General features: G+C 61.3%; 118 protein-coding genes, 2 tRNA genes and 1 pseudogene (2 of these 121 cut by a window edge). 51 read left to right on the top strand and 70 right to left on the bottom strand.

All coding sequences use genetic code 11. From position 1 onward, the window contains the following. From H6866_05360 to H6866_05340, 5 genes are all read right to left on the bottom strand, one after another. Positions 1–51 carry the 5' end (the start) of a hypothetical protein gene (locus H6866_05360; protein ID USO06880.1) on the bottom strand. 1,347 nt of this gene lie to the left of the window's left edge, so the window shows 51 of its 1,398 coding nt (coding positions 1–51); its start codon is at positions 49–51; its stop codon lies off the left edge, out of view. 101 nt (positions 52–152) lie between these two features. After that, positions 153–785 (bottom strand): SCO family protein, encoded by a 633-nt coding sequence (locus H6866_05355; protein ID USO06879.1) that lies wholly within the window; start codon positions 783–785, stop codon positions 153–155. Between the two features lie 10 nt (positions 786–795). Further along, a complete protein-coding gene (locus tag H6866_05350) occupies positions 796–1,554 on the bottom strand; it encodes a PhoH family protein (GenBank protein ID USO06878.1) in 759 nt (252 codons plus the stop codon). Positions 1,555–1,790: 236 nt separating this feature from the next. After that, the gene (locus tag H6866_05345; GenBank protein ID USO06877.1) at positions 1,791–2,339 is read right to left on the bottom strand and encodes a hypothetical protein; all 549 of its coding nucleotides are present in this window, start codon (positions 2,337–2,339) and stop codon (positions 1,791–1,793) included. Between the two features lie 6 nt (positions 2,340–2,345). After that, complete coding sequence (locus H6866_05340) at positions 2,346–3,095, bottom strand: hypothetical protein (protein ID USO06876.1); 750 nt, start codon at positions 3,093–3,095, stop codon at positions 2,346–2,348. Between the two features lie 74 nt (positions 3,096–3,169). Between H6866_05340 and H6866_05335 the strand changes: the two genes are divergently transcribed. The 5 genes from H6866_05335 (at position 3,170) to H6866_05315 (ending at position 7,441) form a co-directional block, all read left to right on the top strand. After that, the gene (locus H6866_05335) at positions 3,170–3,724 is read left to right on the top strand and encodes a Smr/MutS family protein (protein ID USO06875.1); all 555 of its coding nucleotides are present in this window, start codon (positions 3,170–3,172) and stop codon (positions 3,722–3,724) included. A gap of 52 nt (positions 3,725–3,776) precedes the next feature. After that, positions 3,777–4,895 carry a hypothetical protein gene (locus tag H6866_05330; GenBank protein ID USO06874.1) on the top strand — a complete coding sequence of 373 codons (1,119 nt, stop codon included), beginning with the start codon at positions 3,777–3,779 and terminating at the stop codon, positions 4,893–4,895. 124 nt (positions 4,896–5,019) lie between these two features. Beyond that, positions 5,020–5,574 (top strand): GNAT family N-acetyltransferase, encoded by a 555-nt coding sequence (locus H6866_05325; GenBank protein ID USO06873.1) that lies wholly within the window; start codon positions 5,020–5,022, stop codon positions 5,572–5,574. Between the two features lie 30 nt (positions 5,575–5,604). Further along, positions 5,605–7,065 carry an aminopeptidase gene (locus H6866_05320; protein USO06872.1) on the top strand — a complete coding sequence of 487 codons (1,461 nt, stop codon included), beginning with the start codon at positions 5,605–5,607 and terminating at the stop codon, positions 7,063–7,065. Positions 7,066–7,072: 7 nt separating this feature from the next. Beyond that, on the top strand, positions 7,073–7,441 hold the full coding sequence (locus H6866_05315) for a histidine triad nucleotide-binding protein (GenBank protein USO06871.1): 369 nt from the start codon (positions 7,073–7,075) through the stop codon (positions 7,439–7,441). A gap of 10 nt (positions 7,442–7,451) precedes the next feature. Here the strand turns inward: H6866_05315 and H6866_05310 are convergent, their stop codons facing one another. Next, positions 7,452–8,159, bottom strand: coding sequence for a Tim44 domain-containing protein (locus tag H6866_05310; protein ID USO06870.1), 708 nt, complete (start codon positions 8,157–8,159; stop codon positions 7,452–7,454). 83 nt (positions 8,160–8,242) lie between these two features. Here H6866_05310 and secB point away from each other — a divergent pair, with 83 nt between their 5' ends. Next, the gene (gene secB, locus H6866_05305; protein ID USO06869.1) at positions 8,243–8,773 is read left to right on the top strand and encodes a protein-export chaperone SecB; all 531 of its coding nucleotides are present in this window, start codon (positions 8,243–8,245) and stop codon (positions 8,771–8,773) included. A gap of 76 nt (positions 8,774–8,849) precedes the next feature. Here secB and dnaQ read toward each other — a convergent pair whose 3' ends face one another. The 8 genes from dnaQ to H6866_05265 form a co-directional block, all read right to left on the bottom strand. Next, the gene (gene dnaQ / locus H6866_05300) at positions 8,850–9,545 is read right to left on the bottom strand and encodes a DNA polymerase III subunit epsilon (GenBank protein USO06868.1); all 696 of its coding nucleotides are present in this window, start codon (positions 9,543–9,545) and stop codon (positions 8,850–8,852) included. Between the two features lie 23 nt (positions 9,546–9,568). Beyond that, a complete protein-coding gene (locus tag H6866_05295; GenBank protein USO06867.1) occupies positions 9,569–10,381 on the bottom strand; it encodes a glutamine amidotransferase in 813 nt (270 codons plus the stop codon). A gap of 4 nt (positions 10,382–10,385) precedes the next feature. Further along, positions 10,386–10,988: a dephospho-CoA kinase gene (locus H6866_05290; protein USO06866.1), complete on the bottom strand. Its 603-nt coding sequence runs from the start codon at positions 10,986–10,988 to the stop codon at positions 10,386–10,388. Beyond that, positions 10,985–11,803 carry a shikimate dehydrogenase gene (locus H6866_05285; GenBank protein ID USO06865.1) on the bottom strand — a complete coding sequence of 273 codons (819 nt, stop codon included), beginning with the start codon at positions 11,801–11,803 and terminating at the stop codon, positions 10,985–10,987. The genes H6866_05290 and H6866_05285 overlap by 4 nt, the downstream gene beginning before the upstream one ends. Further along, the gene (locus H6866_05280; protein ID USO06864.1) at positions 11,800–12,639 is read right to left on the bottom strand and encodes a kinase/pyrophosphorylase; all 840 of its coding nucleotides are present in this window, start codon (positions 12,637–12,639) and stop codon (positions 11,800–11,802) included. The genes H6866_05285 and H6866_05280 overlap by 4 nt, the downstream gene beginning before the upstream one ends. 57 nt (positions 12,640–12,696) lie before the next feature. Beyond that, positions 12,697–13,653 carry a hypothetical protein gene (locus H6866_05275; GenBank protein ID USO06863.1) on the bottom strand — a complete coding sequence of 319 codons (957 nt, stop codon included), beginning with the start codon at positions 13,651–13,653 and terminating at the stop codon, positions 12,697–12,699. Between the two features lie 44 nt (positions 13,654–13,697). Further along, positions 13,698–15,026: a hypothetical protein gene (locus H6866_05270; protein ID USO06862.1), complete on the bottom strand. Its 1,329-nt coding sequence runs from the start codon at positions 15,024–15,026 to the stop codon at positions 13,698–13,700. A gap of 147 nt (positions 15,027–15,173) precedes the next feature. Further along, positions 15,174–15,785, bottom strand: coding sequence for a hypothetical protein (locus H6866_05265; GenBank protein USO06861.1), 612 nt, complete (start codon positions 15,783–15,785; stop codon positions 15,174–15,176). A gap of 360 nt (positions 15,786–16,145) precedes the next feature. Between H6866_05265 and H6866_05260 the strand changes: the two genes are divergently transcribed. The 4 genes from H6866_05260 to rho all read left to right on the top strand — a co-directional run bounded on the left by H6866_05260 (position 16,146) and on the right by rho (position 20,323). Then, on the top strand, positions 16,146–17,171 hold the full coding sequence (locus tag H6866_05260) for a uroporphyrinogen decarboxylase (protein USO06860.1): 1,026 nt from the start codon (positions 16,146–16,148) through the stop codon (positions 17,169–17,171). Beyond that, positions 17,168–18,277, top strand: a complete 1,110-nt coding sequence (gene hemH / locus H6866_05255) for a ferrochelatase (GenBank protein ID USO06859.1) — start codon at positions 17,168–17,170, stop codon at positions 18,275–18,277. Before H6866_05260 ends, hemH begins: the two co-directional genes overlap by 4 nt. Positions 18,278–18,297: 20 nt before the next feature. Continuing rightward, positions 18,298–18,747 (top strand): protoporphyrinogen oxidase HemJ, encoded by a 450-nt coding sequence (gene hemJ / locus H6866_05250; GenBank protein USO06858.1) that lies wholly within the window; start codon positions 18,298–18,300, stop codon positions 18,745–18,747. Between the two features lie 319 nt (positions 18,748–19,066). Next, positions 19,067–20,323, top strand: coding sequence for a transcription termination factor Rho (gene rho / locus H6866_05245; protein ID USO06857.1), 1,257 nt, complete (start codon positions 19,067–19,069; stop codon positions 20,321–20,323). Positions 20,324–20,488: 165 nt separating this feature from the next. Here the strand turns inward: rho and H6866_05240 are convergent, their stop codons facing one another. After that, the gene (locus tag H6866_05240; GenBank protein USO06856.1) at positions 20,489–21,508 is read right to left on the bottom strand and encodes a hypothetical protein; all 1,020 of its coding nucleotides are present in this window, start codon (positions 21,506–21,508) and stop codon (positions 20,489–20,491) included. 208 nt (positions 21,509–21,716) lie between these two features. On the opposite strand from H6866_05240, the gene H6866_05235 reads away from it, so the two are divergent. Beyond that, positions 21,717–22,799, top strand: a complete 1,083-nt coding sequence (locus H6866_05235; protein USO06855.1) for a DUF2817 domain-containing protein — start codon at positions 21,717–21,719, stop codon at positions 22,797–22,799. Here H6866_05235 and H6866_05230 read toward each other — a convergent pair whose 3' ends face one another. Together H6866_05230 and H6866_05225 are read right to left on the bottom strand one after the other, a co-directional pair. Beyond that, positions 22,800–24,437, bottom strand: coding sequence for a hypothetical protein (locus tag H6866_05230; GenBank protein ID USO06854.1), 1,638 nt, complete (start codon positions 24,435–24,437; stop codon positions 22,800–22,802). 9 nt (positions 24,438–24,446) lie between these two features. After that, positions 24,447–24,770 carry a TrpR like protein, YerC/YecD gene (locus tag H6866_05225; protein USO06853.1) on the bottom strand — a complete coding sequence of 108 codons (324 nt, stop codon included), beginning with the start codon at positions 24,768–24,770 and terminating at the stop codon, positions 24,447–24,449. A gap of 104 nt (positions 24,771–24,874) precedes the next feature. On the opposite strand from H6866_05225, the gene H6866_05220 reads away from it, so the two are divergent. Continuing rightward, positions 24,875–25,195, top strand: coding sequence for a hypothetical protein (locus H6866_05220; protein USO06852.1), 321 nt, complete (start codon positions 24,875–24,877; stop codon positions 25,193–25,195). Further along, the gene (gene mnmE / locus H6866_05215; GenBank protein USO06851.1) at positions 25,192–26,538 is read left to right on the top strand and encodes a tRNA uridine-5-carboxymethylaminomethyl(34) synthesis GTPase MnmE; all 1,347 of its coding nucleotides are present in this window, start codon (positions 25,192–25,194) and stop codon (positions 26,536–26,538) included. Before H6866_05220 ends, mnmE begins: the two co-directional genes overlap by 4 nt. Positions 26,539–26,547: 9 nt before the next feature. Here the strand turns inward: mnmE and H6866_05210 are convergent, their stop codons facing one another. Beyond that, the gene (locus H6866_05210; protein ID USO06850.1) at positions 26,548–26,748 is read right to left on the bottom strand and encodes a hypothetical protein; all 201 of its coding nucleotides are present in this window, start codon (positions 26,746–26,748) and stop codon (positions 26,548–26,550) included. A 138-nt stretch (positions 26,749–26,886) separates the two neighbouring features. On the opposite strand from H6866_05210, the gene mnmG reads away from it, so the two are divergent. From mnmG to H6866_05190, 4 genes are all read left to right on the top strand, one after another. Then, entirely contained in the window at positions 26,887–28,800 is a 1,914-nt protein-coding gene (gene mnmG / locus H6866_05205; GenBank protein USO06849.1) for a tRNA uridine-5-carboxymethylaminomethyl(34) synthesis enzyme MnmG, read from the top strand. After that, positions 28,790–29,395, top strand: a complete 606-nt coding sequence (gene rsmG, locus H6866_05200) for a 16S rRNA (guanine(527)-N(7))-methyltransferase RsmG (protein ID USO06848.1) — start codon at positions 28,790–28,792, stop codon at positions 29,393–29,395. The genes mnmG and rsmG overlap by 11 nt, the downstream gene beginning before the upstream one ends. A gap of 73 nt (positions 29,396–29,468) precedes the next feature. Continuing rightward, positions 29,469–30,272 carry a ParA family protein gene (locus H6866_05195; GenBank protein USO06847.1) on the top strand — a complete coding sequence of 268 codons (804 nt, stop codon included), beginning with the start codon at positions 29,469–29,471 and terminating at the stop codon, positions 30,270–30,272. A gap of 83 nt (positions 30,273–30,355) precedes the next feature. Further along, complete coding sequence (locus H6866_05190) at positions 30,356–31,282, top strand: ParB/RepB/Spo0J family partition protein (GenBank protein ID USO08597.1); 927 nt, start codon at positions 30,356–30,358, stop codon at positions 31,280–31,282. A 92-nt stretch (positions 31,283–31,374) separates the two neighbouring features. Here H6866_05190 and H6866_05185 read toward each other — a convergent pair whose 3' ends face one another. The 6 genes from H6866_05185 to H6866_05160 all read right to left on the bottom strand — a co-directional run bounded on the left by H6866_05185 (position 31,375) and on the right by H6866_05160 (position 38,197). Further along, entirely contained in the window at positions 31,375–32,127 is a 753-nt protein-coding gene (locus H6866_05185; GenBank protein ID USO06846.1) for a hypothetical protein, read from the bottom strand. Positions 32,128–32,214: 87 nt separating this feature from the next. Beyond that, positions 32,215–33,234, bottom strand: a complete 1,020-nt coding sequence (locus H6866_05180) for a DNA polymerase III subunit delta (GenBank protein USO06845.1) — start codon at positions 33,232–33,234, stop codon at positions 32,215–32,217. A gap of 22 nt (positions 33,235–33,256) precedes the next feature. After that, positions 33,257–33,898, bottom strand: a complete 642-nt coding sequence (locus H6866_05175) for a hypothetical protein (protein USO06844.1) — start codon at positions 33,896–33,898, stop codon at positions 33,257–33,259. Positions 33,899–33,908: 10 nt separating this feature from the next. Further along, a complete protein-coding gene (locus H6866_05170; protein USO06843.1) occupies positions 33,909–34,658 on the bottom strand; it encodes a hypothetical protein in 750 nt (249 codons plus the stop codon). Between the two features lie 338 nt (positions 34,659–34,996). Beyond that, positions 34,997–37,579 carry a leucine--tRNA ligase gene (locus H6866_05165; protein ID USO06842.1) on the bottom strand — a complete coding sequence of 861 codons (2,583 nt, stop codon included), beginning with the start codon at positions 37,577–37,579 and terminating at the stop codon, positions 34,997–34,999. Between the two features lie 99 nt (positions 37,580–37,678). Then, positions 37,679–38,197 carry a DUF3576 domain-containing protein gene (locus H6866_05160; protein USO06841.1) on the bottom strand — a complete coding sequence of 173 codons (519 nt, stop codon included), beginning with the start codon at positions 38,195–38,197 and terminating at the stop codon, positions 37,679–37,681. A gap of 255 nt (positions 38,198–38,452) precedes the next feature. Between H6866_05160 and H6866_05155 the strand changes: the two genes are divergently transcribed. After that, entirely contained in the window at positions 38,453–39,523 is a 1,071-nt protein-coding gene (locus H6866_05155; protein USO06840.1) for a porin, read from the top strand. A 136-nt stretch (positions 39,524–39,659) separates the two neighbouring features. After that, complete coding sequence (gene msrA / locus H6866_05150; GenBank protein ID USO06839.1) at positions 39,660–40,241, top strand: peptide-methionine (S)-S-oxide reductase MsrA; 582 nt, start codon at positions 39,660–39,662, stop codon at positions 40,239–40,241. On the opposite strand, the gene serB is transcribed toward msrA, so the two are convergent. Further along, the gene (gene serB / locus H6866_05145; GenBank protein ID USO06838.1) at positions 40,211–41,077 is read right to left on the bottom strand and encodes a phosphoserine phosphatase SerB; all 867 of its coding nucleotides are present in this window, start codon (positions 41,075–41,077) and stop codon (positions 40,211–40,213) included. The genes msrA and serB overlap by 31 nt on opposite strands. Before the next feature lie 29 nt (positions 41,078–41,106). Here serB and H6866_05140 point away from each other — a divergent pair, with 29 nt between their 5' ends. The 5 genes from H6866_05140 to H6866_05120 all read left to right on the top strand — a co-directional run bounded on the left by H6866_05140 (position 41,107) and on the right by H6866_05120 (position 47,097). Further along, on the top strand, positions 41,107–42,282 hold the full coding sequence (locus H6866_05140; protein USO06837.1) for a phosphoserine transaminase: 1,176 nt from the start codon (positions 41,107–41,109) through the stop codon (positions 42,280–42,282). A gap of 289 nt (positions 42,283–42,571) precedes the next feature. Next, on the top strand, positions 42,572–43,042 hold the full coding sequence (locus H6866_05135) for a hypothetical protein (GenBank protein USO06836.1): 471 nt from the start codon (positions 42,572–42,574) through the stop codon (positions 43,040–43,042). 13 nt (positions 43,043–43,055) lie between these two features. Further along, entirely contained in the window at positions 43,056–43,556 is a 501-nt protein-coding gene (locus tag H6866_05130) for a hypothetical protein (GenBank protein ID USO06835.1), read from the top strand. A 90-nt stretch (positions 43,557–43,646) separates the two neighbouring features. Beyond that, on the top strand, positions 43,647–45,440 hold the full coding sequence (locus H6866_05125) for a sodium:proton antiporter (protein ID USO06834.1): 1,794 nt from the start codon (positions 43,647–43,649) through the stop codon (positions 45,438–45,440). Positions 45,441–45,519: 79 nt separating this feature from the next. Beyond that, positions 45,520–47,097, top strand: a complete 1,578-nt coding sequence (locus H6866_05120; protein USO06833.1) for a phosphoglycerate dehydrogenase — start codon at positions 45,520–45,522, stop codon at positions 47,095–47,097. Between the two features lie 14 nt (positions 47,098–47,111). Here the strand turns inward: H6866_05120 and H6866_05115 are convergent, their stop codons facing one another. Both H6866_05115 and H6866_05110 read right to left on the bottom strand, forming a co-directional pair. Then, positions 47,112–47,846 carry a hypothetical protein gene (locus H6866_05115; protein USO06832.1) on the bottom strand — a complete coding sequence of 245 codons (735 nt, stop codon included), beginning with the start codon at positions 47,844–47,846 and terminating at the stop codon, positions 47,112–47,114. A gap of 49 nt (positions 47,847–47,895) precedes the next feature. Then, positions 47,896–49,512, bottom strand: coding sequence for a cytochrome c biogenesis protein DipZ (locus H6866_05110; protein USO08596.1), 1,617 nt, complete (start codon positions 49,510–49,512; stop codon positions 47,896–47,898). A gap of 98 nt (positions 49,513–49,610) precedes the next feature. Here H6866_05110 and H6866_05105 point away from each other — a divergent pair, with 98 nt between their 5' ends. Further along, positions 49,611–50,204: a sigma-70 family RNA polymerase sigma factor gene (locus H6866_05105; GenBank protein ID USO06831.1), complete on the top strand. Its 594-nt coding sequence runs from the start codon at positions 49,611–49,613 to the stop codon at positions 50,202–50,204. Next, positions 50,191–50,829, top strand: a complete 639-nt coding sequence (locus H6866_05100; GenBank protein USO06830.1) for a DUF1109 domain-containing protein — start codon at positions 50,191–50,193, stop codon at positions 50,827–50,829. Before H6866_05105 ends, H6866_05100 begins: the two co-directional genes overlap by 14 nt. Positions 50,830–50,840: 11 nt before the next feature. On the opposite strand, the gene H6866_05095 is transcribed toward H6866_05100, so the two are convergent. The 3 genes from H6866_05095 to H6866_05085 are packed head-to-tail and all read right to left on the bottom strand — an operon-like array spanning position 50,841 to position 52,308. Beyond that, on the bottom strand, positions 50,841–51,029 hold the full coding sequence (locus tag H6866_05095; protein ID USO06829.1) for a Trm112 family protein: 189 nt from the start codon (positions 51,027–51,029) through the stop codon (positions 50,841–50,843). Between the two features lie 25 nt (positions 51,030–51,054). Continuing rightward, positions 51,055–51,711: an LON peptidase substrate-binding domain-containing protein gene (locus H6866_05090; protein ID USO06828.1), complete on the bottom strand. Its 657-nt coding sequence runs from the start codon at positions 51,709–51,711 to the stop codon at positions 51,055–51,057. A 42-nt stretch (positions 51,712–51,753) separates the two neighbouring features. Further along, entirely contained in the window at positions 51,754–52,308 is a 555-nt protein-coding gene (locus H6866_05085; protein ID USO06827.1) for a prolyl-tRNA synthetase associated domain-containing protein, read from the bottom strand. A gap of 76 nt (positions 52,309–52,384) precedes the next feature. On the opposite strand from H6866_05085, the gene H6866_05080 reads away from it, so the two are divergent. The 3 genes from H6866_05080 (at position 52,385) to H6866_05070 (ending at position 53,385) form a co-directional block, all read left to right on the top strand. Beyond that, positions 52,385–52,459, top strand: a tRNA-Gly gene (locus tag H6866_05080). Positions 52,460–52,526: 67 nt separating this feature from the next. Continuing rightward, entirely contained in the window at positions 52,527–53,213 is a 687-nt protein-coding gene (locus H6866_05075) for an outer membrane beta-barrel protein (protein ID USO06826.1), read from the top strand. Between the two features lie 97 nt (positions 53,214–53,310). After that, positions 53,311–53,385 (top strand) — tRNA-Gly (locus H6866_05070). 61 nt (positions 53,386–53,446) lie between these two features. Here H6866_05070 and H6866_05065 read toward each other — a convergent pair. Together H6866_05065 and H6866_05060 are read right to left on the bottom strand one after the other, a co-directional pair. Beyond that, positions 53,447–54,424 carry an NAD-dependent epimerase/dehydratase family protein gene (locus tag H6866_05065; protein USO06825.1) on the bottom strand — a complete coding sequence of 326 codons (978 nt, stop codon included), beginning with the start codon at positions 54,422–54,424 and terminating at the stop codon, positions 53,447–53,449. 28 nt (positions 54,425–54,452) lie between these two features. Next, the gene (locus H6866_05060) at positions 54,453–56,075 is read right to left on the bottom strand and encodes a hypothetical protein (protein USO06824.1); all 1,623 of its coding nucleotides are present in this window, start codon (positions 56,073–56,075) and stop codon (positions 54,453–54,455) included. 62 nt (positions 56,076–56,137) lie between these two features. Here H6866_05060 and H6866_05055 point away from each other — a divergent pair, with 62 nt between their 5' ends. Genes H6866_05055 through H6866_05045 form a run of 3 tightly spaced genes read left to right on the top strand, consistent with a single transcriptional unit; the run spans position 56,138 to position 58,025 of the window. After that, positions 56,138–56,767 (top strand): hypothetical protein, encoded by a 630-nt coding sequence (locus H6866_05055; GenBank protein USO06823.1) that lies wholly within the window; start codon positions 56,138–56,140, stop codon positions 56,765–56,767. 11 nt (positions 56,768–56,778) lie between these two features. After that, the gene (locus H6866_05050; protein ID USO06822.1) at positions 56,779–57,237 is read left to right on the top strand and encodes a DNA starvation/stationary phase protection protein; all 459 of its coding nucleotides are present in this window, start codon (positions 56,779–56,781) and stop codon (positions 57,235–57,237) included. Then, a complete protein-coding gene (locus H6866_05045; GenBank protein ID USO06821.1) occupies positions 57,210–58,025 on the top strand; it encodes a leucyl/phenylalanyl-tRNA--protein transferase in 816 nt (271 codons plus the stop codon). Before H6866_05050 ends, H6866_05045 begins: the two co-directional genes overlap by 28 nt. Here H6866_05045 and H6866_05040 read toward each other — a convergent pair. The 11 genes and pseudogenes from H6866_05040 to H6866_04990 all read right to left on the bottom strand — a co-directional run bounded on the left by H6866_05040 (position 57,998) and on the right by H6866_04990 (position 67,410). Then, a pseudogene (locus H6866_05040) lies at positions 57,998–58,285 on the bottom strand (DUF2155 domain-containing protein). The gene H6866_05045 and the pseudogene H6866_05040 overlap by 28 nt on opposite strands. A gap of 272 nt (positions 58,286–58,557) precedes the next feature. Further along, on the bottom strand, positions 58,558–59,088 hold the full coding sequence (gene mlaD, locus H6866_05035) for an outer membrane lipid asymmetry maintenance protein MlaD (GenBank protein USO06820.1): 531 nt from the start codon (positions 59,086–59,088) through the stop codon (positions 58,558–58,560). Further along, positions 59,085–59,507 (bottom strand): NADH:ubiquinone oxidoreductase subunit NDUFA12, encoded by a 423-nt coding sequence (locus H6866_05030; protein USO06819.1) that lies wholly within the window; start codon positions 59,505–59,507, stop codon positions 59,085–59,087. Before H6866_05030 ends, mlaD begins: the two co-directional genes overlap by 4 nt. A gap of 164 nt (positions 59,508–59,671) precedes the next feature. Then, on the bottom strand, positions 59,672–61,267 hold the full coding sequence (locus H6866_05025; GenBank protein USO06818.1) for an NAD(P)/FAD-dependent oxidoreductase: 1,596 nt from the start codon (positions 61,265–61,267) through the stop codon (positions 59,672–59,674). 48 nt (positions 61,268–61,315) lie between these two features. After that, complete coding sequence (locus tag H6866_05020) at positions 61,316–61,771, bottom strand: GDYXXLXY domain-containing protein (protein ID USO06817.1); 456 nt, start codon at positions 61,769–61,771, stop codon at positions 61,316–61,318. After that, positions 61,768–62,898, bottom strand: coding sequence for a DUF2157 domain-containing protein (locus H6866_05015; GenBank protein USO06816.1), 1,131 nt, complete (start codon positions 62,896–62,898; stop codon positions 61,768–61,770). The genes H6866_05020 and H6866_05015 overlap by 4 nt, the downstream gene beginning before the upstream one ends. A gap of 6 nt (positions 62,899–62,904) precedes the next feature. Next, positions 62,905–65,214: an ATP-dependent Clp protease ATP-binding subunit ClpA gene (gene clpA / locus H6866_05010; protein ID USO06815.1), complete on the bottom strand. Its 2,310-nt coding sequence runs from the start codon at positions 65,212–65,214 to the stop codon at positions 62,905–62,907. A gap of 54 nt (positions 65,215–65,268) precedes the next feature. Further along, positions 65,269–65,553 carry a GTP cyclohydrolase gene (locus H6866_05005; GenBank protein USO06814.1) on the bottom strand — a complete coding sequence of 95 codons (285 nt, stop codon included), beginning with the start codon at positions 65,551–65,553 and terminating at the stop codon, positions 65,269–65,271. An 8-nt stretch (positions 65,554–65,561) separates the two neighbouring features. Further along, positions 65,562–65,939: an ATP-dependent Clp protease adapter ClpS gene (clpS, locus tag H6866_05000; GenBank protein USO06813.1), complete on the bottom strand. Its 378-nt coding sequence runs from the start codon at positions 65,937–65,939 to the stop codon at positions 65,562–65,564. Next, the gene (locus H6866_04995) at positions 65,923–66,528 is read right to left on the bottom strand and encodes a hypothetical protein (GenBank protein ID USO06812.1); all 606 of its coding nucleotides are present in this window, start codon (positions 66,526–66,528) and stop codon (positions 65,923–65,925) included. The genes clpS and H6866_04995 overlap by 17 nt, the downstream gene beginning before the upstream one ends. Before the next feature lie 120 nt (positions 66,529–66,648). Continuing rightward, the gene (locus tag H6866_04990) at positions 66,649–67,410 is read right to left on the bottom strand and encodes a hypothetical protein (protein USO06811.1); all 762 of its coding nucleotides are present in this window, start codon (positions 67,408–67,410) and stop codon (positions 66,649–66,651) included. Between the two features lie 51 nt (positions 67,411–67,461). Between H6866_04990 and H6866_04985 the strand changes: the two genes are divergently transcribed. The 8 genes from H6866_04985 (at position 67,462) to H6866_04950 (ending at position 74,271) form a co-directional block, all read left to right on the top strand. Beyond that, positions 67,462–68,079, top strand: coding sequence for a winged helix-turn-helix domain-containing protein (locus H6866_04985; protein USO08595.1), 618 nt, complete (start codon positions 67,462–67,464; stop codon positions 68,077–68,079). Positions 68,080–68,092: 13 nt separating this feature from the next. After that, positions 68,093–68,758: an ABC transporter permease subunit gene (locus H6866_04980; GenBank protein USO06810.1), complete on the top strand. Its 666-nt coding sequence runs from the start codon at positions 68,093–68,095 to the stop codon at positions 68,756–68,758. Between the two features lie 76 nt (positions 68,759–68,834). Next, positions 68,835–69,161, top strand: coding sequence for a transporter substrate-binding domain-containing protein (locus tag H6866_04975; protein USO06809.1), 327 nt, complete (start codon positions 68,835–68,837; stop codon positions 69,159–69,161). Next, positions 69,158–70,003, top strand: a complete 846-nt coding sequence (locus H6866_04970; GenBank protein USO06808.1) for an amino acid ABC transporter substrate-binding protein — start codon at positions 69,158–69,160, stop codon at positions 70,001–70,003. The genes H6866_04975 and H6866_04970 overlap by 4 nt, the downstream gene beginning before the upstream one ends. A 3-nt stretch (positions 70,004–70,006) precedes the next feature. After that, positions 70,007–70,846, top strand: coding sequence for a transporter substrate-binding domain-containing protein (locus H6866_04965; GenBank protein ID USO06807.1), 840 nt, complete (start codon positions 70,007–70,009; stop codon positions 70,844–70,846). Then, complete coding sequence (locus tag H6866_04960) at positions 70,843–71,664, top strand: transporter substrate-binding domain-containing protein (protein ID USO06806.1); 822 nt, start codon at positions 70,843–70,845, stop codon at positions 71,662–71,664. Before H6866_04965 ends, H6866_04960 begins: the two co-directional genes overlap by 4 nt. Before the next feature lie 50 nt (positions 71,665–71,714). Continuing rightward, complete coding sequence (locus tag H6866_04955) at positions 71,715–72,395, top strand: amino acid ABC transporter ATP-binding protein (protein ID USO06805.1); 681 nt, start codon at positions 71,715–71,717, stop codon at positions 72,393–72,395. A gap of 169 nt (positions 72,396–72,564) precedes the next feature. Next, a complete protein-coding gene (locus tag H6866_04950) occupies positions 72,565–74,271 on the top strand; it encodes a long-chain fatty acid--CoA ligase (protein ID USO06804.1) in 1,707 nt (568 codons plus the stop codon). A 36-nt stretch (positions 74,272–74,307) separates the two neighbouring features. Here H6866_04950 and H6866_04945 read toward each other — a convergent pair whose 3' ends face one another. From H6866_04945 to aroA, 5 genes are all read right to left on the bottom strand, one after another. Continuing rightward, a complete protein-coding gene (locus tag H6866_04945; protein USO06803.1) occupies positions 74,308–74,526 on the bottom strand; it encodes a hypothetical protein in 219 nt (72 codons plus the stop codon). 66 nt (positions 74,527–74,592) lie between these two features. After that, complete coding sequence (rpsA, locus tag H6866_04940) at positions 74,593–76,419, bottom strand: 30S ribosomal protein S1 (protein USO06802.1); 1,827 nt, start codon at positions 76,417–76,419, stop codon at positions 74,593–74,595. Positions 76,420–76,502: 83 nt separating this feature from the next. Next, on the bottom strand, positions 76,503–77,180 hold the full coding sequence (locus H6866_04935) for a (d)CMP kinase (protein ID USO06801.1): 678 nt from the start codon (positions 77,178–77,180) through the stop codon (positions 76,503–76,505). Continuing rightward, positions 77,177–77,788, bottom strand: a complete 612-nt coding sequence (locus H6866_04930; GenBank protein USO06800.1) for a DUF2238 domain-containing protein — start codon at positions 77,786–77,788, stop codon at positions 77,177–77,179. The genes H6866_04935 and H6866_04930 overlap by 4 nt, the downstream gene beginning before the upstream one ends. Continuing rightward, complete coding sequence (aroA, locus tag H6866_04925; protein ID USO06799.1) at positions 77,785–79,089, bottom strand: 3-phosphoshikimate 1-carboxyvinyltransferase; 1,305 nt, start codon at positions 79,087–79,089, stop codon at positions 77,785–77,787. Before aroA ends, H6866_04930 begins: the two co-directional genes overlap by 4 nt. 110 nt (positions 79,090–79,199) lie before the next feature. On the opposite strand from aroA, the gene H6866_04920 reads away from it, so the two are divergent. After that, a complete protein-coding gene (locus tag H6866_04920) occupies positions 79,200–79,841 on the top strand; it encodes a trimeric intracellular cation channel family protein (protein USO06798.1) in 642 nt (213 codons plus the stop codon). Between the two features lie 3 nt (positions 79,842–79,844). On the opposite strand, the gene radA is transcribed toward H6866_04920, so the two are convergent. Next, on the bottom strand, positions 79,845–81,269 hold the full coding sequence (gene radA, locus H6866_04915) for a DNA repair protein RadA (protein ID USO06797.1): 1,425 nt from the start codon (positions 81,267–81,269) through the stop codon (positions 79,845–79,847). Between the two features lie 151 nt (positions 81,270–81,420). Here radA and H6866_04910 point away from each other — a divergent pair, with 151 nt between their 5' ends. Continuing rightward, complete coding sequence (locus H6866_04910; GenBank protein USO06796.1) at positions 81,421–82,134, top strand: hypothetical protein; 714 nt, start codon at positions 81,421–81,423, stop codon at positions 82,132–82,134. On the opposite strand, the gene truA is transcribed toward H6866_04910, so the two are convergent. Genes truA through H6866_04890 form a run of 4 tightly spaced genes read right to left on the bottom strand, consistent with a single transcriptional unit; the run spans position 82,131 to position 85,420 of the window. Continuing rightward, the gene (gene truA, locus H6866_04905) at positions 82,131–82,892 is read right to left on the bottom strand and encodes a tRNA pseudouridine(38-40) synthase TruA (GenBank protein ID USO08594.1); all 762 of its coding nucleotides are present in this window, start codon (positions 82,890–82,892) and stop codon (positions 82,131–82,133) included. The genes H6866_04910 and truA overlap by 4 nt on opposite strands. 2 nt (positions 82,893–82,894) lie before the next feature. Further along, positions 82,895–83,803, bottom strand: a complete 909-nt coding sequence (locus H6866_04900) for a methionyl-tRNA formyltransferase (protein ID USO06795.1) — start codon at positions 83,801–83,803, stop codon at positions 82,895–82,897. Continuing rightward, positions 83,800–84,324, bottom strand: coding sequence for a peptide deformylase (locus H6866_04895; GenBank protein USO06794.1), 525 nt, complete (start codon positions 84,322–84,324; stop codon positions 83,800–83,802). Before H6866_04895 ends, H6866_04900 begins: the two co-directional genes overlap by 4 nt. Positions 84,325–84,340: 16 nt before the next feature. Next, the gene (locus tag H6866_04890) at positions 84,341–85,420 is read right to left on the bottom strand and encodes a DNA recombination protein RmuC (protein USO06793.1); all 1,080 of its coding nucleotides are present in this window, start codon (positions 85,418–85,420) and stop codon (positions 84,341–84,343) included. Positions 85,421–85,490: 70 nt separating this feature from the next. On the opposite strand from H6866_04890, the gene H6866_04885 reads away from it, so the two are divergent. Next, a complete protein-coding gene (locus H6866_04885; GenBank protein USO06792.1) occupies positions 85,491–86,165 on the top strand; it encodes a hypothetical protein in 675 nt (224 codons plus the stop codon). 2 nt (positions 86,166–86,167) lie between these two features. On the opposite strand, the gene H6866_04880 is transcribed toward H6866_04885, so the two are convergent. Next, entirely contained in the window at positions 86,168–86,797 is a 630-nt protein-coding gene (locus tag H6866_04880; GenBank protein USO06791.1) for a YihA family ribosome biogenesis GTP-binding protein, read from the bottom strand. Positions 86,798–86,838: 41 nt separating this feature from the next. Between H6866_04880 and H6866_04875 the strand changes: the two genes are divergently transcribed. Next, the gene (locus H6866_04875; protein USO06790.1) at positions 86,839–87,729 is read left to right on the top strand and encodes an ATP-dependent Clp protease ATP-binding subunit; all 891 of its coding nucleotides are present in this window, start codon (positions 86,839–86,841) and stop codon (positions 87,727–87,729) included. Between the two features lie 23 nt (positions 87,730–87,752). Here the strand turns inward: H6866_04875 and H6866_04870 are convergent, their stop codons facing one another. Further along, positions 87,753–89,063, bottom strand: coding sequence for an adenosylhomocysteinase (locus tag H6866_04870; protein ID USO06789.1), 1,311 nt, complete (start codon positions 89,061–89,063; stop codon positions 87,753–87,755). A 106-nt stretch (positions 89,064–89,169) separates the two neighbouring features. On the opposite strand from H6866_04870, the gene H6866_04865 reads away from it, so the two are divergent. Beyond that, positions 89,170–89,691, top strand: coding sequence for a hypothetical protein (locus H6866_04865; protein USO06788.1), 522 nt, complete (start codon positions 89,170–89,172; stop codon positions 89,689–89,691). Here the strand turns inward: H6866_04865 and rapZ are convergent. The 7 genes from rapZ to H6866_04830 all read right to left on the bottom strand — a co-directional run bounded on the left by rapZ (position 89,688) and on the right by H6866_04830 (position 97,273). Further along, a complete protein-coding gene (gene rapZ, locus H6866_04860; protein ID USO06787.1) occupies positions 89,688–90,602 on the bottom strand; it encodes an RNase adapter RapZ in 915 nt (304 codons plus the stop codon). The genes H6866_04865 and rapZ overlap by 4 nt on opposite strands. A 28-nt stretch (positions 90,603–90,630) precedes the next feature. Beyond that, positions 90,631–92,298 (bottom strand): stimulus-sensing domain-containing protein, encoded by a 1,668-nt coding sequence (locus tag H6866_04855; GenBank protein USO08593.1) that lies wholly within the window; start codon positions 92,296–92,298, stop codon positions 90,631–90,633. 118 nt (positions 92,299–92,416) lie between these two features. After that, the gene (locus H6866_04850) at positions 92,417–93,118 is read right to left on the bottom strand and encodes a response regulator transcription factor (GenBank protein ID USO06786.1); all 702 of its coding nucleotides are present in this window, start codon (positions 93,116–93,118) and stop codon (positions 92,417–92,419) included. 82 nt (positions 93,119–93,200) lie between these two features. Next, a complete protein-coding gene (locus H6866_04845) occupies positions 93,201–93,932 on the bottom strand; it encodes a response regulator transcription factor (protein USO06785.1) in 732 nt (243 codons plus the stop codon). Positions 93,933–93,967: 35 nt separating this feature from the next. Continuing rightward, complete coding sequence (locus H6866_04840; GenBank protein USO06784.1) at positions 93,968–94,492, bottom strand: hypothetical protein; 525 nt, start codon at positions 94,490–94,492, stop codon at positions 93,968–93,970. 467 nt (positions 94,493–94,959) lie between these two features. Further along, entirely contained in the window at positions 94,960–96,207 is a 1,248-nt protein-coding gene (locus H6866_04835) for a bifunctional folylpolyglutamate synthase/dihydrofolate synthase (protein USO06783.1), read from the bottom strand. A gap of 13 nt (positions 96,208–96,220) precedes the next feature. Beyond that, complete coding sequence (locus H6866_04830; GenBank protein ID USO06782.1) at positions 96,221–97,273, bottom strand: acetyl-CoA carboxylase carboxyltransferase subunit beta; 1,053 nt, start codon at positions 97,271–97,273, stop codon at positions 96,221–96,223. A 166-nt stretch (positions 97,274–97,439) separates the two neighbouring features. Here H6866_04830 and H6866_04825 point away from each other — a divergent pair, with 166 nt between their 5' ends. Then, entirely contained in the window at positions 97,440–98,381 is a 942-nt protein-coding gene (locus tag H6866_04825; GenBank protein ID USO06781.1) for a dihydroorotate oxidase, read from the top strand. Here H6866_04825 and H6866_04820 read toward each other — a convergent pair. Genes H6866_04820 through ihfB form a run of 7 tightly spaced genes read right to left on the bottom strand, consistent with a single transcriptional unit; the run spans position 98,376 to position 103,181 of the window. Next, on the bottom strand, positions 98,376–99,167 hold the full coding sequence (locus tag H6866_04820) for a tryptophan synthase subunit alpha (GenBank protein USO06780.1): 792 nt from the start codon (positions 99,165–99,167) through the stop codon (positions 98,376–98,378). The genes H6866_04825 and H6866_04820 overlap by 6 nt on opposite strands. After that, entirely contained in the window at positions 99,164–99,700 is a 537-nt protein-coding gene (locus H6866_04815) for a hypothetical protein (GenBank protein USO06779.1), read from the bottom strand. Before H6866_04815 ends, H6866_04820 begins: the two co-directional genes overlap by 4 nt. Next, complete coding sequence (gene trpB / locus H6866_04810; protein ID USO06778.1) at positions 99,697–100,899, bottom strand: tryptophan synthase subunit beta; 1,203 nt, start codon at positions 100,897–100,899, stop codon at positions 99,697–99,699. The genes H6866_04815 and trpB overlap by 4 nt, the downstream gene beginning before the upstream one ends. Further along, a complete protein-coding gene (locus tag H6866_04805) occupies positions 100,893–101,540 on the bottom strand; it encodes a phosphoribosylanthranilate isomerase (GenBank protein USO06777.1) in 648 nt (215 codons plus the stop codon). Before H6866_04805 ends, trpB begins: the two co-directional genes overlap by 7 nt. A gap of 12 nt (positions 101,541–101,552) precedes the next feature. Then, entirely contained in the window at positions 101,553–102,314 is a 762-nt protein-coding gene (pyrF, locus tag H6866_04800) for an orotidine-5'-phosphate decarboxylase (protein USO06776.1), read from the bottom strand. After that, positions 102,311–102,856 carry a DNA-binding protein gene (locus H6866_04795; GenBank protein ID USO06775.1) on the bottom strand — a complete coding sequence of 182 codons (546 nt, stop codon included), beginning with the start codon at positions 102,854–102,856 and terminating at the stop codon, positions 102,311–102,313. The genes pyrF and H6866_04795 overlap by 4 nt, the downstream gene beginning before the upstream one ends. A 13-nt stretch (positions 102,857–102,869) precedes the next feature. After that, the gene (gene ihfB, locus H6866_04790; GenBank protein USO06774.1) at positions 102,870–103,181 is read right to left on the bottom strand and encodes an integration host factor subunit beta; all 312 of its coding nucleotides are present in this window, start codon (positions 103,179–103,181) and stop codon (positions 102,870–102,872) included. Positions 103,182–103,333: 152 nt separating this feature from the next. Here ihfB and H6866_04785 point away from each other — a divergent pair, with 152 nt between their 5' ends. Next, positions 103,334–104,242 carry a cytidylate kinase family protein gene (locus tag H6866_04785; GenBank protein ID USO06773.1) on the top strand — a complete coding sequence of 303 codons (909 nt, stop codon included), beginning with the start codon at positions 103,334–103,336 and terminating at the stop codon, positions 104,240–104,242. Positions 104,243–104,281: 39 nt separating this feature from the next. Further along, positions 104,282–105,262, top strand: a complete 981-nt coding sequence (locus H6866_04780; GenBank protein ID USO06772.1) for a hypothetical protein — start codon at positions 104,282–104,284, stop codon at positions 105,260–105,262. Here H6866_04780 and H6866_04775 read toward each other — a convergent pair. Continuing rightward, on the bottom strand, positions 105,219–105,776 hold the full coding sequence (locus tag H6866_04775; protein ID USO06771.1) for a DUF2726 domain-containing protein: 558 nt from the start codon (positions 105,774–105,776) through the stop codon (positions 105,219–105,221). The genes H6866_04780 and H6866_04775 overlap by 44 nt on opposite strands. 173 nt (positions 105,777–105,949) lie before the next feature. Between H6866_04775 and H6866_04770 the strand changes: the two genes are divergently transcribed. The 3 genes from H6866_04770 to rsmA form a co-directional block, all read left to right on the top strand. Next, positions 105,950–108,154, top strand: a complete 2,205-nt coding sequence (locus H6866_04770; protein USO08524.1) for a UvrD-helicase domain-containing protein — start codon at positions 105,950–105,952, stop codon at positions 108,152–108,154. 351 nt (positions 108,155–108,505) lie between these two features. Beyond that, positions 108,506–109,747 carry a SurA N-terminal domain-containing protein gene (locus tag H6866_04765; GenBank protein USO08523.1) on the top strand — a complete coding sequence of 414 codons (1,242 nt, stop codon included), beginning with the start codon at positions 108,506–108,508 and terminating at the stop codon, positions 109,745–109,747. A gap of 10 nt (positions 109,748–109,757) precedes the next feature. Continuing rightward, positions 109,758–110,301 carry the 5' portion of a 16S rRNA (adenine(1518)-N(6)/adenine(1519)-N(6))-dimethyltransferase RsmA gene (rsmA, locus tag H6866_04760; protein ID USO08592.1) on the top strand. 269 nt of this gene lie beyond the right edge of the window, so 544 of the gene's 813 nt are visible here — the first part of the coding sequence; it begins with the start codon at positions 109,758–109,760; its stop codon lies off the right edge, out of view.

Below are 110,301 nucleotides of genomic sequence, written 5' to 3'. Positions count from 1 at the left end.
GGCACCGAATACACCGATTAGCCGGAGATAAGCCCTTAGACCGCCGCGCATTGATTGCCCTCGAATACCTTTTTGGTCCCTGTTTTGATTATTTTACCAAAAAAAACGGGCTCTTGGCAAAGGTTTTAGGGCCGGGTTTTAGGGCCGGGGTTTTAGGACCGAACCCGTTTTTCCAGCGCGGCCAGAATCGCATCCGGGGCGGCGTCGATGTCGAACAGGTCGACCAGCCAGCCTTCCGGGTCGCGCAAATAGGTGAACGCCGAATGATCCATCGTATATTCGCCGGGGCTTTGCGGGTCGTCGACCCGCAGGGCATAGACCTTCCACTGGGCCACCACCCGGTCGATATCCGATTGCCGCCCGGTCAGGCCGATGATCGCGGGATCGAACATCGAAAGATACTGTTTCATCACGTCCGGGGTGTCGCGATGCGGGTCGACGGTCACGAAAATCGGCGCGATACGGGCTTTTTTGTCCGGCGGCAGGTGCGCCAGTATATAAGCCAGTTTCTGCAGCTCGCCGGGGCAAATGGCCGGGCAATGGGTGAAGCCGAAAAATACCAGCTGGTATTTATCGTGAAAGGCATCGGCAGGCTGGATCGCGCCGTTTTGGTCGAGCAGACCCGCGAAGTCGCCGCCGAAAGGCCGCGGTTCAAGGGCGGTGCCGCCAGCGGGGTCGAGCAGGCCGCGATCGCGGATCTGGACATAAACCACCGATGCGACCAGCGCGAAGCCGAACAGAGCGATAAAAACAAGGCGGAGGATGCGGGTAGAGGCGGGATTCACGCCCCCCGGTTTACAGCACGCCCAGCATTTCGGCAACCAGCGGGTGACGCACGATATCGCAGGCCTTGAGGGTGACGACGCCGACATTGCCGACGCGCGCGAGTTTGTCTGCCACCTGCGCCAAGCCTGACATGCCGGGCAGAAGGTCCGATTGCTCGGGGTCGCCGGTCACCACCATGGTCGAGTTCCAACCAAGACGCGAAAGCAGCATTTTAAGCTGTTGATACGTACAGTTCTGCGCTTCGTCCACCACGATGAAGGCGTTGTTGAGGGTGCGCCCGCGCATGAAACCGATGGGCGCGATTTCGATCGTGCCGTCATCCATGTACTGGCGTACGCGCTTGCCGCCCAGCCGGTCACCCAGCGCGTCGTACAAGGGGCGCAGGTACGGCGCCATTTTCTCGTGCATGTCGCCGGGCAGGAAGCCGATGCTTTCCCCGGCCTCCATCGCAGGCCTTGAAAGGATGATGCGGTCGATACGCCCGTCCTCCAGCGCCTCGACGGCGGCGGAAATGGCGAGATAGGTCTTGCCAGTGCCGGCGGGGCCGATGGCCAGCGTCATTGCATGGCCGAGAATCGAATCCATCAGGATTTTCTGGCCTTCCGTGCGCGGGCGCACGCGCTTGACGTAGGACTGGTCGCGGTTGCGGTCGATGTCGTCGGCCAGCGGATCCCAAACATCATCCGTAAAGGCCGGGGCCCCGGTCGGCTTGCCGCCTTTGATGCTGCGGAATTGCGCCTGTTTTTCTTTCCGGGACATTCTGGACATCGGGACCTCGTTTTCCGTTCGGGTTGTTTATGGATTTTTGGGCACTTAAGACAAAAAAACCTCCGGGACGGAGGTCATAAAAATCAGCGTTCGGGCAGGGGTCGCACCGGAAGCGGTGCAAAAACAGATTTCGGGATGGCCGCAGGACAGGAAGGTCAATGGCGAGAGATCCGAAAAAAGGCGGGAAACTGCGTACTTAAGGTGATTCTATCTGAATCGCCTGATTTTGACACGCTTTATGTGCGCTGCGACAAAGAAGCGCGGGCGCGGGTGATGCCCGCACGGATGGAGGCCAGAAAACCGTCGCCCTTTTCCAGCGCGATGGTTTCGATACCAGCCGCCGCCAGCCGGTCGAGATCACGGATCAGGTCCAGTATCTCGGCCCGGTCGAGCGCGGCGGCCGCCGCGTCCAGCGCGGTCGGCGCAGGGGTGGTAACCGGGGGCGGGGATGAAGCAGGCGTAACGCCGGCGCGCTTTTGATAAGCGCTGGCCGCAGCCTGTTGCGGGGTCGGCGTATGCGGCGGTTCGTGTACGGGCGCGGCGGGCGGCGGCTCCGGCGGCGGCGGTCGGTCGGCCAGACTCATCAGGAAGTTACGCAGGGCAGGAACCGAGACTTCGGCCAGATCCTCGTACGGATCGCGGGTTTCGGCTTCCTCATCCCGTTTCTTTTTTTGCTTATAGAATTCGGGATCGTGATGAAGGATGTCCTGCCTTGTGTCGGTATTCTCGGTCCGGCGGGGCTGACCGGGCGGCGGTACGGGCGGGAGCTGGTCGATCCCCGACATGCCTCGCTACATCCCGCTTTTAAGGTTGAGAAGGGACGTATCCTCCTTCGGTTTGTACCAATCGGCGCGGTGCATCCACAAAAGTTGGGCGTCGCCTTCCTTGCCCGCCCACAGGCGTATTTCACCGATCTCCGCCAGCATCAGCCAATAGGATTTGCCGTCATGGACGAAAGGCGTTTTGGCGTCGGCAACCGCAGGTTTCAGGATCAGTTCGGCGGTGGCCGCGGTGCTGGTTGTTTTTTTCAAAATTTCGTCCATTTGCTGCCGGGTCAGCGGGATTTTTGAAAACCGCGCGATATCCTTGGGCACGATGGCGATATTTTCCCCGTAAATGGCGAAGGAAAAAAACGTCTTCGGATTGAATTCGGGCAAGGTCAGTTGTTCGTTGATGGTCGAATAATTGGCAAGGTTGACCGATGTATGCACCACGATCGGCTGGGACGAATCCAGGTCAGCCCAGGTCTGGCGCAGGCGGTTGTTTTCACGGTTGATGATCGAGTCGCGGTCGACCTCCTTGGCCTTGTTAAGAAACGGCGATTTTCCGGCCAAAGCCGCAAAATCAGGCTCGATCCCCGCGATTTTGTCGAAGATCATCAAAATATGTTCGGGATGGGTCGGCTGCATCTGGGCAAGCATCAGCAGCGGCGGCGCGGGGGATTTATCGGCAGGCGCGCTGTCCGCCCATGCGACCAGCGCCGGACACAGGACAAGTGCGAACGCCAAAATCAGGAACCGGCCTGTGATGCGTGTCGACATGGATATGTTCATTTCCCTGATTGCCTGATTGTCCTAGCATAAGCGGAAAGCCGAAACGTTGCCAGAGACTCGTGATGGACACAGAAAACAGGCCGGGCAGGCATAAGGGACAAAAAGCCTCGCACACGGATGCGGAGGACGCGTTACTGTGGGCGCATGTCGCCGCCGAGGTCACGCCCCTGCCGGGGCGGACGCGACCCGCAAAACCGGTTTTTATCGCAGATTCACCGGTCAGGACGCATGGTTCGGGCCTTTCCCGCGCCGCGCCTACGAAAACCCAAAAAAGCGCGGAGCCCGGCCGCGAGCTGGATGCGCGCACGCGCCGCCGATTCGAGCGCGGGGGAATGCCGATCGAGGCCGTACTGGACCTGCACGGGTACGGGCAGATGGACGCGCGCGAGGCGCTGCACGGTTTTCTGGCGCAGGCATGGGCGCGCGCGGCGCGGTGCGTATTGGTGATTACCGGCAAGGGCTTACGCAACGAGGGGGTCCTGCGCACCCGGTTGCCGGAGTGGCTGGCGGACGGGGCGGTGCGCCGCATGGTGCTGGCGCACGCGCCCGCACGCGCGCATGGCGGCGCGGGTGCGTTCTATATCCTGTTGCGGCGCAGGCGTGAATGTGGCCCATAATGAAGGGGCATCCGCGCGAATAACTTTGTTTTTACATAGGGCATAAAATCGCATGACTTTTCTTGCGCGCCTTTATGATGAAGAAACAGGCCGGTTCCGTGTCATCGCACCGGGTGAGGTAAGCCGCGCCTTCGCCCGCGCCAATCATATCGTCTGTCCGCACACGGGATGCAACGCGGAAATGCGCCCGATCGGGGCCGCGATGGCAGAGGGACACACGGTATTGCGGCGCACGCATTTCAACACCAAAGACCACGAAACACACGCCCCGGACTGTCCGGAAGGCGGCAGAACGAAAACCCTTCAAACCATCAAATCCCTTTGCGGTGCGCTGGAAGGCGGCATTCCGATTCTGCTCAACCTGAATTTCGATACCGGGCTGAACCTGAAAAAGCCCGTCAGCGACGAAACCCGAAGCGTGGGTACGTCGTGGCTTGGCGCATGCATGCCGTTCGCGGTCTGGGTCAAAGACCAGTACGCGCATCAACACGATCGGCCGCAAGCCTATGTCAGCGCCGCCATGCACGACACAAGCGAGGTGATGCAAACCATCGATAAAATCGCCAAATACGGCGACGGCACCGGTCTTGGCCATGTCTGGGTGCGTACGGGCGATACCGTACAGCGGCTTTCGTATTTTGCGCTGTACGACAACACCGACGCGATCAAGCAGATGGTGCGCATGATGGCCGAGCGTTACGATCCACGGTTCGCGACCGTACAGGCGGCGCCGAAGCTGGTTTATTTTGCCCCCGCGCGCGAACAGGACAAGATGGGGTTCGGCCGGCTTAAATCCGTACGTGGGCGGCAGATCAGTAGTCTTTTGCCCGTCGCGCATCATTACAATCTGCATGTCCACCTGCCCCGCGATACCGCGCGGGCGCGATTCACGGAACATGGCGGGCGCAGCACGGTCATCGCCCGGCCATATCTGTGGGCCGAAGACGCGCGGCGGCTTAACGACGCCTTTCGCACCGGTGAGGGATTAAGTGGGAATTATCCCGTTAAGCTGTTTTTTCAGGTGGTCGAGGATGCGCAATTCATCCCGATCGACCGAGTGCCAGACGCGCAGCTCGCGTTCAATTTCGCGGCGCAGGCAGACCGACAACCGCGGCTGGCGGCGAAACGGGTAGAGCCGGATTGGGTCCGCAGAGGACCGCGCGCGCCCTGACCTTTCATATTTTCGCCGCAACGCGATAGATTTCGTTTCCGCCGCAACGCGATAGATTTCGTTTCCGCCGCAACGCGGCAAAGCTTTCCTTTTTTTTCACGTTTTCGGCGCTATTCTATGAGTCATGGATGTATCGACCCAACCAAAAGCCGCGCCGCTTTTATCCGTCGCGCTTACGCTCGACCCCCTAAGCGAATCGGATTTACAGGACCTGTGCGACGCGACCGATGCCGCGATCAAGGCGGGCGGCGGGTTCGGATGGCTGGATTTACCCGCGCGGGAGGTTCTGGAGCGGTTCTGGCAAGGCGTCATCGTCATGCCCTTGCGGCAGTTATTCGTGGCGCGGCTGGACGGGGTGATCTGTGGCTGCTGCCAATTGATCCGCCCGCCCCAAAATAACGAGGCTCAGCGCCACGCAGCGCAGATCACGGGCCTGTTCGTCACGCCCTGGGCGCGCGGACACGGGTTGTCGCGGATGCTGCTTGAAGCCGCCGAGGCACAGGCCGCGAAACTGGGGCATAGCGTCATCAATCTGGATGTACGCGAAAGCATGGCCCACGCCATCGCCCTGTACGAAGGGTCCGGCTATGTGCAGTTTGGCACCCACCCGTATTACGCGGTGGTGGACGGGCAATTCGTGGCCGGGCGGTATTACACCAAAAAGCTGGACGCTTCTTAAACACGCACATGCCCGCTATACTGGCGGCGCATGATTCTTACGGATATCTCCCCTTTCTTCGCGCGCGATGCGCGGCTTCTGGCCGATTACGCGGGCCGCGACACGTTGTGGCGGGCGCAGGCGCAAGACGCGCTGGCGCAATATGCGCGCGACCTGCCAACGGACGACGCGATCGGCGCGATCCAGCAGGCGCGGCGCGTCATGCGGGTTTTTACGGCCGGGCTGGAAAACGACGCGGGGTTTTTGAAAACGCTGGCGGGCGCGACGATGCCATTATGGACGGCATTCAACGAGCCGCCGGTCCCCCGTGCGCTACAAGACACGCTGGCGGAAAAACTTTATATCGTACAGGCGGAATCCGAGGCGCCCTTGCTGGAAATCGGCGATCAGGCCCGGTATATCGGCGTCCGATTGTTCGATCGCTGCGTGAGCGAAAAGCGTCGTTTTGACATCAGCGTCCACGACGAAAATTTTTTCGCGCTGTTGATCAATGCCGCGGACGTGACGGGCATCGCCGCGCTGGCCGCCGATTTGATCGCGGCGCGGGCCGAGATCACAACGCGCATATTGTGCCAGCACAATTTGCCGGAATGGACGGTGATCGAACCCGACCCGGTCAAGATCAAGGCGTATCGCGCCGCGCTCGCGCCATGGCGGGAACGGGTTCTTTCGGGGAAAATGCGTTCGGTCCTTACCTCGATTCCGACGCAAAGGGACGCGGTGGTGGACGGCATCGCGCACGCGGATTACGCGACGCTGTATTTTCGCATGTGCGACCAGCCCTGGGATTTGATCCGCACGGCGCAGGCGCGATTGATCGAAACACTCAACGCCGGGAAAAACCTGCATTTCACCAATGAAGACGGCACGGATCTGCGCATGTCGATCGACGGGTTCACGTTCTGCAACAGCGTGATCGCGCGCAACATTCCGGGGTCGGAGGTTTTTTCGGCGCCGGAAATCGATTCGGTCAACGGCGTGATCGTGGCGCAGGGCCGCTTCACCGCGCGCGACGACGCGGGCGCGATCATGGAAAATTTGCGCCTGACCTTCCGCGACGGTTTGCTGGTCGAGGCGCTGGCCGAAAGCGGGCAGGCGCATCTGGACCGGGTTCTGGATACCGACGCGGGCGCACGGCGGGTGGGCGAAATCGGCATCGGCACCAACCCTTACCTGAAACAGCACGTAGCCAGCATTCTTTTGTCCGAAAAAATCGGCGGGTCGTTCCATATCGCGCTGGGGGATGCCTACACGATGACGGATTATCTGGGCGAACGCGTGCATGTCGACAACGGCAACCGCAGCCTCGTGCACTGGGACATCACCACCATGCTGTACGGCAAGGGCGGGCGAATCGTTCTGGACGGCGCGCCGATCATGATCGACGGGGCGTTCACCGACCCCGCGCTCGACGTCCTCAATCGCGGGTGGCGGGCGGTGCCCTTTGACCAGCGTCCGCCCGCATGGCAGGACATATATACCGAAAAGTGAGGTTTTCATGGCTTACGATTCCAGCAACATCTTCGCGCGCATCCTTGCCGGCGAAATTCCCTGCAAGCCGGTGTTCGAGGACGAGCACGTGCTGGCCTTCAACGACATCCATCCGCAGGCACCGGTGCATGTGTTGGTGATTCCCAAGGGCGCGTACGTGTCCTTAAGCGATTTTGCGACGAAGGCCGCACCGATAGAGCAGACCGCGTTTTTCGCGGCGGTGGGAAAAATCGTCGCCGATCTGGGTCTTGATGCGCAGGGTTACCGCGTCATCGCCAATGCGGGCGCAAACGGCGGACAGGAAGTGCCGCATTTCCATTTGCACATACTGGGCGGCCGCAATCTGGGCCGGATGCTGGCCCGCGTCGAAGATTGACGCCGCCGTATCAGGCCGCCGTGCCCGCCTCGGGCAGGGTCATGCCGTCGTCTTCCTTCACGTCGTCGCGCGTTTCGCTTAAAAACCAGCGCGGATCGCCGGATTTGACGTCGCGCGCGAAGGTCCAGACATCGGTCATGATCACGACACGGTCGGCGTTGCCGGCGACGGTCTTGCCCGCGGAATCGATCAGGGCGTAGGTTTCCTCGGCCCGGATGCGCAGGGTCACGCGCGCGGTTTTTCCATCCAGCGCGGCGTCGATGATCTTGGCGTCAAGCACCGAAAGCACCTCGGCCTCGGCCGTCTGGCCCGCGCGTTCGCGGCCAGCCAGCGCGGAATCGAAACTGCGATAGACGTCGGGCGAAAGCAGGTCGCGCAGGGTGCGGCGGTCGGCCTTGGCAAAGGCCGTCACCACCATCGTAAAGGCCTGTTTCGCGTTTTCAACGAAGCGCGCGGGATCGAAGGCGCGGTCGGCCAGCGCGATGCGCACCAGCGTCGCGTCAAGCGGCGTGCCGGACGAAGGCGGCGCGCCGCGCGGCAGGGCGGTTTCCACATTTTTTCCAGTGGCGGAACCCGCATCGGCAGGGACGGCGAAGGGGTTCGGGCGCTGGCGTTCGGCACCCGAACGGGTGCCCAGCACGCCGCGCAGCCAGACCAGCAGGACCACGGCGATCGCCGCGTAAACCAGAATGTCGGCGGGTATGTTTGCGATATTCATTATCCTATCCTTGTGGGGGCGGTGCATCGCGTGCTAAACCGGGCGCGAACCCACCCATTTTTTAAAAAGGCAGCAAGCGTACCATGACACAGGCGCCCGAAACCGGCGAAACCAGCCAAAACCCGGACCAGCCACAAACCGCGCGGGTCGTGCCGTTGACGGTCCATGCCCAATATATCAAGGACCTGTCGTTTGAAAACCCCTCGGCCCCGCAAAGCCTTCTGCCGGGACAGGCCGTGCCGAAAATGGGCGTCAACGTCACGCTGGACGCACGCAAGATCGAAGGGCCGGGTCAAGTGCCGGATACGACGACTTTCGAGGTCTTGCTGCATGTCGAGGCCAGCGCGCGGCGCGAACAGGACGTCGTTTTTCTGGTCCAACTGGATTATGCGGTCGTGTGCTCGGTCGCGGCGGCCGTGCCGGAACAGCATCACCACCCGTTACTGATGATCGAGATTCCGAAGCTGGCTTTTCCGTTCGCCCGGCAGATTCTGGCCGAGGTGACATCGCAGGCCGGGTTCCCGCCCTTGTTGCTCAACCCCGTCGATTTCGAGGGCATGTACCGGGAGCAGTATCTGGCGCAGGCGCAGGCCGCGAACAAAAAGGCGGTCTAGAGTCTCCTTTTGGAGCCTTTCTTTTTTGATTGACGCAATTTTCACGCGTCATGATTCCGCCTGATTGCAGAATGCCCTAGGCCAGTTTTTTCCAGATCGGATTTTTTAGTTTTTCGACCATCGCGGCGTGGGCTTCCGCCTCCTCCGGCGTGGGGGCGAAGCTGCGCGGCGGGCGCGCCACGCGCGGAGCCGCGATTTCAGGCGCCGCGGCATCGCCAGCCGTTTTTTCCGCCGCCGGGGCGTCGAGGCCTAGACCGTGCTGACGGCCGCCCAATAATTCAAGATACACCACGGCAAGGAGTTGGGAATCGAGCAGCGCGCCGTGCAGCGAGCGTTCGGAAAGATCGACGCCGAAACGGCGGCAAAGCGCGTCAAGGCTTGCGGGCGCGCCCGGAAACTTGCGGCGCGCGATCTGGACCGTGTCGACGACGCGGCGCGGCGCGATTGCCGGAAAGCCCAGCGTGCGCAGTTCGGCATTGACGAATTTGATATCAAATTCCGCGTTGTGCGCGACCAGAATGTCGTCGGCGATGAAATCGACGAATTTGTCCACGACCTCGGCGAAGGTCGGATGGCCTTTCAGGAACTCGTAGCTCAGGCCGTGCACGGCCACCGCCTCGGCCGGGACGTCGCGTTCCGGGTTGAGGTAAAGATGCAGGGTGCGGCCAGTGGGAACGTGGTTGACCAGTTCGACCGCGCCGATTTCGACGATGCGGTCGCCGCTGGCCGGGTCCATGCCCGTGGTTTCGGTATCGAAGACGATTTCACGCATGTGGGCAGTATAGCCCGGCGGACTTAGTTCGCGTCAACTACGGCGTCGGGCATGGTGTCAGGCATGGCTTCAACCAAGGGCTTGTGACGATGCGCCAAAAGCGACGGAGCCACGTTTTCCAGCCATTCGACGAAAAACAGGCGGTTGCATTGCCGTAGCGTGTCGCCCATGCGCGCGGCCTGTGCGCGCAGGCCGTCGACGGTCTGTCCGGATTCACGAATATCGTCGATCAGACGGGCGTACCAGCGTTCGAGCTTGGCTTCCGTCACCTCGGGGTGGAATTGCAGCGCAAGCGCGCAGTCGCCGAGGCGGAAAGCCTGATGCGGGTATAGCTCGGACGAGGCCAGAAGCTCCGCCCCGCGCGGCAGGTCGAAGGTGTCGCCATGCCAGTGTACGCAGGTGCATTCCGTGCGGTCCAGGTAACGCAGCGGCGTGCGCATGCCTGCCGCGTTGACCGAAACCGGACGCCAGCCGATTTCACGCCCCACCGTGCCGCGATAGACCCGCGCGCCCAGCGCCGCCGCCATGATCTGGGCACCAAGGCAGATGCCAAGAACGGGTTTGCCCAGCGCGATACGGCGTTCGACGAAACGGATTTCGTGATGCAGGAAGGGGTAACGGTCGGCCTCGTACACGCCCATCGGCCCGCCCATCACGATCAGCAAGTCGGGTTCGGCAGGATCAAGGCATTCGATATCGCTGTCGCCCGCTAGAAAAATGCGCGGTGCAATGCCGTAATCGCGCAATACGTGTTCAAAAGACCCCAGATCCTCGTGCGAGACATGGACAAAGGCCCAGACCGTGCATTGCGTGTTCGTGTTGTTTTGTCCGGTCATCGCGTCACGCGCCCGTCTTCGCGGCGGAAAGAGCCTTGAGCACTTTTTTAAGCGTGCCAAGCGAGCCGCGATAACCGTGGGCCGTGTTGATTACCGAATCCGCGCGCGCGCGTTTGATCGCATCAGGAATCTGAAGTTTGAGGATGGTGTTGAAACGGTCTTCGGTCATGTTCTTGCGTGAAAGTACCCGGCGTTTTTGGACAAAATGTGGCGCGGTGACACAGATGACATGGTCAAAACGACCTGCCTGCCCTGTTTCATACAGCAAGGGAATGTCCAGAACCGCGATTTTCATACCCTTGCGGCGCTGTTCACGTAAAAAGCGTTCGGATTCCCGCCGTACCAGCGGATGAAGGATGGATTCCAGCCTTTGGCGCGCGGCGGGATCGGAAAAGACGACGACACCGAGTTTTTTACGGTCGACCGCACCGTTTTCGACAGTTTTGGGCCACAAAGCGCGAATCGCGGGCACGGCGGCCCCGCCCCGGGCAAGCAGGCGGTGCACCGCTTCGTCCGAGGCGTGGACCGGCACGCCCAGACGGCGAAGCTGCGAAGCCAGCACCGATTTGCCCATGCCGATCGACCCTGTCAGCCCGGCCACGATCATGCCAGCACCTTTTGCATCAATCCGGCGTCGATATCCGGCATTACGCCGAACCATGCCTGAAAGGCCGGGCGCGCCTGATGCAACAACATGCCGATGCCGGTGACGACCGGGTGCCCGGCATCGCGCGCGGCGGCCAGAAACGGCGTGACCAGCGGGGTATAGACGATATCGTTGACCAGCGCGCCCGAACGCAGGTGCGTAAAATCGAATGTAAGCGGCGCCTGTCCCTCCATACCCAGCGTCGTGGTGTTGACGACCAGCGCCGCATCGCCGGCCAGTTCGGGTATCGCATCCCAGCCATGGGCGGTGGCGGGCGAAAAGGCGGCGGCCAATGCCCGGGCGCGTTCAACCGTGCGGTTGCATATACGGATGTCCGTCAGCCCCGCATCCACAAGGGCGCAGACAACCGCGCGGGCCGCGCCGCCCGCGCCAAGCACCACGGCGGGTCCGTTTTGCCATGCGGCATCGGGCGCATTTGCGCGCAGGTTTTCGACGAACCCGAAGGCGTCGGTATTGCGGCCTTCCAGCGTGGCGTCGGGACGGATGACGACGGTATTCACCGCGCCGATGCGCGCGGCATCGGGGTGCAGGTGATCGAGCAGATCCATCACCGTCTGTTTGTGCGGCACGGTGACGTTGAAGCCGACATAGGATTGATCCACCATGCGGGCCACGTCGTCGGACAGATTTTCGGGCGCGATTGGCCGGGCGTCGTAGCGTCCGTCTATGCCATAGGCGGCCAGCCAGTGATTGTGGATCAGCGGCGATCTGGTATGGCGCAGCGGCCATCCGATGACGGCGGCCTTCGCGGTCATAGAAGCACCCGGCCCGGGTCGCGCCGGTTCAAAAGGGTCATGATTTCGGCGGCGGTTTCCTCGACCGAGCGGCGGGTGACGTCGATCACCGGCCAGTCATGTGCCGCGAACAGGCGGCGGGCGGCGCGGATCTCGTCGCCCACCGCGTCAATCGAAAGATAGGCGGTATCGGCAAAACGACGGTCCAGCACTTCGCCGCTTTTCAGGCGGTTGGTGCGGATTTCCACCAGCCGCTCCGGCGATTCGACCAGCCCCACGTATAACGGGCCTTCGTAACAAAACGCCTCGGGCGGGACCGTATGGCCGGGCACCAGCGGGATATTCGCGGTCTTGATGCCGCGATTGGCCAGATAGATTGAGGTCGGCGTTTTCGAAGTGCGCGAAGCGCCGACCAGAACCACGTCGGCATCGTCGATCGTTTCCAGATTCTGGCCATCGTCGTGGTGCATGGCGAAATCCACCGCGTCGATGCGTTCAAAATAGGCGGTGTTGAGTTCGTATTGCGCGGCCGGTTTTTCGCGCGAGGTCTGGCCCAGATAATGCGAAAGTCCACGCAGGATCGGGTCGAGCACCGGCACAGCCGGCACGTTCAGGCGGGTGCAGGCGTCGCGCAACCTGCGGCGCAACGGGCGTTCGACCAGCGTGAAAAGGACCGGACCCGGCGTTTCGGCGATGCCCTCGATCACCTGATCGAGCTGTTCTTCCGAACGGATGAAATTCCAGAATTTTTCGACCGGCACCGCACCTTCAAACTGCGCAAGGCAAGCGCGGGCAATGCCGTGCAGCGTCGTGCCGGTGGCGTCGGAAACCAGATGCAGATAAAAACGTTCGGCCATACTCCGTTTGTCTGTGCCCCGTTCGCCCCTATCGGGCGCGTTTTGTTGAAACCGGGGTTATTTTACGCACAGATCCGGGTCGGCGTCGACGCCCGCGGCAGGGGCGCAGTGACCCGGAAACAGCCGTGCGGCCAGCCGGGAGTCGCGCAGCGCGACATGGCCCACGCGGGTGGTACCGATTTCGTCCATGATCTGGGCGAAATGCGCCTCGGCCACCGGGTCGGCAATGCTGCGCCAGGCCGGATTGCCCGCGATTTCACCGGCCACCGGGCCAAGATAGGAACCGCCTGAAAGCGGATCGATGGTCAGGCAGCGTATCGCCCCCTCGCCCAGCGTGCCACGCCCGTCATGGGTCAGGTTTGCAAGGTTTTCGTCCATCAGCGCCAGAATCTCGAAATCGCTGGCGCGCAGGCGGGCGGGTTTCTTGAACCAGTGCAGGAAGGCGCGGCCCAGTGCGGGCGCATCGTCGTCCGGCGCAGCGTCAAACGTGCGGACATATTCAGCCGCCATATCGCCGTGGTCGTCGCCCAGAACGTGCCGCCACGCGGCGTCGAAACCGGCATCGCGGATTTCATGCACCATGCGCAGGGTCATCACCGCCGTATCCGCGGCCACGATGCGGCCAAGCAGCGGCCAAAGGTCGATGCGGTGCATAAACAGCGCATCCTCGCCACGTTCGGCCTGCCATGCCGCACGCAACGCCCCGAGCGTACGCAAGATCAGCAGGTTCTGAAAATGTTTCGACCGGGCCAGCGCGCACGGGGTCAAACCCGCCGTATCGACGGTGATTACCCGGTCTTCGGTGTCGATGTCCCATTCGCGCCCGTCAAGGTCGGCGCCCGCAAGCATCCAGCCATCGCCCAGATCGGCGATCAGAGCCATCGCGGTATCGGATTCCCGAATCGCATCCGCCACTGGCCAGTCGGTCAGCATGTCGTCCGGCGCCGCGCAGTCGATCACGCGACGTGCGACAGTCGGGCTGGTGGTTTTACGTATGGTCGTTGGGCGTGCCATGACGTTCTTTCAAACGGGCAACGTTATACACAAGTTCCGTCGATTTAGCGATTCGAAAGCGTGAGAAAGTGGTCGAGGTAATAAACGGTTGCCATATCGTCGGTGCCGTTTTTCGCCCGGCGCGCGCCCTTGCGCGCAGGTTTTCCGGGCTTGTACGGACCCTTGAAGGCGATGATTTCGGCCAGACGATCATGGTTTTCCGTTTGTTGGACGGTCGGGGCGCCGGGGATGGCGTCCGCGGTATTCGGAACCATGCCCTGCAAATTGTGTTCCGCGACCGCGCCCGTCGCCGCCTCGGCCGCGCGGAAGGAGCGTTCAAATTTGATAAACCACAGGAAATTGGCGTTGGAACGGTCGCGGACCTCGGTAAACAGCGGGTCGGCCAGAACCATTTCCACAAGGCCGGTCAGGTAATTTTTGCCCAGCGGCATGTCGCCGGTGCGGGCAATGACGTCGCCCGTCACCATGCGCGATACGCTGGGGTTTTCGAACACCAGACCATGATGGTCGGCGAGCATGGTTTGGATCAGGCGGCGGTCGACATTCTTGCAGCGGCCGGAGAAGAACCAGCGTTCAAAAGCGGCATGGGCGGCCTGACCGTTGTTCAGGGCGCGGAAATCGGTGATCGCCTCGCGCGCGAAACCGGCGGCCAGGTCATAGGCGGACCCGGTCAGAATGCGCGCCCAGGGGCCGCGTTCGCCGGACAGATTCATTTCCCACGCGGCGCGGATCATGGTGCAAGCCAGATCGGCGTGCTGGATGCGGTTGAGGAGGATCGCCTCCTCCGGCGCGAAGAACAGGGGGTTGATCGCCGCACCGCGCAGATGCAGCCAAGCCTGGCGCAGTGCGCGCACGCCGGCCAGTGCCGCCGTTTCAGCGGGCAGACGCGGATTGACGTGGATCGCGACCTGCGCGCGATCATAGATCGCGGAGTCGATTTGCGGGTTCATCACGATATTAAGTTTGCGGGCATCGAGGTCGGCCAGCATGGACTGCGCGATGCGGCTTTTTTCAAGCACGGCCACCAGTTGTTCAATGGTCGTGAATTCGGCTGTACGGCTGGCGGCGCGGTCAAAGGCCGCTTCGGTGCTTTCGCGCTCGTAGCCGTCAATGTGGCGGCTGGCGCTTTCAAGCCTATTGATGCGGGCGCGCACGCCGGCAACGTCGTCGGGCTGGTATTCGGCAAGCAAATCGGTACCCATCAGGGTGTCGAGCTCGACGTCTTCGGCGTCCACGTAATCGATGTAAAACAGCGGCTGGTCGCCCAGCAGGTTGCACAGGACCGAGGCCTTGCGCTCACCCAGATGGCACGCCATACGCGTGGCCAGTGTGCCGGTGTAAAGATAGGGAGCGTCTAGGTTGGCGTCAGACATGGGAAGCACGCATGGTTGTTTTTCGCTTCAACCATTCTAGGGCGGCGGGGTTAAGAAAACGCTTATGAAAGCCTAAGGGAGTCTGAATCGATTATTAAAAATAATCGAAAAAATATACAATGATTACAATGTGTTGATTTTTTTGAATCAGAAACCAGTCAGTTCATCGGACAGGGTCAGGCCCTCGGCGATTACGGTCCGTTTAAGAATTTCGACCCCGCCTTTTTCCGTGACCGAAAACGTCGCATCGATCAGGGCGTCACGGAAAGCCAGTACGGCACGAAAAACGAACAGGCCGTTCCCGGCATCGACCAGCGTCAGCGGGGTTACGGATTTGGCCAGACTTTTGCGCGCCTGTGGGGTCGGTTCCTCGCGCCAGGGCAGGTCGTCGAGCGATTCCACCAGTAAAAAACGGTCTGGACCCGCGCGCATGTATTCAAGCCAGAAGCGCAGGTAATCGGCGGCTGTGTCGCGCGTCAGGCATACCGCATTGGCGGCGGCGAAGGCGGGTATGAAATCGGCGTTGTATTCGACCGGCACGCATTCGCGCCCGTTATCGAGGGCGACCGCGCGTTTTTCGGGCATGATCGTGGCGTCTCCCGCCTCGGTCAGCATCCAGTCTTCCGCGAAAGGCAGGGTGCGGGCATGGACCACCGTGGTTTCGGCGGCAAAAGGTCCGCCGATCCATGCGCGGTTCAGGCGTTCGATGAATTTGCGCGCCCGCGCGCCTTCAAGTTTTTCGTATGCGCCGGAAGACATCGATTCGAGAGATCCTGGGTTTTATGTCACCCGGACGCTGGTGACAGGTTTGGGAATAAAACATCGGAAAAACCGGTGCGGCCGATCGGGGGCGATTTTACCCCCAATGCGTACAGGATGCCAGCAAGGGGGTTTCGAGTCCACGAACATAGGTTTTACCATGCTGTGTGAAAGCATGAATCGCATGGCTTGCGACTCGCGGTAGAAACATTCGCGAATCGAGTCATTCCGCGCCTTGGGGCGAATCTGTGGAGAAATAATTATCCCCGATTTCCACAGTGCCAGAATCCAACCACTACCTGATTCTTTTAAAAGAATTTTTATTGATTAGGGGGGCAAGGTTGGCCATGGTCTGGCGTCATGGATGAAGCGGTGATTGTACAGGCTTGGAAGGGTCGAAAGACGGATGTCATCCCGTTATGGCTGATGCGCCAGGCGGGACGGTATCTACCGGAATATCGCGCTTTGCGGGCGAAAGCGGGCGGATTTCTGGATATGGTTTACAACCCGGGGTTGGCGGCGGAGATCACGTTGCAGCCGTTGCGGCGTTTCGATCTGGATGCCGCGATTTTGTTTTCGGACATTCTGGTGGTGCCGCATGCGCTGGGTCAGGATCTGCGTTTTGCGGAAGGGGAAGGACCGGTTCTGGGGGATCTGGATATCGGGAAACTGGACGAAGGCCGGGTGGCCGGGTTTCTGGCACCGGTCATCGAGACGGTTGCCAAGGTCCGGGACGGGTTGCCGCGCGGCAAGGCGTTGATCGGTTTTGCGGGCAGTCCATGGACGGTTGCAAGCTACATGGTCGAAGGGCGCGGCGGGCATGATTTTTCCCGGATTCGCGGTATGGAGGCGGGAAAGCTGCAAATTCTGATCGATATTCTGGTGCGGTCCAGCGTTGCGTATCTTGACGCCCAGATCCGCGCCGGGGCGCAGGCAGTGCAATTGTTTGAAAGCTGGGCCGGGGCGCTTGGCGGCGCGGATTTCGAACGTTGGGTCATCGCGCCCAACCGGGCTATCGTGTCCGCGCTTAAAACGCAGCATCCGGACGTGCCGGTGATCGGTTTTCCGCGCACCGACAACCGCGAGGATGTGGTGCGTTACGCGCACGAAACCGGCGTTGATGCGGTGGGGTTGAGTCAGGGGATAGAGCCCGCATGGGCGGCCAAAGCAATCCAGAATCAGGTTTGCGTGCAGGGCAATCTCGATCCCGCGCTTTTGCTGGCGGGCGGGGATACGATGACGGCAGGTGCGCGGGCGGTTTGTGACAAGCTAGGCGGCGGGCCGTTCGTGTTCAATCTGGGTCATGGGGTTGATAAAATGACCAACCCTGACCATGTTTCGCAACTGGTTGAAACGATTCACGGATTCAAAGGAAACGCAGCATGAGGCCGCAGATCGCCGTGGTGCTTTTCAATCTGGGCGGGCCGGATTCACGTGAAACCATCCGTCCATTCCTGATGAATTTTTTCATGGACCGCAACATCATCCCGGTGCCGCGTCCGCTTCGTTATCTAATCGCGTGGTACATCGCGTTCACGCGCAGCCGCAAACAGGCGGGCGCCTCCTATGCGCGGCTGGGCAACAAGTCGCCGCTGCTGGAAAACAGTCTTGCGCAGGCCCGCGCGCTTGAAAGTGTTCTAAACACGGACGGTCAGGCAGATTTCAAGGTGCATGTATGCATGCGCTATTGGCACCCGATGGCGGATATGGTTGCGGCGCAGGTCAAGGCCGAGAACCCGGACCAGGTTATATTGCTGCCGCTTTATCCGCAGTTCTCGACGACGACGACGTGGTCGTCGCTGGAGCAATGGCAGGATGCGGCCCGTGGGCAGGGGCTGGACATGCCAAGCGCGCTTGTATGCTGTTATCCAAAACAAAGCGGGTTTGTTGGTGCAGCCGCCGCGCTGGTGCGCAGTTATTACGATGCGGCGCGGATCGATGCGGAAAGCGCGGGGTTGCCCGCGCCACGCGTTTTGTTTTCTGCGCACGGACTGCCCGAAGACGTGATCCGCAAGGGCGATCCGTATCAATGGCAATGCGAAGAATCGGCACGGGCGATCGCCGCGGCCACAGGCATCGAGAATCTTGATTGGCAGATTTGTTATCAAAGCCGGGTTGGACCCAAGCGCTGGACCGGCCCGTCGGTCGAGATGGCTCTAGAAAAGGCAGCGAAGGACGGTGTGCCCGTGGTGATTTTTCCGCATGCCTTTACGCAGGAGCATGTCGAGACGCTGGTGGAGATCGAGGAGGAATACCGCCATCTAGCTGGGCAAATCGGCATCAAGGGCTTTACCCGCGTGCCGACGGTTTCGGTGCATGCGGCATTTATCGCTGGACTGGCCGATATGGTGCGCTCGCGTGCCGGAACGGCTGGCATCGCAGCGGATGTGGGCGGGCGGATATGTCCGTCGGGTTTTACGCGTTGTTGCATGGGTATGGGGGTGCGGCTTGAAGGCGCGCAAGCCTGCGACGTGCGCGCGCCGCAGGTTTAACGGTAACGAGCGAGGATTTCATGCTGGATTTTTTATACGCCCATTATCTGTGGCTGAAGGCCGGGCACGTGATTTCGATGGTCGCGTGGATGGCGGGCATGTTTTATCTGCCGCGGTTGTTCGTCTATCACTGCACGGCCGCGCCGGGGTCGGAATTATCGGAAACGCTCAAGGTCATGGAGCGCCGGCTTTTGCGCGCGATCATCAATCCGGCGATGATCGCGACATGGGTGTTCGGCGGGTTGATGCTGTGGGCCAACCCCGGTTTGCTGCATTTCGGGTGGATGCACATCAAGCTGACGGCGGTGTTGTTGTTACAGGTCGTGCACGCGATGCTGGCGCGGCACCGTAAACAGTTCGCGGCCGACGCCAATGTGCATTCGGATAAATATTACCGGGTGCTGAACGAGGTGCCGACCGTGCTTTTGATCGTCATCGTCATCATGGTGATCGTACAGCCGTCGTTTTAGGGGCGCGCGCCTCTATTGCGATAATATATCCATAAGGGCCGGTCGTGCATACCGACCCGAAGTTTCTATAGCCATCCCAACGAATCATTTGTTGACAACAGGTTAGGGACGGCGTACACAGAAAAGGTCTTTTAGCGTTTTCACGAAGCCGAGGGTTTTTTATTCGTGAACGCGGCTATCCGGCGCCAGATTTTACCGGGCCTTCAAAACAACACCGAACACGACGTAAACCACCGCATCGTCCCCCGATGCAGCCAATCATAAAACGGCCTCCCTCCCCGTTTTTCTTTTTTCGGACAAACAGCACCAAGTATTTCCCATGGATCTTCAGGAATTAAAGACACGTTCCCCCGCCGAGCTTCTGGCTTTCGCCGAGGAGCTGGATATCGAAAACTGCGCCTCGATGCGCAAACAGGACATGATGTTCGCCGTCCTGAAGCAACTGGCCGAGCAGGGCGTACAGATCAACGGTTCCGGCGTTTTGGAGGTATTGCAGGACGGTTTCGGGTTCCTGCGCTCCCCCGAGGAAAACTACCTGCCCGGGCCGGACGATATTTACATCAGCCCCAGCCAGGTCAAACGCTTTGGCCTGCGCACCGGCGACACGATCGACGGCGAGATCCGCGCGCCCAAGGACAACGAACGGTATTTCGCGCTGGTCAAGGTCAACACCATCAACCACGAGTCGCCGGAAAAGCTGCGCCACCGCATCAATTTCGACAATCTGACCCCGCTGTATCCGGAGCGCAAGATCAAGCTGGAGCTGCCGGATCCCACCAAGAAAAACTACACCCAGCGCATCATCGAACTGGTTTCACCGCTTGGTTTCGGCCAGCGCGCGCTGATCGTCGCGCCGCCGCGTACCGGCAAGACCATCATGATGCAGAACATCGCGCATTCGATTGCCGAGAACCATCCGGAATCCTATCTGATCGTGCTTTTGATCGACGAGCGCCCCGAGGAAGTGACGGACATGGCCCGTTCGGTGAAGGGCGAGGTTATTTCCTCCACCTTCGACGAACCGGCGTCCCGCCACGTGCAGGTGGCTGAAATGGTCATGGAAAAGGCCAAGCGTCTGGTCGAGCACAAGCGCGACGTCATCATCCTTCTCGATTCCATCACGCGTCTTGCGCGCGCCTACAACACCGTCGTGCCGTCGTCCGGCAAGGTTCTGACGGGCGGCGTGGACGCCAACGCGCTGCAGCGTCCGAAACGCTTTTTCGGCGCGGCACGCAATATCGAACAGGGCGGGTCTTTGACCATCATCGCAACGGCCTTGATCGAAACCGGCAGCCGGATGGACGAGGTCATCTTCGAGGAATTCAAGGGCACGGGTAACGCCGAAATCGTGCTGGAGCGCAAGATCGCCGACAAGCGCGTCTTCCCCGCCATCGACATCCAGAAATCCGGTACGCGGAAAGAGGAACTTCTGGTTCCGCGCGACCAGTTGCAGAAAATGTGGATTTTGCGCCGCATCCTCAACCCGATGGGCACGATCGACGCGGTCGAATTCCTGATCGACAAGCTCAAAGACACCAAGACCAACGACGATTTCTTTCAGGCAATGAACGGTTAAAGCCGTTCGGGCAGGCAATGAACGGCTAGAGCCGTTCGGGCAGGCAATGAACGGCTAGAGCCGTTCGGGCAGGCAATGAACGGCTAGAGCCGTTCGGGCAGGCAATGAACGGCTAGAGCCGTTCGGGCAGGCAATGCACGACTGACGCCGTAAACGGCGGTCGTACTAAGGCCGCATCGTCGTGGCCGTCTTATGTGCGACGTTCGGGGCGGCGATGTTGGCTGATGCCATGCCGTTTTTCGTGTCCATCAGCCTTTCGGCATGGGCGTCGATGGCAAAGCCCGACATGCTGCGTTCGCCGATCAGCGGCTTGAAACCCTTGGCGGCGGCTTTAACCGCGTCGATCCCGGTATTGTTTGCCATTTGTGGGCCGTAGCCATAGGTCGCCAAGGCAAGCGCCGTTTCAGACGCGCGTACGTCGCCGATCTGCGCCATGGTCGCGGTATCGTAATTTTGTTTCAAATCGTTCTTTGCCTTTGTCAGGCGGTCGTTGATCACGCCGATCATTGCGTCCTGACTGGGTTGGGGCGTGCGATCCCAAAGAGCGAGCGCGAAGTCGATGCCCTGCTGCGCGTAAGGTTCCATTTGTTTTTCGGCTTCAGTGACAGGATTGGCGGCCGTTGGTATCTGGGCGGCAGGGGCCGGCGCTTGTGTTGGCGCGACTGGCGGTGCTGGGGGTGCGGCCGGGGGTGCGATGGGAGGTGCCACCGCTGCGGCCGCGCTTAGAACGGCAAAAGGTGCTGGTTTTGCAGGTTTGGGCACGACAGGGGCTGCCGCTGCAGGTTCTGGTTGCGGGGCTGGGTTGTCGAGCGTTTTTTGCCAGCGCCACGATTGCGTTTCGACCGTTTGGCCGCCTTTTTCATCAAATCCGGCCGCCAGATTGTTGAGCCTTTTTCTTGTCGCGGGATTTGGTTGTCCGAGTCCTGTGCGGGCCATCGTAACGCTGGCAAGATAGACTTTCGCCAATTCGTTCAGGCGCAGCTTGTCGATCCAGCGTTGTTCCGGTTTTTGTTCAAACAAGGTTTGCAAGCGACGGGATTCATCCCCGAGTTCGCGCGCCGCATACTCATGGTAGCTTTCGGTGGCGCCACCGGCGCGCGCTACGCGCGTGTTATAGGTGCCCGATAACGCCAGCAGGTGGCTGCGTGCATCGGCGATTAGCGGGCTGTCGTTTGCGGTGTCCATTCGCGGCTTTTCCTAAGGAATACCCCTATCGCGCTTATTCTTGCTGAAAATCCTTAATATTTTCATAAGATTAAGTTACTGCGTACACGACGTTAATATATTGTTTTAAAACATCTTTATCCCGGGTTCTTACGATCCGCTCCGCTTTGTATGCGTTCGATTGCACGAAGTTGTTGCAAGTTAGGGCTCTGCCCGCGTATAAAACATTATGACAAAATATTTTCATGCCACTTATTTCGAGGCGCGACACGCTTTTGTGCGGGCAGCCGAAGAGGCCGGTTTTAAACAAATTTTCAGCGAGGAGGTCCCCTTTTTGCGCGGGCCGAGCGAAGAACGTTTAAGCTGTAGTGTCGTTGCGCGGCGCAAGCCGGGCAATACAAACGCGCTGGTCACCACTTCGGGTGTGCACGGGGTGGAAGGTTATGCCGGTTCCGCCCTGCAGATCGCGTGGTTGAAAAACAGTAAGTCACTGCCGGATGATGTCGATGTCGTCCATATCCATGCGCTCAATCCTTTCGGCATGGCGTGGAACCAGCGCACGGATGAATGGAACATCGACGTCAACCGCAACTTCGTGGACGAATTTCCGGTTCGGGGCGTCAACCCGGACTACGCCAAATTCCGGCATCTGATCGTGCCGAAGTCACGCGGTCCGGTGTGGTTTGCCAAAACCGCCGCGATCACGGCGCGGTATGGCATGCGCGCGCTGCAAAATGTTTTGACCGGCGGCCAGTATGATTTTTCCGACGGCATGTTTTACGGCGGCGACGGTAAAAGCTGGAGCCGCAGGACGATGGAAAAAATTATTGCCACCCATCTGGGCGGGTATGCGCGCATCGTGCATCTGGATTTGCATACCGGTCTGGGCAACCATCCCGGGGCCAACCAGATCCTATATGCGGGTGCGGCGGAAGACAAAAATTATGCGCGGCTGCGCGCCATCTGGCCGGTCGAGGATATCGCGCCGCTGGGCGATGCGCGTTCGGTTTCCTCGGCCCTTTACGGTACGCTGCCCAATGTCTGGCGGCAGGTAGAGGAAACCAGAAATAAAGATGTTCTGGCCGCGATTTTTGAATTCGCAACCGTGCACCGGCTGGCCGCGTTCAACGCGCTGCAGTTGGCGCATATGGCGCGCAACAAAATCCGGAGTGTCGATACGCGCGCGCAAAGGGCTGCGCAAAGGGCGATGCGCGCAGCCTTCGCGCCGCAAGATCCGGCTTGGGAACAGGCCGTGATCATGAACGGCACGCGGCCTTATCAAGCTGCTTTGCGCGCGCTTGGGCCGCGTTAGTCAGAACAGCGCGAGAATCCCGGAAATAAACGCGAACACCAGCGCCATCGCGATCACGCCGCCCCACAGCCACAGTCCGGGCGCGCCCGGGCGCGGTAGCGGCAGGTTGCCGCCGGCGACGATGCCCAGACCTTCGAGCACGGTGCGCAGGCTGCGCCGCGCCATCACGCGGATCGCATGGATGCCGCCGAGGCCAAGCAGCAGAATCAAAAGCAGGTCCGCCATCCAGGCCATGGCCGGGCCGTATCCGTTTTGCGCAAGGGTGGCCGAAAGCCAGCTTCGCCCGCCATACAGATAAAACGCCGCATCGACCATGAAGGAAACGGCCAGTGCCCCCGCCGTCACCATCGTGCGCGGCCAGAGCGAGAGGCGCGAAAGCGCGGTCGAGGCGTCCTTGAGAATCGCGCGGGCGGTCGCGTCGGACAGCCCGAGCGGATAGGAATCCATCAACGCCTTCATCACCCGGCGCGGCGGCATGCGGATCAGCCCGCGCAGCACGTCGCCAAGCGCACGGTAACGGGCGGAGGCGAGGATCATCTGCGCCGCGCCCGCGCCGCCCTGCGCGGCATCGTGCAGGTTATCGGTGCCGGGTTTGAGCAGCGCGTCCATGAAATCCGGTACGTCGACCATACGCGCGCGAAAGCCCGCAAGCCGAGGGCGAATCGTGGCCTTGCCCATCGCGATGTCGAGTTCGGCGAAGGGCATCTCGGCCTGATACAGGAACCAGAGCGAAGCGCCGCGTTCGACATCGGCGAATTCGCGCATCGATTCCATGTCGCGGCCAAGCAGGGGCGTGATTTTTGCGTGCTGGTCTGCGGCCAGACGCGCGCCACCCACCCTTTCGATCAGCGCCACCATCGCGGGCGGCAGGCCGCGCGTACGGATGCGGAACGATGTCTGGGCGTTGAGCGTGACCGACCAGTTGTGCGTCATCCAGCCCTGTCCTTGACAGGATTCACATACGCGCCGCCCCTGCCCCGCGCATTCCGGGCAGGTGATCATGCGCTGGCCCATGCATACCGGGCATTGCGAAAGCCCGCGTCCGTGGCAGTTGTGGCAGGTGACCGGCCCCTGCGGTGTCAGGATCTGGCCGCGTCCCGAACAGGTGACGCAGGGAATACCGCCCTGACCGTGGCAGCGATAACAGGTGATGCGCATCTGGCCGTGGCAGTTGTGGCAAGGCGTGCCGCCCGCGCCGCGGCAGGCCGGGCAGGCTTCGTGCGCGATGAAGTTGCGCGCGACTTGTGGCAGCGGAATGGTTTCGCCACCCACGCCGAAGCCGTGATCCGGGCGGGAAAGCACGGTTTCCTGAACCAGCGCCAGCACGCCCCGATCGGAGGCGACGCGGCCGATGAAATCCTGAATCGCGGTATCGATCTGGTGCGGCTGAATGATCTGTCCGTCGGAATGTCGGCCGGCACGCCGACCTTCCTTGACGCTGGGGACGAGTTTAACCGAGGTGGTGGCGAAAAAGCCGTAAACTTGACCCGCAACACCGCGCAGTTCAACCGCGCTGGGTTTAAGGCCGTTGCCCTGAACCTGTTTCCGGATGCGCGCGATCGCGCCTTCGGCCAAGGCGGGATCGACCGGGCCGCCCTGTTCCGGTGGCCGCAAACTGGCGTGCGGATCAGGCGGCACGGACAATGGTTACTTCATCCTTTCCAGCGCGGCCTTGTAGCCGCGGTGCGGTTCCTGTTCGAGAAACCGGGCGACACGGCCCACGGTCGTGGTGCTGGCGCCCGTGATCGCCGAAATCTCGCGGTAAGAGCGCCCGCCCGCGTGCAAAAGCCGCGCGATCAGAAAACGTTCGCCGAAATCTCGCATTTCGCCCGGCGTGCACAGGTCGATCAGGAAGCGGCGGATCTCATCCTCCGATTTCAGGGTCAGAAACGCGCGGCAAAGCGCGGCAAAGCGCGCTTCATGCGTTTCGTCGCCGCTTGCGGCGGGCCTTGTCGTGGATCCAGGTGCCATGGGGCTGCATTAAGACAGGGTGGGTTTGGGCCTGTCAACCTTTGCGCTTGGCCGCGGGGCGCGGTAGTAAGGTAGGGATTTCGCTTAGCCAAAGGACAACGCCCATGAAATTCACCATCAATTGCGACTGCACGCCCGAAGAAGCCCGCGCCTTTTTCGGGCTGCCCGATTTTCAACCCATGCAGCAGGCGATTCTGGCCGATATGCAGGAAAAAATGCAGGCCAACCTGAACGCCATGGACCCGCAGAACCTGATGCAGATGTGGATGCCGCAGGGCGCGCAGGGTTTTGTCGGCAACGGGATGCAGGCGTTTTCGGATCTGCAGAAGGCGATCTGGGACCAGATGATGGGCGCGGTCGCGGAAAATACAGGCCCCGGCCCGGATAAGGCCGCCGGCGACAAAAGCAGGAAAAAGCGGGCATGAGCCAGACCATCTACGCGTTGGCATCGGCCCCCGGACGTGCGGGGGTGGCGGTGGTGCGCGTATCGGGGCCGGACGCGTTCGATTCTCTGGCCGCGCTGAGCGAGCCGATGCCCCTGCCCGATATCCGGCAGGCCAGTCTGCGCAAGATCAAGAATCCCGTGCAGGAGAAATCGGTCGACGAGGCGGTGGTGGTGCGTTTCGCCGGTCCGCATTCATTCACCGGCGAGGACGTGGTCGAATACCATGTCCATGGCGGGCGGGCAGTGATTGACGCGCTTTTGGCCGCTTTGGCCGCGCAGGCCGGTCATCGGTTGGCAGAGCCGGGCGAGTTTACGCGGCGCGGCTTTGAAAACGGGCGCATGGACCTGACTGCCGCCGAAGCGGTGGCTGATTTGATCGCCGCGGAAACAGAGGCGCAGCGCGAGCAGGCACTGGCGCAGATGGGCGGTGCGCTGGCCCGGCTTTACGACGGGTGGGCGGGGCGGCTTTCGCGCGCGCTGGCGCATTTGGAGGCGGATCTGGATTTTTCCGACGAGGATTTGCCGGAAGGCGTAGCCGAAACGGTCAAGCCGCAATTGCGGCAGTTGGAATTTGAAATCCGTCAGCACCTGAACGACGGGCGACGCGGCGAGCGGCTGCGCGAGGGCGTGAAAATCGCGGTGATCGGCGCGCCGAACGCCGGCAAATCAAGTCTGGTCAACGCGCTGGCGCAACGCGACGTCGCCATCGTTTCGGATATTCCGGGGACAACGCGCGACGTGATCGAGGTGCATTTGAATCTGGGCGGATATCCGGTGATTTTGGCCGATACCGCGGGTTTGCGGCCGGACCAGATCGGGCATAGCGGGCAGGACAGGATTGAGCAGGAGGGTATCGCCCGCGCGTTGCGTTACGCGCAGGACGCGGATGTCGTGCTGTTGCTGTTCGACGGGGCGGCGGTGCCAAGCATCGATCCCGACACTGTGCGGCTGATCGATTCGCGCAGCGTGTGTTACGCGAGCAAGGCCGACATCATGCGCGCGGATGCGCGCGTGCGCGGCATGACCTTGCCCGCCTTTTCGGTTGCCACGGGGGCCGGATTCGACCGGCTGATCCATGATCTGACCGGGCGCGTGGCGGAGGCGATGGGGTCGGCCGACCGGCCCTATCTGACCCGCGCGCGACACCGCGTGGCGCTTGAGGAGAGCTGCGCCGCCCTTACCCGCGCGGGCGAAGCCATGTTGCCCGAACTGATCGCGGAAGATGCACGGCTGGCGCTGCGCGCTTTGGGGCGCATCACAGGCCGCGTCGACGTCGAAAACCTGCTCGACATCATTTTTCGCGATTTCTGTATCGGGAAGTGAGGCTGCAGGTCAGGTCAGGTCCCAGCGGAAGCCGCCGTGCGGCGTCCGCTCGCGGGCCGGGTGGCTCCAGGGTGCGGGCTTTTCTTGGTTTTTCTTTGGTTCGCCGGATTTTTGATCCGGTTTCGGCTGGACCGCAGACAGGAATTTTCTGGCCGTCCCAAGGTCAAGTTGCGGGGCGGCGGCATCGGTATTGCTGTTTTTCGGAGGCATTTTTTTATGAATGTTGAAGGATGAGTGCCGTTTGGCGTGGCGGGGTATGAGCGATTCGTGTGACGCAGATAAGGCAGCGTTACGACAAAATAAAGCCAAACTGGAAAATCAAGCGCCAACAGGTTATACACAGGCGCGATGAAAGAGCTGAATTACGATGTCGTTGTCGTCGGCGGCGGGCATGCGGGCTGTGAAGCGGCTGCCGCGGCCGCACGCATGGGCGCGCGCACCGCGCTGGTTACCCACAGGATCGCGACCATCGGTGTCATGTCGTGCAACCCGGCGATCGGCGGGCTGGGCAAGGGACATCTGGTGCGCGAGATCGACGCGTTGGACGGGATCATGGGACGGGCGGCGGACCGCGCGGGCATCCAGTTCCGCATGCTTAATGCCAGCAAGGGTCATGCGGTGCGCGGCCCGCGCACGCAGGCCGACCGTAAATTGTATCGTCAGGCCATACAGGATATTCTTAAAGAATATCAAAATCTTAGCCTGATAGAAGCCGAGGCGCAGGATCTGGTCAGCGAAGCGGACGGGTCAATCGGCGGTTTGCTGCTTGGCGATGGACGGATTCTTGCGGCCAAATGCGTGGTGTTGACCACCGGGACGTTTTTGCGCGGGATCATCCATCAGGGCGAGAACCAGGCGCCGGCGGGCCGGGTCGGCGAGGCGCCGTCGGTCGGGCTGGCTTTGGCGCTGGAGCGGCTGGGCATGCCTTTGGGGCGGCTTAAAACAGGGACGCCGGCGCGGCTGGATGGCCGGACCATCGACTGGGCGCGGCTGGAAATGCAGGCGGCGGACGACGAACCCGCGCCGTTTTCGTTTTTGACCGATAAAATCACCGTGCCGCAGATTGCCTGCGGCATTACCCATACGACCGCCGGGACGCATGCGCTGATCCGCGAAAACCTGCACCGGGCGCCGATGTATTCGGGCCAGATCCTTTCGCGCGGGCCGCGTTACTGCCCGTCGATCGAGGACAAGATCGTCCGGTTCGCGGATAAGGAGCGCCACCAGATTTTTCTGGAGCCGGAGGGGTTGGACGATCACACGGTGTATCCCAACGGGATTTCGACCTCCCTGCCCGCCAGCGTGCAAGCCGATATTTTGAAGACCATTCCGGGGCTTGAGAATGCGCAGGCGTTCCAGTGGGGGTATGCGGTGGAATACGATTATTGCGACCCGCGCGACCTGAAGGCGACTCTGGAATCCAAACGCCTGCCCGGATTGTTCATGGCGGGGCAGATCAACGGCACGACGGGATACGAAGAAGCGGCGGCGCAGGGCCTGATGGCGGGGGTTAACGCGGCGTTGCAGACGGGTGCGAATCCGGGGCCTGTTTCACGTGAAAATGCACGGCGATTTGTGCTGGACCGTGCCAGCGCGTATATCGGGGTTTTGATCGACGACCTGATTACGCGTGGTGCGCCGGAGCCGTACCGGATGTTTACGTCGCGGGCGGAATATCGTTTGACGTTGCGCGCGGACAATGCCGACCAGCGTCTGACACCGGCGGGGCTTGATATCGGCTGTGTCGGATCGGCGCGGGCGAATATCTGGGGTGCCAAGGAAGGCGCGCTTAAATTGGCACGGGATTTGTGCGCGCAGGTATCGGCAACGCCCAATATGTTGAAATCATTCAATATCCACGTGAATCATGACGGGCAGCGCCGGAATGTTTACGAGATTTTGCGTTACGATGGGGTGACCTGGGACGGGCTTGTCGGCATCTGGCCGGCGCTGGGCGAGATTGCGCGGCCCATTGCCGAACAGATTCAGATTGACGCGCAATATGCCGGGTATATCCAGCGGCAGGAAACCGATATTCAGGCCTATCGCAAGGATGAAGGTCTGGCCTTGCCCCATGATCTGGATTACGGCGCCATCGGGTCACTGTCGACCGAGATCCGCAACCGTCTGGCCGAAGCAAAGCCCGCGACACTGGGCGCGGCGGCGCGATTGCCGGGCGTCACGCCCGCGGCGATCGTCGCGTTGTTGCGTCATGTCAAACGGCAAAAGCCGGCTGCAGTTGAATCGATTCATGCAGCCTGACCCACAAACCCCTGAACTGACTCGTCTTCTGGTCTTTTGCGAATTGCTTAAAAAATGGCAGCGTTCAATCAATCTGGTCGCGCCTTCGACGCTTGGGGATGTCTGGGGGCGGCATTTTGCCGACAGTTTGCAAATTCTTGATTTTGTACCTCCGGGCGCGGTGGTGGCGGATATTGGGTCCGGGGCCGGGTTTCCCGGTCTGGTGTTGGCGATCGCGCGTCCGGACGTGCATGTGCATCTGGTGGAATCGGATCAAAAAAAGGGGACATTCCTGTTAGCTGTTTCACGTGAAACAGGCGCAAAGAATGTGGATGTTCATGTGGAGCGAATCGAACGGGTTTTGCCCGGTCTGGAAGCCGGGATGGTGACGGCAAGGGCGCTTGCGCCCTTGCCGAAATTGTTGGAAATGGTGCGTCCTGTGTGGGAACGCAATGTAGGCGCGAACATGGTGTTCATGAAGGGCGCGGCATGGCGGGAGGAGGTCGATCTGGCCAGGCAAGACCATGATTTCGATCTTGACGTCCGGCCCAGCAAAACCGGGGGTGGCGCGGCAATTTTGTGTATAACCAAGGTGCGGCGGAAACGAATCGGTTGACGCCCCTGCCCCGGGCTTTAAGCTGAATTCGATTCCATATCGATTCGTTCATGAAGGGGGCAATTCACGCGCCATGACGTCCCGTATTCTGGCCATCGCCAACCAGAAAGGCGGGGTGGGTAAAACCACCACCGCGGTCAATCTTGCCACATCTCTTGCCGCAGTGGGTAAATCCGTGCTGCTGATCGATCTGGACCCGCAAGGCAATGCCTCCACCGGTCTTGGCATCGACCGCAAGGCACGGGCCGTCAGTTCCTATGACTTGCTGTTCGGTGATGTCGGGCCGCGCCATGCCGCCACGCAGACTCGCGTGCCCGGGTTGTGGGTGGTGCCTGCTTCGCTGCATCTGGCGGGCGCGGATATCGAGCTTGTGACCGCCGAGCGCCGGGAATACCGGTTGCGCGAGGCGCTGCGCGGGGTTCAGGGCGCGCAGGATGCCGGGTACGATTATATTTTGATCGATTGTCCGCCCTCGCTTTCGCTGATCACGTTGAACGCGCTGATCGCCGCGGACGCGGTGTTGGTGCCCTTGCAATGCGAATTCTATGCGCTGGAGGGGTTGAGCCAGCTTGTGCGCACCATTGACCGGGTCAAGGCGCATTTCAACCCGCAGCTTGAGATTCAGGGTGTGGTCCTGACCATGTACGACCGGCGCAACAAGCTTTCCGAGCAGGTGGCGGCGGATGTGCGGGCGTTTTTCGGGCCCAAGGTCTATACCACCATCATTCCGCGCAACGTGCGCGTGTCGGAGGCGCCAAGCCACGGTCTGCCCGCCATCGTCTATGACATGGGGTGTCCGGGGTCGCAGGCCTATATCCATCTGGCCAAGGAAATGCTGCGCCGGGAGCGGGTGCAGGCCGAGGCCGTGGCGGCCTGAGATGCGGGTCTGAGGCACGAGAATAGAAAGACAGGACGATGACGCAGATCGCGGCGAATGTTTCCAATCAAGAGGACATGCAGGTGGACAACAGGAAAAAAGGGCTGGGGCGCGGGTTGAATGCGCTGTTCGGTGACGAGGAAGCGGCGCCGCAGACCGCGAATGACCGCGTCGGCCAGGATACCGCCGGCGAAAGCGCGGGCAGAAGCCGGATGATGCCGGTGGAATGGCTGCGGCCCAACCCGAACCAGCCGCGCCGCGTGTTCACGCAGGAGGCGCTGGACGATTTGGCCGGGTCGATCCTCCAGCACGGCATGTTGCAGCCGATTCTGGCGCGCCCGGTGCCGGAGGCCGGAAACCGTTATGAAATCGTGGCGGGCGAACGCCGCTGGCGCGCCGCGCAGGCCGCGCAATTGCACGAAGTTCCCGTTACGATTCAATATCTTACGGACGAGGCGGTGCTCGAACTTGGGTTGATCGAAAACCTTCAGCGCGAGGATCTTTCCCCGCTGGAGGAGGCCGAGGCGTACCAGCAGTTGATGACCCGGTTCGGCCATACGCAGGACAAGGTGGCGGCCGCGGTGGGCAAATCGCGCAGCCATATCGCCAACATGATCCGGCTTTTGACCCTGCCGGAGCCGGTCAAACAATATCTGCGCGAGGGGACGTTGACTGCCGGCCATGCGCGCACCCTGATTACCGCCGCCGATCCGACGGCCATGGCCAAGGCCATGGTCGAGGGAGGATTAAGCGTGCGCGAGGCCGAGGCGCTGACCAACAAGAAAAAGGGTAAATTGACCCGCGGGCGCGCCGGACCGCAGAAGGATACCGATACGCTGGCGCTGGAACGCGAGATGACCGGGGTCTTGGGCATGCCGGTTACGATCAGCGTGCGTAAGGGCAAGAAAGGCGCGCGCGCCGGGAGCATCAGCATCCAGTACGCCAATCTGGACCAGCTGGACGACGTTTTGCACCGGCTTTCGCACGGTGCGGGGCGCAAGGGGCTGTGACGGATTTATCTGGCCAGACCTGACCAGGGTCCGCCATCCATGAAAAAAGCGCCCATAAATGGCGCTTTTTGTATTATAGATCAATTGGTTGATCAGTTGTTAAAGCTTCCGGTGTCGATCACCTTGACGGTGTCGCTTTGGTACACTTGCGCAGCGGGTTTGCCCGAATAGTAATTGCCGTCGCCGATATGGACGTCCTTGATCGTTTCCTGCACCTGATCGGGGACCACGACCTGTTGCGGCTGGGTCACGCCATTGACGATGGTGTCGCGCACCACGCCGCCCTGCATTTCGCTGGTTTGCGCCGGGTACGGCCTGTTGCCGACCAGTCCCACCTTGCGGCTGGTGACCGTATAGTCGGTGGTGGTGGTTTTTTCAGTGGTCGTAGAAACAAGCGGATCGGTAGTCGATGCGGGCGGCGCAATCACCGGGGAATCGGTGGTCGTTACCGTGGTGCTGGTGGTCGCCGGCAGTTCGCTGCGTTTATAGGCATCGTAAGCCTGCAATTCGCGCTCGTGCATGGATTTGGACACGCCCATGGTTTGCGAAAGCGGCGCGATGTTCATCGGCGTGCCGTTGTCGTTGAGCGGCGACATCTGGCCCTTGCCGGCCGCATCGTCGGTTTGCTCGGCCGGGACCGGCGCCGCAGCATAGGGGGCAGGCGGCTGGGTCGTGGTCTGGGTGGTTACGGTGGTGGTCGTCACCATGCCTTCGCCGGTTTGCTGGTAGGTCTTGTAGACGTTCATCTGGCGGGCGCGTTCGGCATCGTCCATCGCGCGGGCCGGGGCGGCCAGCGCCAGCAACGCGGCAGCGGCCATGGTGAATGTGTAAAATGACTTGTGCATGTTCAAATTCCTTTTATCGGTGCGGACTTCAGGTAATAGGCCCTTGTGGCCTTTTGATGTCAACGAATTTGAAGGCCGGTCAGTTCATCAAGCCGCCATGGCTATTTTCAGTAAAACCTGCGCGCAGAGCGTATCGGCGGGCATGTTGGTCTGTTTGGTCTGGGCCTCGGTCGCATTCAGCGCGCCAAGCACGTTCTCGATGCGCTGGCGCGGCCAGCGTTGCAGCTGGGCCTGAAACGCGCTTTCGAATTTGAAAAATACCGGCGGGTTGAGGGATTTCATCGCCGATTTCGGGTCGGAACCCGATTCGATCTTGAGCTGGCATTGGTACAGGCGGCGGAAATGCCCCTGAACGGTGCGTAGAATCGCCACCGCCGCGGTCTGTTCGCGGGTCAGCGCCGCAAGGCTTGCGCCCATGCGGGCGACGTCGCCCTGGCCCACGGCGTGGACCAGTTCGTCGAAAGTGCGGGCACGCACGTCGCCGACGCAGGCTTCGACATCCGCAAGGTGGATGGTTTTGTCGGCATCGGCGAATTTATAAAGCGCAAGTTTTTCAAATTCGCCACGCGCGACCGCGCGGTCGCCGACCAGCGCGCCCGCCAGTGCCGCCAGCGCATCGCGATCGAAGCCAAGGCCCGAATCGCGCGCGGCGGTCTGAAGAAAGCGGGTGAGGTCGCGTTCGTCCTCGACATAACAGGGGATGGCCGCCGCGTTTTCGGCCTTTTCGGCCAGCGCGCGCAGGGCGGATTTGGTGCCCAGTTCCCCGGCCTCGATGATGGTGAGGGTATGGGGCGAGGGGGATTTCAAATAGTCCTTGATCAGCGGGGCGAGCGCGTCGGCGGCGTCACGGATCAGGATCAGGCGGTTGCCGCCCATCAGGCTTTGGGCAAACGCCTCGTCATGCAGGCGGGCCGGGTCGTCGAGCAATTGGGCGGCGGTAAGCGTAGCGACGTTGAACGGGTCGGCCAGATCCGGCACCTGGGTTTTGGCCATCGCCTTGCCGCGTTCGGCCACCAGCCCATGGTCGGGGCCGTAGACCAGAATCACCCGCGCGGCTGGTGCTGGCCGCGCGACGAAGGATTCGATATCGCGGTAGGCGAGTTTCATGTCCGTATTCCCGGTCCCCGGATTACGGGTTCTGGGTCGTGCTTGTGTATTCGGTATCGAGGTCGTGTTCGCGGTGCAACCGCTCGGCCGCGGTTTCCGGCTTGTCTTTATAACCCGTGATCGCCCGGTCGTTGCCCGGTTGGTAGGCGGCGGGATTCGAGAAATAGAGCTCGACCAGCGCGGTAACCTGACCGGCCATGTCGCGGACGGCCTGATCGCGGGCGTCGTTTTCTGTGACCAGCGTCGTGTACTGGCTTGAAAGTGTATTGAAGGACGAAATCGCCGTCAAAGCGCGGGTCAGTACCACGGCACCGTCGGCGCGGGTCAGGCGCAGCGTGCCGGAGAGCTTAAGCTGGCTGCGGGTCGCGGTCGCGTCCTTGGCGATGCCCAAGCCGTAGCTGCTTTCGGTCAGGCGGTCGACCGAAAGGGCATAGGGCGCATCCGCCCGGTTTTTGCGCCCGGTGCGGTAGAAGCGGTCCATCAGCTCGTTGCGCAGCGACTGGCCGCGGCGGTCGGGCATCACGGCGATGTAGACTTGGTCCATCTTCGCGGCGACGTCGGCGTGCGTCCCGCCCGCATATTTGCCGTAAACCGGCGTCAGGCCGCAGGCGGCGAGGGGCAAGGCCAGAAGCAGGGCAAATATCAGGTAAAGCGTACGCATCATATTCTAGACGCTAGCATGGGGTCAGGGTGTTGGCCAGCCTTGCCGCGGTTTGAAAAACGATTTGATCATCCATATCGCGAAATTCGGCGATCCCTCTTTCCTTGACGTAGGAAAAAACGCGATGCAGGGCGTCTTGTGTCTGGTGGTGAGCGCCGGTTCCATTTTTGGCTTGTTCGTCACGGGCGGCTATCAAGGCAGGGATAAAGAAAAGGGCCGCTTCACCGTGGTCGCGCAAAAGTGAAAGTACGGCATTGGCGTCTGCAAGCCTTTCTCGAAGCCGTATCGGGGGAAGGGTGTGACGTGGGTTTTCGAATAGTTCAACGCCATGGGTGATTTCGTGCCTGACAACGAATTCTTCATAAAGTCTGACCAGCAGAGTTCTCGATGGTGTTTTATCAAGTACGGCGTTACCGAAAAAATCCCTTAGTCGCGGATCATTCGGCCCATCCAAAATTTCAACCATTATATATCCGGCCAGAGCTTTGTTTTCTGGGGCAAAAGGTAAAAAACGCCCCGTGTTGCGTCGAATTGTCAATGCCAGATCGTTTTCATAGGCTTGAAGTGCGCGCCGACTTTGCAACTTATGTGTGTTGCCGAGGGTTTCTGACAAAAATCTCGCCTCTGCGCTTGGTGTTCTGCCACGCTTGGGGTCGTAGTAATAAACGACATCCCACGTACGGGGGAAAAACCGTTTCAAAGTGTCTTCGATAAGGCTTGCGTGATCGAATGTTTCGGCAAGCCCGCATTTTTTTTGCAGCATATGCGCGTTCCGCTTAATTTCGGTTTTCTTGTTTTTCGGGAAGCGCGGGCGCGGCCTCCACTTCGATGCGGCAAGTCGCCGGTCCGGGGGACCTTAAGCGCGCTTGCCGCCGCGCATGGACATAGCCATGCCGGGGGCGCGCATCGTCATCGTGGTGGAAAGCGGTGGCGCAAAACGCGCATATGGCCGGGAGCCATCAAGGGTAAGCATTGGTACGATCCTTGTTTTAACGGATAAAGGGAAGGTCCGGGGGGCCGCCGCAAGCCCCCGTTTTCATATGCGACGTTCTTTTTAATAACGCCGGGTGCACCGGCGTGTCAAATTTTTAGACCGTTTTTTTATGCCGCGGCGACGATGTTGACGATGCGGCCCGGCACGACGATGACTTTTTTGACCGTCAGGCCGTCAAGGGCGCGTTTGACCCCGTCTTCGGCCATCGCGGCGGATTCCGCCGCGACGCGGTCGGCGTCGGCGGGCAGGGTGATGGTCGCGCGCAATTTGCCGTTGACCTGAACCGCGAGCGTGAGCGTGTCCGCCACCAGCAGGGATTCGTCCGCCTCGGGCCACGGGGTGTCGGCAAGCAGCGTGTCGTGGCCAAGCTGTTCCCACAATTCCTCGGCCAGATGCGGGGTCATCGGGTTGACGACGCGCAGCAGGAATTCCCATGCCTCGCGCAAGGCCCATTTGTCGGCGTCGTCTTTGGATGCGAAGCCCTCGATCGCATTCGCAAGTTCGCGAATCTTGGCCACCGCCTTGTTCATGGTGAAGGATTCGATGTCGCGCGCGACGCCCACCGCGGTGCGGTGCGACCGCCCGCGCAGCTCGGCCGCTGCGGACGAAAACGACGCGGGCGTCTTGACGCCGGTCAGCTTGATTTCGGCGATGTCGTCCTGAAGCATGCGGTGCAGGCGGTTGATGAAACGCCACGCGCCCTCGATCCCGCCTTCGGTCCATTCCAGATCGCGCTCGGGCGGGCTGTCGGAAAGGATGAACAGGCGCGCGGCATCGGCGCCGTAAGTGCCCAGAATGTCGTCGGGATCGACCACGTTCTTTTTGGATTTGGACATTTTTTCGACGCGGCCCAGCGTCACCGGCGATTTGTCGGACGATCTGACCCAGTCGCCTTTTTCGGTCAGTTCAACCTCGGCGGGGTAGAGCCATTTGCCGTCCGCATCCTTGTAGGTCGCGTGGGTGACCATGCCTTGCGTGAACAGGCCGGTGAAGGGTTCGTCGGGGACCTGATAGCCGCAATCGCGCAGCGCGCGCATGAAGAAGCGCGAATACAGAAGGTGCAGGACCGCGTGTTCGACGCCGCCGATATACTGGTCGACCGGCATCCAGTATTGCGATTTCGCGGAGTCGAAGGCCGCGTTTTCGTTTTTCGGGTCGAGGTAACGCAGGAAGTACCAGCTGGAATCGACGAAAGTGTCCATGGTGTCGGTTTCGCGCGTGGCGGCACCGGCGCATTTCGGGCATTTGACGTGTTTCCACGACGGGTGGCGGTCAAGCGGGTTGCCCCCTTTTGTACCATCGGGCGCGTCGTAACTGATGTCGTAGGGCAGTTCGACCGGCAGGTCCTTTTCCGGAACGGGTACGGTGCCGCAGGCCGCGCAGTGAATCATCGGGATCGGCGCCCCCCAGTAACGCTGGCGCACCGCCCCCCAGTCGCGCAGGCGGAATTGCGTAACGCCGCGTCCGCGGCCCAGCGATTCCATTTTCGCGATCGCGGCGGCCTTGGCCGATTCGACGTCCATGCCGTCGAGAAAACCGGAATTCACCGCCACGCCGGGGCCGGTATAGGGTTGTTCGCGCACGTCGATCGTTTCGCCTTCGGGCGCGATAACGGGCAGGATTTGAAGCCCGTATTTGCGCGCGAATTCGTGGTCGCGCTGGTCATGCGCGGGACAGCCGAAAATCGCGCCGGTACCGTAATCCATCAAGATGAAATTCGCGACGTAAAGCGGCAACGTCGCATCGGGCAGGAAGGGGTGTTTGACGCGCACGCCGGTGTCGAAGCCGATTTTTTCGGCCTGTTCGATCGCGGCTTCGGACGTGCCGCCGGCACGGCAGGCGCGCACGAATTCGTCCCAGCCCGGCTTGCCCGCGCAAAGTTTCTGCGCCAGCGGGTGGTCGACCGCCATGGCGGCAAAGGATGCGCCGAACAGCGTATCGGGGCGTGTGGTGAATACCTCCAATGTGTCGCTCGATTGCGCTACGTCGAAGGTGAATTGCAGGCCCTGCGATTTGCCGATCCAGTTTTCCTGCATCAGGCGGACCTTGTCGGGCCAGCGGTCGAGCGACCCTATGGCCGCCAGCAATTCGTCGGCGTACCGGGTGATGCGGAAAAACCACTGGTCAAGGGTGCGGCGTTCGACCGGCGCGCCCGAACGCCAGCCGCGCCCGTCCACCACCTGTTCGTTGGCCAGCACCGTGTTTTCAACCGGGTCCCAGTTGACCATCGAACGCTTGCGGTAGACGAGGTCGTTTTTATAGAAGTCGAGGAACATCTTTTGCTGATGTTTGTAATAGGCGGGGTCGCAGGTCGCGACCTCGCGGCTCCAGTCGATGGCCAGACCCATCGACAAAAGCTGCTTTTTCATCTGGGCGATGTTCTGATAGGTCCAGTCCTTGGGGTGGACGCCGCGTTCCATCGCCGCGTTTTCGGCGGGCAGGCCCATCGCGTCCCAGCCCATCGGGTTGAGAACGTTGTATCCAAGGGCGCGGCGGTAGCGCGCGACGACGTCGGAAAGCGTGTAGTTACGCACGTGGCCCACATGGATGCGGCCCGAAGGGTAGGGCAGCATGGCCAGCACGTAGGATTTGGGCCTGTCGTGGTCCTCGACGACCTCGAAAGTCTTGCGCTCGGCCCAGACCGCGCGCCATTTCGCCTCGGTCTCCTTGATATTATAGCGTTCGGACATCTGTTTCCTGCCTGTTTGACGGCGCCATTCATTCATCACGGGAGGGGCTCCCGTCAACTGGTTTGGCGGAAAAGCGCGGCGAAGTTTATTGATCGTCCCTTATTGATCGTCGTCGTGCGCGGCGATGCGCAGTTCGCGGGCGCGGGTCAGGATCGCATCCTCGATTTCCGTGTTGTCCTTGGGATCGACCGCGACGTCCTTGCCGCCACGTTGCTTGAACATCGACACCTTGATGCCGTCGGAGCGCAGCTGGCTGCCCATCACGAAAATATTGAGCTTGTAACGTTCGCCCGGCTTGTCGGGGCTGGCGTACCAGTCGGTCAGGATGACGCCGCCGAACGGGTCAACCGTGGACAGGGGCATGAAATTGACCGTATCAAGCGCCGCGCGCCACAAATAGGAATTGACGGTGATGACATCGGTCGCGTTCTTGGATTTGCCGCCCAGCAGGTTGAACCCGTCCTTGCCGAAAACGCTGTCCGGTTTTTTATAGATGTCGTCGCCGGTCTGGGCGCGGTCGGCGCCGGTGGGGTATTTCGGCTCGGATTCAAGGCCACCGCAGGCGGAGAGCGCAAAGGTTGACATCATTATGACAACAAGAAGGGGGCGAAGCGTCATTTCAAACCTTGATCGGATGGTGTGTTTCCTTTCATCTAGCATTGTATAAAGGCGTTCTCAAGCGCCTCCGGCTGTGCCGGTAGTTCGCGTCTGTTGCAAAAATGCAACGACCGGGAAAAAAGTGCCGGGCCGCTTCGGGCCGTTTCGTTGACCCAAGGAAACGAATTTGAGAGTTTCCATGCAGTGTCCCGGCGCAACCGGGGCTTTGACAAATGCCCGACGCCATCCCGGCCAAGGGTCAATGGAGGAACCAAGATGAAAAAAATTCTGATGAGCACGGCCGCTCTTGTTGGCCTTGCCTTCGTCGCCGCCGCTCCGGCGCGCGCCGAAGATCCCGCGCTGCAACTCGGCGTCGGCGGTTACATCAACGGCTACGCCGTGTACACCGACCAAGACGGCGCGAACCTGCGTAAATTCGACTTCCGCAAACAGGCGAAAATCCACCTGAACGGCGAAGTCGCGCTGGACAACGGCATCACTGCCGGTGCCTATTTCCAACTTCTGGCTGACCGTTCGGAAGGCGCTTCGACGATCGAAGAATCCTACCTGTACCTGTCCTCCAACTGGGGCCGTATCAACCTCGGTGAAGAAGACGGTATCGCCTACCTGATCCAGGTCGCTCCCCCGATGGTTGACGCCGAAGTCGACGGTCCGCGCCCGGATATCGGCACGTTCACGGCTGCCAACGGTGGCACGCTGCGTTACGACCAGGCTCCGTTCGCCTACACCAACAAGTTCACCTACATCACCCCGTCGTTCAACGGCTTCCAAGCTGGTTTCAGCTACACCCCGTCGCCCTCCGCTGGCGACCTGGCTGGCACCGCCGCTTCGGTCACCTCGAACACCGCTGGCGATCTGAAAAACGGCTGGGAAGTTGCCGGTCGTTATGAAGGTTCGTTCGACGCTGTCGACGCTGCCATCGGCGCTGGTTACAGCAAGGCCACCCGCAACAGCGGCCGTGACCTGAAAGATTGGAACGTCGGTACGAGCTTCGGCTTCGGCGGTTTCGGTCTGGGTGCTGCTTACGTCAACTTCGACCAAAACGCAGCGGCTGACACCAAAACCACCGGTTGGGTGTTCGGCGGCGACTACGTCACCGGCCCCTACAAACTGGGTCTGAACTACACCACGGTTAACGTGGGCAACGGCACCGGCCTTAAGAAAACCGGCGTTGACCGCTGGACCGCTGGCGCGATCTACGAATGGGGTCCGGGCATGACGTTCCGCGGCGCCGTTCAGTACCAAAAAGCCAACGACGTTGGCGGCGTTCCTACGGCCGACAACAAAGGCACCCAAGTTACCCTGGGTACCCAACTGGAATTCTAATCCGCAAGGATTGGACGAATACGAAAGGGCGCCTTCGTGGCGCCCTTTCTTTTTTTGCCATTTTTGTTTTTTTGCCTAATACGCGCGGGATGATACGATCGGCCCGGATATGCGTCTGGCGGTTTTGCTTTTCATCATGATTTTAATACCCTGCGCCGCGCGCGCGGCGGACCAGACCGCCTTGTTCGCGGGCGGGAATTTCTGGGCGTTGCAAGCGATGTTCGATTCCCTGCCCGGGGTCGAGCGTACGGTTGCCGGCTATACCGGCGGGACGGAAGCGAACCCGCATTATGCCGACGTGGCGCACGGGCGCACCGGGCACCGTTTCGTGGTGCTGGTCATCTTCAACGACGCGGCGGTCAGTTACGAACAATTGCTACATGCTTACTGGCGTGCGATCGACCCCACGGATTCACGTGGGCAGTTTTGCGACCACGGCGCGCAATATACCAGCGCGATCTATACCTATGGCGCGGCGCAGGCGCAGGCCGCGGCGGACGCCAGAATGCTGATGGAAACCGACAACACGGCGTTTTCGGACGCGAATGGCAACGACATTCACGTCGCGACCGCAATTTTGCCCGCGGGCATTTTTTATCCCGCCGAAATCGGGCAGCAGCGTTATTACGAGAAAAACCCCCTGCGGTACTGGCTGTATAACAAGCTGTGCCGCCGCGCGGCGCGGCTTCAGTCCATATGGGGCAAGCCCAGCCCGTAAAGCAGGGCATCGAGGCCGTTGAACAGCAGATGGTTTGGCAGGGCGTCGCGCAGCACCTGTTTGGATTCGAATCCCACGCCCAGCCCCGCGCTTTCCAGCATCGGCAGGTCGTTCGCGCCATCGCCGATGGCCAAGGTTTGATCGAGGCCGATGCCCAGCCGCGCGGCGGTGGATTCAAGGCAGTGTTTTTTGAAGGATTTGTCCAGAACGGGATCGGCGACCGTGCCGGCAAGCGCGCCGTTTTCAACGATCAGCGTATTGCCGTGATGTTCGTCGAACCCCAGATGCGCCGCGACGCGCGCGGTGAAATAGGTGAACCCGCCCGAGACCAGCACGCAATGCACGCGGTGATGTTTGAGTGTTTTGATCAGCGTTTCGCCGCCGGGCGTGAAATGCATCGCGGCGGCGGTGCGCTCCAGCGCGGTTTCGGGCAGGCCGCGCAAAAGCGCGACGCGTTCGCGCAAGGCCGCGTGAAAATCAAGCTCGCCGTTCATCGCGCGGCGGGTGATCGCGGCGATACGGTCTTTTATGCCCGCGATTCCCGCAAGTTCGTCGAGTGTTTCCTCGGCGACCATGGTTGCGTCCATGTCGGCCAGAAACAGGCGCTTGGCGCGGGTTTCAAGCGGCTGGCAGAGGACGTCGACGCGGCATTGGGTACGAATGGCGTCAAGCGCCCATTTGGGCGCGGGCGCGTCGGCCATCAGATCGACCGCGCGGTTGGGCGCAAGCACGGCGCGGGCGGTTTCGGCTATCCCCGCCTCGCGCAAAATTGCGCGCGGGCGCTCGTCGAAAAAGGGGTCTTGGCTTGGGGCAATGAGTGTGATGACGTAGGACACGCCAAAAACCCTAACAGCAACGATCCATCATGACAACGAAGCCGACCGCGAAGCCCCAAGTTCCGATGTTTTCCTCAGGCCCGTGCGCGAAGCGTCCGGGGTGGAGCGTCGCAGCGCTGGCGAGCGCGCTGGTCGCGCGTTCGCACCGCGCGGCGCCGGGCAAAAAGAAACTTCAGGCGGTGATCGATGGACACCGCAGGCTTTTGGGCATTCCCGCCGATTACGTGGTCGGCATCGTGCCCGCGTCCGACACGGGCGCGGTGGAAATGGCGCTGTGGTCGATGCTGGGTGAACGCGGGGTCGACGTGCTGGCGTGGGAATCGTTCGGGACGGAATGGCTTAAGGACATCACCGGGCAGCTGAAATTGCCGGACGTGCGCGAATTCACCGCCGATTACGGGTTTTTGCCGGATCTGGGACAGGTGGATTGCGACCGGGACGTGGTGTTTACCTGGAACGGCACGACATCGGGTGTGCGGGTGCCGGACGGCGCGTGGATCAAGGCCGAGCGCAAGGGGCTTACGATCTGCGACGCGACGTCGGCGGTGTTCGCCTATGACCTGCCGTGGGAGAAGCTCGACGTCGTGACATGGTCGTGGCAAAAGGTGCTGGGCGGCGAGGCGGCGCACGGGATGCTGGTGCTATCCCCGCGCGCGGTCGCGCGGCTGGAAGGCTATAAACCGCCGCGTCCGCTGCCAAAAATTTTCCGCATGACCAAGAAGGACAAGGACGGAAACGTCAAACTGAATGCCGAGATTTTCGAGGGCGCGACCATCAACACGCCTTCGATGCTGTGCGTCGAGGATTGTCTTGATGCGCTGGCATGGGCGGAAAAAGCGGGCGGGCTTAAAGGTCTTATGGTCCGGTGTCAGGCCAATTTCGCGACGGTGGAGCGCTGGGTCGCGGCGTCGGAATGGGTCGCGTTTTTGCCCGAGGCGCCGACTACGCGTTCGATCACATCGATCTGCCTCAAGGTCAAGGATCCTTGGTTTACGGCCCTGCCGCAGGCGGCGCAGGATGCGCTGCTCAAATCGTTGGTCAAGACGCTGGACGAGGAAAATGTCGGCAAGGATATCGGTTCGTACCGCGATGCGCCGGGGGGAATCCGCATTTGGGGCGGCGCGACGGTCGAGGCGACGGATATCGCCGCGTTGCTGCCGTGGCTTGACTGGGCCTATGCATCGCTCAAGGCGCAAGCCGCGTAATGGCGCAATATTGTTTTAAATTGCTGCGGCGCGTAATTTTTTGTTGCGCGGCCGCGTGCGGATCAATAATACTTAGACCCATGCGCGTCACTGCCGCCATACGCACCGTCATCGTGGTGCTTCTTGTGAACCTTCTTGCCGTACTTGGCAAGGAGGCGCGGGCGGTATAGGTCAAATGTAAAGCAAAGACCCAAGACACGCTGCCAGCGCCCTTCGGAACCCCCGCAAGGGCGCAAATTTTTTTACCAAAAAACTTCGGACAAACGGACTAGAGAGAAAGAAATAGACCATGAATATGCACAACCCTTCCTTCCCAACCGATGGCGATCAGGCCGATGGCGGTCAGGCATTCAATCAGGCGGCCATGCCCGGTGCTCGCGCCATCCGCTTCCAGATTGCCGGTTTTCGGGTGATCAGGCAGGCTGGCGGCAGCATTGCTCAGGTGATCCACGCCATCGTTCAGGAATCGGGTACCGAAGCGGCCGCCTTTCCCACCGCCGCAAAAGATGGCGCAAATTCGCGAGTCCTGATTCATCAAGGCGAGAGACTTTCCGATTCACAAATTTATGACGGCGTCATGGATGATCGGACTGGCGCAATTCACGAGGTTCGTGGCGCGGGCATGGCGGCGGCAGGCTGGTTGCGCACTCCCGATTTTCCCGCCTTCATGGAAAAGTGCAACGAAATGTCGCCATGCGCGCCCGCACCGGCTGTTGTAATCGTTGTGCCCCGCCATGAAGGTCGGCTTCACGTCATCTGAGGCGGTGATGCGTATGCAGACGGCGCAGCGCGCCTTCACCGAGGAAGCGGGGCTTTTGAAACCTTTGCCCGCCGGGTTTTACGGTTGTGTTCGCGACGGGGCGGGGTTCAGCGTCCTGTTCACGACCAACGATCTGGCGCGGCCTGTCGTGATGGTCACGCTGGATGCGTTGCGCGCTTGCCTGAAGGTTGAGGGCGGGCGGGTTGGCATTGAGCGGGCATCGCCGCTGCGACGGACGCTGGTGCGGGGCGGGGTTGAGGATTCGGAAATCCTCAAGGCCGCCGGGAAGCTGGCTGAAAGCGCCGGGTGTTATCAGCGCACGGGTATGCTGGGTGGTGCGTTCGATTCGCTGGACGCCTGGCACGAAAGCTTTAAAAGGCGGCATAAAAAAACCGCGCCCGCGCCGGTGCGGCTTGGCCCCGCGCAGCACAGGACCACGTTTGTGGCCCTGAAGCAGCAGGATGACGCGTGGCAGCGGTCGTTTGGCGGGGCGCGCCGGGTCTACAGGCGTTAGCATTTTTGCGGCGGATTCGCGGCACCCAGTTTTTTACGGGCATTTTTATGCGGGTTGCCAGCCGCGCGCGGGTGCGGCACCCTTTTGGGCGTGAACGCGCTTTTTTTTCAGATCGCCGTTATCGGCATCGCGGCCATGGCCGCGCAATGGCTGGCATGGCGGCTGCGTATTCCCGCGATCGTATTTTTGCTGCTGTTTGGTTTCGCGCTCGGCCCTCTTGCACATGTGATCGATCCGCGCGCGCTGATGGGGCCGATGTTCCGGCCCGCGATCGAGGCCGCGATCGCGATCATCCTGTTCGAGGGCGGGCTACAACTACGCCTGAAGGATATTGCCGAAGCACGCAAGGCGGTGGGCAGCATCGTCATTCTGGGCGCGCCGGTGGGGTGGGGGCTGATCACGCTGGCCGCGCATTATATCGCGGGGCTGGAATTCCCCGTCGCGGCGGTGCTGGGCGGGATGCTGGTGGTCACCGGCCCCACGGTCATCATGCCGATGCTGCGGCACGCGTTGTTGCAGCATCGCGTCGCCTCGGTCCTGAAATGGGAAGGGATATTCAACGATCCCGTTGGTATTTTGATCGCGTTTCTGGCGTTCGAGTATTTTACCGTCGCGGGCGCGGGCATGGGGTTCTTTATCGAGCGTCTGGGGTTGATCGCGCTGATCGCCGCCGCCGCGATCGCCGCCGGATTCATCACCGCGCGCGTGTTTCGCGAAGGATGGGTGCCGGAATACCTTAAATCCCCGATGCTGCTGGTCGCGGTGATCGTGATGTTTTATGCCAGCAATCTGGCGCTGCACGAATCCGGGCTGATCGCGGTGATGGCGTACGGCATGACGCTGGCCAATCTGCCGGTCGAAAGCATACAGGAAATCCGCCGGTTCAAGGAAACGACGACGCTGCTTTTGGTGTCGGGGGTATTTTTGCTTTTGACCGCGGACCTGAACGCGCGGGTCATGCTGTCGATGAATTGGCGCGGGGTGCCGTTCATTCTGGCGTTGTTGTTCATCGTCCGGCCTTTGACGGCGTTGATCGCCGGGGTGTTTTCCAATTTGAACCTGCGCGAGCTGGTGTTGATCGGCTGGGTTGCGCCGCGCGGCGTGGTCTGTGCCGCGATGGCCGGTGTTCTTGGTCCGCTGATGGTCGAGGTCGGCTATGCCGACGGGGCGCAGATTTTGCCTTTATGTTTTTCCATCGTCGTCATCAGCGTGCTGGCGCAGGGTTTGAGCGTGCGGCAACTGGCGCGGCGGCTGTGCCTGACGCTTGAAAGCCATAACGGGCTGATCATCGCCGGGGCGTGGGGATGGGCGGTGCAACTGGCCGAAGTGTTGCGCGCGCGCGGCATCGACGTGCTGATCGCGGACGGCGACTGGCGACGGCTGCAGGCGGCGCGGCTTTCGGACATTCCGGTTTATTACGGCGAGCTTTTGTCGGAAAACGCCGAGGCGGCGGTCGAACACCACGCCTATGACGCGCTTTTGGCGGCGACGCCCAACCCTGCCTATAACGCGTTGCTGTGCGGCCAATTCGCCGACGTGATGGGGCGGGCGCGGCTTTATACCCTGCACCCGGACGAAGAAGGCGTGGCGCTGCGCCACCGTCTGGCGCGGATGCTCAAGGGCCGGGAATGGGCGCCGGACCGGCTGACCCTCGACCGGCTGGAAAGCCTGTATGCCGAAGGCTGGCGATTTCGCACCTCGCGTATCGGCAAGGCGCCAGACGGGGACGAAATCAAGGTTCCGGTCGAAAGCGAAACGCTGATGGTGGTCGGCGTCATCGGACGCAACGGGAATCTGCGGCTGTTTTCGCGCGGCGAACGGGCGGCGCCCAGGACCGAGGGCGCATACGCCCTGTTCATGGAAAAACAGGACCATCCTGCCTAGGACGTGCCTATGCCCGCCTTGCTTTTGCCGTAGCCCGGGTCTAGACAAAACGAAACGATAATCGCGGAGAAAGCCCGTCATGCCCAAAGTATTGATCGCCGATAAAATGGATGCCGTTTGCGCCGAAATTCTGGCCGCGCGCGGGGTCGAGGTCGAAAGCAAGCCGGGGCTGACGCCAGACGAGCTGAAATCCGCGCTTGGCCAGTATGACGGCGTGGCAGTGCGTTCGGCCACCAAGATTCCGGCGGAAGTGTTGACCGGGGCGGGGGCGTTGAAAGTCATCGGGCGCGCGGGCATCGGCGTCGACACGATCGACGTGCCGGCCGCGACCAATGCCGGCATCGTGGTCATGAACACGCCGTTCGGCAATTCGGTGACCACGGCCGAGCATACGGTCGCGATGCTGATGGCGCTGGCGCGCCAGATTCCGCAGGCCAACGCCAGCACGCATGCGGGCAAATGGGAAAAATCGAAATTCATGGGTGTCGAGCTGATGGGCAAGACGCTTGGCGTCATTGGCTGCGGCAATATCGGAGCGATCGTCATCGACCGGGCGCAGGGGCTGAAGATGCGGGTGATCGGGTTCGACCCGTTTTTGAGCGAGGCGCGGGCCACGGAACTGGGCATCGAAAAGGTGGAACTGGACGATTTGTTCGCGCGCGCGGATTTCATCACCATCCATACGCCGATGACCGACAAGACGCGCGGCATCATCAACAAAGACGCGTTCGCGAAAATGAAAAAGGGCGTGCGCATCCTGAACGTCGCGCGCGGCGGGCTGGTGGTGGAAGCGGACCTTAAGGCCGCGCTGGAAAGCGGGCAGGTCGCGGGCGCGGCGCTGGACGTCTTTGAAACCGAACCCGCCAAGGAAAATATCTTTTTCGGCATGGATAATGTCATCTGCACGCCGCATCTGGGCGCTTCGACCAGCGAGGCGCAGGTCAACGTCGCGGTCCAGATCGCCGAACAGATCGCCGATTTCCTTCTTAACGGGGCGGTCACCAACGCGGTCAACATGCCCTCGATCTCGGCCGAGGACGCACCAAAACTCAAACCGTATACGAAACTTGCGGAGCAGGTGGGGCGGCTGGCCGGGCAGATGGTGGAGGACGCGATCACCGGCATCGAGATCGTCTATCGCGGGCAGGTCGCGGGGTTGAATACCAAACCGTTGAGCGCGGTGGTGCTGGCGGCGCTTCTGGGCGTGACGCTGGAGGGCGTGAATATGGTTTCCGCACCCGCGGTCGCCAAACAGCGCGGTATCGCGCTCACCGAAAGCAAAAGCGAAAGCGCGGACGATCTGGTCACCGCGCTGGGCGTCCGGGTTAAGACCGCGAAGGGCGAAAGCACGGTCACGGGCACTTTGTTCGGCGGCGGGCATCCGCGCATCGTGTCGGTGGACGGGGTTCCGGTCGAGGCGGCGCTGACCCCCAACATGCTTTTGGTGCGCAACAAGGACAAGCCGGGATTGATCGGCGGAATCGGTTCGATTCTGGCCGAGGCCGGGGTCAATATCGCCGATTTCCGGCTGGGCCGCGTGGCGGCGGGCGGCCACGCGATTTCGTTGATCGCCGTCGATCAGCGCGTTGATGACGGGGTGTGCGCGAAGCTGGGCGCGCTGCCGCAGGCGGAAAGCGTCAAGCGTCTGTCGTTCTAGCCAGTATCCCGATCCTAGGGCGCGGATGGTTTTGCGGCGGCAGTTTGGGCGCTGACATATTCCGATTGATGGTCCGTCCTGACGCGGCTGAGCAGATAATTGCCAGCCAGATAGACCGGCGCGGACAGGGTCAGCGGCCAGCTTTGCGCCGCGATGCCCGCGCTTAGCGCCAGTACGGTGCCAAGGGCGTAAAGACTGCCTGCCAAGTCATTGCGGTTGGTCGTAAAGCCGGTGACGGATCCCATGGTGACGGTTGTAGCCAGCGCGAATTGCAGCGTGCTGCCATTTTCGCGCAAACCGAAGATATTGGCGGAATCGGCAAGATATCCGAGGCCGGCGAGGGCGAAGAGCATATAGCCGGTATCAAGCGGATAGCGCCAAGGTTGCAGTGTATGTTTGATTTTTCCGGCAATCGAAACGGGATCCAGATTCGCGTAGACCCGTTGCATTTCATGCCAATAGGACGGTTGAAAAGGTCTGATGGTGTATTGCCCGAAATCCGTGAAGAACGCTTTCAACTGACCTTTTGCAAAGATCGTCCCTTCGGGGATTTTTTCTCCGCCTTTGCCGAAGGCCAGCTTGAGCCCGTGGCCCAGTACACCAAGACCTGCCGATACACTCCAGATCAGGCTGCCTTTGCCGTTGGTGCCGTGCAGGCCGGTCAACATGTCCGCCGTCATGAAGATCAGCGGATAGATCTTCATCGGGTATTCATGCACGGCGCGCAAAAATGCGTGGCGAAGGTTCATCCAGCGTTTTTAGCGGGCGTGCACGGACGATTGCCAGTTTTTTCAGATGCTATTGCCCGAAGGTAAAGGCATAGGCCTCAAGCCCCGCGCGGGCGGGGCGGATTTCAAGGACGCCGTGATCCGCGCCGAAGGTGCCGCCGTTGTAAAGCGTATAAAGTTTTTCACCGTCCACGCGCACGGGCGGCAAGGGTTTTCCGTCGAGGCTGAGGGCGAGGCCGACGGGTTTTTTGTCGGCGCTGCCCAGCACCACAAACACCTTGCCCGCCGTGAAGTTCAATCGCAGGGCCGCGTCCGGTCCGGCGATGATTTTTTGCGCGCCCACGGTCCATGAACCCGAAAGCGCCCAGTGGTTCTTTTCCAGCGCGGCGGGAAAATCGTAAAGCGCCGGCTTGTCGTAAACGAACGTGCCCACGAAATTTTCGGCGCGCGCGAAACCAAGATAGGTTTCCGGCGTCTGGCCGGGGGCGGTGATGGCCACGGGTTTATCGTGCGCGCGTCCGTCAATGCCAAGCAGCGCGCGCATATTGTTTTCGGTGGTGTCGTAATTTCCTTCGCCGAAATGGGTATAGACGACGCGGCCCTGCCGGTCGATCAGGTAATGCGCGGGCCAGAAGCGATTAGAATAGGCGCGCCATGTCGCAAAATCGTTGTCGAGCGCGACGGGGTAATGGATGCCGTATTGCTTTACCGCGGCCTCGACATTCTTCAGCTTTCTTTCAAACGGAAATTCCGGCGCGTGAACGCCGATCACGACCAGACCGTCGTTTTTGTATTTGTCGTACCATGCCGTGACATGGGGCAGGGTGCGGATGCAGTTGATGCAGGAATAGGTCCAGAAGTCGATCAAAACCACCTTGCCGCGCAATTGCGCAAGGGTGAGGGGCGATGAATTGATCCAGTCGGTAATCCCGGCGATTTCCGGTGCTGGATATGGGTTTTCCAGCCCGTGCGCGAAGGCGGGCGGGGCGGATTCCGTTTCTTGCGCGCGCGCTTGCCATGCGACGAGTTTCAGATCGAAGCCGGAATAAATGGTCACCGCCGCTGCGATCATGACGACACCCACGGTGCGGCGGATCGCGTAGGCATGTCTTTTAAGGAATCCCATGCGGTCGAGCAGCGCCCGGCCTGAAAGCGCGATGGCCAGCATCGGCAAGGCCGCGCCCAGCGAAAACGCGGCAATGGAGGCGCTGGCGGCAAGTTCGGACGTCGCCTGCACGATGCCGACGATCGCGGCGCCGAGGATCGGCCCGCCGCAGGGCGTCCAGACCACGCCGACCAGCAGGCCGATGCCCAGCCCGCCCCAGAATCCCCGGCCCCGGATGCGTGCGATCAGGGCGTCGCCGCGTCCGGCGATGCTGCCCAGCGCCGTGCCCCAGCGGTCGGAAAGGCGGGGGAACAGCATGACCAGCCCGAAAAGCATCAGGAGAATGAGCGAGGCATCGCGCAGAATTTCGGAATCGATGCCGGACGCCGCCAGCAAGCGGCGCGAGACGACGGCAAAGACGGTAAAAGCCAGCACGAAGCCGGTAACGATGCCGACGGGACGCGCCCGCCCTCCGTCGATGGATGCGCCGAGCATCAACGGCAGGATGGGCAGGATGCAGGGCGAAAGAATCAGCGCCATACCTTCGAAAAAGGAAAGGCCGAGGGTGGTGGGGTCGATCATGGTCGTATCCTGCATTTTAAAAGTTGGCGTTGAAAGGGGATACGGTGCGCGGGCAGGCTATGGTTACAGGCGCAAAAAAATCTTTTGGACTTGTAACCATGGGCCGGGCATGGACGTATAGACAGGTGGATACGCATGAATTCGACCAAATGGTGCGCGATTTTGCGAGCGGCGACGCGGGGGCCTACCGGCGGTTGCTGGCGGCCAGCGCGCGGGTGGTGCGCGCCTATCTGGCGGCGCGCATGACCGGACCTGCCCGCGCCGACCTTGAGGACGTGGTGCAGGAGACGCTGTTGAACGTGCATACGAAGTTTCACAGTTACGACCAAAGCCTGCCTTATGTGCCGTGGCTGCGCACGATCGCGCATCACAAACTGGTCGATCACTGGCGGCGGCGCCGATTTTCAGGCACGGTGCCGCTGGACGACGGTGCGGCGGAAACCCTGGCCGCGCCGGAATCGGACGTGGCGGCAAGCAACGCCACGTTGACGCTGGAGCGGTATCTGGCCGCGCTCAACGCCAAGCAGCGGCGGGTCGTCGAACTGGCGCGCATCGCGGGTAAATCGATGGCCGATATCGCGCAGGAGATGGATATCAGCGTCGCCGACGCCAAGGTGACGTTGCACCGCGCGCTGCGCAAGCTTGCGCAAACGGCAAGAGCGGATCAGGAGGTTGCGGATGCGCACGGATGATCTGATCGGAATTCTGGCCAAGGCGCCGCCCGCGCCGCGCGCGCGCCGCAACGCCGCGATCTGGGCTGGCATCGCGTTGCTGTTCGTTTGCATGGCGGCATTGGTGGCGGCTACGCTGGGCCTGCGGCCGGGGTTGGGCGGCATGGCCCGGAATCCCCATATGTTGTTCAAATACGCGTTTCTGGCGGCGCTGGTGGTGGGCAGCGGCCTTGCATGGTGGCGCGACGGGCATCCGGGACGCACATACCGTTTCGCGCGCGCGGGGATGATCTTTATGGCCGCGCTTTTGGCCGTCATGGTCGTTTTTTCCTTTCATACCCTTGGGCCGCGCGGCGTGGCGGCGGCGGTGTTCCAGCGCAACGCATGGGCCTGTATCGGGTTTGTCGCGCTGTATACGGTCGTGGGCAGCGCCGTGTTAAGCGCGCTGACGCGGTGCATGGCGCCGCTGCACGCGCGGCGGCACGCCGCGCTGACCATGTTGTTCGCGGCGGCGCTGGGCGGGCTGGCCTATGGGTTGCATTGTCCGCACGACAATCCGGTTTATTTTGCGTTGTGGTACGGCGGGACCTGCGCGGCGCTGATGATTCCGGGTGTGCGGATGCTGGCCGCACGGCAGGCGTGGTAGTTGCAGGAAATTTATTTTTTACGCTCGTGTTCCTCAAGCGGGCGGGCCTGTCCCGCCATCATCACCGGCACGCCGTCGCGCACCGGAAAGGCCAGTCCCGCCGCATCGGATACCAGTTCGCCGCGCGCGGCATCGTAACGCAATGTCGTGTGCGTAAGCGGGCATACCAGCAGTTCCAGCAGTTTCGGGTCAGCCTGCATCGCGTTTCCTTGTCCTATCCGGATATCAATGGCAGCAACCGCCGGTTTCGTCCAGCATGCAGGGGTGGCTAACGGCCATTTCGATCATCGCCAGAAACAGTTCGGCGCGGCGCTGAATCGTATCGGCCTCTAGCAGCGCCTGTTTTTCAGACGGTTTAAGCGGGCAGATCATTTCCAGCGCGGTCAAAAGATCGCTGTCCGGGGCGATGTCGACCTTGTCCCAGTCGCAGGACATTTCCTGCTGTCGGAAATAGGATTGCAGCAGGCGGTTCAGGCGGCAGCGGTCGAGCGCGACGGTATCGGCCTGCGGTTCCATGTCGACGGTATAGGCGTTCCATTCGGGCACCACCGTGCGATAGGGCAGGGATTCGTCCAGGTCCCGTCCGATGCGGAAGCGGCAGATGCCGGTCAAAGTGATGCGGTAACGCCCGCCTTCGGCCTCGGCGAAGCTGACGATGCGTCCGGCGCAGCCGATGTCGTAAACATCCCCGTCGCTGCCGGATCGTGGTTGAACGATGCCGATCAGCCGGTCGTCGCGCAGGGCCGCGTCGACCATTTTCAGGTAGCGTTTTTCAAAGACGTTGAGCGGCAATTGGCCGCGCGGCAAGAGCAGCACACCCGTCAGCGGAAAAACCGGCAAACGGTGCGGCAGCTTGTCGAAGGTCAGGTTGCAGCTGTGCATCTTGATCGATTATCTATGCAACTTTTGTACAGGATCAAGGCTTTATGCCGCAGCGCGGGCGTAAGGGGCAAGGTCGAGGATGCGCGGGGGGTGGTTTACCGCTGCCAGAAAGCGCACGACATCCGGCCCGGAAAGCGCCAGCGACATGGTGTTGTGCATCGGGTGGGCGCTGATCACCGGCGCCTCGGCCACGGGGCGGTGCAGGACCACCTCGACCGCGCCATCGGTGTCGTTGATCGCGGCGAACGGGCAGACCGAGCCGGGACGCACGCCCAGATGCGTCCATAACCGTTCGGGCGAGCCGAAGGAAAAGCGGTCGAAGCCTAGGACGGGGGCCAGAATTTTAAGGTCCAGCGCCAGTTCGTCGGGCACCACCACCAGACACATGCGGCCCTTTTTATCGCGTAAAAACAGGTTTTTGACGTGCAGGCCGGGGATGACGTCTTTTAAAAACGCCGATTCCTCGCAGGTAAAGACCGGCTTGTGGCGGTGCAGGACATAGGGAATGCCCATGGCGTCCAGTCGCGCCATCAGCGCCTGGGGCGGGGTGGGCAAAAGGGCGTCGGTTTCGGCGTCTTGCGCCGTTTCGTCGGTCATCTGGCCGAGTTAGCCACAAGGGGCTTGCCTTCACAAGCCGGTTTGGCTAAAAGATGTTTCGTTTCAAGACAGGTATGCGGGTGTAGCTCAGTGGTAGAGCACGACCTTGCCAAGGTCGGGGTCGCGAGTTCGAGCCTCGTCACCCGCTCCAGTCTTCGGCCATGGTTGCAGTGCAGGGATTGCGCCTTGGGGAACACAAAATCTCCATTCAAGGAATCATGACGATGAAAAAAATGCTTTTGGGCACCGCAGCCCTGATCGCGCTGGCCACACCGGCCATGGCGCAGGATAAAAGCGGCACAACCTATACGCCGCAGCCGACGACCAGCGCCGCGCCGACACCCGTCTATCACGCCGCCCCGGCGGAAAGCGCCCCCACCAGCATCAGCAGCGATAGCGGCACCAATCCGCTGTCCGGCGCGTATGTCGGCGTTTATGGCGGCTATGGCTGGGACCATGTGAAAACCCCCGCCGGTAAGGCCAAGGCAAACGGCCTGGATTACGGCGTATTCGCGGGCTACAAGCTCGACCGCCTGCTGGAGAATTCGATGGGCGGGTTGAGCGCGGCGGTTGAGGCGTTCTACGGCGGCTCCAACGCCAACGACACGGTCGCGGGCACCAAGGTCGAAAAGAACGGCGAATGGGGTGTTAGCTTCCGTCCGGGCCTTTCGATCGCGAACGGGTTCAACCCCTATGGCATTCTCGGTTATCGCCGCGCAAGCTACGACGTTGCCGGTGCAGGACACCGTTACAACGGTTTCGACCTCGGCATCGGGAGCGAGCTGATGGCGTGGGACAATGTCGGCCTGCGCGCCGAATACACCCATACCTTCTATCACAAGAACAACGGCATCGACCCATCCGAGAACGCCATTCGTCTTGGCCTTTCCTATCACTTTTACTGATCGGTCAGGTTCGGGTTTTTACGAAAGGCCGGGCGAACCCCCGGCCTTTCTTTTTTGGTTGCGGGGGGCGCGGCGGCCCTGTAAATGTTGCGTTCGCGCGGGTGTAGCTCAGGGGTAGAGCGTCAGCTTCCCAAGCTGAATGTCGCGGGTTCAAATCCCGTCGCCCGCTCCACTTTATTTCATGCGCGCTTACGGCCGCCTATGCCAACCTCGCGCGCGCATGTGTTTTTGCGCTATTTGTAAAAATCCCTGTACCAGTCCACGAATTTCGGGATGCCGGATTCAAGCGTGGTCTTGGGTTCAAAGCCCAGGATTTTTTGCGATTCGGTGATGTCGGCGCAGGTTTCGTAAACGTCGCCGGGCGCCATGCCGGTCATTTCCATCACTGCTTTTTTGCCCGCGGCGGTTTCGATCGCGGTGATAAAGTCGAGCAGTTTCACCGGGCGGTGGTTGCCTAGATTAAAGACGCGGTGCGGCGCCGCGCCGCCGGGCGCGTGTTGTGGCGGGGTTTCGAGCGCGGCGATCACGCCAGCCACGATGTCGTCGATATAGGTGAAGTCGCGTTTGAGGTCGCCGTTGTTGAAGACCTTGATCGGGCGGCTTTCGAGGATGTTGCGGGTAAAGGAGAAATACGCCATGTCGGGGCGGCCCCACGGCCCGTAGACCGTGAAAAAGCGCAAACCCGTGGCCGGGATCGCGTAAAGTTCGGCGTAGGAATGCGCAAGCAGTTCACCTGCGCGCTTGGTCGCGGCGTAAAGCGAAACCGGTTTGTCGCAGCGCGCGTCGAGCGCGAAGGGCGCGGACGTATCGTTGCCGTACACGGATGACGAGCTGGCATAGACGAAATGCCGCAAGCCCCGCGCATGGCGCGCGAGTTCAAGCATCGTCATCTGTCCCGCCAGATTGGAATCGAGATAGGCGTAGGGGTTGTCGATGCTGTAACGTACGCCCGCCTGCGCGGCGAGATGGATGATCGCATCCATGTCAGGATACCGTTCGCCCAGCGCGCGCATGGCGGCGCGGTCGGCGATGTCGATGCGTTGGAAGGTGAATCCCGCACGCCCTTCCAACATCCCGAGGCGGGCGTGCTTGAGGGCGGGGTCGTAATAATCATTGATCGAATCGACGCCGATCACCGTGTGTCCGGCATCAAGCAGGACGCGGGCGACATGGGAGCCGATGAATCCGGCCACGCCGGTCAGCAAGATCATGCGCACAATCTAAAAGATAGAACAGGGGTCAGGCAACCTGGTTCGGCGCGACATTTTTCTGTATCCATGCCAGCAGCGTCGCAAGGGTCCAGAGCGCGTGGGCCTGCGCATCGTCGCCGCCCAGAAACGCCAGCCATGCGGCATGAAATGGCGCGGGGTCGGGCAGGCCGGCCCGGGCAAGCGCATCCGCATCCAAAAGCGCGGCGATGCGCGGGCGCAGGGGGCCGCGCATCCATGTCACAATGTCGGCGGGCGCGCTTTCGATCCGTGCGGGAAAGCCGTGTTCGAGCATCCGCGTATCGGCCAGCGGCAGGCGTAATTCCACGTCCGCCGCGTTTGCGATACGGTCGAGCGCGGCGAAATATCCGCCGCAAGCGTCATGTAAAAAACCATAATAGGCGCGGGTCCGCGCAGGCGAAAGGTCAAGGCGGGGTTCGGGCAAGTCCGGGGTTTCGCCAAATTGTGGCCAGATGCGCGCGGATGCGACACAGGCTGTCCCCGCAGGTTCGGCGCGAGCGCGCCATGATTGCGGCAGCAAGGGGTGAAGCAGGCGGGGAATACGGGCAAGCATGCGGCGCAGACGGCGGGCGCGCGCGTCCTCGTCAATCGGGCGGCTCAGCGGTGTCGCCGCCAGACAGACCGGGGTGTCGGCAGGGATGGCTTGCAACGCTGCCCACCATGCCGGCGCCGCCGGATCGCAAACCGGTTCGGGCAGGGCGGCCAGCGCATCGAAGGCTGTTTGCAGCAAAACCCCGTCCGGCGCTGCCAGCGTGCGCGCAAGAAAAGGCCTTTCCGACATGGCGGAAAGGGTCGCGTGCAGCCTGCCGCCGGCAGGCGTGGAATCGCCGATCAAACCGAACGGCACGTCAAGCGCGATCGCGCCTTGCACACATTCGGCGTTCAGGCGTTCGGGTTGGGTGGCGGGTGTATCACGCAGGGCGATTTCCTCCAGCGCGCGGGCGGCGGACCAATAGGATTCGGGCTGCGTGTCGGTGCCGGAATCCGCCAGCATCAGGCGGTGCGCGGGGGGCAGAGTGTAAACACCCTTCCATGGCGCGCGCGGCGCCGCGATATGGCCCCATGCCAGATAATCGGCCAGCGCCGCCGGATCGTGTACGGGTACGAAATCAGGTAATGCAGCAAACGCCCGGTAATCAGAGGCGAAAGCGACCATGTCGCGATGCCGCGTCCAGTACAGGGGGCGCAGGCCCATGCGGTCGCGCACGAGGTGCAGGGTTTTGTTTTCGTCATCCCACAGCGCGAAGACGAAGGCGCCTTCCAGTTTTTGCAGCAATCGGTTAAGGCCCCAATGCGCCGCGCCCATCGCCACCAGTTCGGCATCGGCGCGACCGCGCAGGTGTTGGTCCTCGGCCTCCAGCGCGTGGCGCAGGGAATCCGCATTGGCGATATAGCCGTCGAGAATCACGGTCATACGGCCTTGCGCGTCCTGCGCGGGTTGCGCACCGTCGAGGCTCAGGTCGCGGGTGCGGCGCGCGCGCGCCGCAAGCGTGCAGGATTGCCGCGTCAGAATGCCAATATCATCGTGGCCGCGCGCGCGCGGGCATGCGGCCAAAAACTGCGTGACAAGGGATTGATATTCCTTGCTGTTTTCGTTGCTGTTGGCGGCCAGAAAGCCGGTGATGAAGGTCATGGTGGTCAACGTGAATAAAAAAGGCTAGATTACAGCATACGCAAAAACAGGACTTTCTTGTGATGCAAATCGATTTATTGGCCAGCCAGGGCGGGGAACTGGGACTGGTGGCCAACCATGGTTTTGAACACGACGTATCCGTTGTCATCTTCGATCTCAGCGACCATTCACTGACCCTCGAATTCGGGCAGGCGATGGATTCGCTCAGGCTCAATGTCGCGGTTTCGGGCGAATTCACCGAACCTTTGCGCGCTATCAGCTATCTGCATGTCTGCGCGGTCGAAAAGGGCCGCATGGTGTACGCAAAGCAGGTGCCGATGATGAAGGTTTCGACCGATCAGGACGATTATTTCGCCCACAAGCCGATCAAGGCCGGGATCATGCCGCTGCAGACATGGCTTAAGAACGCGAAATTCGCGCAAAGCGTGCATCGCGACAATCTGGGCGATTCGACCAGCAACGGCGGAATCATCCATCGCGAGGGGCTGTCGGCGGCGACGCTGCAGGTCGCGCCGCAACTGGCGCAACTTCTGGTGCAGGAGCAGGCGCTGGCGCAGAAGGTGCAGCTGCACAATATGCCGCGTCTGGGGATGCCAAGTCTTGGACCCGGCACGCAGATGCCGCAGATGGGGCTGAACACGCTTTTGCCCCGGACGCCGAATACGCCGCAAAACGGCGATGACAACTCGTAAAAAAGGGCGACATGAAACAGATCGACGCGAAAAAGCGCAAAGCCATTGTCGAAGGGTTGACTGGCGTACTGGCTGATACGTTCGTTGTGTATTACAAGACGCATGCCAGCCATTGGAATGTCGAGGGCGAGGATTTTCACCAGTTCCATACGATGTTCGAGGCGCAGTACACGGCTTTGTGGCAGGCGCTGGACGAAATCGCCGAGCGTATCCGCGCACTTGACGCCTATGCACCGGTTTCCGTCAAGACACTGATGCAGTCCGCCGCGCTCAAGGAAACGGGGCAAGGCCGGGATGCGATGCAGATGATCAAGGATCTGGCTTCGGATCACGAGGATATTTCCGTGTCCATCGCCAAGGTCATCAATCTGGCCGAAGACGCAAACGACGCCGCCACCGCCGACATGTTGACCACGCGGCTGGGCGAGCATGAAAAAACCGCATGGATGCTGAGGGCGACCGCGAAATAGGGGGGATACGCCCCTTCCGGCCCGAAGACCTGATCGCGATCTATGCCGCGGGCGTGTTTCCGATGGCGGAGCGCGCAGACGATCCGACGGTGTTCTGGATTGATCCGGAAATGCGCGGCATTATTCCGATCGATCCGTTCCATGTTCCGGCGTCCTTGCGCAAAAGGCTGAAAAAACGGCCCTTCCGCGTGACCATCAACCGCGCCTTCGACGACGTCATCGCGGGGTGCGCCGCGCATACGCCGGTGCGCGGGGAAACCTGGATCAACCAACCGATTCGCGACTGGTTTCGCGCGTTGCACCGCATGGGATGGGCGCACAGCGTCGAATGCTGGGATGCGCAAGGGGGATTGATTGGCGGGCTGTACGGGCTTGCGATCGGGCGGGCTTTTTTCGGGGAAAGCATGTTTTCAAAGGTGACGGACGCCAGCAAGGTCGCGTTGGTGCATCTGGTGGCGCGGCTTTCGACGCGCGGTTTCACGTTGCTGGATACCCAGTTCGTCAATCCGCATTTGCTGCAATTCGGGTGTATCGAAATTCCGCGCGCGGCGTATCACTCGCTTTTGGAATCGGCCTTGTCGGGGGATGGGCCGGGGGACGACGGATCGGGCGCCGGTGTTTCCTTCATCGGATCGGCCGCGCCGACCGGTTTTTCAGAGGATTTTTCCGGCGGTTTATCCTTGGCGTCCGGGGACTCACCCGGCGCGGCTTCGCCGGTGGTGGGGGCCGAGGATTCGGACTGGGATTCCGTCATAGGGTTTTTGCAGTCCAGAACCGTGACGTCGTAAACCGGGTGGTCCATCGCTGAAAGCGAGGGCGAGGAGGAGAACATCCAGCCCGAAAATATCCACGCGCTGGTCGAATCCGGCTTCACTTCCCAGATCTGAAGGAACGCAGCATTTTCCGGGTCGTCGAGCGGCGAGGATTTGCGGCAGGCGCGCGGACGGATGCGGATATTCGCATAGGCCACGGTGCGTCCGACATTCAGGATATAGGTGCGGCTTTCGGCGCGGACCTTGTCGAGGATGCGCAGTTCGACCTGCGGCATATCCTCGAATTCCGGTTTTCTGGGCGTGCCGGCGCTTTCAGGCGGCGCGGGCGGGGCATTGGGGGGGGTTATATCGTTCTGGCCTTGATCGATCGCGGGCGTGCCGGGCGTGTTGATGATCGCCTGAACCTCCGGGCTGATGTCGCCTTCGTCCGAGGGGATATTGTCCGCGGCATTGCCGTTCGTAACGGCATCACCGATTTCGTCCTGCGCAGGCGCGGGCGCACATAGCGCGAAAAACAGAAAAATCGCAAGCAGGCAGGGTTTACGCATCACATTTGCGGCATGGCCGGGGTAACGGCCGGGGCGGCTGGTGCGTTCGGGGCCGCGCTCGATGCGGGGGAAGCGGCATCGTCAGATTTTTTCGAGCCGGTCATCGAAAAGATGAATTTGCCCAGCAGGGTTTGCAGATCTTGCGCATCCTGAACATAGCTGATCGCACCGCCGGGCTTGATCATCTGATCGTCGGCACCGGGGGCGATGGAAAGATAGTTCCCGCCCATCAGGGATTCCGAGGCCACGGTCGCCGCCGAATCGACAGGCAATTTGACATCGTCTTCGACCGAAAACGCGACACGGGCGCGGTAATCGTCAAGCCGGATCGATTCGACAGTACCGATCTTGACGCCGCTCATGCGGACGTTGTCGCCTTCCTTCAGACCGCCGACATCGTTAAAATCGGCATGCACCTCATAGCCGCTGACCTCGCCCACGTCGGTTTGGCTTGAGGCGTAGGCGAAAAACGCCACGGCGACAAAAAGGACCACCGCGCCAAGCACGGTTTCGATGATGTTGCGTTTCATTGTTCCAACCTCGCGTTGTCGCTGGTGTCTTTCGGGGTCCATGGGACGTAATCGCCGGTGGCCGGTGCGCGGTGGCCGCCGGCAAGCTTGTGGCCGGGCGGCAGGCAGGCACGCGGGGTGCCGGTCAGGTTCGGGCGCCACGGCTTTTGCCAGGGTTTGCGATAGCTGGCGGATTCGGGATTCGGCACCGCGTCGGTCTGGTGGTGCAGCCAGCCGTGCCATTCGGGAGGAACGGCGCTGGCCTGCGGCTCACCGGCATAGACGACCCAGCGCTGGTCGTGGCGGTAGCCCTTGCGCGGGTTCGCGCGGTAATAGCGGTTGCCGACCTGATCGGTGCCGACATATTCGCCGCGCCGCCACACCGTCAACAGAAAGGAAACGGGGGAAAGCACGCCAATCAGGTTGCGCAGGAATTTCATGCCCCTAGCAATGGCGGAAAAACGCGGTCAAATCAAGACCGTATCTGTGATATGCGGTGTTGTCGCTTACTCGTCGCTTGGGCTTCGCTCGCATAAGCTCGCGCGGTGGCGGTCGTCGCCGTTTTTGTCGCTCACGCGCCCTTGCACAGTTGTTTGCCGCCGTATCAGGCGGTGGCGCCCATGACCAGACGGGCCGCGCTTTCGCCGCCGCGGTTGAAGTGGCTGGAGGCAGAGGCTTCGGGTCCGTAGCCGCAAATCACCAGATTGTCGAGCGGCGGGTGCGCGCCCAGTCCGTGATGGCCGAACAGGCCGCCGAAAATCTGGGTCAACGGGTGTCCGCCGCCCAAAGCCTCGCGATTCAGGGGGCCGATGGTGCGGGTCATGTTGTCGCCCATATAGACCGTGGCGGTGTCCACCAGCCGGGTGAAGCCGGGGGCCACGGTTTCCAGCGCGCCGTATACCGTGTCGGCGATGGCGCCCCAGTTGTCGGCGTCGTTGGGCAGGCCGGGTTCATAATACTGTGCGATGATGGATGCGACGTGTTTGCCCGGCGGGGCGAGTTCGTCGGAGCTGAGCGAGGGGATGACCATCGAGATCACCGGACGGTGCGACCCGCCTTCGGTTTTGGCATCGGCGCGGGCGGCCATGATGTATTCGGGCGTCGGGCCAAGCAGGATTTCGCCCGCAAGACGGCTTTGCGCGGCGTCCTTTTCCAGCGCGGTAAAATTGGGCAGGTCGTTGAGCGCCAGCTTCATGCGCACGAAGCCCGCGCCCTGACGCAGCGGGGAAATGCGGGTCTGAAGCTCGGTCGGCAGGCGCGCCGTGCCGATCATCTGGTCGAACAGGGTCAGGGGATTCATGTCGGCGACGACGATCCCAGCCTCGACCGGTTCGCCGTCGGACAAATTGACTCCGGTGATGCGTTCCCCGTCGATGCGGAAGGATTCGGCGACCTGTCCCGGAAAAAAGGCGACGTCGCGGTCGATCGCGCCCTGGGTCAGGGCGCGTAGATAATGGTGCAGGCTGCCGCGCAGCGGCTGCCAGTCGCCGCGATAGGGGCGGTGGCCGCCCAGACCCAGCATGTACTGGATCAGTGACGCCGCTGACCCCTTGCGTCCGGGTACGGTCATCGAGGCCATGGTCGCCTGCGTGGCGATGAAGCCGCGCACGGGGTCGCTTTCAAACATTTCGCCGACCGCGGTTTCCAGCGACGCGTTCATCAGGCGCGCGAACATCAGCTGCGCCGCCTCGCCCCCTTCGGCGAGCAGGCGACCGGTTTCAAACACGCCCCATAAATCCTTCCACCCGTCCTGCGAATAGGGGGGTAACCCGTCCGCGACCTGTTCGAGAATCTGGGCAAGGGCGTGCACCTCGTCCGAAAAGGCCATGAAGGTGTCGGCGTCTTTTTGCGAGAATTTGGCGATTTCGCGCTGGGTCGCGGCGCGCGAAGCGCTGGCGTAAAGATATTTTCCGGATTCAAGACCGGCGGGCGCGAAGGAGCAGGTCTGCTCCGCCTTCATGGCAAAACCGCGTTCCTCCAGCCCCAGACGGTCGGCAAGGTTTTGATCGACCGGCACCGGCGCATGGGCGCATGGGCCCGTGACGAAGCCGGTCGCGAACGGGTCGTAGGCAAGGCCGCCGCGCACGGGCGACGCGATGTCGATCACGGCGACCGACAGACCTTCTTGCGCCAGAAGATTGGCGGCGATCAGGCCCTGATGGCCCATTCCCACGATTGCGGCATCGTAACGTTCGGTCATGAGGCATTGTGGCCGGTTTTGCGCCGGTCCGTCCAGCGCAAAAAGGCGTTATCGCGAAGGGGTTTGCACCGACTGATTTTCCGTCCGGGCGCGGCGCCAGTCAGTCAGCGCCGCCTGCCACGGGCGTCCGTCGACGTTCAGCGCGCGGACCGAGGCCCTGGTGCCGCGCAATTGTACCGCGGCCGTGAAATGAAGGGCAGGGTCGCGCAGCATGGTTTCCAGATCCTGGGCGTTGCCTTCGGGCAGGTACATGTTCGCGTCGGCGGGCAAGTCGTCGCGCGCGGGTTTTTCGCTGGTTGGGTCGTCCCATTTCAGACGCAGGTTGATGTATTCGCCGTAAACGATGTCGCGCGGGTCGTAACCCTGAATCGCCACGGTATAGGTGCGTGCGTGTGCGTCTTGATAGACGTACCAGCCAGTCATACCGCCCAGCACCGCAAATGGCAGCAACAGGGCGGCGAGATAGACCCAGAGCGTGGGACGGGGTGTGGACGGGGTCGTCATCGTGCGGCGGCGCCTTTCAGCCTGCGATCGAGCCAGCGTGCAGCCCTGACCATCGCGATCATCACAAGGCCCATGGCGATGAACCCAAAGCCCGAAAGCATCAACGAGCCGAACACTTCAAGAAAGCCGAGATACAGGCGCAAGGTGACCAGTTTGACCGACAGACTGACCAGCCTTGTATGGCCGGCCTGTTGCCAGAATGCGCCGATGATGCCCCAGTAAGCCACGAAATCGGCCAGTGCAAACCAGCTTGATTGTGTCTGCGCCAGAAAGGGCAGGCACATGAAGATCGCCGAAACCGCCAGCAGGTCGAGCGCATCGCGGTCGTCCTGCGTTTTCAGGCGCGGGTGCAGGGCAAAGCGCAGCGCCACTGCGGCCAGCGCAAACGAAACGGGCACGGCCAGTTCAACCGGGGTATGGATGAAATCATAAAACTCGAGCGAGGCCGCGCTTGCGCCCAGCGCCGCGATCAGGCCCGCAAGCCGGCGCAAGGTGTGCGCCATGACCGGGCGGTTAAGTGCAAAGCGTGGCCAGCGTCCCAGCGCATAGGCGAAAAACGGCAGGACGATGCCGATGCCCAAAATCACGGTTTTGCGGATTGCCCAATCCTGCGTGTGGTCGCATGTTGTCGCGATCAGGTCATAGGGGACGTAGATCATGAAGGCCGCGGCCCACAGGCGGGCGAGGAACCGGCTTTGCGCGAAAAGCAGGACCATCGGCGTGGTCACCCAGAACCACAGGCGCATCGCTGTATAAGCCTCGCCGCCGAGCTGGAAGCTCTGGCCGATCAGGGCGATCAAAGTGAGGGTCAGGCCCCAGAGCGCCATCAGCGCGCCTTCGCGCCAGAGCGCGCGCGCCGGATTGTCGCGCCAGCGCCAGACAAGGACTGCAAGCACGGCGTTGAGCACGAAATTCCCGCCCAGCCGCATTTGCCATGGAATTTGCTGCCAGTTCGCGGCGACGATCAGCGCGACGCCAAGCAGGACAGACAGCAGGCCCGCCGCCGTATAGCCGCCGCGAAACCGGTTCGCGTTGCGCGCCGTTTCGTGTGCGAGAATGCGTTCGGCCTGATCAGTGGTGATCAGGCCTTCGTCTTTCCATCGGTCAAGTTTGCCACGCAGGGACATGGGGTTTTAGGCGTCCTGCGTTTCCTTGCCGCGGCTGGATTTGGGCAGGGCCTTGGGTGTTGCGCCGGGAAAGACGAAAACGATTTTTTCGCCGTCGTAATCGATTCGCACCACGCCGCCCTGTTCCAGTTTGCCGAACAGCAATTCGTCGGCCAGCGGCTTTTTGATCTTTTCCTGAATCAGGCGGCCAAGCGGCCGCGCGCCCATCGCGGGGTCGTAGCCTTCGCGCGCCAGCCATTCGCGGGCGCGTTCGCTCATGTCGATGGTGACGTTGCGGTCGGCGAGCTGCGCCTCCAGCTGAATCACGAATTTGTCGACGACGCGCGCGACGGTTTCGCCCGAAAGCGCGGCGAAGGGCACGATGGCGTCAAGGCGGTTGCGGAATTCCGGGGTGAACATGCGGTTGATCGCCTCCACATCCTCGCCGGTGCGCACGTCGCCCGAAAAGCCCATCGGGGCTTTGGCCATTGCCGCCGCGCCCGCGTTGGTCGTCATGATCAGGATGACGTTGCGGAAATCGACGGTCTTGCCGTTATTGTCGGTCAGTTTGCCGTAGTCCATGACCTGCAGCAGGATGTTGTAGATGTCGGCGTGCGCCTTTTCAATTTCGTCCAGCAACAGGACACAGTGCGGCTGCTGGTCCACCGCGTCGGTCAAAAGTCCGCCCTGTTCATAGCCGACATAGCCGGGGGGCGCGCCGATCAGGCGGCTGACCGCGTGGCGTTCCATGTATTCGGACATGTCGAAGCGTTTGAGTTCGACACCCAGCGTCTTGGCGAGCTGGCGTGCGATTTCGGTCTTGCCCACGCCGGTGGGGCCTGAGAACAGGTAGCAGCCGATCGGTTTTTCAGCGTCGCGAAGCCCGGCGCGCGCCATCTTGATCGCGTCGGACAGCACCGTGATCGCCTGATCCTGCCCGAAGACCAACGTGCGCAGGTCGCGTTCGAGATTGCGGATCACCTCGCGGTCGTCCTTGGATACGGATTTGGGCGGGATACGCGCCATCAGGGCGACCACGGCCTCGATCTCCGGCACGTCGATTTCGGCCTTGCGCGCGGATTCGGGCAACAGCATCTGGGCGGCCCCGGCCTCGTCGATCACGTCGATCGCCTTGTCGGGCAGCTTGCGGTCGTTGATGTATTTGGCGGACAGATCGACCGCCGCGCGGATCGCGGCATCGGTGAATTTGAGCTTGTGGTGCGCCTCGTACACGGTCTTGAGGCCGGTCAGAATGCGGATCGTATCGTCGATCGTCGGTTCGGCCACGTCGATTTTCTGGAAGCGGCGGACCAGCGCGCGGTCCTTTTCAAAATGCTGGCGGTATTCCTTGTAGGTCGTCGAGCCGATGCAGCGGATCGCGCCCGAAGACAAGGCGGGCTTGAGCAGGTTCGAGGCGTCCATCGCGCCGCCCGATGTCGCGCCCGCGCCGATCACGGTGTGGATTTCGTCGATAAACAAAATCGCGCCTTCGGTCTTTTCGACCTGGGTGATCACCGCCTTCAGGCGTTCCTCGAAATCGCCGCGATAACGGGTGCCCGCCAGCAGCGTGCCCATGTCGAGGGCGAAGATGGTGCAGTTTTTCAGCACGTCCGGCACCTGGGCTTCGGTGATGCGGCGGGCCAGACCTTCGGCGATCGCGGTCTTGCCGACCCCGGGGTCGCCGACGTAAAGCGGATTGTTCTTGGCGCGGCGGCAGAGGATCTGGATGGTGCGTTCGACCTCCTTCTCCCGTCCGATCAGGGGATCGACCTTGCCGGATCTGGCCTTTTCGTTGAGGTTGATGCAATAGGCCTTGAGCGCGTCGGCGCCTTTTTTGACGCCGTCGTTCTCCTCCTCCACCGTCGATCCGGCGGCGCGCGGGGTCTTGGGTTGGTCGGATTGGCCGACCTTGGCGATGCCGTGCGAGATGTAATTGACCGCGTCAAAACGATTCATGTCCTGTTCGGTCAGGAAGAACACCGCGTGGGATTCGCGTTCGGAGAACAGGGCGACGAGTACGTTGGCGCCGGTCACTTCCTCTCGCCCTGAAGACTGGACGTGGATCGCGGCACGCTGGAGCACGCGCTGGAAGCCCGTGGTCGGTTTCGCCTCCTCGATCGAGGGGTTGATCAGGTTCATCAATTCGGTGTCGAGGTAGCGGGTCAGCTGTTCCTGAAGTTCGGCCACATGGGCGCCGCAGGCGCGCATCACCGCAAGCGCATCCGGGTCGTCGGTTAGCGCCAGAAGAAGGTGTTCGAGCGTCGCGTATTCGTGGCGGCGCGCGGTCGCAAGGTCGAGGGCGCGGTGCAGCGTGGCTTCGAGATTCTTGGACAGCATGGCGTTTGTAGACCTTCTTAAAGCGTCCAATATAACGCAGGTCGTGATTTTTTTCTACTCGACGCCCGAAAGCTCCGGCGCACGCAGGTTTGGCGCGAATTCGACGATCGTGTAATCGGCCAGATCCGCGGTTTTGAACGGATCGCGCGCGAGATAGGCGTCCAGTTCCGCACGCGGCATGGCATGCGCCAGAATAACGCCGCCCGTGGGCGGGGTCTGACGGCCAGAGGCCAGCAGCATGCCTTGTTCATAACCCTGTTTAAGCCATTCCAGATGCGCCGGGCGGTGGCGGTCCATCACGTCGAGGGCGACCTTGTAATGCAGCATGACAATGTACATGGGGGTGCCTATTCCTTTTCCATCGTGCATTGCAACGGTTGTTCGTGGGCGCGAGCGTAATCCATCACCTGTGTCACCTTGGTTTCCGCGATTTCATAGGTGTAGACGCCACAGATGCCGACGCCCCGGCGATGGACGTGCAGCATGACATCCGTCGCCTCGGCCCGGGTTTTGGCAAAAAATTTTTCAAGGATATGGACGACAAAATCCATTGGCGTGAAATCATCGTTGAGCAGCAGGACCTTGTACATCGACGGGCGTCGCGTTTTCGGGCGCGACTTAATCATCACACCCGCGGCATCCTGCCCCGCTATGCCGTCGCCACCGGAATCACCACCGGGCGGCGCGGCCGGGTTTTCGCTGTCGTCGTCAGAACGAACGGCCATAGCTGAACCACGGCGCACGGACCGACGGTGTGTTGCTCATCGCCGCGATGTCAGCGGTTCTGGGCAGGGTGAAGTCGTAGCCCGTGATCACGTTGCCGGTGCGGATGTCGACCAGACGCAGATTGACCAGCACGTTGTCGGCGCCCACGGCATAGGTGCCGACAATGGCCGCCGCAGCCTTGTGTTCGCCCGAAATGTCGCGCACATCGCGTGAAAGCAGGTATTCGCCCGTGGCGGCGGGATCAAGATCGCCACCCTGACGGATCGAAATGCCCTGGCGCAGTTTCATTTCAGCGACCTTGTAGCCGCGTTCGGCCAGTCGGGCCGAAATCTGTTCGGTGATCGCGCGGCCGAGGGTGGAGGAGGATTCGACGTCGTTGACGTTGCCGATCGTTCCGACCAACAGAGGGGTGGTCTTGTTGACGCTGCGGCCGGCGCGGTTCATCAGCGCGTCCGTGGCGGCGTAGGTGTAGTTGGTCAGGTCGCGGCGCGAGGTCGAATACCCATCCGGCGAGCGACGGTCGACGGCGCAGGCAGCCAATGTGAGGGTCAGAAGGCACACCGCCAGCAGGGAGAGGATACGCGACATTCCCGAAAACCTTTCGTCACACGCAAAAAATGTAATTACACCGGGATGATAGTCAGGCGCGGCGGGCTGGGCAATAGCGGTTATGCGGTTTTCAGCAGTGTGTTTGTGGTAATGGGCGTTTCAAGCGCTTAGGCTTTGAACCAGCGTGTTGAAGGCTGTTTCAGATGCCGTGCCGGGTGTTTGGGTGCTCTGTGCAAGGCGGGTGGTTTCGTCGCTCCAGACCGGCATGGTGCCCGCCATGCGTGCGGGTTCATCCCAACGCGCGGCCATGACGGCAGGCGTGGCCGGTGCCGATTTGCCGCTTAAGGCGGCGATGGCGCGGTCGCCCAGCCCCGCGCCGGTATATTCACGGATCGCGATGTCGCCCATCGCGGCGGCTGCGCCCAGCGGCCCGCCATACAGGGTCGCGCCGATGAACTGAGCTGCAGGACTTATGGTATCGCCGGTGATTTTCCGGTAGGCGGCGGCGACAAAGGGGATGTGCTGGAGCGGGTTGACGATGTCGATCAGGTCGCCAAGGCCCAGACGCTGGCCGGCTTCCACTTTCGTGGGTACGGCCTGGGGTGCGAAGGACGCGGCCTCGGCCTTCGGGGTGAAGACCGGCAGGGTGCCGGCGGTGCGCTGAACCGAAAACCGGTTGTGGTGGACCGCAAGGGCGGGTGTTGGCGTGGTCGGCACTATGGCCGGGATTGAGGCGGGTGTGGCCGATTCGGCCTGTGCCAGTACCATCGCAAAGGTTTTGCCGTCATTTTGCGTGGCATCAATTGTTTTGCCGCCTTGCGCGGCGCCAGTCTTTTTGCCGCCTTGCGCGGCGTAGGCCGCGCTCTGGTCCGGGGTGAACCAGGTAATGGTTTCCTGTGTCGGGGCGGTCATCATACGCATCGCAGGTTTTATTGGTGCAAGCCCTGTGCCAGAGTAGGGGGTATGAGCCTGATGCATGTGCCCGTTCGCCTTGTCGCCACCGATTCCGTGGAAATACAGGGCTTTACCGAGATTCTGAGCAGTGGTCAGGTCGGCGCCTTGGCATTGGCCGGGCCGGAAGACCGGGCGCTGGTCGCGCTGGTCTGTCCTTCGGGTGATCCGGCGGCGGCGGGGGATATGCCCGCCGTGCTGCTTGGCCATGCCGGGGTCGAGGTCGGGTCTGGCGGCGGCGAACGCCAGCGTTGTCTTCTGGCGGCGCCCGCACGACTTGGCGACGTGCTGGCGGCGCTGGAGAGGCTGGCGGCCGCGTCGTACGACATGTGCGCGCCACGCGCCCATGCGGGGTGGCGGCTCGACCCCGTGCGGTTGACGCTTGAAACACCGGACGGGCGGTTTTTGTCCCTGACCGACACGGAGGCGCGGCTGGCCGCCTGTCTGATCGACGGCGGCGGCGCGACGGTCGGGCGCGAGGCGCTGCTTTTGCATGTCTGGGGGTATCGGCCCGGCCTTGATACCCATACGCTGGAAACGCATGTCTATCGCCTGCGCCGCAAGGTGGAGGCCGACCCCGCCGTGCCGCGCGTCATCGTGACGACCGAGGACGGCTATCAGTTCACGGGGCAGGCATGATAGGGGTATGGGCATGAGCGTCTGGGATATCCTCGTCAATTATTACCCCGCCTTCCTGAACGGGCTGCGGGTCACGCTTGAACTTTCGCTGATCATCTGGTTTTCCGGCATTGTGCTGGGCGGGGCGCTGGGCGTCGCCGGGTCACGCTACCGTCTGGCCGTAGGCCTGCCCAGCCGGGCGGTGTCGTTCATTCTTTCCGGCATTCCCATTCTGGTGTTTTTGTTCTGGCTGCATTACCCGGCGCAGGCGATGCTCAATGTCGTCATCGATCCGTTTTATACCGGCGCATTCACGCTTTCGGTCATCAACATTTTCGGCGTCGCCGACATCGTGCGCGGGGCGCTTAACGATTTTCCGCAGCAATACCTGATTGCGGCGCGGGTTACCGGCCTGAGCCGGCGGCAGACGGTTTTGAACATCCAGTTGCCGCTGATTTTTCGCGAGGTGTTGCCATCGCTGCTTTTGCTGCAGGTGATGATGCTGCACACGACGTTGTTCACCAGTCTGATTTCGGTCGAGGAGATTTTTCGCGCCGCGCAACGCATCAACGCCCAGATCTACCGCCCGGTCGAAATCTATACCGCCCTGGGCGTGTTTTTCCTGATGGTGTGCCTGCCGATCAACGGTTTTGCCCTGTGGCTCAAGGCGCGGTATACGCGCGATCTTTCGGAGCAGTAATCCCGGTTTGCGTTCGGCACGACGGCATGCAACAAAAGACCGTGTATCAGGCAGTTATGGTTTAAAGGGGGGCGCCATGCGGCGTCCGGCGGTCGAGGGACATGTGGTGATGCAGGAGCTTTATACCAAAAAGGGCGACGCGATGCTGGGCAACAGCAACATCATCATCGAATACAACAAGGCCAATCCGGTCAAATTGCGTTTGGTCGCGCCGCAGGACCCGGTCAAGGTTATGCCCGCGCCGTTGGCGGTCGCGCCCGGCGATTTTGCGCTTAAGGCGTTTTTGGACAACGCGATCCAGAATCTTGAAAACGACGGGACGATGGACCGCATCATTTCCAAATGGGAGACCGAGCCGGGCCTGTTTTTGCGCCCGGCAAAACCGTATGAGGCGGCAAAATGAAAAAATTTGTTCTGTTGTTCGTGTTGTTTCTGTTTTCCGTTCCTGCGCTGTCCGCCGACCAAAAGGAAAGCGCCTATGATCGCGTAATGCGCACGGGGGTTTTGAGGTGTGCGTACGGCTTGTGGGAACCGGCTGTGATGCGCGACCCCAACACGGGCGAGATGTCGGGCATCATGTACGACCTCATGCAGGAAATCGGCAAGGCGCTCAACCTCAAGATCGAATATAATCTTGAAGTCGATTGGTCGCAGATTGCCGAAGCACTTCAGGCAGGCAAGGCCGATGCGCACTGTGCCGGTATTTGGGCTACGCCCGCCCGCGGTCGTCGGCTGGCGTTCACCGATCCGATTTCATTTCTGCCCGCGACGGCTTTTGTCCGTGAAGGCGATACACGCTTCGATCACAAGCCCGAGGCCATCAACGACCCGACCGTGACCATCGCCATTATCGATGACGATGTTTCGCAGGAAATCGCCTCGCGCGACTACCCTCTCGCCAAAACAGTTTCACGTCCGCAAATCGGCGCGGTTGAGGATTTGCTGGTCATGGTCATGACCGGCAAGGCCGATGTCACCTTTGACGGGCCCGACCGTTTCGAAGCCTTCAACCGCAGCAATCCCGGCAAGATACGCATGGTGCCGACGGCCAGACCCATCCGCATATTTCCCAATACGATCGCCGTGGACATTCACGAGCATGAAATGGTGCACATGCTGAATACGGCCATCCACCAGATGCAGGACAACGGGACGTTCGACCGGCTCAAGAAAAAATACGGAGCCAAAGGATATCCGGTTGACTTTCTGCTGCCGGTTGAGCGGCCTTACAAATGGGGGCCATAAGCCATGAGAGTTGTATCCGCACTGTTGGTCCTTCTTGTTACTCTGTCTGCTTTTCCTGCACTGTCCGCCGACCAAAAGGAAAGCGCGTATGACCGCGTGATGCGCACGGGGACGATCCGGTGCGGGTATATCGTGGGGTCGCCCTATATCATGCGCGATCCGAACACGGGTGCGCTTTCCGGCATCTGGCATGATTATTCGGAAGTCTTGGGTAAGGCTTTGTCCCTGAAAATCGACTGGGCGCAGGAGGTCGGCTACGGCGATTATGCCGAGGCGCTGGATAGCGGGCGGATCGATGCGATGTGCGTGGGCCTGTGGATCAACCCGTCGCGCGCGCGGGTGTCGGATTTCGTCGTGCCGATCACCTATCAGACGATTTATGCTTGGACGCGGGCGGGCGATACGCGTTTCGATAAAAATATGGACGCGGTCAACGATCCGGCCATCCGCGTGTCATGCATCGACGGCGAGATGTCGGCGATCATCGCGCAGGAGGATTTTCCGAAAGCGGCGCTGGCTTGTCTTCCGCAATCGGTCGGGTTTTCCGATCTGTTCATGCAGGTCACGCAGAAAAAAGCGGATATCGTCTTTGCCTCGGCCGTTGCGGTCGGAGAATTCAACCGGAACAACAAACCCGGCCTGCGCATGGTTTCGGCCGCCTATCCGGTCCGCACCTTTCCCGAGGCGTTGGCCGTCGCGCGCGGGGACGACGATTTCCGCAGGATGCTGGATCATACGACGCAATTCCTGCTTGATAGCGGCAAGATCAACGCGATCATCGTCCGATACGCCAAGCCCGGAGATTTCCAATACCCGATCAAACCCTATGAGGTGACCCAATGAAAAATTTTTTCCTGGCACTTTTCCTGTTTCTTCTTTCCCTACCCGCGTTCGCGCAGGACGGGCAGGAAAGCAGTTTTGATCGCGTCGTGCGTACGCACACGCTGCGCTGCGCCTATACGGTCTATCCGCCCTTCGTGCAGAAGGACCCCAATTCCGGCGTGCTTTCCGGGATCAATTATGCGCTGGTCGAGGAAATGGGCAAACAGCTTGGCATCAAGATCGAATGGGGGCCGGAGGTCGGGGCCGACGTCGCGTTCGAGGGCATCGGCCGCGCGTTCGACGCCAACTGCACCGGGTATTCGCCCGCGCCGACCCGGACATTTGCCGTGGCGTTCAGCCGCTCGCTGTTTTACAGCCCGTACACCATGTATGTGCGCGCGGACGAAACACGTTTCAAAACGCTTGAGGATTTTAACAAAGAGTCGGTGAAACTTGCGACGCTGGACGGCGAGTTTTCACAGATCGTCGCGCGCGAACAGATGCCCAAGGCCAAGACGTTGCAATTCCCGGCGCTGACCTCGCATGCCGACCGGATCGAGGCGGTGATCAGCGACAAGGCCGACGGTCTGCCGCTGGATGCGTCCATCGGCGCCGAATACATGGCCAAGAATCCGGGGCGCATCAAACCGTTTCCGATCCCCTTGCGCGTGGTTGGGTGCGGCATCGCCCTGCCGCATGGCGAGCCGGATCTGAAGGGGATGATCGACGTGACCGTCGACGCGTTACAGCAGACGGGCGCGCTGGCGCGGATCATCAAGGAAAACACCCCCTATCCCGAAACCATCCTGCTGCCCGCCAAGCCGTACGCGGACAATTAGACATGCTGTCCGGGCGCGGTATCACCAAATCATTCGGTCAAAATACCGTCTTGCGTGGCATCGACATCGATATCGCGCCGGGGACGATTACCTGTATCATCGGCCCGTCTGGCACGGGCAAGACCACGCTTTTGCGCGCGCTGGGGCTTTTGGATTTTCCCGATACCGGGCAGGTGTCGATGGACGGGACGGTGTACGATTTTCCGCGCGATCCGAAACTGCCTTTCGACCCCGTGCCGTGGCCGCGCATGACCACGGTGTTCCAGTCGCTGTTTTTGTGGCCGCATCTGACCTTGCGCGAAAATATCCTTTTGCCCGCGCGCAACTGCAACGATCAGGCGGAAAAAGACATCGAGGGCCTGATCCATGTGTTCGAGATGCAGGGCTTCATCGACAATTATCCCAATCAGGCCTCGATCGGGCAGCGGCAGCGCGTGGCGCTGGCGCGGGCGCTGATTCTCAACCCCGCCTATATCCTGCTGGATGAAATTACCTCGGCGCTGGATGTCGAGCAGACGGCGCGGATTTTGACCAAGCTTGGTCACCTGAAGGAGCGCAATATCGGCGTGTTCCTGATCACGCACCAAGTCGGTTTCGCGCGGCGCATGGCCGACCAGGTCATTTTCATGGACGGTGGCGTGGTAGCCGAGCGTGGCGGGCCGGAGATTCTGGCCGAGCCGGGCACCGAACGTTTGTCGGCGTTTCTCTCCAGCGTCGGAATGGTTTATTAGGCGTATCGACACTTTTTATCTTTTGGGCTGCAAATGGCTGTTTTCTGCGCTTCCGCTTCTCAAATACGCTCATGTGTTCTGCGATGCGGTTCTTGAAAACAGCCATTTTCGCCCCAAAATCCTTCAATTGACGACACGCCTTAACATCCGCGTGTTATACTGGCTTGGCATGTCCGTTTATTCCCCTGATCTGTGGTCCAAATCCTATGCGCCCGGCGTGCGCTGGGACGCGCCCATTCCGACCTATCCACTGCCATGGCTGCTTGACCAGGCACGGGCGAAATACGGTGACGCGCCGGCCTTCGATTTCATGGGCAAGCGTTACGGGTGGGACGCGCTGGCACAGGCCGCCGACCACGTCGCGCGCGGGTTGCAGGACCGCGGCTTCATGAAGGGGGAACGGGTGGCACTGATGCTGCCCAATTGTCCGTTTTATCCGGCGTTGTATTATGGCGTCCTCAAGGCCGGGGGGATCGTCGTCAACCTTAACCCGCTTTATACGACGCGCGAGATCCGCCACCATATCGAGGATTCCGGCGCGACCTATCTGGTGACCACCGATCTTGAGGCGATGTTTTCCAAGGCGGCGGAGGTGTTGACCCAGACGCGGCTTGAAAACGTCATCGTCTGCCGGTTCACCGATATATTGCCGTTTCCCAAAAATCTTTTATTTCCGGTCGTGAAGTGGCGCGAGATTTCAAGCGCCGCGCATGCGGGCGACTATCTGGCGTTCGACGCGCTGGTGCACAATGACGGCAAGCCCGCGCCGGTCGAAATAGACCCGATCAATGATATCGCCCTGTTGCAATATACGGGCGGCACGACCGGGATTCCCAAGGCGGCGGCACTGACCCACGCCAATCTTTCAGCCAATTGCGAGCAGGCGGTGCAATGGCTGCCCGGCGCGCAGGAAGGCCGGGGAAAGATGCTGGCGGTCATTCCGTTCTTCCATGTGTTTTCGATGACCGCGTGCCTGAATTTCGCGGTGCGGCTGGGGATGGAGATCATCGCGACGCCGCGTTTCGATATCGACGAGACTCTGGCGATCATTGCGAAGAAAAAACCGACCATCTTTCCCGCCGTGCCCGCGATCTATAATGCGATCGCGCACAAGGCCGAGGGCGCGACATACGACCTGACCTCGATCGAATTTTGCATTTCGGGCGGGGCGCCGTTGCCGCCGGAGGTCAAGAAAAGCTTTGAATCCCTGACCGGCGCGGTGGTGGTGGAAGGGTACGGGCTTTCCGAAAGCTCGCCCGTCGTGTGCGTCAACCCCACCGCGGGCGCGAACAAGCCGGGGTCGATCGGCCTGCCCGTGCCGGGCACGATCGTGGAGATCATATCGCTGGAAGACGGCGTGACGCCTGTGCCTTTGGGGCAGCGGGGCGAGCTGTGCGTGCGCGGGCCGCAGGTGATGAAGGAATACTGGCACAAGCCAGAGGAAACCGCACTGGTGCTGCGGCAAGGATTGCTGCATACCGGCGACGTCGCGACCATGGACGAGGGCGGTTACGTGCGCATCGTCGACCGGATCAAGGACATGATCATCGTCAACGGATTCAAGGTCTATCCACGCAATGTCGAGGATATCATTTATGGTTTTGCCGGCGTGGGCGAATGTGTCGTCGCCGGGGTGCCGGACCCCGCGCGGGGCGAGGTGGTGAAGGCGTGGATCTATCCCAAGGCGGGTGCGCACATCGAGGTCGAGGCGTTGCGCGTGTATCTGAAACACGAATTGCAGCCGGTGGAAGTGCCAAAACAGATCGAGATTACGGATGCGCCGCTGCCCAAGACACTGGTCGGTAAATTGTCGCGCAAGGAGCTTGTCGCGCGCGAGGCCGCCAAGATACCCGTTTCGACGAAAGCGGAGCGATAGAACAAAGCCCGCATCCTGGCGTATGGGGTCCTGACCCTAGTTTCCGGTTTTTTGCGCGTGGCGTTCGCGCAGCCAGCCAAGCAGGGAGCGGACCTCCACCGCGAACAGGATTATACCGAACAGCAGGAATGAGCCGAGCACCTGTTCTTGAAACACGCCGGTCTGGCGATAACGCATAAAGGCCAGCATAAAGGCCACGACCGCGGCAAGGCCCGCGAACTGGGCGACGATCAGTTTTCGATGTTTTTGCCACATGAGAATATTCAAGCATGAAAAAACCCCGGCGGGAAGCCGGGGTTTTGTTACTGGCAAGCCGGAAGATTATTCTTCGGTCTTGGCCTTTTTAGGCGCGGCTTTTTTCTTCGCGGCGGGCTTGTCGGCCGGAGCGTCCGCTTCCTTGCCAAGCGCGGCGCCCAGAATGTCGCCCAGGCTTGCGCCGGACTCGGTCGATCCGTACTCGGCCATCGCGGCCTTGTCCTCGTCGATCTCGCGCGACTTGATGGAGAGGGAGACCTCGCCATTCTTGCCTTTCGACATCACTTTGGCATCGACCTTTTCGCCGACGGCGAAGCGGTCCGGGCGCTGTTCCGAGCGTTCACGCGACAGGTCGCCGCGCTTGATGTAGCCCTTCGAGCCGTCGGAGAGGGCGACAACGATGCCGTCCTTTTCGACCGCCGACACCGTAACGGTGACGACGCTGCCTTTTCTGGCTTCGCCAGACGCATCGCCTTCGGCGTGGCCGTGCGCGTGCGATTCGCCTTTTTTACCACGCGACTGCTCGATCGCGCCTTCCGGCTTCTCGGTCAGTTGCTTGATGCCAAGGGCCACGCGTTCCTTGTCGGGGTCCATTTCAAGGATTTTGGCCTTGATGGTCGAACCTTTTTCAATGGACTTGATGGCTTCTTCGCCGGGGATTTCCCACGAAATGTCGGACATGTGGACCATGCCGTCGATTTCGGCGCCCAGCGCCACGAACGCGCCGAATTCGGCCACGTTGCGGACCTCGCCCTCGATGACGTCGCCGACATTGTGTTCGTCGGCGTAGGCCTTCCACGGGTTGGGTTGGCATTGTTTGAGGCCGAGGGAAATACGTCGTTTTTCCATGTCGACATCCAGCACCATGACCTCGACTTCCTGAGAGGTCGCGACGATTTTGCCGGGGTGGATGTTTTTCTTGGTCCACGACATTTCCGAGACGTGCACAAGGCCTTCGACACCGTCTTCCAACTCCACGAAGGCGCCGTAATCGGTGATGTTGGACACGCGGCCCTGGAAGCGTTGACCCGGCTGGTAACGCGATTGCGCGCCTTCCCACGGATCTTTTTCCAGTTGCTTGAGGCCAAGGGACACGCGGCCCGTTTCCTTGTTGTAGCGGATGACCATGACGTCGATGGACTGGCCGATCTGCAACACTTCGGAGGGGTGGTTGACGCGTTTCCACGAAATGTCGGTGACGTGGAGCAGGCCGTCGATGCCGCCCAAATCGATGAACGCACCGTAATCGGTGATGTTCTTGACCACGCCTTGCAGGACGCGGCCTTCTTCCATCTGGGCCATCAGGTCGGAGCGGGCCTCGGCACGGGATTCCTCCAGCACCGCGCGGCGCGAAACCACGATGTTGCCGCGCGCATGGTCCATTTTCAGGATCATGAAGGGTTGCGGCGTGCCAAAGAGCGGCGAGATGTCCTTCACCGGGCGGATATCCACCTGGGAACCCGGCAGGAAGGCGACGGCGCCGTTCAGGTCGACCGTAAAGCCGCCCTTGACCTTGCCGAAGATGATGCCTTGAACGCGTTCGTTTTTGAGGTGCGAGCGCTCCAGTTCGGACCATGCTTCCTCGCGCTTGGCCTTTTCGCGGCTAAGCACGGCTTCGCCCTGACGGTCTTCGACGCGTTCGACGTAGACTTCGATGATGTCGCCCAAATTCAACTGGTTTTTCTGGGCGGCAAAGCCGAATTCCTTCATCGGAACGCGGCCTTCGGATTTCAGACCGACGTCGACGATTACATCGTCGGGGGTAAAGCCGATAATGCGGCCTTTGACCACGGTGCCTTCAAAGGCGGTCTGGGGTTTAACGGTTTCATTCAGGAGGGCGGCGAATTCCTTCGACTCCGCACGATCCTTCAATTGTGCAGCTATACGAGCCATTTTTTGGTTTCCTATTTTGGTAGTCGGGATGCTTTTCGCGCGCCTGTTGTTTCCGATCCGTAGATCCAGAACGCCGAAAAGTGTCAGGCAAGGCCGGGAAAACGGGCGCGCACCAAGGAAAGTACATGATCCAAAGCCGCGTCCGCATCCATGTCCGTGGTATCCACCGCTGCCGCATCTTCTGCCGGTCTCAGGGGGGCCACGTCACGGGAAGAGTCGCGTGCATCACGCGATTCCAGATCCTGCAGGACGGCCTCGTATGTAGTGGGAATCCCACGGGAAAGCAACTCTTTTGTGCGGCGCACGGCGCGTTCGGCGGGATTCGCCGTCAAGAACAGCTTCAAAGGGGCATCCGGGCAGACCACGGTGCCGGTGTCGCGTCCATCCAGCACCGCGCCTTTAAAGGGTGCTGGCGGGTTATGGGCAAGGTCGCGCTGGAGGTCGAGCAACGCCGCGCGCACGCCGGGATGGCGCGAGGATTTCGACGACGCCTGCGCCACCGTGTCGGTGCGGATGTCTGGCGTTTCGGTCATTTCCGGGCGGAAGAGCGGGGCAAAGCGCCGTGCCTCGGCGGCGCAGGAATCGGCATCGTCCGGGTCGATGCCGCGCGCAAGCAGGTCGAGTGCGAGGGCGCGGTAGATCGCGCCAGTGTCGAGGTAATAGAAATTCAGGCGCTTGGCCAGCGCGCGGGCCAGCGTACCCTTGCCCGAGGCGGAGGGGCCGTCGATGGTGATGACAGGTGCGGTGCGGGGTGTGTTCATAGTGCGGCCAGTTGTCTGTCGTGAAGGCGGGGCAGGGTCAAAAGCGCCGCGATCGCGCCGATGCCGCAAAACAGCATGTCGGCGTCGGTGTCCCAGATGTCGCCCTGGGTGCCAAGGAACGCGTCGGCTCCGCTGCCTTCGATCATTGCCGCCGCCCATTCTATGAGTTCGTAAAGCGCTGAAATTCCCATGCAGCATAAAAATATGACCACAGCCAGCGTTTTCCTACGGTTCAGCGCAGTGGTGCGCAGCAAAATCTCGCGAATTGCGAGCGCGGGCACGAAGCCCTGAAAGACATGTCCCAGCCGGTCATAAGGATTGCGCTGGGTATGCAGGATGTCGCGCATCCATTCGCCGACGGGGGTCAATGCATAGGTGTAATGCCCGCCGATCATCAGGATGCAGGCATGCAGCGCGATCAGGGTGTAAAGCAGCGGCGTCAGCGGGAATTTTTTGTATGTCGCGACCAAAAGCGGCAGGACGACCAGTACCGGTGCGACTTCCTCCCCCCATGTCGGGTAATCGTGCGGGGCGAGTGCGGACCAGACCAGCACCGCGAAAACGGCGGCCAGCAATCCCGATGGCAGGGCCAGCGCGGCGCGGGTCATGAGATCTTCGCCCCCAGGTCGTTCATCATGGCCACGAAACCCGGAAAGCTGGTGGCGATGGCGTGGTCGTCGTCGATGGTAACGGGTTCGGGCGTGCACAGGCCAAGGACCAGAAAGCTCATCGCGATGCGGTGATCGAGATGGGTCTGGGCGGTGGCGCCGCCTTTCGGGGGTTTTCCGGTGCCGTAGATGCGCAGGGAATTCGCACCCTCTTCCAGTTCAACGCCGCAGGCTTTCAGGTTGTCGGCCATGGTTTTGAGGCGGTCGGATTCCTTGACACGCAGTTCATCCAGCCCATCCGCGAAAAATTCCCCTTCGGCGCAGGCGGCGGCCACGAACAGGGCCGGGAATTCGTCGACCATGCTGGGTACGCGCCCGGGCGGCACGGTGACGCCGCGCAGTTTCGAGCCGCGCACGCGCAGGTCTGCGACCATCTCGCCGCCAATTTTGCGTTCGTTCAAAAACGCAATATCGGCGCCCATTTCGATCAATGTCGTGTAAAGCCCGGTGCGCGTGGGGTTCAGTCCGATATTGGTGAGCGTGACGTCGCTGTTTTCGGTCAATAACGCAGCAATCACCGGAAAGGCGGCCGAAGACGGGTCGCCCGGAACGTGCAGGGTTTCGGCGGGGGCGCTTAAGGTCTGGCCGCCGTCAACCGCGATACGGTCCGGATAGACCGTGCACGCGCCGCCAAAAGCGGCCAGCATCCGTTCGGTGTGGTCGCGCGAGGGTTTTGGTTCGCGTACCGAGGTGATGCCGCGCGCGCGCAGGCCCGCCAGAAGGATGGCTGATTTGACCTGCGCCGAGGAGATGGGCATGTCGTAATGTATCGCGCGCAGGTCGGCCGAACCGGTGATGGTCAGCGGCAAGCGACCGTCGATCGATTCAAAATGCGCGCCCATTTGCGTAAGGGGGTCGATCACCCGTTTCATCGGACGCTTGGAAAGGGATGCGTCGCCCTTAAAGCGCGCGCTGATCGGATAGCCGGCGCAAATGCCCATCAACAGCCGCGCGGAAGTACCAGAATTGCCAAGATCAAGCGGGATTTCTGGTTGCGAAAGGCCCTTTTGTCCCACGCCTTCGACCATCCATTCGGCGTCCTGTTTTTCGATGCGCGCGCCCATCGCCCGCATCGCCGCTGCCGTGCTGAGCACGTCCTCCCCCTCCAGCAGGCCGCGGATACGGGTCGTTCCTTCGGCCAGTGCGCCGAACATGATCGCGCGGTGCGAAATGGATTTGTCGCCCGGTACGCGGATCGTTCCGGAAAGGCGAGTGGTGCGCTGCGCGGATAGCTGGCTCATGCCCGGGATTTAACCCCGGGCGTCCGGGAAAACCAAGAGGGAAGTTGGATGGGGGTTTCCGGGGGCACAGCCTCGCGGTTTTTCGAAGAATCCGCTAGGATTGCGAAGACATGGATACGGTTTTGACCCTGATTGACTATGCGGGTATCGCGGTGTTCGCCGTGACCGGCGCATTGGTCGCCGCACGCAAAAAGCTGGATATCGTTTCCTTCGTCCTGCTGGCCATCGCGACGGGCATCGGGGGCGGGACATTGCGCGACATGATGCTGGGGCGGTTGCCGGTGTTCTGGGTGCGCGAGCCCGGATATCTGGTCGATTGCGTCGTCACCGGCGCGGTGATGTTCTTCGTCGCCCAACGCATCCACGCCTATGCGAAATGGATCGTATGGGGCGATGCCATCGGGATCGCGCTGTTCACCGTTACGGGCACGCGTATCGCGCAGGAAGCCGGGGCCGGTTGGGCCGTCAGCATCACGATGGGGGTCATCACTTCGATCGTCGGCGGCATTATCCGCGATTTGCTGGCGGGGGAACCAAGCTTGATCCTGCGCAAGGAAATCTATGCCACCGCCTGCGTGTTCGGGGCACTGACCTATCTGGCGGTTCATGCGCTGGTGCCCGGCTGGGGCGTTGTTTTGGGCATGGCGGTGACCTTTGTCATCCGCGCTGCCGCCATTCACTGGCGGCTGCAATTGCCCGGCTATCTTTGGATCGACGATCAGGCGGCGCATCACCGCCGCAGCACGGATTGAAAGTCAGCCGCGCAGGAAACGCACAAAGGCGTCGAGATCGGGGAAGGCGTTTGCGGCCAGCGCGCCCGCGGCCTTGGCCTTTCCCGACGGGACGAAGGCGGTTTTGAAGCCGAGTTTTTCCGCCTCTTTCAAGCGCAGTTCAGGTTGCGGCACCGGGCGGATTTCCCCCGACAGGCCGATTTCACCGAATATAATCGCGGACGGGTCGACCGGCGCGCCCGAAAGCGCGCTGACCAGCGCCGCCGCCACCGCAAGGTCGGCGGCGGGCTCGGCGATGCGCAGACCACCGGCGATGTTGAGATAGACGTCCTGCCCAGAAAACAGGATGCCGCAGCGCGCCTCCAGCACCGCGAGGATCATCGAAAGCCGGTTTGAGTCGTACCCGACCACCGCGCGTTTGGGCGCGGAATAGGTGGTGGGGGCGACCAGCGCCTGTACCTCGACCAGCACCGGCCTTGTGCCTTCCAGCGCGGCGAGGACGGCGGAGCCGGAAACTTTTTCGCGGCGTTCGGACAGAAACAGGGCGGAGGGGTTCGATACCTCGGCCAGCCCCGCGCCGCCCATTTCAAACACGCCGATTTCGTCGGTGGGGCCGAAGCGGTTCTTGACCCCGCGCAGGATGCGGAACTGGTGGCCGCGATCGCCCTCGAAATACAAAACAGTATCCACCATGTGTTCCAGCACGCGAGGGCCGGCGATCGTTCCTTCCTTGGTAACGTGGCCGACGATCAGCACCGTGATGTTGTATGTTTTGGCCAGTCTTATCAGTTCGGCCGTGCAGCTGCGCACCTGGCCGACCGTGCCGGGGGCGGAATCGACCAGATCGACGAACATGGTCTGGATCGAGTCGATGACCACAAGATCGTAAGGCGGCTTTTGCCCCTTGGCCGGTTCGCAGGCGGCGACGATGTCGCGGATCGAGGTGGCGGCGGCCAGAAGCACCGGCGCGGTTTCAAGGCCAAGGCGCCGCGCGCGCAGGCGGACCTGATCGATCGCTTCCTCCCCCGATATGTAGGCGCATTTAAATTGCGGTTCGTTCTGCGGTTCCCGCAACCGCGCGCCTGTCCGCCCGGGCTGGTTTGTCAGGGCTGCCACGACCTGCAAAAGCAGCGTCGATTTGCCGATGCCGGGGTCGCCGCCGATCAGCGTGACCGAGCCGGGGACGAGCCCGCCGCCGGTGACCCGGTCCCATTCGCCAATGCCGGAAGCGGCGCGGGGCAAGGGTGGGTTTTGGCCCTTGAGGTCGACGAATTCGACGACGTTGCCCCGTGCCGGGTTTTTACCGGATTTCAGGCTGTTCGCCGGGGCGGGGGCGTGTATTTCCTCGGTAATCGTGTTCCATCCGCCGCAGGCATCGCAATGTCCGGACCAGCGGGGGTGTACGCTGCCGCAGGATTGGCAGACATAGGAAATCTTTGGCTTTGCCATTGGGCCATTGTATGTAAGCAGGGCAAAAAGGCCAGCAAATATTCATGGTTTGTTCTGGTGCGACAAAACGCACATGGCATTAAAGTTCATAATTTGACATAACTATAAAAAATTAATAAAATCTTTAAAATTTCAAAAGCTGAGGTGTGTGATGAGTGTTTTGAGAAATTTTGCGATCGCTGCCGGATTCGCCGCAGGTCTGACCGGCGCGGCGCAGGCGCAGACGGCGCGAACGGTTAACGGCGATTCCGCCAAACTATCGATCGGGGCGGAATGCAGCGCGCTTCCCGGCTCTTTTGCCTCGGCCAAGGGGCGGAAAAGCACGACAGGTATCGTGTGCGGCGGCGTAGCCGATCTAAAAGTCTATCCGTTTCAAAAAGCACCAAATGCCTATCTGGTTGGTTCGGTGAATGCCGGGGCAACCGTGAGAGACGTGGTCACAACCGGGACCGAAGCCGGTGGTAAGGCGAAGTATAAGGCTACGACATCCTTTATCCGCGCGGGCGCCAAGGTCGGGGTCGGCATCAAGCATGAAATCGCGTCCAATATGCGTGTCTACGGGCAGGTTGCCGTCGGGCCGGAATTCCAGCATCAAAGCAGCAAAATCAGCGTGGATTACGGTCCGCGCAACATCCCGATGAACCAGAAATGGGACATTCTGATGGCCGAAGCCGAAGTGCGCGTCGGGATCGAAGCGAATTTCGGCAATCTGGCCGCAGGTGCCTTTGTCGGTGGCGCGTTCGGCACCGAAGTGCCGAAAATCAATCTTAAAGATATGAAGCGCAACGGCGGTGGGCTTATTTTCGGGCTCAATCTTGGCGGTCGTTTTGAAACCGGCTTATCCTACGGTACGCCGCGGCCTTAATAATCGACGCGGACCAGATACAGACCGCAGGCGGGGGAAGTCGGGCCGCCCGCCTTGCGGTCGCGCGCGGCCAATGCGGTTTTGACGTCGTCGGGCGTCCATTTTCCGTCGCCCACCTGAATCAGTGTGCCCGCCATGTTGCGCATCTGGTGGTGCAGGAAGGAACGCGCCTCGGCATGGATGCGGATTTCGACGCCGCCCTGCGCGTCATAGGGCAGGGTTTCGATTTCCAGCCGGTCGAGGGTTTTTTCCGGGCTTTTGGCCTGACACGCGGAATCGCGAAAGGTCGTGAAATCGTGGTGGCCGATCAGATGCGCGGCGCCCGCGCGCATCGCATCCACATCCAGCGCGCGGCGATGGTGCGCCATGTGGCCCGCCTCGGTCACCGGCGGGGCCGGGCGGTTAAGGATGCGGTAGGTGTATAGTTTGTTCTTCGCAGAAAAGCGCGCGTGGAAATCCGCCCCCACCGGCTCGGCCTCAATGCAGGCCAGCGCGTGCGGGCGCACCAGCGCGTTGATCGCTTTGGCCAGATCGTAAGGTTGTACCGGCCGGTCGGTCAGATCAATGTGGCAGACTTGCGCGCGGGCGTGCACGCCCGCGTCGGTGCGGCCCGCGACATGGGCGGTGACGCGCTGGCCGCAAAAGGCGAAGATCGCGTCTTCCAGCACGCCCTGCACCGTGGGGGCGTTGTCGTCCTGAAGCTGCCAGCCGTAAAACCGCGCGCCGTCATATTCCAGCGTGAGCTTCCAGCGTTGCACGTTCATGCCAGCACGTCGCCGGGTTTCAGGATGTTGCCGTTGATCGCGGCGGTCGCATCCATCGGTTTGCCGCCGTCAGGCTGAACGCGCAGAAGTTTCAGCGCGTCCGCGCCGCAGGCGACGATACCGGCGGGGTTGAGCACCGTGCCCGGCGCGCCGTGGCCCGCGGTCGGCGTGGCGGCCAGAATCTTGATGCGCTTTTTGTCCGCATGGGTGAAGGTACCGGGCCAGGGGTTGAGGGCGCGGATCCGGCGGTCGATTTCCGTGGCGCTTTGCGTCCAGTCGATATGCCCCGCCTTTTTGTCGAGCAGGGGGGCATGGGTCGCGCGGGTTTCATCCTGCGGCACCGGTTTGAGATTTTCGATGTCGTTCAGCACGGGTCCGAGCATCCGGGCGCCCATGGTGAAGAGTTTGAGATAGAGGGCGGGGGCGGTGTCGTCGTTCGCGATGGGTATGGTCTGTTGCGCGATGATGTCGCCGGAATCCATGCCGACGTCGATTTTCATGATCGTCACACCGGTTTCGGCATCGCCCGACAAAATCGCGTATTGCACCGGGGACGCGCCGCGCCAGCGCGGCAGCAGCGAGACATGGACGTTGATGCAGCCGTATTTCGGCGTCTCCAGCACCGCGCGCGGCAGGATCAGGCCGTACCCCGCGACGATCGCGGCGTCGGCGCCAAGCGCCGCGAATTCCTTTTGCGCGGCCTCGTCGCGCAGGGTGCGCGGGGTGCGGATTTCAAGCCCGGCTTCGGCCGCGCGTTCATGCACGGGCGATCTGCGTTCGCCATAGCCGCGTCCCGCCGGGCGGGGCGGCTGGGTGTATACGGCCAGAATTTCGTGCGGGCCGGCGATCAGGGCGTCGAGCACGGGTACGACGAAATCGGGCGTGCCCATGAAGACCAGCTTCATAACACCTCGCCCGCGTTTTTGCGGTCCTTGTCGAGGCGTTTGAGCAGCAGGTCGCGTTTCAGGCGCGTGAGGTAATCGATGAAAAGTTTGCCGTCGAGATGATCGATTTCATGCTGCAGGCAGGAGGAGGCGAGGTTCTGCGCCTCGATCTCCGCCTGATTGCCATCGATGTCGAGATAGCGCACGCGCACCACGCGCGGGCGCTCGACATCGGCGTACTGGCCGGGAATGGACAGGCAGCCTTCCTTGCAGGTCCAAAGCTCCTCGGAGTGCCAGACGATTTCAGGATTCGCCATCGCGACGGGTTTGGGCGTGTTGGTTTCGCGGCGCGCGGTGTCGACGACGATGACGCGGTTGAGCAGGCCGACCTGATTGGCGGCAAGGCCGATGCCTTCGGCCGCGTACATGGTTTCGACCATCTTGTGCATCTGGTTGCGCAGCGCGTCGTCGACGCGGGCGACGGGTTGGGCCGTCTGGCGCAGGACGGGGTCGGGGATCTCGATGATCTGGAAGGTTTCCATGCCGCCCTTATGGCCCTCAGGCGGCCTCGCCGTCAATATGCTTGTCGCCCACGATTTCAAGGCGTTTGGGGGTTTCCAGCGTCTGCGCGGCGGCGATGCCCTGCAGATCCTCGAATTTCCGGGCCTGCGGCAGGACGCGCGATTCAAACGAACCGATCGCGGCGTTGAAGTGTTTGAAGCTGGTCTGCATGCTTGCGCCGATTCTGGCGAAATGTTCCATGAAGACGGTCAGGCGCTTGTGCAATTCCGCGCCAAGCACGCGCACCTCGTCGGCGTTTTCGGCCAGACGCTGCTGGCGGTACATGGTGTGGATCATGCGCAACAGGCCGAACATCAGCATCGGTGAAGTCAAAACCACGTTGTTCGCCGCCGCGAAATCCAGCAATTCACGGTCGGTGTCGATCGCCAGCGCGTACAGCCCGTCGCCCGGCAGGAACAGGACCACGAAATCGACGCTGCCGGCGATGCGCGCGTAATCCTTGGCGGCCAGCGACTTGATATGCGCACGGACCTGCTGGCTCAGGCGTCTGGCCGCGTCCTTTTGTTTTTCCGGATCCTCAAGATCGGCCATCAGGTCGATCAGCGGCGCCTTGGCGTCGATCACGACGCGCAGCTGGTCCTTGAGCTCGACCACGAAATCGGGGCGGATATCGCCCTCCACCACCTGGGTGCGGAAATTGACGTCGCGGATCAGACCCGCATGTTCAAGCAAGCGTTCAAGCATGATTTCGCCCGCGCGTCCGCGTTCGCGCGGGTTGTTGAGCGCACCCGCGATGCGCGCGGTTTCCTTCGCAAGGCCGCCGAGCTGTTGCGCCAGTGCCGAATTGACGCCGCGGATCTGCTGGACCGCGTCGGAAAGGTGGCGCAGCTGTTCGCCGACGGGTTTGACCAGATTGTCCATGTCGCCGCGGCTTTGTTCGTGCAGCGTGCCGAAACGGGTTTCGGCCAGTTTGAGGAACTGGTCGGCGGTGGCATTCAGCGCCTCGGCCGAAAGGGCGCGGAACTGGCTTGCGGCATGGCGGCGGGCCATCCACATGGCCAGCACGCCGACCAGAACGCCTGCGGCAAACGCAAGATAGGGAATATAAGGCTGCATCCGGCAAGCCTAGCATGTGCGCGGCGGAATTTGCTAGGCTTCGCGGCAGGAGTCGTGCAAGGAGGCATGGATGCCATTCGGAAAACAGGCCGGGGAATCCGGCAACGTGTTGATTTACGTGCTGATCGCGGTGGTGCTGTTCGCGGCGCTGAGTTTTGCGCTGACCCGGCAACTGGGCGGGTCGAACGGCATGACGGGGACGCTGGACGACAATCGCGCGCGGCTCAAGGCCGAGGAGCTGATCAATTATGCGACCGGCGTGCGTTCGGCGGCCGAACAGATGCGGACCATGGGTAACGTGCTGCCCGATGAATTCAGCTTCGTCAAACAGGGCGATTCGGGGTACGCCACCCCGCCCAACCGGGGCAAGATCTATCACCCCGGCGGCGGGGGCATCACGCCTTATGTGCCGGACGATGACGTGTTCGCCGAAGGGTCGGCCAAGCGCGGCTGGTCCGGGCAGGTGGGCACCAATGTCGAATGGACCGCCAGCGCGGGCAGCGACGTGATCCTGACCTTCGTCGACGTCGCGCCCAAAATCTGCAAGGCGATCAATGCGCGGTTGTACAAGGACGATGCGATTCCGGTGTCCACGCTCGACCCTTCCAAGGTGTTCATCAACGGGGGCGGGGACGACGCAGATTTTACGACGGCAGGCTGCGCCGCGTGCAAGGACAAGGTCAGTTACTGCGTCCAGGGCGCGGACGGGTCGTATGATTTTTACAACGTGATCGTCGCGCGTTAGGTTTAAGGCGCCAGTTCCGGAAGGCCCAAGGTTTCGACGATGGCGGCGCGCAACGTGTCCAGCCCCGTGTTGTCACGGGTGCTGGTCAGAATGGGCGCGGGGTGCGTCGCGGCGTGGGATTTGATCGCGGCGGCGGTTTTTTCCAGCACAGCCTGTTGTTCCGCCGGTTTGCATTCGTCGCCCTTGGTCAGCACAAGGCGCGTGGGTACCGCTGCCTGATCGAGCAGGCGCAGCATCTCGCGGTCGGAATCCTTAAGCCCGTGGCGGGAATCGACCAGCACGCAGACAAGGCGCAGCGGCACCCGGCCCCTGAGGTAGCCGCGCATCAAATCCTGCCAGATTTTCTGGTCGGTTTTCGAGGCCTTGGCAAAGCCGTAGCCCGGCATGTCGACCAGCGTGAAGAAATCGCCGATGCGAAAGAAATTGAGGGCGCGGGTCTGGCCCGGCGTGCCGGAGGTGCGAACCAGCGACTTGCGCCCAAGCAGCGCGTTGATCAGCGAGGATTTGCCGACGTTGGAGCGCCCGGCGAAGGCGATTTCGGGCAATTCCGCAGGGGGCAGGCCGTCGATGGTTTCGGCGCCCCAGATAAACCGGGCGTCGGCCTTGAATCGTTTGTCCGAACAGTCTTCCATGCGTTTGTGTTTAGCACGGTTCGGGGGTAGACTCGCAACCGATGAAGATCAAAAACAAGATTTCCGACGAACAGCTTGAAGGCCTGATCCACAGCTATTGCCGCGATCTGACCGCGCTTGCGCGGGAAAACAGGTTCGATCCCATTACCGGCAGGGACAAGGAAATCGAGCTTGTTACCCTGATCCTGCTGCAAAAGGGGCGCAAGAACGCGATGCTGCTCGCGCCCGCCGGGGTGGGCAAGACGGCGCTGGTCATCGGCCTGGCGCAGAACGTCGCGCGCGGTACGGTGCCCGAATATCTTAAAGGCGCGCGGGTGCTGGAAATCGACCTGGCGTCGATGTCGGCGGGCACGGGCAGCATTTCCGAATTCCAGGGCCGGTTCATCCCGCTGGTCAAGGGGATCGCCGAGCGTTATCACGACCCCTCGCAGCCGAAATATGTGCTGTTCATCGACGAAATCCACACCATCATGCCGTCATGCGACGGTTCGGCGTATAAGGGGCTTTCCGAGGTGATGAAGCCCTATCTGACCGTGGGCGACATCAACATCATCGGCGCAACCACCAAGGACGAATTCCGCATCTATGTCGCGCCGGACCCGGCCATGGACCGCCGGTTCCAGAAGGTCGAGCTGGCGGTGCCGGACGACGCCGCGACGTTCAAGATCTTGGAAGCCATCAAGCCCGGATACGAAAGCCATCACGGTATCACCATTCCCAGCGATATCTGCCAGATGATCGTCAAGCTGACGGCGGAACATATGCGTAAGCGCAACCAGCCCGACAAATCGATCATTGTCATGGACGGGGCGGCGGCCAAGCATGTGCTGGACCACGGGCGCGGCGGGGCGCTGGACAAGGAATCCGTGTTCTGGGTGGTTTCCGCGGAAACCGGCATCCACAAGGATGCGTTCGAGGATAAACGGCGATAGGGCGGCCGGGGCCGCCCTTTCCATCAATACCGGTAATGATCCGGCTTGAAGGGGCCTTCGGCCTTGATGCCGAGGTAATCCGCCTGTTTCTTGGAAAGCGCCGTCAGTTTTACGCCCAGTTTTTCCAGATGCAGCGCCGCGACCTTTTCATCGAGGTGCTTGGGCAGGGTATAAACGCCGACCTTGTAATCCTTGTGGTTGTTCCACAGTTCGATCTGGGCCACGGTCTGGTTGGTGAAGGAGCACGACATGACGAAGGACGGGTGGCCGGTGGCGCAGCCTAGATTCACCAGCCGGCCTTCGGCCAGCACGATCAGGCGTTTGCCATCGGGGAATTCCACTTCGTCGACCTGCGGTTTGACGTTGTGCCATTTAAGGTTGCGCAAGCTTTCAATCTGAATTTCGGAATCGAAGTGACCGATGTTGCACACGATCGCCCGGTCTTTCATCTGGCGCATGTGATCAAGCGTGATGACGTCGACATTGCCCGTCGCGGTCACGAAGATGTCGCCGCGTGCGGCGGCGTTGTCCATGGTGTCGACCTCGTAGCCTTCCATCGCCGCCTGTAAAGCGCAGATCGGGTCGATTTCGGTGACGATGACGCGCGCGCCTTGCGTGCGCAGCGAGGCGGCCGATCCCTTGCCCACGTCGCCGTAACCGGCAACCACGGCCACCTTGCCCGCGACCATCACGTCGGTCGCGCGCTTGATGCCGTCGACCAGCGATTCACGGCAGCCATAAAGGTTGTCGAATTTCGATTTGGTGACCGAGTCGTTGACGTTGATTGCGGGAACCTTGAGTTCGCCCTTTTTGAACATTTCATAAAGGCGATGAACGCCAGTGGTCGTTTCTTCGGAAATGCCCTTTACCTCCGCCAGAAGGTTCGGGAATTTATCGTGCATCATTTTGGTCAGGTCGCCACCATCGTCGAGGATCATGTTGGGGTGCCATCCGTTCGGACCGTTGATGGTCCGTTCGATGCACCATTCGGCTTCCTCGTTGGTTTGGCCCTTCCATGCGAAAACGCCGCCGTGATCGCGCGCGATGGCCGCTGCTGCCTGATCCTGCGTCGAAAAGATGTTGCAGGACGACCAGCGCATTTCGGCGCCCAGTTCGATCAGGGTTTCGATTAAAACGGCGGTCTGGATGGTCATGTGCAGGCAGCCCGCGATGCGCGCGCCCTTCAGGGGTGATTTGCCCTTGTATTCCGCGCGCAGGGCCATCAGACCCGGCATTTCGGTTTCGGCGATCCTGATTTCCTTGCGGCCCCAGTCGGCGAGGGTGATATCCTTGACTTTATAGTCATTTTCAACAGGTTGCGGGCGTGCGGTCATGATGGTTCCAGTCTCCTAAAATGCCCTGAAACGTTCAGGGGTGTTTAATCTTTTGCTGGTAGAAATAAATTGAAATTAGATCGAACGCAAACGATAAGCTATTCGCATGCCATATCAAATCGCCCCCAACCCGTTCAACATCGCCAGCGGCGGCGGCAGCGCCGTGATGGTCCATATCGAAGACATGCGCGCGGGCGAACGTTACCCGGTCGGTTTTTTGAGCCTAGAAAAGGACATGCCGGTCGATACGGGCAGGCTTGCGGCCAATATCGCGGATTTTCTGAATGGGAAAAATCCGACCTGGCGCGGCGTGTGGCGTGGCGGCGAGCCCAGAGTCATGCATTTCCAAAGATTGCCTGAGAACGGCGCGATCATCCGCGCGGTCCGGTTCAGTTTTCATGCCGGCCACGATGCCGAAACGGGTGTCAGCCTTGGCAACGGGGAGGCCGGGGCGCTTTTGACCCTGACCCCCGATTACTCCGATAGATTCACCCGGCGGTTTCATGACAATCGAGAGGGATGGGCTTTGGTGATGGAATCCGGTTCGCAGGAGGAACGACGCGTGGCCCCGCGTTTCGACGGGGATGGTGAATCGTGTTCCCAGCCTGTTCCAAGGCCCAATTTTTAGGATTTTTTCGATTTTTCCGGAGGCATTGGCCTGTCCGCCTCGTGCATGTCGCGGTGGCGGGTGACGACCGCATAGCCGCAATCGGCGATATGCCGCGCCAGTTCGCTTGCGACACAGACCGAACGGTGGCGGCCGCCGGTGCAGCCGACGGCGAGGGTGAAGTAGAATTTCCCCTCCTCGGCGTAGCGCGGCAGCAGCAAATCGAGCATCGCGCCCGCGTGGCGCATGAAAGGCGCGTAGGCGTCGTCGCCCGTTACATAGGCGCGAACCTTTTTATCAAGGCCGGTCTTGGGTTGCAGCGCAGGTATCCAATGCGGGTTTTGCAGGAAGCGGACATCGAGCACCATGTCGGATTCGCGCGGCACGCCGTTTTTAAAACCGAAGGAAATCACGGTCACGGCCAGACGCCGCCGGGCATGGTCCGGGTCTGCCGACGCCTCAAGCGCGCGGCGCAGATCGTGAATCGAAAGGCCCGAGGTGTCGATCTGAAGGTCGGCGGCGTCCATCAGTGGCCTGAGCCATGTGCGTTCCTGCCTTATACCGTCGAGCACCGGGCGGTCCTTGGCCAACGGGTGGCCACGCCGCGTTTCCGAAAAGCGTTTTTGCAGCACGGCGTTTGCCGCGGAAAGAAAGATCAGCGCGGGATCGGTGTCGGTTTGCGCACGCAGGGCGGCGAGGTGTTTGAGCACGGCTTCGGGCGAAAACCCGCGCGAGCGCGTATCGAGGCCGAAGACAATGCCTGCGTCGGCGTGGTCGCGGTCGGCCAGAAGCGGGGGGATGAAGGCAAGCGGGAAATTGTCGAAGACTTCGTAGCCCATGTCCTCGAAAATCTTGAGGGCGGTGGACATGCCCGCGCCGGAAAGTCCGGTGACAAGATAGATTTTTCTGGGCCTGGTTTTTTTCTTCGCCATTGCTTTTTACGTGTTCAGGCTAGCGCGTTCAGGCTAGTGCGTTCAGGGCGACGGTAAAACGCGCGCCTTTGCGGTTGCCGTTTTCGTCGAGAATGTTTTCAGCATAAATCCGGCCGCGATGCGCGTCCACGATCTGTTTGGCGATCGACAGACCCAGACCGGAATGGCGGCCGAACGCCTCGCCTTCCGGCCGTTCGGAATAGAAGCGGTCGAAAATCGCGCCCAGCTTGCCTTCGGGGATGCCCGGCCCTTGATCCTCCACCATCACCTTCCACTGGCGCGCGGCGGCGTCGCGCGCAACGCGAATGGTGACCGTCGCGCCGGAGGGCGAGAAGGACAGCGCGTTGTCGATCAGGTTGCGGAAGACCTGACCCAGTCGGCCCTCGATGCCGCTGACGATCATGACCTCGTCCTTCGCGGGCAGGTCGATGACGACCGGGGTGGGCCCGTCATCCGGCGACAGGCGCCTGATCGGCGTGATGTAGGTTTCCGCCAGATGGGTAAGCAGCGGGCGCAGATCGACGAGGCCCAGATCCTCGCGCCCCAGTTCGGCGTCCAGGCGCGAGGCGCTGGAAATGTCGGAGATCAGGCGGTCGAGGCGCTGGATGTCGTGCATGATCACGCCCATCAGCTTGTCGCGGTCCGCTTTTTCGCGCACGAGCTGCACCGTTTCTATCGCCGAGCGCAGGGATGTCAGAGGGTTTTTAAGCTCGTGCGAAACGTCGGCGGCGAAGCGTTCGATGGTATCAAGGCGCGAAGCCAATGCGGCGGTCATGTCGCGCAAAGCCTGCGAAAGATCGCCGATTTCGTCGTCGCGCGCGGTCAGGTCCGGAATTTCCGCCTGTCGGTTGCCGCGGCGCACCGCGTCGGCCGCGCGAGCCAGACGTTTGAGCGGACGGGTGATGCCGGCGGCGAGATAGAAGGACAGGAAAAAGGTGATGGCCAGCGCGATGCCGAACAGTTTGATGATGTCGAGTTTCATCTGGCGGATCGATTCCGCGATGGTGGTGCCGTCGCGCGTCACATAAACGACGCCCAGCACCTGTTTGAGATGTTGCACCGGTACCGCGGTGGACAAGATGATATCGTGTCCGGGGCGGTTGGTGGTCCATGCGGTCGAGGAGGGGCGGCCGTCCAGCGCCTCGCGCACGTCGGGGAACGGATCGCCGCGCCGGCGCATCGGGCCGAATACGGCGGCGGGGTATGGTTTGAGCCGCAAGCCGGAGGGCAGCAGATCGATGAACATGTTGACGAGGTTGCGTTCATACGCTTCAAGGCGCCCGCCCGCCTTCATAGGCGGCAGTTTCTGCATCCGGATCACGCCGCCCGCGCCGCCCAGAATGTCGGAATCGCCGATCATCCGTCCCTGATCGTTGAAGACGCGGATACGGTTGGGCGTGGTTTCGCCCAGACGACGAACCATGTTGCGGGTGCGTTCGCGGCTTAGGGAATCGCGCACCATCACGCCCATGTCCGGCTGGGGCGCGGTGATCAGGGACGAATAGCGGGCGGCTTCGGCGATCGCGCCGGCGTAAATCTGGGCCTGACGTTCAAGGCCGTCGAGTTCGCCCTCGATCAGTTCCTGCTGGTAGCGGGAAACGTATAGAAGTCCGAAGGCGAGTACCACCAGCGCCATGCCGTTGACCGCGAAGATGCGCAAGGAGAGGCCGCTGATCCAGCGATGGCGGTAGGGCATCAAGGCGATGCGGCGCAGTTTGCGCAGGACGATTTCGGCGCGGGGCTTCATGCGCCGACTTTACGCGCATGCACGGGGCGCGGCCAAGCCCCTGTTTGTCGCAACGCCTGCGACCGCATCATTCCTTGTAGCGATAGCCGACGCCATAGACGGTTTCGATATGGTTGAAATCGTCGTCGATGGACTTGAATTTCTTGCGTACGCGCTTGACGTGGGAATCGATGGTGCGGTCGTCAACATAGATGGTTTCGCCATAGGCCTGATCCATCAGCGCGTCGCGGTTTTTCACATGGCCGGGGCGTGCCGCCAGCGCCTTGACCAGCAAATATTCGGTGACGGTCAACGGCACTTCCAGACCCTTCCAGGTGCACAAATGGCGTTCGTCGTCCAGCACCAGCTCGCCGCGTTTCATGATCTTGGCGGCGTTTCCCGCTTCGGGGCCGGCGGCGCGCAGCGCCTCGCGGCGCAGGATGGCGCGTATGCGTTCGATCAAAAGGCGTTGGGAAAATGGCTTGGTGATATAGTCGTCGGCGCCCATCTTGAAGCCGAGAAGCTGGTCGATCTCGTCATCCTTGGAGGTCAGGAAGATCACCGGCATCTGGCTGGTTTCGCGCAGTTTGGTCAGCACCTCCATCCCGTCCATGCGCGGCATCTTGATGTCGAGGACGGCAAGGTCGGCGGGCTGCGCCTGCAGGCCCTTGAGGGCCGATTCGCCTTCGTTGTAGGTCTTGACGTCGAAGCCTTCGGCCTCCAGCGCCATGGTGACGGAAGTCAGGATGTTCTTGTCGTCGTCGACGAGTACGATTTTCGCTGCGGTCATGTCTGCCTCACTTTACCCCTTAACTATAGTGCGGCTATGTGACTGAAAAAAGGCCCTATGCGGCGAAATCGGGGCGGTTTTTTTATGCCTTTGGCGGTTCGTATTTATAGCCGCCGCCGTAAAGGGTCGTGATCGGGATGCCCGTCCTGTCCACCGCCCGAACGGCGGCGCGAATTTGCCTTATCGCACCGGTGATCGAGTCTTTGCTGACATGTTTGTCCGGGTAAGCCATCCGCAACAAGGTGTCCTGGTCAACCAGTGCGCCGGGGCGGGATACAAGCGCAAAGAGGACGCCTATCTGTCGTTTGTTCAGGTGGACACGCTTTCCGCGCCAGTGGCAAATTCCCGCGCGCGTAAGTTCAAGGACGCCGTCCGCGTATTCGTCCTGTGCCGGTGGATATTGCGAAGGCGTACTGTCGATGGGGTGATGGTATTGATGCCTTGTAATTCGCGCGATGGACGCCAGCAGCGTCGATGCCCGTTGCGCCAGCATTTGTGCAGAGATTTCCCGGGACTGGTAGTCGGCGGCCCCGGATTTCAGGGCGAGTTCCTCGATTTCCGCGTCAGGCGGGCCAAGCAGGATCACCGGGATTTCCGCATGTTGGTGGAATTTGTGCATCAGGGCGATGCCGTTGAGTCCATTCGTTCCGGCATCGGCGATCAGCAGGTCGATTTTGAATTTTCGTGCATGTGCGGCTTCAAGCGCATGGGTTGCGTTCGTGAAGTTGTAGATGATGAATTTTTCCAGCCCATCCCTCAGGCGTGCCGTGCGCGGAGTATTTTCAAGGACAAAAAAGAGGTGTGATTTTATCATGCCGGGTCAATGACCTTAACATTGTATCTGTGCGGCTATTGGGCGAAGCTATAATGCGGCACGTGATGAGAAGGCGCTGGTTTCGACTTTTGCGCAATCAGGGCTGCGACTTGATCGGCGTCCAATGGCTGTTTGCCACGGCGCGTGCGGGAGTCGTTGATGCGAGCGGCGATGAGGATCTGACGCGTTTGTTCGTCCAGACCTGACGGCAAGGCATGATGCGCGGCATGTGCCTGTGCGCGGGATAATTTTTCTTTTGCACGGCGGGTGTGCTGTTCGTTGGCCAGCGCGGCCGTGGCGGCGGTAAATTCAAATTTACGTGCGCGTTCGGCAAACCATGAGCGCAAAAACCATGGGCGGCTGTGACGTTTGTAATTTTTCGTGACATCCAGTAATCGCAGGCTGTTTTTTTTGCGTCGATCGCCCAGCGGTTCGCCAAGGTATTGCCGGGCACAAGCAAAACCACGATCCAGCGTAGCCCATCGATCAAACGCCGCGCACAGAGTCCGTTTGCGGCGCGAGAGGCCGAGATCAGGCTGAGTTTGCAAAAAATCGGTCATAAAATCGTGGTCCGGGGCCGTTGTTTCGTATCGGTCGTCTGAGTTGACGTCTTGATATATTATTTATGTAAAAATATCAAGAAATATTGTTGCGTGGGTGCTGTGCCGAAAATGTATCGGGCGTGCATAGCAAAAAGGCCGGGTTTCCCCGGCCTTAAATATCATTCGGCGTATGATTTTAAAGGCTATGGTTGCCGTATGTCGGGTTTCTGGAGTCGCGGGCGCGCTGGTCGTCTGCGGCAGCACGGAATTTGGCCGTGTCCGTAGGTTTCGGCGCGGCGGGCGTAATGAAAGCACTGTTGTCCGGCAGAAAGGCCGGATTGATTGGTTCCGCTGCCGCTTTAAAAGACGTTCTCGGTGACTTGACCATGTGGTAACCCTCCAGTTTTTATATAATATGAAAATAACAATCTTTCCATTTCCTGTCAAGGTTTAACGACAGAAAACATTGCCGTCTTTATTTTTTATTAAAATATTATTTCTTTTTGGTTAATTTTTCCAAGGGTCTGATACAGATAAAGCGAGCCCGCGATGACAACACGGTCGCCTTTGTCTGATTTTTCAATGGCTTGTTGTATGGTTTGCGCGGTCAGGGCATTTGGCAGACCGGCGCGGGCCTTGAGTGCCTTTGCGGTTTGCGGTTTTTGCCCGGCGCGCAGGTCGACCAGCGTCAGGCGGTCGTAACATCCCGCCAGCGCCGCGAAAAATGCGGGCGCGTCCTTGCCCGCGCCCAGACCCGCGATCAAATGAATACGCAGGCCTTGCGCGCGCCATTCGGCCAGTTGCGCGGCCAACGCCAACGCGCCGGAATCGTTGTGCGCGGCGTCGAACCATATGTCTGGCCAGATTTCGGGATTTTCGGATAGACGCTGCATGCGCGCGGGCCAGTCGGCGCTTGCGACCCCTTTACGCTTCGCGGCTTCGGGCAGGTGCAGAATGTCGGCGAGCGCCAGCGCCACGGCGGCGTTTTCGCGCTGGTGCGCGCCCGCAAGGTTGGGCGCGGGCCAGTCGGCGGGGTAGGGTGGCGCGATCAGCAGCGGCGCGCCGCAGGCGCGCGCCGCGCGTTCAAAGACCGGCATCACCGCGCGCGCGTCCATCTGCGCGCCGATCACGCAGGGCACGCCGGGTTTGATGATGCCCGCCTTTTCACCTGCGATTTTTTCCAGCGTGCACCCCAGAAATTCGGTGTGGTCGAAGCTGATCTTGGTGATCGCGGTGGCCGTGGGTTTCGTCACTACGTTGGTGCAGTCCAGCCGCCCGCCCATGCCGGTTTCAAGCAGGCAGAAATCGGCCGGGGTTTCGGCGAAGGCCAGAAGCGCCATCGCGGTCGTGAATTCAAAAAAAGTGACCGGCGCACCTGCGTTCGCGGCCTCGACGCGGTCGTAGAGCGTTATCAGCGCGTCGTCGCCGATCAATCGTCCGGCAATGCGGATGCGTTCGTTAAAGGCGATCAGATGCGGGCTGGTATAGACATGCACGCGTTTTCCATCCGCTTCGGCCATCGCGCGCAGGAAGGCCAGCACGCTGCCCTTGCCGTTGGTGCCCGCGACATGCACCACGGGCGGCAGGCGGTCTTGCGGATTGCCGAGTTTTTCAAGCAGCGCGGTATAAGGCGAATGCGTCAGGCGCAAATCGACTTCGACGCGGTGCAGGCCGTAAATGCGTTCAAGCCGCCTTGCGACTTGGGGGTTGGGATGCGCGGAATCGGCGCCCATTCGTTACGCCCGCTTATCCCCGCGCGGCTTTCCTGCGCAGGGGAAGGACGGTATTTGTCGTGGCCTTATCGACCGCGTCGTTGGCGGGGGGCAGCTTGGCGACCGTTCCCGCAGCGCGGGCCTTCGATTCCGCGGCTTTGGCCTTGAGGCTGATCGCCGCGCCGTTGCCGTCGCCCTTATCCTTGTCCTTGCCGCGACGCGGTTTGTTGCCAAGGACGGGTTGGGTCAGGAAGCCGATCAGGCGGGCGATGGTCGCGCGCTGGGCATCGCGCGGGACGACCATATCGACCATGCCGTGGTCGACCAGATATTCCGCGGTCTGGAAGCCTTCGGGCAACGCCTCGCGGATGGTTTCCTGAATGACACGCTTGCCCGCGAAGCCGATCATCGCGCCGGGCTCGGCCATGTGGATGTCGCCGACCATCGCGAAGGACGCCGACACGCCGCCGGTGGTGGGGTCGGTCAGCAGCACGAAATAGGGCAGGCCCGCCTCCTTGACCATATCGACCGCGATGATGGTGCGTGGCATCTGCATCAGGCTGAAGGCGCCTTCCTGCATGCGCGCGCCGCCGGAGCCGGGAATGACCAGCAGGGGCAGTTTGCGTTTCACCGCTTCCTCGGCGGCCATGACAATCGCCTCGCCGACCGCGGCGCCCATCGAACCGCCCATGAATTCAAAGTCGAACGCGGCAATGACCAGCTCGCGTCCGTCGACGGGGCCCACGCCCACGATCATCGCGTCCTGACGGCCTGTTTCCTCGCGCGCCTCTTTCAGGCGGTCGGTGTATTTGCGGCGGTCCTTGAATTTCAGCGGATCGGCGGGGACGCGCGGCAGTTTGAGATTTTCATAGCGGCCGCCATCGAACAAATGGGCCAGACGTTCTTCCACCGGCCAGCGCAGGTGATAGCCGCAATGGTTGCAGGTGTTCAGGCGCTCCTTCAGGTCGCGCTGGAAAAGCATGCCCTCGCAAGCCGGGCACTTGGTCCAGAGATTGTCCGGCACTTCCTTCTGGCTGTCGACCAGTGATCGGATTTTCGGACGAATGAAATTGGACAGCCAGTTCATGCGATCGGGGCCCCCGTTCTGATTTCCATGGTCCATTGCTGTACCGCATTATAAAGCCATAAGCCAGTGCTGAAGCCTTAAAATCCACGCTATTCAACTGTTTTGCACGCTGATACAACGAGTTAGCAGTACTGGTTTCACCTTGGCAGATTCTTTAGAGGTTTTTATGGCGGATCCGATCTCCCTCGCGACGGCGCTAGCGGGCGTTTCGCTGGAATCCTGCGTGTATAACGCTTCGGGTCCCTTGTGCAGCAGTGCCGCGGAAATGCAGGCCATCGGCGCAAGCGATGCCGGCGCGGTCTTAAGCAAAAGCGCCACGCTGGAAAAACGGGCGGGCAACGAGATGCCGCGCTATGCCGAAATGCCGTGGGGCAGCATCAACAGCATGGGGCTGCCGAATGAAGGTTACGCATTTTACGCCGCGTTCGCCGAACAGGCTCAGGCCTTCGGCAAGCCGTATTTCATCTCGGTCGCGGGGTTGAGCCCGCAAGACAACGTACATATCGTCAAGGAACTTGCCAGGTATGACGGGGTCGCGGCGATCGAACTGAACCTGTCCTGCCCCAATCTTCCGGGCAAGCCGCAGACCGGATACGATTTTGAAAACACGCGCCCGCTTCTCGATATGGTTCTCGCCGAAGCGAAGCAGCCTTTGGGCGTCAAACTTCCACCCTATTTCGACATGCCGCATTTCGACATGATGGCCGCCGTGCTTAACGATTTTCCACTGGCCTTTGTCACTTGCATCAACAGCGTCGGCAACGGGCTTGTCGTCGATCCGCAGGCGGAATGCGCGGTCATCAAGCCCAAGGGCGGGTTCGGCGGACTCGGCGGCGATTTCATCAAGCCCACGGCGTTGGCCAATGTGCGTAAATTCCGCACGCTGCTGAAAAAAGAGATTTCGGTGATCGGCGTCGGCGGCATCAAAACCGGCATGGACGCGTTCGAGCATATATTGTGCGGCGCCAGCGCGGTGCAGATCGGCACGCAGTTCATGCGCGAGGGCGTGGGATGTTTCGCGCGCATCGCGGCAGAATTGCGCGAGATCATGCGCGCCAAGGGATATGCGGATATCGAAAGTTTCCGCGGGCGGTTAAAGACGCTATGACGGCTTTCGCGCGACGCCCTTGATCGCCGCGGCCAGACTCCCGACGAAAGCGCTGGCTGCCTTGGGGTCGGCGGTTTTGTCCACGATGGCGGAGCCCACGACCACGGCGTCGGCCACGCGCGCGAAGGCGGCGACGTCGGCGGGCGTGCGGATGCCAAAACCGGCGGCGATGGGCAAGTCCGTATGTTCGCGGATCATGGCGATCCGGTTTTCCACGGCGTTGATGTCGGCCGAGGCCCCGCCGGTGATGCCGGTCACCGAAACGTAATACAAAAAGCCGGACGCCTTGGGCAGGATGGTTTTCAGGCGTTCCACGGTCGTGGTCGGCGTCACCAGTTTGATCAGGTGCAGGCCGTAGGATTGGCTCAAGACCAGAAGGGCGTCGTCCTCCTCCGGCGGTAGATCGACGATAATCAGCCCGTCGACACCGGCATCGGCCGCGTCGGCGCAAAAATCCTGAAACCCGTATTGGTAGACCGGGTTGGCATAGCCCATCAGCACGACCGGCGTCGTGGCGTCGTCCGCCCTGAAGTCGCGCACCATCTGCAATGTGGTACGCAATGACGCGCCGGATTCAAGCGCGCGCAGGCTGGATGCCTGAATGGTCGGGCCGTCGGCCATCGGGTCGGTGAATGGCATGCCGAGTTCGATGATGTCGGCCCCCGCGCCGGGCAGGGATTTCAGAATCGCCAGCGACGACGCGTAGTCCGGGTCGCCCGCGGTGATGAAGGTGACCAGCGCCGGGCGCCTGATGGTTTTAAAAACGGTGTCGATGCGGTTGGTCATGCGTGTTCCGGCATTTTGGATTTGCGGCTTGCCTTGGCGAAGCCGCCGGGAATGAAGGGAATTTGATCGCCCGGGTCGGCGGGCAGAATGGTGATCAGGCTGGCCTGCGTGTTTGTCGTGTCGCTGCGTTGCGCCTTTTCAAGTTCGTCCTTCAGCGCATTGAAACGATCGGGCAACAGCATCAGATTGTCGAAGCCGTTATCGCCGCCCATGGACAGGGAGCGTTTGTGATCGACGCTCATATCCATTCTTTCGCCGGGGCGGTTTTGTGGGAACATCCCATACAGGCGCATGGCTTCGATGCTTTGGTCGGTCAGATTCATCGCGCGCAGATTTTCGGCGTGATGATTGGCCATGTATTGCAGGAATTCGGATTTGATCGTGCTGAAGGCGCCGCGCCGCTGCCGGACCGTGTCGGGTGTGGCGCGCTTGTATGCGATGCGGGCAAGGGCAAGCGAGGGCGGCAACGTGGCCAGCGCGTTGAACAAATCGGCCGGGATGCGGCCTTCGAGTTCGGTGAGAAGCGGGTTCACAGGCGTACCCCGAAGCGGTCGGCGACGGTGAAGATGTCCTTATCGCCGCGGCCGCACATGTTCATGATGATGATGTCGTCGGGCTTCATCTTCGGTGCGATTTTCATGACCTGCGCATAGGCGTGCGCGGGCTCGAGCGCGGGAATGATGCCTTCAAGGCGCGTGCATTGCTTGAAGCCTTCCAGCGCCTCGTCATCCGTCACCGAAACGTAGCTGGCACGCTTTTGGTCGTGCAGCCATGCGTGTTCGGGGCCTATTCCCGGATAATCGAGGCCGGCGGAAATGCTGTGCCCTTCCTCGATCTGGCCGTCGTCGTTTTGCAAAAGATAGGTCAGGTTGCCGTGCAGGATGCCCGGCCGTCCGCCGTTGAGGGAGGCCGCGTGCTGTTTATCAAGGCCGTAGCCGCCCGCCTCCACGCCCATGATTTTGACGGATGCGTCGTCAAGGAACGGATGAAACAGGCCTATGGCGTTCGACCCGCCGCCGATGCAGGCGACCAGAAGATCGGGCAGGCGGCCTTCGCGTTCCAGCATCTGGGCGCGGGCCTCGCGGCCGATGATGCTTTGGAAATCGCGCACCATCGACGGGTAGGGGTGCGGGCCCGCCACCGTGCCGATGATGTAAAACGTGTCATGGACGTTGGTGACCCAATCACGCAGGGCTTCGTTCATCGCGTCCTTCAGGGTGCCGGCGCCGGATGTCACGGGCCGTACCTCCGCCCCCAGAAGTTTCATGCGGAAGACGTTGGGTTTCTGGCGCTCGATGTCCGTCGCGCCCATGAACACGGTGCAGGGCAGGCCGAAGCGCGCGCAGACGGTGGCCGTCGCGACGCCGTGCTGGCCCGCGCCGGTTTCCGCGATGATGCGGGTTTTGCCCATGCGCATCGCCAGCAAAATCTGGCCGATGGTGTTGTTGATTTTGTGAGAGCCGGTGTGGTTCAGTTCATCCCTTTTGAAATAGACCTTCGCGCCGCCGAGCTTTTTGGTCGTGGGTTCCGCAAAGTAAAGCGGGCTGGGGCGGCCCACGTAATCGCGCTGCAATTCATCGAATTGCGCCCAGTAGGCGGGGTCGCTTTTCGCGGCGTTCCATGCCTTTTCGACCGCAAGGATCAAGGGCATCAGGGTTTCGGCGACGTAACGGCCGCCATAAGGGCCAAAGTGCCCGCGTTCGTCGGGCTGGTTGCGCAGGGAGTTCAGCATCCCCGCACTTTATCCACAAAAGCGCGAATTTTTCCAGCGTCCTTGACGCCGGGGGCGGATTCCACCCCGCTGGAAACGTCCACCGCGTCGGGTTTGAGGCGGGCAAGCGCATTCACAACGTTTTCGGCGTCCAGTCCGCCGGCCAGCATCCAGGGCCGCGCGCAGCGGAATCCGTCAAGGACGGACCAATCGAAACGTCGCCCCATGCCGCCGGGCAGGGCCGCGTTGTCGACGCGGGCGTCGAATAAAATCCAGTCCGCCATGCGGGCGTAGGAATCGACGGGCATCAGGTCGTCGCGCGCGGCGATGCGCAGCGCCTTGATCACCGGCAGGCCGAAACGCGCCCTGACGTCGGCGACGCGGGATACGGATTCGCCACCATGCAACTGGATCATGTCGAGCGGGGCCAGCGCCAGCGTGCGGCGCAATTCGTCATCCGTCGGGTCGACGAACAGGCCGACTTTTTTCGCGTGCGCGCCCGCATCGCGCATCAGCATTGCCGCCGCATCGGGCGTAACCGCGCGCGGCGAGCGCGGGTAAAAGACAAAGCCCAGAAAATCCGCCCCCGCGTCGCGTGCCGCCGCCAAGGCCGCTTCGTCCCCGATGCCGCAGATCTTGATTTTTACATTTGTCACGGACATTGCGCTAAATTCTTATAAAGAAGCAATAATGTCCGCCGCGGCGTTGGCCGGGTCGGGGGCCTGCGTGATCGGGCGGCCGATGACAAGGTGGGTGGCGCCTGCCGCAACCGCCTCTTTCGGGGTCATCACGCGTTTTTGATCGTTATTGTTTGGTCGGTTTTGCTTACCAAAACCTTCCGTTTGCGGAGAACCAGCGTCTGCGCCCGGGCGGATGCCGGGAACCATGGTGACAAAACCGGGGCCGCAGGTTTCCCGCACCATCGCAACCTCAAGCGGGGAGCAGACGACACCGTCCAGTCCGGCCTTTTGCGTCAAAAGCGCCAGACGTTTGACCTGATCCGCGACCGGCAGTTGCCAGCCAACCGCCGCGACCGCCGCATCGTCCATCGAGGTCAGGACAGTTACGGCAAGAAGTTTGGGTGTCTGGATGCCGCGTTTGGCCGATTCATCGCGCAGCGCGTCCAGCCCCGCCGTCATCATCGCCGGGCCGCCCGAAGCGTGGACGTTGACGAAATCGGGCGCGAGGCGCGCGATGGAGCGCAGCGCGCCCGCGACGGTATTGGGAATGTCATGGTATTTGAGGTCGATGAACAGCGAAATACCGGGGGCGGATTTCTGGATCGTTTCGATACCCTGCGGGCCGTTGGCGTTGAAGAATTCCATCCCCAGCTTGATGCCGCATCCGGCACCGGCAAGGCGGCGGGCAAGGTCGCACGCACCCGTAACGTCGGGCGTGTCGATCGCGGCATAGATTTTCGGCAATACGCGGGTCATGGCCTGTTTTCCGCCGGAAGATGAGATTTCACCCAGTCTACGGCATCGTCCGGGGTTTCAAAATGCGGCAGGGCTTGAATCAGTTCGGACGGCAGGTCGTGCGGCCCGAACAGGCAAAGCGGCTTTTGAAACTTGATCGCAAGGTCGATTTCGTTGCGCGTGCCGGGGCCGCCGGGCATGGCGATTATGATGTCCGACGTCATGATGTTGACGTGGTTACGGGTCAAACCAGGCGTGTCGATGGTCCTGTTCACGCTCAGGGGCGTGAAAACCGGGATTTCGACATAGGGATTCGGATAACCTTGACGCACCTTGAACGTGCCGTCGGGTTGATGGTCGGTCGGCACGATGCCGATGCAGCGGCCCTGACGGGGCGCGGTTTCGACAAAAGCGCGGGAAACCGTCGTCATCACGCCTTCGCCGGCTCCGGTCAGAAGATGTACGCCAAGCCCCGCCAGAGCGCGGCCCAGCGGCGCGGCCAGTTCGTCGCGCCCGTTTTCATGTGATCCCATCACACCGACGATCGGCCGTTTTTCGAACATTGAAAGAGGTGTCTTAGAATTTGTCTTCGGCGTTCTTGTCGACGGTCTTGCCGTTCAGACGGTCGCGCAGCAATTTCCCGGTTTTGAAAAAGGGCATGGTCTTGGCCTTGACCTGAACGGCCGAGCCCGTGCGCGGGTTGCGGCCGGTGCGCGCCTCGCGCTTTTTGACCGAGAACGCCCCGAAACCGCGCAATTCCACGCGGTCGCCGCGGACAAGGGCGCGGGTGATTTCCTCGAACACCGTGTCGATGACGCGTTCGAGATCCGAAAGATAAAGGTCCGGATAGCGTTCGGCCAAACGGCGGATAAGTTCGGATTTGGTCATGACCTGCATAACCCCTTGTTTTGGTTTTTTGATTTTCAAGGGCAGATTGCACCGGTTTTACCCCTGCCGTCAAGTTTCTCCTTTGTTTATAAATGTTTGCCAGAATTTAGGGGGCCTTGCCAAAGGGCGGGGGGCATCGCATCATGCCCGGCATGACGGAAAAACCGGGCGCCAACGGCGGCGACAAACCCATAATCATCACGATTTCCGGGGATCTGGGGTCGGGTAAAAGCCTTTTGGCCAACGCGCTGGTCGAACGCTGGCAGGCGGAACGCTATTCGACCGGGGTCGTGCAGCGAAAACTGGCCGAGAAAATGGGGATCACGACCCTTGAACTTAACCGTCGGGCGGAAACCGACCGATCAATCGACGACCAGATCGATTCCGTATTTAAGAATCTGGCGCGCACGCCGACCAATCTGGTGGTCGATTCACGCATGGCATTTCATTTCCTGCCGATGTCCTTCCGGGTCAAGCTGGAGGTGCCGCCTGCCATTGCCGCCGCGCGGGTGGGCAAGGATACCGGCCGCATCGGCGAGGGGGATTACCGGACACAGGCCGAGGTCGAGGCCGCGCTTGGCGCGCGCAAGGCCAGCGAGCGGGCGCGGTTCAAGGCATATTACAACGCGGATATCGAAGACCATGCGGGTTATGACCTTGTGATCAATACCGCCGACGTCCCGCCCGAAGCGGTGGCGCAACTGGTCAACGACGCGGTGGCGCTGTGGCGGCGCGGGGTGCGCGTCGAAAAACTTTGGGTCGCGCCGCGCAGTCTGTTTCCCACGATCGACCCGCTTTTGCTTGATGCGGACGCGGTGATCGGGGCTGCCGCCAATTGGCCGCTGCCCGGCGGCTGGCCCGAAAACGCGATTCCGGTGCGCAAGGCCGGTTCGGCCTATGTCGCCGAAGGCGGGGCGGAATGGATCAGCGCCGGAATCAAGGGCGACAAGCCGCTTGCACCTGTCGTCATACAAGATGGTATGGGCATGATGCCGGATTCCGGGGTTACCGAACGCTGGGAATCCACCCATCATTTCAAACACTTGTATCACCCCGATTAAGTTTTTGTTATGTTAATTTTTTGCGGGTAGAGTGGGGTCATGGTTTCACCTGTGTCTTCATCACTTGCAGATATCTTCGCGCAGCATGCCCCGGGTATGCAGGCCGGGCGGGCGCCTGATTTGCGCGCCACACTTGATGCCGCGCGCATCGCAGATCTGGAAGGTCGAGAGGGTGTCGCCGCCGAACAGGGTATCGCGCGGCATCTGGCCGATTATTTTACGCGCGCTGAAATCCCGCTTGCCGACGATGCGCGCATCCTGCTGGCGACGCGGCTTGCGCGTGGTGGCGTCGATGCGCTGGACGCGGAGGATCGCGACCGCGTGTACCGGCTGATTTCCGATGTGAATCTCGACCCCCTGCTTGCGCGGGTCGATACGGTTTTAAAAACGCATTTTTATCCGTCTTTCGCCCGTTCACGCCCGTTCAACGATGCGGTCAACGAATGGGGTGAATGGCGGCAGAAGCGAAAAATCGCCTATGCCGGAGATTTCGCGCGGCATTTTTCCCGTGTTACCGGTGTGCCACTGGCGGCGATCGAACGATTCGAGGAAGACAGGGACGAAAACGGTTTGTTTGTTGCCGGAAAATGCCGGGCCGAGCCCGGCACTGGCGGTGCAAGCACGGTCTTGATGAATACGATCGCAGGCGGCGCGTTGGCGGATCACAGGCATTTCGACCAGACGCAGTATCATGAACTTTTACATACGTTGCATAATTATCTGGCGCATTGTGCACAGACCGGCGATTTCAGCGGGCTGCATCCGGAATTGCGCGAGGCGGCGCCGGTTCTGGCGCTGGCGGTGCATGCAAGCATTTACGGCCGCATCGAATCCGATGCGGCATACGAAGCTTATTCCATCGAGCGGCACGCCGAAGCGCATGCGCAGGATTTCGGCGCGGTCATGCACGACCCGGCGCGGCGGCTGGCCTGTGTGGAGGCCGATATAGCGCGCGAAGAACGCCGGATCGCCTTTCCTATGCGCGCGCGAGGCGCGGCGCTTGGCGGGCCGGCGCAGTAACCTCTTGATCAGAACGGGCGATTGCGCTGCGCGGCGGGTTGATCGCCTCGTGGATGATCTGGCGCAGGCGGTGCGGGTCGTAGTAACGCACCAAGGGCAGGCGCAGATGGGGGATGTTGGCGCGGCGCAGCGCGCGCGAGATATAGGTGTTGCGAGCCAGCCGGTCGCCCGCCGACCCGCCTTCCATATCCATTTCGATGCACAGGCGCACATCGGTCGTGTCGCGATCGATCAGCACGAAGTCGACGCAGTAATCCCGTAAATCCGATTCCATCACCTTGCCGCTGCGCGCATCGGTGACCGAAACAATATCAAGCAGTCGGACCTTGAAGGTCAGGATGGTGTCGTTGGGCAGCGCCTGGAGCAGCGCGGTCAGGAAGCGTTGTTCGTTGAGCAGCAGCAACTGGCCGCGACGGCGGTAACTGGGTTTTTTCATGGCTGCCAGAATGGCGAAAATCGCCGTCATCAGAATCAGACCGCCGGCGATGGATAAAAGCGTGATTTCAAGTTTCATGCGTTCGCGTACTCCGTTTGACCTACTATTTTTATGTAAACTATATAATTCAGCTTAAGCCAAAAGGGTTAATTTTTTGCAAGCCGTCGATCCGTAAAAATTGTTTAAAATTGTCGGCAAACCTTAGCGCGGCGGCGTTTCCATTTGCGGACGAACGCTTTAAGAACGGTGCAATGAACGCGAATGAACATGTTTCCGGCCTTCCTCCCTATCTGGCGGGGTTGAACCCGGCACAGGGCGCGGCGGTAGAAGCGCTGGACGGTCCGGTGCTGGTGCTGGCGGGCGCGGGCACCGGCAAGACCCGCGTGCTGACGACAAGGCTTGCGCATCTGTTGCAGGCCGGACGGGCGTGGCCGTCGCAGATACTGGCCGTGACCTTTACCAACAAGGCGGCGCAGGAAATGAAACAGCGCGTCGCGGCGGTGCTGGGCGGCCAGCCGGTCGAAGGCTGGTGGCTGGGCACGTTCCACGCGCTGGCGGCGCGGATGCTGCGCGCGCACGCCGAACTGGCCGGGCTTACGCCGCAGTTCACCATTCTTGACGCGGACGACCAGCTGCGTCTGGTCAAGCAATTGCTGGAAGCCGACAATATCGACACCAAGCGTTTTCCGCCCAAGGCGCTGGCCGCCGCGATTGCGCGCTGGAAAGACAAAGGATTGACGCCTGAAATGGTAGGGCCCAAGGACGCGGGCGAGGTCGCGGACGGCAAGGGCGCAGCGTATTACCGACGGTATCAAGACAGGCTCAAACAGCTTAACGCCTGCGATTTCGGGGATCTGCTTTTGCACGTCATCGCGATTTTGCGCGACCCCGCGCATGCTGCCGTGCTGGCGCAGTATCGCAAGAAATTCCGCTATATCATGGTCGACGAATATCAGGACACCAACGTCGCGCAATATTTGTGGCTGCGGCTGCTGTGCGATCCCGCGCACAACAACATCTGTTGCGTGGGCGACGACGACCAATCGATTTACGGCTGGCGCGGTGCCCAGATCGACAACATCCTGCGCTTTGAACGCGACTTTCCCGGCGCGCGCGTTGTGCGGCTGGAGCAAAACTACCGGTCCACCGGCAATATTCTGGCGGCGGCGGGTGCGGTGATCGCGAATAACGAGGGGCGTCTGGGCAAGACGCTGTGGTCGGCGGGCGCGCCGGGCGAGAAGGTCGAGGTCCACGCGCTGTGGGACGGCGAGGCGGAGGCGCGCTGGGTCGCTGAGAAAATCGAAACCCTGCATAAATCCGGGGTGCCGCACGACGGCATGGCGGTGCTGGTGCGCGCCGGGTTTCAGATGCGTGAGTTCGAGGACAGGTTTTTAAAGCTGAACATTCCCTATCGCGTGGTCGGGGGCCCGCGTTTTTACGAACGCGCGGAAATCCGCGACGCCCTCGCATATCTACGGGTGGTTGCGCAACCGGCGGACGATCTGGCGCTGGAGCGCATCATCAACGTGCCCAAGCGCGGCATCGGCGATACAACGGTCGAACGGCTTTACCAGCATGCGCGCGCGCGCGGGATCCCCTTAAGCGCCGCAATCGGTGAAATGTTGGAAACGGACGAATTGCGCGGGCGTGCGCATGCCGCGCTCAAATCCCTGCATGACGATTTCGCGCGTTGGCGCGGGTTGCTGGAGACAAGCGCGCATGCGCAACTTGCGCACGTCATTCTGGAAGAATCCGGCTATATCGGCATGTGGCAGACGGAAAAGACGCCGGACGCCGCAGGCCGGGTTGAAAACCTGCGCGAGCTGGTTTCGGCGATGGCGGAGTTCGAGACTCTGGCCGCGTTCCTTGAGCATGTTTCACTGGTGATGGAAAACGCCGAGGAAGCGGGAACGGCCAAGGTTACGCTGATGACCCTGCATGCCGCCAAGGGGCTGGAGTTCGAGGCGGTGTTTTTGCCAGGGTGGGAGGAAGGGTTGTTCCCCAGCCAGCGCAGCATGGACGAAAACGGCAATGCCGGGCTGGAGGAGGAGCGCAGGCTCGCCTATGTCGGGATCACGCGCGCGAAAAAGCGCGCCTTTATCACCCATGCGGGCAATCGGCGGATTTACGGGAATTGGACGCAATCCATCGCCTCTCGTTTCGTCGAGGAACTGCCGGACGAACATATCAGCGTGTCCACCGACATGGGCCTGTATGGCGGCGGGCGCAGCATGCATTGGGATTCCTCGGGCCATGCCGCGGCGGGGAAGCTGGCGCCGGTCGATTTCTCGCCGCCCGCGCGCGCATCAAGCGGTGGGTTTATCACCGGCGCGCGCGTGTTCCACGAAAAATTCGGCGCGGGCACCGTGGTCGCGGTGGACGGTCAGAAGCTCGACGTCAAATTCGATCAGGCCGGGTTCAAGCGGGTGATGGATTCCTTCGTATGTTCCGTTTGATCAGGCACGCATGGTCCGCCCAAATGTAGTCCTTTGATGGCGTTTCCCATTTTCGTAACGTCTTTGCCGGTCTTGATTTTTTACAGGCCAGATCGCATTGTGGCGGTGCTTTTCATTCGTCTGGCGCCTTTCGTGGCGCTTTCGTCAAGAGATGCGGATGGAACAGAACGTCGAAACGGTATTCGGGGTTACGGGGTTTTGGCCTGTTTATGTCGGCGATATGGCGCGGGCGGTCGTCTGCGCCCTGTCTTTGCCATCGTCGGCGGGCAAAAGTTGCGGGTCGGACGCTTCTGCCCGTCCCGTTCGCCCGGGCGGGCGTGGTTTCGCGAGTAACGGATTTTGGAAGGTGTCATGAAGGGATTCGGATTTACGGTTTTGGTGTGCTTGGCGCTGCTGGCGGGTGTTTCGTTTGGGCGGGCCGAGGGCATCGCGGCGGTGGTCAATTCCGATATCATCACCACCACCGATCTACACGACCGGGCGGAGATGCTGCTCAAATCATCCGGCCAGCCGGCCAGCGCGGCGATGATCAACCGTGTGCAGGGTCAGGTTCTGGAAGGGCTGATCGCCGAGACCGTGCAATTGCAGGAAGCCAAGCGGCAGGGCGTCACGGTAACCGACGACGAGGTGCAGGACGGGCTGGGCAAGATCGCGGCGTCGAACAAGTTCAGCGTGTCGCAGTTCAAGGATATCCTGCGCCGTCAGGGTATCCGCATGAGTTCGATCGAACGGCAGATCCGCGCGCAGATCGGCTGGGGCAAGGTGATTCAGAAAGTGCTTCGTCCGCGCGTCGTCGTCGGAGAATCGGAAATCAGCGCCGAGCGCGCGCGCATGGCCGCGTCGGCGGGCAAGCGCGAATTTTATGCCGCGGAAATATTCCTGCCGGTGTCCAAGTCCGGGGACGATGCCAAGGTACGGGAACTGGCGCAGACATTGGTGCAGCAGATTCGCGCGGGCAAGCCGTTTCCGATGATCGCGCGCGAAAACAGCCAGTCGGCCAGCGCCGCCGCCGGCGGGATGATCGGCTGGGTGCGCGAGGGACAGCTTGAATCCGCACTGGACAAGGCTTTGGGCAGTTTGCCGCCCAATCAGGTCAGCCAACCGGTGCGCGGCGAGGATGGATATTATCTTTTATACGTGCGCGACGTGCGCGCGCAGGGCGCGGCGGCAAGCCCGGACGACGCGGTGCTGACGCTCAAGGAGCTGACCATCGACGACACCGGCCTGCGCGACCAGCAGGCGCACGCGGAGGCCATCGGCATCGCGCGCGACCTGACCGGATGCATGGACATCGTGCGCAAGGCTGCGTCGGATAAAAGGTTCAAATTGAGCGAACGCAAGGTCGCGATCAACGAATTGACGGATACCGAGCGCAAGCGTCTGGGCAATTTCGACATCGGCAAGGCCGTGGACCCGCAATTCGGCGCGAATTTCGCCGTGATCTCGATGGTGTGTTCGCGCGACGATCCGAAGGGTCCGATGGCGGACGACGCGGCGCTGGAGCGCAAGATCGGGCTTGAACGGCTCGACCTTCTGCAAAAGCGCTATCTGCGCGATCTGATTTCGGCGGCGTATATTGAGCGCCGCGACTGATGCCGACGCCATCAAGGCGCTTGCGCCCCTGCGCGAAGTGATCCGCGACGCGGGGCTTCAGGCGACCAAGGCGCTGGGCCAGAATTTCCTGCTCGACCTCAACCTTACCGCCAGCATCGCGCGGCTGAACGGGGATTTGGACAATCTCGACGTCGTCGAAATCGGACCGGGGCCGGGCGGGCTGACGCGCGCGCTTTTGCTGGCCGGTGCGCGCGCGGTGCACGCGATCGAATTCGACGCGCGCGCGGTGGCGGCGTTGGCCCCTCTGGTCGCGGCTTCGGGCGGGCGGCTTGCGGTACATCAGTGCGACGCGCTTGATTGCGACATCCTTTCCTATGGCGATACGGTCATCGCCAATCTGCCTTACAACGTGGCGACACCGATTTTGATCAACCTCGCGCGCGAATCCGCGCGGGTGCGATTCATGCTTTTGATGTTCCAGAAGGAAGTCGCGGAGCGCATCGTTGCCGCGCCGGGGTCGAAGACGTATGGCCGCCTGAGCGTGATCTGTCAGTGGCTTTTCCATGCGCGTGTCGTCAAGACGCTGCCGCCCG

This window comes from Rhodospirillales bacterium, from assembly GCA_023898805.1.
GTDB lineage: Bacteria > Pseudomonadota > Alphaproteobacteria > Micavibrionales > UBA1664 > UBA6145.
The sequence above is the reverse complement of the archived record's forward strand: the minus strand, read 5'-3'. Positions and strand labels throughout refer to the sequence as shown.

What these genes read in the sequence shown, in the direction of transcription:
- H6866_05350 (USO06878.1), bottom strand. Translation starts at nt 1,554, where the DNA reads ATGTCCAGAATGTCCCGGAAAGAAAAACAGGCGCAATTCCGCAGCATC.
- H6866_05345 (USO06877.1), bottom strand. Translation starts at nt 2,339, where the DNA reads ATGTCGGGGATCGACCAGCTCCCGCCCGTACCGCCGCCCGGTCAGCCC.
- H6866_05340 (USO06876.1), bottom strand. Translation starts at nt 3,095, where the DNA reads ATGTCGACACGCATCACAGGCCGGTTCCTGATTTTGGCGTTCGCACTT.
- H6866_05335 (USO06875.1), top strand. Translation starts at nt 3,170, where the DNA reads ATGGACACAGAAAACAGGCCGGGCAGGCATAAGGGACAAAAAGCCTCG.
- H6866_05330 (USO06874.1), top strand. Translation starts at nt 3,777, where the DNA reads ATGACTTTTCTTGCGCGCCTTTATGATGAAGAAACAGGCCGGTTCCGT.
- H6866_05325 (USO06873.1), top strand. Translation starts at nt 5,020, where the DNA reads ATGGATGTATCGACCCAACCAAAAGCCGCGCCGCTTTTATCCGTCGCG.
- H6866_05320 (USO06872.1), top strand. Translation starts at nt 5,605, where the DNA reads ATGATTCTTACGGATATCTCCCCTTTCTTCGCGCGCGATGCGCGGCTT.
- H6866_05315 (USO06871.1), top strand. Translation starts at nt 7,073, where the DNA reads ATGGCTTACGATTCCAGCAACATCTTCGCGCGCATCCTTGCCGGCGAA.
- H6866_05310 (USO06870.1), bottom strand. Translation starts at nt 8,159, where the DNA reads ATGAATATCGCAAACATACCCGCCGACATTCTGGTTTACGCGGCGATC.
- secB (USO06869.1), top strand. Translation starts at nt 8,243, where the DNA reads ATGACACAGGCGCCCGAAACCGGCGAAACCAGCCAAAACCCGGACCAG.
- dnaQ (USO06868.1), bottom strand. Translation starts at nt 9,545, where the DNA reads ATGCGTGAAATCGTCTTCGATACCGAAACCACGGGCATGGACCCGGCC.
- H6866_05295 (USO06867.1), bottom strand. Translation starts at nt 10,381, where the DNA reads ATGACCGGACAAAACAACACGAACACGCAATGCACGGTCTGGGCCTTT.
- H6866_05290 (USO06866.1), bottom strand. Translation starts at nt 10,988, where the DNA reads ATGATCGTGGCCGGGCTGACAGGGTCGATCGGCATGGGCAAATCGGTG.
- H6866_05285 (USO06865.1), bottom strand. Translation starts at nt 11,803, where the DNA reads ATGACCGCGAAGGCCGCCGTCATCGGATGGCCGCTGCGCCATACCAGA.
- H6866_05280 (USO06864.1), bottom strand. Translation starts at nt 12,639, where the DNA reads ATGGCCGAACGTTTTTATCTGCATCTGGTTTCCGACGCCACCGGCACG.
- H6866_05275 (USO06863.1), bottom strand. Translation starts at nt 13,653, where the DNA reads ATGGCACGCCCAACGACCATACGTAAAACCACCAGCCCGACTGTCGCA.
- H6866_05270 (USO06862.1), bottom strand. Translation starts at nt 15,026, where the DNA reads ATGTCTGACGCCAACCTAGACGCTCCCTATCTTTACACCGGCACACTG.
- H6866_05265 (USO06861.1), bottom strand. Translation starts at nt 15,785, where the DNA reads ATGTCTTCCGGCGCATACGAAAAACTTGAAGGCGCGCGGGCGCGCAAA.
- H6866_05260 (USO06860.1), top strand. Translation starts at nt 16,146, where the DNA reads ATGGATGAAGCGGTGATTGTACAGGCTTGGAAGGGTCGAAAGACGGAT.
- hemH (USO06859.1), top strand. Translation starts at nt 17,168, where the DNA reads ATGAGGCCGCAGATCGCCGTGGTGCTTTTCAATCTGGGCGGGCCGGAT.
- hemJ (USO06858.1), top strand. Translation starts at nt 18,298, where the DNA reads ATGCTGGATTTTTTATACGCCCATTATCTGTGGCTGAAGGCCGGGCAC.
- rho (USO06857.1), top strand. Translation starts at nt 19,067, where the DNA reads ATGGATCTTCAGGAATTAAAGACACGTTCCCCCGCCGAGCTTCTGGCT.
- H6866_05240 (USO06856.1), bottom strand. Translation starts at nt 21,508, where the DNA reads ATGGACACCGCAAACGACAGCCCGCTAATCGCCGATGCACGCAGCCAC.
- H6866_05235 (USO06855.1), top strand. Translation starts at nt 21,717, where the DNA reads ATGACAAAATATTTTCATGCCACTTATTTCGAGGCGCGACACGCTTTT.
- H6866_05225 (USO06853.1), bottom strand. Translation starts at nt 24,770, where the DNA reads ATGGCACCTGGATCCACGACAAGGCCCGCCGCAAGCGGCGACGAAACG.
- H6866_05220 (USO06852.1), top strand. Translation starts at nt 24,875, where the DNA reads ATGAAATTCACCATCAATTGCGACTGCACGCCCGAAGAAGCCCGCGCC.
- mnmE (USO06851.1), top strand. Translation starts at nt 25,192, where the DNA reads ATGAGCCAGACCATCTACGCGTTGGCATCGGCCCCCGGACGTGCGGGG.
- H6866_05210 (USO06850.1), bottom strand. Translation starts at nt 26,748, where the DNA reads ATGCCTCCGAAAAACAGCAATACCGATGCCGCCGCCCCGCAACTTGAC.
- mnmG (USO06849.1), top strand. Translation starts at nt 26,887, where the DNA reads ATGAAAGAGCTGAATTACGATGTCGTTGTCGTCGGCGGCGGGCATGCG.
- rsmG (USO06848.1), top strand. Translation starts at nt 28,790, where the DNA reads ATGCAGCCTGACCCACAAACCCCTGAACTGACTCGTCTTCTGGTCTTT.
- H6866_05195 (USO06847.1), top strand. Translation starts at nt 29,469, where the DNA reads ATGACGTCCCGTATTCTGGCCATCGCCAACCAGAAAGGCGGGGTGGGT.
- H6866_05185 (USO06846.1), bottom strand. Translation starts at nt 32,127, where the DNA reads ATGCACAAGTCATTTTACACATTCACCATGGCCGCTGCCGCGTTGCTG.
- H6866_05180 (USO06845.1), bottom strand. Translation starts at nt 33,234, where the DNA reads ATGAAACTCGCCTACCGCGATATCGAATCCTTCGTCGCGCGGCCAGCA.
- H6866_05175 (USO06844.1), bottom strand. Translation starts at nt 33,898, where the DNA reads ATGATGCGTACGCTTTACCTGATATTTGCCCTGCTTCTGGCCTTGCCC.
- H6866_05170 (USO06843.1), bottom strand. Translation starts at nt 34,658, where the DNA reads ATGCTGCAAAAAAAATGCGGGCTTGCCGAAACATTCGATCACGCAAGC.
- H6866_05165 (USO06842.1), bottom strand. Translation starts at nt 37,579, where the DNA reads ATGTCCGAACGCTATAATATCAAGGAGACCGAGGCGAAATGGCGCGCG.
- H6866_05160 (USO06841.1), bottom strand. Translation starts at nt 38,197, where the DNA reads ATGACGCTTCGCCCCCTTCTTGTTGTCATAATGATGTCAACCTTTGCG.
- H6866_05155 (USO06840.1), top strand. Translation starts at nt 38,453, where the DNA reads ATGAAAAAAATTCTGATGAGCACGGCCGCTCTTGTTGGCCTTGCCTTC.
- msrA (USO06839.1), top strand. Translation starts at nt 39,660, where the DNA reads ATGATTTTAATACCCTGCGCCGCGCGCGCGGCGGACCAGACCGCCTTG.
- H6866_05140 (USO06837.1), top strand. Translation starts at nt 41,107, where the DNA reads ATGACAACGAAGCCGACCGCGAAGCCCCAAGTTCCGATGTTTTCCTCA.
- H6866_05135 (USO06836.1), top strand. Translation starts at nt 42,572, where the DNA reads ATGAATATGCACAACCCTTCCTTCCCAACCGATGGCGATCAGGCCGAT.
- H6866_05130 (USO06835.1), top strand. Translation starts at nt 43,056, where the DNA reads ATGCAGACGGCGCAGCGCGCCTTCACCGAGGAAGCGGGGCTTTTGAAA.
- H6866_05120 (USO06833.1), top strand. Translation starts at nt 45,520, where the DNA reads ATGCCCAAAGTATTGATCGCCGATAAAATGGATGCCGTTTGCGCCGAA.
- H6866_05115 (USO06832.1), bottom strand. Translation starts at nt 47,846, where the DNA reads ATGAACCTTCGCCACGCATTTTTGCGCGCCGTGCATGAATACCCGATG.
- H6866_05110 (USO08596.1), bottom strand. Translation starts at nt 49,512, where the DNA reads ATGATCGACCCCACCACCCTCGGCCTTTCCTTTTTCGAAGGTATGGCG.
- H6866_05105 (USO06831.1), top strand. Translation starts at nt 49,611, where the DNA reads ATGGGCCGGGCATGGACGTATAGACAGGTGGATACGCATGAATTCGAC.
- H6866_05100 (USO06830.1), top strand. Translation starts at nt 50,191, where the DNA reads ATGCGCACGGATGATCTGATCGGAATTCTGGCCAAGGCGCCGCCCGCG.
- H6866_05095 (USO06829.1), bottom strand. Translation starts at nt 51,029, where the DNA reads ATGCAGGCTGACCCGAAACTGCTGGAACTGCTGGTATGCCCGCTTACG.
- H6866_05090 (USO06828.1), bottom strand. Translation starts at nt 51,711, where the DNA reads ATGCACAGCTGCAACCTGACCTTCGACAAGCTGCCGCACCGTTTGCCG.
- H6866_05085 (USO06827.1), bottom strand. Translation starts at nt 52,308, where the DNA reads ATGACCGACGAAACGGCGCAAGACGCCGAAACCGACGCCCTTTTGCCC.
- H6866_05075 (USO06826.1), top strand. Translation starts at nt 52,527, where the DNA reads ATGACGATGAAAAAAATGCTTTTGGGCACCGCAGCCCTGATCGCGCTG.
- H6866_05065 (USO06825.1), bottom strand. Translation starts at nt 54,424, where the DNA reads ATGATCTTGCTGACCGGCGTGGCCGGATTCATCGGCTCCCATGTCGCC.
- H6866_05060 (USO06824.1), bottom strand. Translation starts at nt 56,075, where the DNA reads ATGACCTTCATCACCGGCTTTCTGGCCGCCAACAGCAACGAAAACAGC.
- H6866_05055 (USO06823.1), top strand. Translation starts at nt 56,138, where the DNA reads ATGCAAATCGATTTATTGGCCAGCCAGGGCGGGGAACTGGGACTGGTG.
- H6866_05050 (USO06822.1), top strand. Translation starts at nt 56,779, where the DNA reads ATGAAACAGATCGACGCGAAAAAGCGCAAAGCCATTGTCGAAGGGTTG.
- H6866_05045 (USO06821.1), top strand. Translation starts at nt 57,210, where the DNA reads ATGGATGCTGAGGGCGACCGCGAAATAGGGGGGATACGCCCCTTCCGG.
- mlaD (USO06820.1), bottom strand. Translation starts at nt 59,088, where the DNA reads ATGAAACGCAACATCATCGAAACCGTGCTTGGCGCGGTGGTCCTTTTT.
- H6866_05030 (USO06819.1), bottom strand. Translation starts at nt 59,507, where the DNA reads ATGAAATTCCTGCGCAACCTGATTGGCGTGCTTTCCCCCGTTTCCTTT.
- H6866_05025 (USO06818.1), bottom strand. Translation starts at nt 61,267, where the DNA reads ATGACCGAACGTTACGATGCCGCAATCGTGGGAATGGGCCATCAGGGC.
- H6866_05020 (USO06817.1), bottom strand. Translation starts at nt 61,771, where the DNA reads ATGACGACCCCGTCCACACCCCGTCCCACGCTCTGGGTCTATCTCGCC.
- H6866_05015 (USO06816.1), bottom strand. Translation starts at nt 62,898, where the DNA reads ATGTCCCTGCGTGGCAAACTTGACCGATGGAAAGACGAAGGCCTGATC.
- clpA (USO06815.1), bottom strand. Translation starts at nt 65,214, where the DNA reads ATGCTGTCCAAGAATCTCGAAGCCACGCTGCACCGCGCCCTCGACCTT.
- H6866_05005 (USO06814.1), bottom strand. Translation starts at nt 65,553, where the DNA reads ATGTACATTGTCATGCTGCATTACAAGGTCGCCCTCGACGTGATGGAC.
- clpS (USO06813.1), bottom strand. Translation starts at nt 65,939, where the DNA reads ATGGCCGTTCGTTCTGACGACGACAGCGAAAACCCGGCCGCGCCGCCC.
- H6866_04995 (USO06812.1), bottom strand. Translation starts at nt 66,528, where the DNA reads ATGTCGCGTATCCTCTCCCTGCTGGCGGTGTGCCTTCTGACCCTCACA.
- H6866_04990 (USO06811.1), bottom strand. Translation starts at nt 67,410, where the DNA reads ATGCGTATGATGACCGCCCCGACACAGGAAACCATTACCTGGTTCACC.
- H6866_04985 (USO08595.1), top strand. Translation starts at nt 67,462, where the DNA reads ATGCATGTGCCCGTTCGCCTTGTCGCCACCGATTCCGTGGAAATACAG.
- H6866_04980 (USO06810.1), top strand. Translation starts at nt 68,093, where the DNA reads ATGAGCGTCTGGGATATCCTCGTCAATTATTACCCCGCCTTCCTGAAC.
- H6866_04975 (USO06809.1), top strand. Translation starts at nt 68,835, where the DNA reads ATGCGGCGTCCGGCGGTCGAGGGACATGTGGTGATGCAGGAGCTTTAT.
- H6866_04970 (USO06808.1), top strand. Translation starts at nt 69,158, where the DNA reads ATGAAAAAATTTGTTCTGTTGTTCGTGTTGTTTCTGTTTTCCGTTCCT.
- H6866_04965 (USO06807.1), top strand. Translation starts at nt 70,007, where the DNA reads ATGAGAGTTGTATCCGCACTGTTGGTCCTTCTTGTTACTCTGTCTGCT.
- H6866_04960 (USO06806.1), top strand. Translation starts at nt 70,843, where the DNA reads ATGAAAAATTTTTTCCTGGCACTTTTCCTGTTTCTTCTTTCCCTACCC.
- H6866_04950 (USO06804.1), top strand. Translation starts at nt 72,565, where the DNA reads ATGTCCGTTTATTCCCCTGATCTGTGGTCCAAATCCTATGCGCCCGGC.
- H6866_04945 (USO06803.1), bottom strand. Translation starts at nt 74,526, where the DNA reads ATGTGGCAAAAACATCGAAAACTGATCGTCGCCCAGTTCGCGGGCCTT.
- rpsA (USO06802.1), bottom strand. Translation starts at nt 76,419, where the DNA reads ATGGCTCGTATAGCTGCACAATTGAAGGATCGTGCGGAGTCGAAGGAA.
- H6866_04935 (USO06801.1), bottom strand. Translation starts at nt 77,180, where the DNA reads ATGAACACACCCCGCACCGCACCTGTCATCACCATCGACGGCCCCTCC.
- H6866_04930 (USO06800.1), bottom strand. Translation starts at nt 77,788, where the DNA reads ATGACCCGCGCCGCGCTGGCCCTGCCATCGGGATTGCTGGCCGCCGTT.
- aroA (USO06799.1), bottom strand. Translation starts at nt 79,089, where the DNA reads ATGAGCCAGCTATCCGCGCAGCGCACCACTCGCCTTTCCGGAACGATC.
- H6866_04920 (USO06798.1), top strand. Translation starts at nt 79,200, where the DNA reads ATGGATACGGTTTTGACCCTGATTGACTATGCGGGTATCGCGGTGTTC.
- radA (USO06797.1), bottom strand. Translation starts at nt 81,269, where the DNA reads ATGGCAAAGCCAAAGATTTCCTATGTCTGCCAATCCTGCGGCAGCGTA.
- H6866_04910 (USO06796.1), top strand. Translation starts at nt 81,421, where the DNA reads ATGAGTGTTTTGAGAAATTTTGCGATCGCTGCCGGATTCGCCGCAGGT.
- H6866_04900 (USO06795.1), bottom strand. Translation starts at nt 83,803, where the DNA reads ATGAAGCTGGTCTTCATGGGCACGCCCGATTTCGTCGTACCCGTGCTC.
- H6866_04895 (USO06794.1), bottom strand. Translation starts at nt 84,324, where the DNA reads ATGGAAACCTTCCAGATCATCGAGATCCCCGACCCCGTCCTGCGCCAG.
- H6866_04890 (USO06793.1), bottom strand. Translation starts at nt 85,420, where the DNA reads ATGCAGCCTTATATTCCCTATCTTGCGTTTGCCGCAGGCGTTCTGGTC.
- H6866_04885 (USO06792.1), top strand. Translation starts at nt 85,491, where the DNA reads ATGCCATTCGGAAAACAGGCCGGGGAATCCGGCAACGTGTTGATTTAC.
- H6866_04880 (USO06791.1), bottom strand. Translation starts at nt 86,797, where the DNA reads ATGGAAGACTGTTCGGACAAACGATTCAAGGCCGACGCCCGGTTTATC.
- H6866_04875 (USO06790.1), top strand. Translation starts at nt 86,839, where the DNA reads ATGAAGATCAAAAACAAGATTTCCGACGAACAGCTTGAAGGCCTGATC.
- H6866_04870 (USO06789.1), bottom strand. Translation starts at nt 89,063, where the DNA reads ATGACCGCACGCCCGCAACCTGTTGAAAATGACTATAAAGTCAAGGAT.
- H6866_04865 (USO06788.1), top strand. Translation starts at nt 89,170, where the DNA reads ATGCCATATCAAATCGCCCCCAACCCGTTCAACATCGCCAGCGGCGGC.
- rapZ (USO06787.1), bottom strand. Translation starts at nt 90,602, where the DNA reads ATGGCGAAGAAAAAAACCAGGCCCAGAAAAATCTATCTTGTCACCGGA.
- H6866_04855 (USO08593.1), bottom strand. Translation starts at nt 92,298, where the DNA reads ATGCCCTACCGCCATCGCTGGATCAGCGGCCTCTCCTTGCGCATCTTC.
- H6866_04850 (USO06786.1), bottom strand. Translation starts at nt 93,118, where the DNA reads ATGACCGCAGCGAAAATCGTACTCGTCGACGACGACAAGAACATCCTG.
- H6866_04845 (USO06785.1), bottom strand. Translation starts at nt 93,932, where the DNA reads ATGATAAAATCACACCTCTTTTTTGTCCTTGAAAATACTCCGCGCACG.
- H6866_04840 (USO06784.1), bottom strand. Translation starts at nt 94,492, where the DNA reads ATGACCGATTTTTTGCAAACTCAGCCTGATCTCGGCCTCTCGCGCCGC.
- H6866_04835 (USO06783.1), bottom strand. Translation starts at nt 96,207, where the DNA reads ATGGGCGCCGATTCCGCGCATCCCAACCCCCAAGTCGCAAGGCGGCTT.
- H6866_04830 (USO06782.1), bottom strand. Translation starts at nt 97,273, where the DNA reads ATGAACTGGCTGTCCAATTTCATTCGTCCGAAAATCCGATCACTGGTC.
- H6866_04825 (USO06781.1), top strand. Translation starts at nt 97,440, where the DNA reads ATGGCGGATCCGATCTCCCTCGCGACGGCGCTAGCGGGCGTTTCGCTG.
- H6866_04820 (USO06780.1), bottom strand. Translation starts at nt 99,167, where the DNA reads ATGACCAACCGCATCGACACCGTTTTTAAAACCATCAGGCGCCCGGCG.
- trpB (USO06778.1), bottom strand. Translation starts at nt 100,899, where the DNA reads ATGCTGAACTCCCTGCGCAACCAGCCCGACGAACGCGGGCACTTTGGC.
- H6866_04805 (USO06777.1), bottom strand. Translation starts at nt 101,540, where the DNA reads ATGTCCGTGACAAATGTAAAAATCAAGATCTGCGGCATCGGGGACGAA.
- pyrF (USO06776.1), bottom strand. Translation starts at nt 102,314, where the DNA reads ATGACCCGCGTATTGCCGAAAATCTATGCCGCGATCGACACGCCCGAC.
- H6866_04795 (USO06775.1), bottom strand. Translation starts at nt 102,856, where the DNA reads ATGTTCGAAAAACGGCCGATCGTCGGTGTGATGGGATCACATGAAAAC.
- ihfB (USO06774.1), bottom strand. Translation starts at nt 103,181, where the DNA reads ATGACCAAATCCGAACTTATCCGCCGTTTGGCCGAACGCTATCCGGAC.
- H6866_04785 (USO06773.1), top strand. Translation starts at nt 103,334, where the DNA reads ATGACGGAAAAACCGGGCGCCAACGGCGGCGACAAACCCATAATCATC.
- H6866_04780 (USO06772.1), top strand. Translation starts at nt 104,282, where the DNA reads ATGGTTTCACCTGTGTCTTCATCACTTGCAGATATCTTCGCGCAGCAT.
- H6866_04775 (USO06771.1), bottom strand. Translation starts at nt 105,776, where the DNA reads ATGAAACTTGAAATCACGCTTTTATCCATCGCCGGCGGTCTGATTCTG.
- H6866_04770 (USO08524.1), top strand. Translation starts at nt 105,950, where the DNA reads ATGAACGCGAATGAACATGTTTCCGGCCTTCCTCCCTATCTGGCGGGG.
- H6866_04765 (USO08523.1), top strand. Translation starts at nt 108,506, where the DNA reads ATGAAGGGATTCGGATTTACGGTTTTGGTGTGCTTGGCGCTGCTGGCG.